Below are 100,020 nucleotides of genomic sequence, written 5' to 3'. Positions count from 1 at the left end.
GCTGCGGGAACTGCTGCCCCACCGGCGGCACCTGCCCCGGGTAATACGGCGGCACCCCACCACGAACAGGCGGCCGTCGAGAACCCGACGACATCTTCACGATCGCGAGAATGATCCCCCCGAAAACCAGAACGAACGCAAACAAACTACCCAACGCTTCGAACATATCCGCATCCTCTCACACCCGAGCAGGACACTCTCACTGCCTGAAAGTCGTTCACCCAGAACATCTTCGACTGTCAATCAAGTCACGATGAAACCATCAGAACGCAGTCTGCGAAGCGACAACCTCACCACTACAACTCGCTCTTTCCAGCCACCACCCGAAATCACGGCACAAGTCCGCCGAGCCGTCCATGAGGCCTCCATGAAGAGAAATCGCCTGTATGTCAGGCGAGCCGAAACGTGTACTGACTGGCGACCCGGCGTCGACACCTCGCGCTCCGCGAGAAACGTACCCGGTTGCGGAGGGCCGGAGGTCGACTTGTCGTGCAGCGATTACACAGCCTATTCGCTTCATATTTTGCAGCGAATAGGCGTAGAATCGCTGCATGGCAGGCAGTACGTACATCTGGGAGGCGGCGGATTGGCCCCGCCTCACGTACGACGCTGCACTGCTGGCCAAGCCGACAGCGGCCGTCGCGCTCGCTCAAGGTCGCCTGCACGGTCGCCTCGCGGAGACCGACGCCCTGACACAGGAACGTGCTGGGCTCGAGGCCCTCACCGCCGACGTGGTGAAGTCGAGCGCCATCGAGGGCGAGTTACTCGATGCGGTGTCGGTTCGGTCGTCCATCGCACGCAGACTCGGTGTGGACATCGGTGCCGCCGCTCAGTCGGACCGCAAGGTCGACGGTGTCGTCGACATGATCCTCGGTGCCACTCGCTACTACGAACAACCCGTGACCGCCGAGCGACTGTTCGGCTGGCACGCGGGGCTCTTCCCCACCGGATATTCGGGCATTTCACGGATCCGCGTCGGCGACTGGCGCACCGACGAAACCGGCCCGATGGAGGTGATCTCCGGACCGTACGGCAAACAGCGCGTCCACTTCGAAGCGCCACCGGCCACCCGCATCGATACCGATATGCGCCGATTCCTGGAATGGCTCGATGCGGACACGGCCGAACCCGCGATCCTGAAAGCCGGACTCGCGCACCTGTGGTTCGTCACCATCCACCCGTTCGATGATGGAAACGGCCGAATCGCCCGTGCCATAGGCGACCTCGCCCTCGCCAGGTCCGAATCCAGCCCCCGCCGCTTCTACAGCCTCTCGGCCCAGATCCAGCGCGACCGCAAGAACTACTACTCCGTCCTCGAAAAGACCCAGCGCGGAAGCCTCGACGTGACCGGCTGGCTCTCGTGGTTTCTCGATGCCCTCCACCAGTCGATCATCCAGGCGGACAAAACAATCGACGCCGCGCTCGCGAAGGCCACCTTCTGGCGCACATGGCACAGCACCCCCCTGAACGTCCGCCAGATCGCCATGCTCAACCGCATACTCGACGGTTTCGACGGGAAACTCACCTCTCGTAAATGGGCGATCATCACCAAAACTTCCCAAGCCTCCGCCCTCCGCGACATCAACGAACTGATCGACTACGGAATCCTGCATCGCTCCCCGTCGAGCGGCCGAAGCACCTCATACGAACTCTCATAGCCGGACCGGCTGCAGATTGCCAGGGCACTCCACACGCCTGCACAAAAGATGCTCCACGCGAAAGTGTTCGCGCGGAGCATCTTTGGTTCGGGGTCAGGCGGGGACGGGTTGGCGGGCTTCGGTGGGGTGGGGCTGGCGGGTGCGGAGTGCGCCCAGACCGAGGAGGGCGATTCCGGCGATGGCCCAGGTGAGGAGGATGACGAGGGGGAAGGTGGCTCCCGCGCCGTCGAAGTAGGCGATCGAGCGCATCAGGGTGGCGGCGGCGCCGGGTGGGAGGAGCTGGCCGAGGGTGCCCCAGGGCTGTGGGAGGAGTTCGGGGGCGGAGGTGGCGGCGGAGAAGGGGTTGCCGATGAGGAGCATGAGGAGGGCGCCGAGGCCGATGCCCGCGCGGCCGATGGTGGCGGCGAGGCCGACGATGGTCGCGGCTACGGCGAAGGAGGCCAGGGCGGCGATGGCGGCGAGGGTCGGGTAGGAGCCGGGGACGATCGAGAGCCAGGTGTGGAAGATCAGGGCGCTGAGGAGGCCGCCGACGATGCCGAAGGTGGCAAGACCCGCCAGGCGGGCACCGAGGGTGGGGACCACCAGGGTGAGCAGGACGCCCGCGGCGATGCCGGACATGACCAGCGGGAGCACCATCGCGCCGAAGCCCGCGCCGCGCGGGTCGTCGGGGTCCGAGGCGATCACGTCTTGGACCGGGACGGAAGTGGCGCCGCCGAACTGCTGGGCCAGCGCGGTGAGCTGCTGGGCGACGGCCGGTGACGCGGCGGAGGCGACGAGCACCTGGGGTGCGCCGCCACCGGTGACGATCGCGCCGTAGACCTCGCGGTCGGCGAGGGCGGTGCGGGCGGCGTCCGCGTCGGCGAGGGTGGTGACCTCGAAAGCGCCGGGGCTGCGCTGCTGCAGCTGCTGACCGACCTGCGCGGCCTGCGGGCCTGCGACGGCGATCGGGAGGTCGCGGGGGGCGAGATTGACAGCGGGCCAGGCGAATGCAATCAGCATCAAAGCCTGCAGCAGGGTGGCCGCGAGCCCGAGACCGACCGCTCGGCGGGTGATCGTCATGGCATTTCTCCCTAAAAGCGAATGTTCGTTCTTTTTGTTGGCTCAACGATGACACCGCCCTCGCTCGCTTGTCAAGAACGAGTATTCGTTTTACTTTTAGTCATGCCCCGAGTCAGCGAAGAACACCTGGAACGCCGCAGGCAGCAGATCCTCGATGCCGCGCAACTGTGCTTCGCCCGCAAGGGCTTCCACGAGACGTCCATGCAGGACGTCTTCACCGAATCGGGGATGTCGGCGGGCGCTGTCTACCGGTATTTCGCGAGCAAGGACCAGATCATCTGGGCGCTCGTCGCCCGCACGCTCGGACCCCTGCGCGAGCTGCTCGCCAACAAGATCAGGGCAGAGAAACCGCCGACCCCGGCCGAGGTGGTTCGCATGCTCACCGGCGAGATCGTCGCGCGCAGCGGCCCGGACGGACCGTTGCGGCTCGCACCGCAGGTGTGGGCGCTGGCGATGGTCCAGCCCGACGCCGCCGCGATCCCGGTGCGCGAGTCGATCGCGGGGATGCGGGATTTGTGGGTCGAGTACGCGACCAGGATGCGCGAGCTCGGCTGGGTCCCGGCCGACACCGATGTCGACGCCCTCGCCAAGACACTGATCGGCCTCCTACCGGGTTTCATCCTCCAGCATCTGCTGCTCGACGACGTGACGCCGGAGGACTTCGCGCGCGGCGTCGACGTGATGCTTCCCGGGCCGCGACCGTAGCTGTTGTCAGGAACCTCACTGTTGAGACCGGCGCGTTCGGGGTAGGTTCGGGGGCGGCACCGGAGGGGGTCCCGTGCGCCGGACATCGCCGATATCGATCCGACCAGGGAGTTTCCTGTGGCACTACACCGACGAACGCTTCGCACACGCGGCCTGACCGTCCTGGCCGCCGTCACCGTGGCAGCCGCTGCCGCCGCCGGGACGGCACAGGCGAGGATGATCGGCGCATTCGAGGTGGGCGGTGCGATCGAAATCGAATACGACCAGGTGGGCGGTGCCGCGCTCGGCGACCCCACCGGCCCGGAGGCCGACGCGGCGGCGGGCGGCAAGTACCAGACCTTCGCCAACAACGCGGCGATCTACTGGCACCCCGACACCAACGCCAACACCGTCGCGGGGCAGATCCGCGACAAGTACGCGGCCCTCGGCAACGAGTCGGGAACCCTCGGCTACCCGGTCACCCGCGAACTGTCCACCCCGGCGGGCAACGGCCGGTTCAACCACTTCCAGCGCGGCTCGATCTACTGGTCCGTCGGCACCGGCGCGCACCAGATCAGCGGCCCGATCAAGGACAAGTGGGCGGCCCTGGGCTGGGAGTCCAGCCCGCTCGGCTTCCCGCTCACCGATGTGGCCAAGGCGGGCAAGGCCGACGGCCAGTTCACCATGTTCCCCACCGGCGCCATCTACTGGTCCTCGACCACCGGCGCGCACGCGGTATGGGGCAGCATCCAGGCCGACTGGATCCGCGCGGGCGGCGAGAACGGCCGCTACGGCTACCCGACCAGCGACGAATACGACTACCAGGGCGGCAAGGCCCAGGACTTCCAGGGTGGCAAGATCACCTGGAAGCCGAGCAGCTAGCGGCTACGGTGCGAGCAGACCCTGCCTGGCCTTGCTCGCGCCGGACAGCGTGAGCAGCAGCATGGTGGTGAGGGCCTGATCGTCGAGGCCCTCGGCCGGGAACGTGTAGCGCAGGATGATGTCGGCCAGCTTGCCGCGCGAGATCAGGGTGACCGAACCGAACTGGATCTCGGCATTACGTTCGGCGACCCGCTTGTGCAGTTGCGGCTTGAGCGGTCGGTCCCAGGCCAGCACACACGTCATCGACAGGACCGTGAGGCCGGGCGCCAGGGTGACGGCGCGGATCGACGACAGCGCGCCGTCGTACTCGAAACCGAGCGAACCGTCGGCGTCCACGCGCACGTCGACGTCCTGCATCTGCAGGCAGGCGCCGGTGCGCGCCTGCAGGTCCAGTTCGGGGGTGACCGTGGCGTCCATGTCGGCTCCGTCGCTCATTTGGTTCCACCGAAACGGCGGTCGCGCTTGGCGTATTCCAGGCACGCGGCCCACAGGTTACGCCGGTCGAAGTCGGGGAAAAGCGTGTCCTGGTAAACGAATTCGGCGTAGGCGGCCTGCCAGATGAGGAAGTTGGAGCTGCGGAACTCACCCGAGGGGCGAAGGAACAGGTCCACATCGGGCATGTCCGGCTCGTCGAGGTAGCGGGCGACGGTCGACTCGTCGACCTTCTCGGGGTCGATCTCCCCCGCCGCCACCCGGCGCGCGATTTCGCGTGCGGCGTCGGCGATTTCGGCGCGACCGCCGTAGTTGACGCACATGGTCAGCGTCATCACGTCGTTGTCCTTGGTGAGTTCCTCGGCCACCTCGAGTTCCTTGATGACGCTGCGCCACAGGCGCGGTCGGCGCCCGGCCCAGCGGACCCGCACACCCATCTCGTGCATCTCGTCGCGGCGGCGGCGGATCACGTCGCGGTTGAAGCCCATGAGGAAGCGGACCTCGTCGGGGCTGCGGCGCCAGTTCTCGGTGGAGAAGGCGTAGGCCGACAGCCACTTCACGCCGATCTCGATGGAGCCCTCGACCGCGTCCATGAGCACGGCCTCGCCGCGTTCGTGGCCGGCGGTGCGCGGCAGACCACGCTCTTGAGCCCAGCGTCCGTTGCCGTCCATCACCAGCGCGACGTGGTTGGGCACCAGCTCCGGCGGAATGGCCGGCGGGCGGGCACCGGAGGGGTGCTGCGACGGCGGACGGACGGTGCGGGTCGAGCTGCTCCCAGCGGCGGGGTCACGACGGAGGATCACGGCCTCCATCCTGCCTGATCCCCCGCTGCCCTCCGCACGGGCTCCGACATCGCGGCCGGACCACACGACAACACGGGCTCCCCCGTCGATGCCCGATCCCTCACCGAGCCCCGCACGCGCTCCGACTCTCAGCCCGCGCGACCGGCCGTCGCGGCGCCGGGTTCGACACGACTGCGCTCGATCAGCGGCAGGGTGCGCAGCTGGCGTTCGAGATGCCACTGCAGATGGGCGGCGACCAGACCGCTGGCCTGGCGGCGCACATTGTCGGGAACCTCCGCGATATAGGCCCACTCCCCCTTGAGTAGCGCGACGAGCAGGTCGAGCACGCCCGCGGCGGGCGTGCTCGCGCCGGGTGGGCGGCAGTGCACGCACACCGCGCCACCGGCGGCGACGTGGAAGGCGCGGTGCGGGCCGGGGGTCGCGCAGCGGGCGCATTCGTCGAGCGCGGGTGCCCACCCGGCGAAACCCATGGCGCGCAACAGGTATGCGTCGAGGATCAGCTCGTGGGGGCGCTGCTTCGCGGCGATGGCACGCAAAGCGCTCGCGGTGAGCGCGTGCAGTTTCGGGGCGGGGGCGCGTTCCTCACCGGCGAGACGCTCGGCGGTCTCGAGGATCGCGCAGGCGGTGGTGTAGCGGCCGTAGTCGTCGATGATGTCGGCGGCGAACGCTTCGACGGTGGTGACCTGGGTGACGATGTCGAGGGTGCGGCCCGGGTGCAACTGCACGTCGATGTAAGCGAACGGCTCGAGCCGGGCACCGAACTTCGACTTGGTCCGCCGCACACCCTTGGCGACGGCGCGCACCAGCCCGTGTTGCCTGGTCAGCAGCGTGACGATGCGATCGGCCTCGCCCAGCTTGTGCTGACGGACCACCACCGCCTCGTCCCGATACAACCGCACGCGCCCAGTCTTCCACGTCGCCCCGACACCGCGTCCACGGACACGGCGGACTCCCCTCCCAGCGGTCAGCTCGGCCTGAGCAGACCGGTGATGAGCAACAGCAGCGACTGCTGGGTCTCGGCGCGGGCGCGGTCGGGGTCCTCGGCGTGCGCGACGATGAGCGAGGCTTCGGTGATCGCGCTGAGCAGCAGCTGCGCGAGCACCGGGACCGGGACAGCGGGGACGATGCCGGAATCGACGGCGCGCTGGAGTTCGGCGGTGATCAGACCGAGCCCGTGCCGGGACTCGAACTCACGAAAGGCGGGCCAGCCCAGGACCGTCGGGGCGTCCATCAGGACGATGCGCACCATCTCCGGGCGGCCGCAGATATCGAGGAAACAGGCCAGACCGACCGTCATGCCCGCGACGACGTCACCGGGGTCGACCGCGTCGATCGCGCTCGCGATCTCTGCCGTGGCCTCGGTCTCGATCTGTTCGAGCACCGCGAGGAACAGCCCGCGCTTGTCGCCGTAGTGGTGGTGCAGGGCACCGCGGGTGACGCCGGCGACCGCCACCAGTTGCTCGGCGGAGGTACCGGCGAAGCCGCGCTGGGCGAACAGGTCACGGCCTGCCCGCTCGAGTGCGGCGCGGGTGGTGCGGGAGCGGTCCTCCTGACTACGGCGCTGCATGCAGCCGAGTGAACTCCACGATCAGTTCGGCGAGCAACTCCGGCTGGTCCTCGGGCAGGAAGGTGTAGGAATCGCCGACGGTACGCAGGCTCGCCTGCGGCAGGTCGGCGACCAGCCGATGGGCCAGCGACATCGGGAACAGCTTGTCCTCGGTGGACCAGACGACGAGGACCGGCAGATCGACCTCGGCGAACCGTTCGGCGGCCGCCATGGTGTGCCGGGCGTCCACGCCCACGGCGAAGCGACGCAGGTCCGCTCTGATCGCGACGTCGCGCCGGGCTGGACCGAGGTAGGACTCCGCGATCGGTTGAGGCAATGCGTGTTTGGTCACCCAGCCGAAGGCGAGCGGCAGTCGCTGTGCGGGCCGCCAGCGCAACGGGGCGAGCAACGCGGCAACGGCGCCGGGGATCTTCGCCAGGCGGATCAGGGTCGTGAAGGGCTGCGGCGGGAAGACCTCGTAGCAGTCGACGGCGGCGAGGACGACGCGGCCGATCCGCTCCGGGTGGCGGGTCATCAGGAGCTGGGTGAGCGCGCCGCCGGTGTCGTTGGCGACGATCGTGACGTCGGTGAGGTCGAGCGCGTCGAGGAACTCCGCGATCAGGTCGGCCAGGCCGACGGGTGTGAGGTCGGCGTCGGGCATCGGAATCGAATGCGAGCCGAGCGGCCAGTCGGGTGTGAGGCAGCGATGTCCGGCCGCGACGAGGCCGGGAACGACACCGCGCCACAGATCGGCGTTGACGAGCAGGCCGTGGACGAAGACGACCGGCGATCCTGTTCCGGTGTCGTGATAGCGGATGCGGCCCGACGACAGCGTGAGGTCGTGCGCCGGGCCGAGTGCTGAGCTGATTCCCATGGGGTCCTCCCCTGATCGAAAGCTTGGCCTCACCACTGTCACATACATACCGTATGTATGTCTAGGCTGGAATATCCACCTAGGGTATGTGGACGAGTGACCAGTTGAGGGATAGCGTCGAGGCGACTACCTGCAGAGACGGAGTTCACATGTCCGCGCCCGACCGCATCGCGCCGCCACCGGCCGACCTCGGCCTCGCCGAACTCGCCTCGGCCCTGACCGGCGGCACGACCAGTTCGGTCGCCGCCGTCACCGACGCACTCGACCGCATCGAGGCGTCGCAGCCGACGCTCAATGCCTTCCGGGTGGTGCGTCGGGCGGCCGCCCTGCGCGATGCCGCCGAGGCCGACGCGCGGCTGGCCGCCGGTGTCCGGTTACCGCTGCTGGGGGTACCGGTCGCGGTCAAGGACGACACCGATGTGGCCGGTGAGCCCACCGCCTTCGGATGCGGCGGCGAGTTCCCTACCGCCACCGATGACGCCGAATCGGTGCGCCGGTTGCGTGCGGCGGGTGCGGTGATCGTCGGCAAGGCCAACACGTGCGAACTCGGCCAGCTGCCGTTCACCAGCGGCGCGGCCTTCGGGCACACCCGCAATCCGTGGGACCGCACCCGTACGCCGGGTGGCTCCTCGGGCGGTTCGGCGGCGGCGGTCGCGGCCGGAATGGTCCCTGCCGCATTAGGATCCGACGGCGCGGGTTCGGTGCGGATCCCAGCGGCGTGGACCAATCTGGTCGGCATCAAACCGCAACGCGGCCGGATCTCCACCTGGCCGCTGCCGGAGGCGTTCCACGGGCTCACCGTCAACGGACCGCTGGCGCGCACGGTGGCCGACGCCGCCCTGTTGCTCGACGTGGCCGCCGGCCCGCACGACGGTGACCTGCACACCCCGACACCGATCGACGCGCGCGCTGCAGTCGGGCGCGACCCGGGCAAGCTGAGAATCGCGGTGTCCCTGAACATTCCGTTCACCGCGACCAGGACAGCACTCGATCCCGAGATCGCGGCAGCCGTGCACGCGATGGCGGGCACCCTGCGCGAACTGGGACACACGGTGACCGTGGCCGATCTGCACTACGGTCTGCTGGTCGGCGCGTCGTTCCTGCCGCGCTCGATGGCCGGGATCAGCCGAGTGCATCGTGCGATGCCCGGCGCCGTCGTCGATCCACGAACCACCGCCAACGCGCGCATCGGACGACTGCTCGACGGTCCGGCACTGTTCGCCGCCCGCCGCCTGGAACCATTGCTGCACAAGCGGATCGGCGGCTTCTTCCACGACTACGACCTGGTGCTCGCGCCCACCACCGCTACTCCCGCACCTCGCGCCGAGGACATCGACGGTATCGGCGTGAGCTCGACCAATGCGCTCATCACCGGCGCCTGCCCGTATACGTGGCCGTGGAACGTCCTCGGCTGGCCGAGTGTGAACGTGCCGGCGGGCTTCACCGAGACCGGGCTGCCGATCGGCGCGCAACTGATGGGCACCGCGAACACCGAGCCCCTGCTCATCTCTGTTGCGGCGCAGCTCGAATCGGTCCTGCACTGGGAGCGCCACCGGCCGGCACCGTGGTGGTGAGTCAGAGCGGGGCGTTCACCCACCAGCGGTTGTAGAGGTCGGTGCCGTCCGTCCCGCCGAGGACGACGATCAGGCAGAAGTTGCGGGCGGTGTCGTCGAATTGGATGCTCAGCGCGCCGGCGACGGTACCGGGAACGCGGCCGGGGATGTCCTGGATGACGATCCGCCCCCGGCCCGACGGCCGCTCCCACAACTCTTCCCTGGTCGCGAAGGCGTCGTCGAACTTACCGGCGGTGCCCGGTGCGCGATTGCCTTTGCAGGCCACCGTCATCCGCTCGACCGGAGCGCGATCGCCGTTGCAGCTGAGGGTGCCCATGTCACCGAGTTGGTCCAGCGGTACGGGGTCGTAGTTCTTGTCGATCGCGGCGCACCGGGTGCCCTGATACCCACTGGTGAACGGAGTCTTCGGGAGCAGCTCGGGAAACGCGCGCACGATGTACTCGTGGGCCTTCCATGGCGATTCGGCGGCCGTCGTCGGGGCCGCCGATGTCGCAGCGATCTCGGGGGTCCTCGCGTCGTCCCGGTTCAGCGCGACGATCCCCACGGCGAGTGCGGCGACGGTGACCACGACGGCCGCTCCGGCCACCAGCGACCGCCGCCTGCGCGGTCGGTCGACGGTCGAGCCGCCGCCGGAAACCCACCCCTGCCGTGCACCGTGCGAAATAGCCTGTGTGTGTACTCCTCCCGGAGTCTCCGGCGCACGCCCCTGCACGCTGCGTGCGCCGTGCAAAGCGCCCTGTGTACCCGGCGATCCGCCTGTCATTGCCGGCACGCCGCGCGAAACTCCTGGCGCACCACTGGACACGCCGACGCCCGGTGACGCGCCGAGTTGTCCGATCGGTGGATTCCGCGGCAGCAACGCCTCGGGCTGCCCGGCGCGCGCCGCCGGAGGCACCGGCGTGCCGAATGCCGCGGACGCGGCCGCGGCGAGGGCGCCGCAGCTGGCGTAACGGTCATCGGGGTTCTTGGCCAGCGCGCGGGCGATCACCGCGTCGACGGCGGGTGGAAGGCGCGGATTCAGCTCGGTGGGCCGGGGCGGCGGCGCGGTCAGGTGGGCGTTGATGACGGCGGCGGGTGTGTCACGGGGGAACGGCTTGCGGCCGGTGAGCAGCTCATACAGCGTGCAGCCCAGCGAGTACTGGTCGGCGCGGTGATCGACGGCGTCGAGCCGGATCAGTTCCGGCGCGGCGTAGGCGAGGGTGGCCAGGAAAGCGCCGGACTCGGTCAGTGCGGTGCCGTCGGCGCCGGATTTGGCGATGCCGAAATCGGCGACCAGCACCCGGTCCGGCTCGCCCGCACGCGATTCCAGCATCAAGTTGGCGGGCTTGACGTCGCGGTGCAGCAGTCCGGCGCGGTGGGCCGCGTCCAGACCGGCGGCGGCGTAGGTGACGATGTGCAATGCCAGCCGCGGATCGGGCAGGCCATTGCGCAGTACGGAAGCGGCATCAGTGCCTGCCACGTACTGCATCGCGATCCACAGCACGCCCTGGTCCACCCCGCGGTCGTGGACCGCAACCACATTCGGATGGTCGATCCGGGCAGCCAGTTCGGCCTCCCGGACGAACCGGGCCCGGAATTCCGCGGAGGTGCTGTGCGCGTCACCGAGCACTTTGAGCGCATCCCAGCGCGGGAGTCGCGGATGACGCGCGGCGTAGACGGTGCCCATGCCACCACTGCCGAGCACTCGCTCGATCACATACCCGGCGAAGACCGCACCCGGGCGCAACTGCGCGGTCATTCGGCCAGCTCCAGCAGGCTGTACTGGGCAGCCGACTTCTGCCGGATCTGCTGCTCGGTCGGCGCGAAGACAGTGGCGATATAGCGGCCGTGCAGCAGTGCGCACACATAGCGAACCTCCGGCTCGCTATCGGACGCGCCGGAGTCGCCGCACCGGATGTCCTCGATACCCGCGGGACCGGGCAGCGGTCGCAGGTCCGCCGCCCAATCCGTGGCGCCGCGCTCGTAGGCCTGGCGCGCCTCGGTGGCGTCGAAGTAGCGTTTGAGTCCATCGAAGCCCATCAACGCCAGGGCATTCGCGGCGCTCCGATGCTGGCGTGAACTCATCAGAAAGGTCGCGTTGGGGCCGTACACCACGCCCCTGGCGTGCAGCATGCCCTTCCCGCCGGCGATGTTGTCCGCGTCGACCAGCAACACCGCGGGCGACGACCAGCGACCCACCTTCTCCGGCACCATCCGGGCCAGCATGCCCTCACCATCGATCGGCAGGTCGGCGAACCGCTCGGGCTGCGTCGGCACGAAGCGGTCGAGTTCGGGCAATTGCGCGTCGAACGCCGCGCCGATCAGAGTGGTCAGCGCCGCGGCATCGGGGGTGGTGTGCACGGCGTACACGCTGACCACGAACGCGCCGTGTGCGATGGTGGCCGCCATGCTCGCCACGGTCGGTCGCCAATGCGCCTTGGCCGCAGGGTATTTCGGGATCGGCACCGCGACGTTGTCGGCGCTGACCGCTGCGTCGCCTGCATCGAGGCCGGCCGCCGCCGCGGTCGCCGCAGCCGCGGTCGGCATGCGAAGGGCCAGCACGGTCAGCTGCCGGGTGCGGGCCGTGTCGGTCCCGCCGGTGACGAAACCGGCGAGCATGCCGTGCTCGGCGAGCACGGCACGTGCCTGATCGGACAGCACACCCGACACCTTCGCCGGAGTCGGCAGCGGAACAGCATCCCATCTGGAGGGCGGGACCGACAGCGCGGAATCGGCTTCGGCCGGATTGACCATGACCTCGCCGATCCGCAGCGACTCGATCACCCGGCCCGAGTATTCGGTTCCCGGCGGCGCCTGCAGCGGAACATGTTGGTAGTGCCCATAATCCAAGGTGGCGAGGTCGACCCGGACCTGCTCTGCCGTCCCGGAGACCCGGCAGCCGGTCACCGCGGCGGTCAACAGGACGGCACCGAGCAGACCGCGGGCGGCGCGGGAATCACAGCGGCGCATCGGCCCACCACCTTTCGCGCAGTTCGGCGCCGTTGGCGCCGCCGACGACCCTGATCCGGCAGAACGACCGGGCGGGATCATCGAAGTAGATCGACAGGTTGCCGAGGAGATTCCCGTCCACATCGGTGTTCCTGCCCCAGTGCAGATTTCCGGTCCCGGACGCACGCCGCCACTGTTCGCTGCCCTCCACCGTGTCCGTGCTCGGCGGCGGTGACATCAGCGAGCGGTCGGTCTTGCATTCGATGGTGACCGACACCGCCGGGTCGCGGTTGCCTTCACAGCGCATACGCGCGAAAGGCGCGAGTGTGTCGGTCGGAACATGGTCGCCGTTGTCGTTGATCATGTAGCAGGCCGTCAACTCCTGGTATCCGACGCCGAGCTGAAAGGCGGGCAGCAGGTCGGGAAACAGGTCGGCGATGAAGCTGTAGGCGCCCCACGCGGTCGCCGGGGGTAGGGGCGGCGGCGAGGTGGTGGCCTGCGCGCTCGGCGACTCGGTGCCGCCACCGGTCCCGAGCATCGCGGCGGTGACGACGCCGACCATGAGCACCGCCGCTGCCGCGATGAGGAAACCACGGCGGCGGACGAGCCGGGCGAACGGGGTGCGCCGTGGTAGCAGCACCGCTGTGAACGGGTCTTCGTGGACGAAGCGCGCTCGTGGATCCGGCACTGCCGCAGCGACTCCCGCCATGTACTGCGGAGACGGGGTGGACGGATGCACCGAGTTCGGGACAGCGGCGGAGGCGGGTGCCGCAGGGCTGAGCACCTGTGGTGCCGACTGTGCGGGTACGGACCCGTTCATCGCCTCGCGGGCCGCGGCGGCCAGCGCACCACATGAATCGAACCGCTGCGCCGGGTCTTTGGCCAGCGCCCGCGCGATCACCGCGTCGAAGCCCGCCGGAAGCTCGCGGCGCAACGCGGACGGCCGCGGCGGCAGTTCGTGCAGGTGGGCATACATCACCGCGGCGGGCGTCTGCCGGGGGAACGGAACTGTGCCGGTGAGCAATTGGAACAGCGAGCAGCCGAGGGCGTAGACGTCGGCACGGCGATCGACGTGGTCACCGCCCAATTGTTCGGGCGCGACATAGGACAGCGTCGCGGTGAAGCCGCCACCGGCCGACAGCGTCGCGGTGTCCTCGGCGTGCCGGGCGATACCGAAGTCGGTGATCAGCACCCGGTCGGGCAGGCCCGCCTCTTCGGCGACGAGGATATTGGCCGGTTTCACGTCGCGGTGCAGCAGTCCCGCACGATGCACCTCGTCGAGGCCGCGGGCCGTTTCACCGATGATGTGCACCGCGCGCGCCGGGTCGAGCCCGCCGGGGGCGCGCCGGATCAGGTCGGCGGCGTCGGAACCCGCGACGTACTGGGTGGCGATCCAGAGCTTGCCGTCGGTTTCGCCGCGATCGCGCACCGCGACCAGATTCGGATGCTGCAGTCCGGCGGCGAATTCGGCTTCGCGCAGGAACCGCGCCCGGTACTCCGCGTCCTCGGCGTGGTCGTCGGCGAGGATCTTGATCGCGTCGTGGCGGGGCAGACGCGGGTGCCGCGCCAGGTACACGGTGCCCATGCCACCGGAGCCAAGCTTCCGCTCGATCAGATAGCCGGCGAACTCCGCGCCCTCGGCAATACTCACCCGCCTGGTCTCCCACGTTCACCACACTGCCGGGACCCTTCCGGCAGAGAACAGGCGCGAGGACCGCAATGGTCGGCCCGCACCGGGTCAGCCCCCGGAAATCGACGGTTCCCGACCATGCCCGAGCGACTATAACAGCACGGATCAGGCTGTGCGGTCCAGCAATTCCGGGTGCGAACGGGCTACCGGCCCGGTTCGCGCCAGCTTTCGAGATCGCTCTTGGTTCCGGACGGGCACCCGTCTTGGCCGGGTTGGCGGGGGAACATCATCAGGCAGCGCTGCGGCCCACCCCCGCCCACCGCGGTGGTGACGAGCACCGCGATCGACGACCCGTCGGCGACCCGCTTGGTGGAGAAGCCCAATGTGCCGGTGACACCGCGATAGTCGGCCTCACGCAACTGCACCGCGATCGCCGTGCGGTTCGGCGGCTGGTCGCCGAGCACGCCACGGCTGGCGCGTACCGCCTGCAGGAACAGCCCGCTCACATCGAAGGCGAGCCCGGTCCTGTCCCCCGCCCAGGTCGGCTGGTATTCGGCCATGTCCGGATAGGCGCGCAGGTCCTCGATGAGACCGGCGAGCTCGGCGCACAACTGTTCGTGTTCGAACGGCACCGGCCGGTCACCGAGTTTGCCGACGCCCTTCACGCAGTCGGCACCGCCGAGCATCACCGGCGCCGCCTTGGCCACGTAGCGCACCGTCAGGTTGGCCGGCAGGGCGATGGTCGCACGCGGATCGGTGATCAGCCTCGTCACCGCGTCGTTGCCGAGCAGCGCCGGTCCGTCACCGCTGATACAACCGCGACTGAGGGCCTTGGCGAAGGTCGGGAAGTCGTCGTTGCGGCCCGCGAAGAAGAGCAGTTCGCGCCGATCGAAGGACTCCGCCTCGCACGGTGCGGGCAGACCGTAGAGCTCCTGCTGCGCGCGCCAGCTCGTACTCCGGTGCGTCACACCGCGTTCGGTGAGCTCCTTCTGCAGATCCTCGACCAGGGTCGTCACGTACAGGTCGTCGGGTGCCTCGGGGTGGTAGATGGTGACTTTGTCGTAGCGCGGGGTGCCGTCGGCGGCGCGCGCGCCCTGCATGTAGTCGGCGACCAACCGGGCCTGGACCGAATTACTCGGCGCCGCTTGGAAATACAGCGGCGATGCCTGCTCCAGCCCGTCGGCCGACAGGGTGGTCGCCACCGCGGGCACACCCAGCTCACCCAATCGCGTGATGGCCTTGCGGGTTTCGTCGGTGCTGCGGTCGATGCCGACCACGCCGAGCACGCTCGGGTCGTCGGTGACGAGTGGGCGCAGTCGGTTCTCGACCACCCACCGGGCATGGCGCATATCCGAACCGCCGTTGGCGATGATGATCCGCAGCAACGGCTCCGACTCGTCGGAGGCGAGCAGGGCACGGCGCTGCTGCACCGCGAGCCCCGCCAGTTCCTCCACCTGCGCGTGCGGGTAACGCACATTCGTGTCGACATAACTCAGCCCGGCGAAGTACACCAGCGAGATCAGCGGCCGATTCGGGTTGCTCTCGCGCGCACTGACGGCCGCCTCGTTCAGGCGGAACACCTCGCGCTGCATGGCCGACAGTTCCGGATCGTCGGCGAAGGTCTGGGCGACGTTGTCGCTGTAGCCGACGCATTCGCCGTCGACCATGCTGACACTCACCCCGCCCGTCCACGGCCAGTGCGAGCACGAGGCGCCGCGCAGCGGCGGGAAGTACACCAGCGCGGCGGCCACCGCGAGCACGATCGGGATCAGCACACACAAACCGACGAACCAGCTGCGCGAGGCCATCGGCGGGGCGGGCGGTAACGACTGCCCACGGAAACGCGGATCACCTACGCGCGGTGTGGAATCCGGCGGTATCAGCGCGCGCAGCGGCAGGAACCAGGCGTCGGCCTGGCGGTGTGTGCGCCTGCTGTCGATCTCCCTGATCCAGGTCTGCAGCGGGTCGGGTGGCTGTGCGGTCGGCTGATCGGCGAGACTTTCCAGCGTGCGCAGGGTGCGCAGATCGCTGATGTTGGACAGCTCCCCCACCTCACGCGTCGGCCCTTCGTCACGGAAGGCGACGACCACCAGCGGATCGAAAAGGCCGGTCTCGTTGCGGATCTCGTTGATCCAGGTGAGGATGCGCGCACCGTCACCGCCCTCGCTGAGACCACCGAGCAGGGCAACCGGGTAGGCGGTGCGCCGCCAGCTCGACGGCCGCCAGATGCGGCGGCGATACGCGTCGCGCAGATCTTCCAGGAAGGCATGGATCAGGAGTTTGGCGACCTGTTCCTCGTTCTCGTCCACCCGGTGCGAGGCGGTGAGCCGGGCGGCGAAACCCAGGAAACTGCCCGACAATTCGGGTGCGAGATAGCGCTGGTGCAGGAACCAGCGGGTCACCTTCGACATGCCAGGAATGCGTCCCGACACCCACAACCACAGGCGCAGCACCGGCCACAGGGCCAGCACAGCGAAGACCACGCTCGAAATCATGCCGCCCGCTGCGCCTTCGGTGGCGTCGGCACGGTTGGCGGACGAACCACTACGGAGCAGTCTCGGCAGACGCCTGCGCAGTTCGTCGGGCGCCTCGGATTCGTCGGCGGTGACGCGCTGCCTTGTCAGCCAGTCGGCGGTGCGGTAGCGCGGGAACTTGATGGCACCCATCGCGGTGTCGTCGGTGGCGAAACCGGCGATCAGGTGCTGGATGATCGGCAGACAGTGGTCCGGGATCTCCTGGTCGTCGGCGTGCGGACCGGCGTTGAACGCGTTGACATCCGGGCTCAGCCGGGTGGGCGGCAGATCGGCGGCGTGCAGGTCGATCTTGGCGCGCGGAGCGGCCCGCCGACCGCCCGACTCCCCAAGCCAGCCGTAGAGATCGGCGACCAGCGCGGAGTGGCCCTGCAACCCGACCATCTCCACGATCGGGCGCGGCAGGGTGCGCCTGCCGTGCACCAACGTGCGCCACACGCGGGGGCGCGTGTCGGGGATCTCCAGTGCCCGCAGCAGCTCCAGCAGCTTGCCGACATCGTTGGCATCGGGCACGTCCAAGCCTCCCCGGGGTGATCAGCGAACAACGCCGATCACAATCGACGTGTTCGCCGAACGATACCCCGAACTGCCGACACGCAAACGGTCAAAAACCCAGCTTCCCCAGCTGTTTGGGGTCGCGCTGCCAGTCCTTGGCCACCTTCACGTGCAGATTCAGGTAGATGCGTGTACCGAGGATGTGCTCGATCTGCTTGCGGGCATTGGTACCCACTTCCTTGAGGCGAGAACCGTTCTTGCCGATGACGATCGCCTTCTGGCTCGGCCGTTCCACATACAGCAGGGCATGCACCTCGAGCATGTCCTCGTTGGCCTCGTAGGGCTCGATCTCCTCGATCACCACGGCCAGCGAATGCGGCAGCTCGTCGCGCACACCCTCGAGCGCGGCCTCGCGGATCAGCTCGGCCATGAGGGTTTCCTCGGGCTCGTCGGTGATCTCGCCGTCGGGGTAGAACGCCGGTCCCTCGGGCATCTTCGAGGCGATCACGTCGATGAGCACCTCGACCTGTTCGCCCTTCACCGCCGAGACCGGAACGACCTCGCTCTCGGGGCCGAGCAGCTTCGACAGCGCCATCAGCTGGTGGGCGATCTCGTCGCGACCCACCTTGTCGATCTTGGTGACCACCCCGATCACGGTGGTCTTGGGCGCCATCTGCTTGATCTGCTCGACGATCCAGCGGTCGCCGGGACCGATCTTCTCGTCGGCCGGGATGCACAGCGCGATCACGTCGACCTCGGAGTAGGTGTCGCGCACCAGATCGTTGAGACGCTGACCGAGCAGGGTGCGCGGGCGGTGCAGACCGGGGGTGTCGACCAGGATCAGCTGGGCGTGCTCGCGATGCACGATGCCGCGAATGGTGTGCCTGGTGGTCTGCGGACGCGAAGAGGTGATCGCGATCTTCGACCCGACCATGGCATTGGTCAGCGTCGACTTGCCGGTGTTGGGGCGGCCGACGAAACAGACGAAGCCGGAACGGAATTCGGTGTCAGCCACCGCGCACCTCGCTCAGCACAGCACCCGAACGGTCGGTGTGGATCACCGTCGCACCGGGCGACACCTCGTGCAGTGCCGCGATGCCCGCGTCCTCCCCGCCCGCGCCGACCACCACGGCCGCCTCGAAACCCTCGGCGCCACTGGAGATCGCGGCGGCCACCGCGGCCTGCAACGCGGTCAGGCGGAGTGCTGCGAGGTTCACCTCGCCCGCGGCGTAGGTGCGGCCGTCGGTGTCACGCACCGCCGCGCCACTAGCGCCACCGGTACGGCCGAGCGCGCCGCGCGCCAGTACCAGCAGTTTGTTGTCCTCTGCGTCGAGTTCACTCATCGGTCTCTCCATTGTCTGCGGGCACTGTCACCGGGTCGGTCTCGGCCTGCGCCTCGTCGGGCTTGCCCTTGCGGGTCTTGTCTGTCTTCTTCTCTTTGTCGGCCGCGCGGCGCACCAGCACGGTGTTCACCCGCATCCGCCCGCGCGCGTCGGCGCCGCCCTCGCCGCGCAGCACCAGGCCGTGCACGGTCACCTTGGAACCCGGCAGCGGGACGCGGCCCAGTTCGTGGGCGAGCATGCCACCGACGGTGTCCACGTCCTCGTCCTCGATGTCGAGGCCGTACAGCTCGCCGAGATCCTCCACCGACAAGCGGGCCGACACGCGGTAGCGGCCCTCACCGAGGTCCTCCACCGGTGGGGTCTCGTCGGTGTCGTACTCGTCGGCGATCTCACCGACGATCTCCTCGAGCACGTCCTCGATGGTGACCAGCCCGGCGATGCCGCCGTATTCGTCGACCAGCAGGGCCATGTGGTTGCGGCGGCGCTGCATCTCGTCGAGCAGCGCGTCGAGCGGTTTGGAATCAGGGATGAACACCGCCGGGCGCATCACCTCGCGCACCGCCACCTTGCGGGCGCGATCGGCATAGGGCACAAGGTCTTTCAGGTAGACCACACCGAGCACGTCGTCGACGTTCTCGCCGATCACCGGGATTCGCGAATGCCCGGATCGCACCGCGAGCGACATCGCCTGGGCGGCGGTCTTGTCGTTTTCGATCCACACCATCTCGGTGCGCGGCACCATCACCGCGCGGGCGGCGGTGTCGCCGAGTTCGAAGACCGACTGGATCATGCGACGTTCGTCGTCGGCGACCACGCCGCGCTCGCGGGCCATGTCGACCACCTCGCGCAGCTCGATCTCCGATGCGAACGGACCGTTGCGGAACCCCTTACCAGGAGTGATGGCGTTACCGAGCAGGATGAGCAGCCGGCTCACCGGGCTCAGCACCGCACCGATGATCTGCATCGGGACTGCCGCGGCCAGCGCGATCGAGTAGGCGTGCTGGCGTCCGAGGGTGCGGGGGCCGACCCCGATGACGACATACGAGACGACGACCATCGAGGCGGCGGCGACCAGCAGCGCCGTCGTCGGGCTCCACAGTTCCAGCATCGCGGCGGCCAAGAGCACGGTGGCACTGATCTCGCACAGAATGCGCAGCAGCACCATCAGATTCACGTAGCGGGGACGATCGTCGACGATCGTGCGCAAGCGCGCGGCGCCGGGCCGTTCCTCGCGGACCATGTCGTCGAGCCGGGCGCGCGAGACGGTATTGAGGGCCGAGTCGACTCCTGCGAACACACCACCCAGGCCGATCAGCCCGATGGCGAGCAGGATCTGCACCATCGAGGTCACGCGGGGCCCAGTGCGTCACCCGGTGCGGTGAACCCTGCCTTACCGAGCAGGCGGGCGTCACGTTCGGCCAGTTCGGCGCGCAGCTGTTCTTCGCGCAGGCTCTGGTACCACTCCTCGAGCAGCTGGGCCTGCAGCGCGAACATCTCCTTCTCCTCCTCCGGCTCGGCATGGTCGTAGCCGAGCAGGTGGAGCACGCCGTGCACGGTGAGCAGGGCCAGCTCGTGGTCGAGCGAATGACCGGCCTTCTGCGCCTGGCCCATGGCGAATTCCGGGCACAGCACGATGTCGCCGAGCATGGACGGGCCGGGCTCGGGGCTGTCGGGGCGACCGCCCGGCTCGAGTTCGTCCATCGGGAACGACATCACATCGGTGGGGCCGGGCAGGTCCATCCAGCGCACGTGCAGGTCGGCCATGGTGTCGAGATCCACGAGCACCATCGACAGTTCGGCGGCCGGATGCACGTCCATCCGTCCGATCACGAAACGGGCGACGCTGACCAGGTCTTCTTCGGGGATGTCCATACCCGATTCGTTGGCGATCTCGATGCTCACGTGTTCAGGGTACGGGCCGAACTACATCGCGCTGCATCCAGTACAACGCACTTCAGAAAATCGCATTGCATTGTAGTGAATCGGCATCGACCCAGCGTATGGCCGGTGACGCCGCCCGAGGCGTCACCGGACCACGATCAACGGCGGTCGGCCCGACCGGCGGCCCGGCGCTGCGCCCGGTTGCCCGGGTAGTGCGGGGCGGGAACCGCGCGGGTCTCGGATTCGAAGCGGTCGTAGGCGTCGACGATGTCGGAGACCAGCCGGTGACGCACCACATCGGAGCTGGTGAGTTCCGAGAAGTGGATGTCGTCGATATCGGTGAGGATCTCCGAGGCCGCCCGCAGACCCGAACGCTGCCCGTTGGGCAGGTCGACCTGCGAGATGTCGCCGGTGACCACCATCTTCGAGCCGAAGCCGAGACGGGTGAGGAACATCTTCATCTGCTCGGCCGTGGTGTTCTGCGCCTCGTCGAGAATGATGAACGAATCGTTGAGGCTGCGACCACGCATGTACGCCAGCGGCGCGACCTCGATGACACCGGAGGCCAGCAGCTTGGGGATGGCTTCCGGATCCATCATGTCGTGCAAGGCGTCGTAGAGCGGACGCAGATACGGGTCGATCTTGTCGTTGAGCGTGCCGGGCAGGAAGCCGAGACGCTCACCGGCCTCGACCGCGGGCCTGGTCAGGATGATGCGGGTGACCTGCTTGGTCTGCAGGGCCTGCACCGCCTTGGCCATCGCCAGATACGTCTTGCCGGTACCGGCCGGGCCGATGCCGAACACGATGGTGTTCACGTCGATCGCGTCGACGTAGCGCTTCTGGTTCAGCGTCTTGGGCCGGATGGTCTTGCCGCGCCGCGACAGGATGTCCAGGCTCAGCACCTCGGCGGGCGATTCGGACACGCCCGCGTCGGTGAGCATGGACACGGTGTGCCGGACCGCTTCGGGTGTGATCACCCGGTTGCGGCCGGTCAGCGCGACCAGCTGCTCGACGACGCGCTCGGCCAGGGCCACATCGGCGGCCTTGCCGGTGATGGTGACGGTGCTACCGCGCACGTGGATGTCAGCCGGAAGCAACTGCTCGAGCTGACGGAGGTTCTGGTCGGCCGAGCCGAGGAAGGGGAAAACGGATTCGGGGGCGAGTTCGATGCTGGAACGCACGGTTCGCGCCGCCGGGGATGCTCCGTTGCCGTCGGTGCCGACGCCTGGGACGGGGAGGGTGGGATCGCCGATCTCGCCTGTGTTCTTCAAAAGTGGCTATAGCCTGCTTCCGGTCTCGACCTGGTGTTCGATGAGACCCAGTTTACCGCCGCCCACCGACACCGCACAGCGGTTAAAAATCAGGACGTGGTAGAGGACCCGTCCCTACCCGGTCGGGGTACCCCCACGGCGCGATTTCGCGTGCCTCACCAGCGCTCGGTCAACGCTCCGAGGGCGCCGAGCGCGACCGCGGCGGCGGTGGATGTGCGCAGGACGGTCGGACCGAGCAGCACGATCTCGGCGCCCGCGTCGGCTAGAGCGGCCAGTTCGGCGTCGTCCAAGCCGCCTTCCGGGCCGACGATGAGAACCACTTCTCTGCTCTGCGCGAGCGGAAGCTCGGTGAACTTGCCGGTGCCCGACTCGTGCAGAGCGGCGACCACCGCGCCGTCGGCCTTCGCCGCGCGAACCAGTTCGAGCAGGTCACGGGTGCGGTGCAGGCCGGCGACCTCGGGAATGTAGGCGCGGCGCGACTGCCGTGCCGCGGATTTCGCCGCTGCCCGCCACTTCTCGATGCCCTTGGCGGCCTTGGCCTCCCAGTTGGCGACGCAGCGCGCGGCCTGCCAGGGCACGATCAGGTCGGCGCCCGCCTCGGTCATCAGCTCGACGGCCAGCTCGGAACGATCCGATTTCGGCAATGCCTGCACCACGGTGACCTGTGGGATGACCGGTTCGGCCAGCCTGCGGTTGCGCACCGTGAGCTCGAGGCGGTCCTTGGCCGCCGCGATCACCTCGGAATCGGCGAGCACACCGTGTCCGTCGGACAGGGTGATGAGCTCGCCCACCCGGGTCCGGCGCACCGTCGCGGCGTGCCTGCCCTCCGGGCCGTCGAGCACCGCGACAGCGCCCGGCTCGGGAATGTCGTCGAGGTAGAAGACCGTGGCGGCCATCGGGCCTCAGCGACCGCTGAACGAGGCGCGCAGCCGGGCGAACAGGCCGCTGTTGTGCTCGGACTGCGACGACATCACCTCGGCGCGATCCTTGTCACGCATGCCCTTGAACTTGCGCAGCAGTTCGGTCTGCTTGCCGTCGAGCTTGGTCGGCACCACGATGTCGAGGTGGGCCAGCAGGTCGCCGCGCGCGCCCGAACGCAACCGGGGCATGCCGTGTCCGCGCAGGTGGATGACCTCACCCGGCTGGGTGCCCGGGCCGATAGTGAGTTCGGTCGGCCCGTCGAGGATGGTGTCGACGACCACGGTGGTGCCGAGGATCGCGTCGACCATCGGGACCCGAACGGTGCAGTGCAGGTCGTCGCCGTCGCGGACGAACGTGTCGTGCGGCTGCTCGACGACCTCGACGTACAGGTCGCCCGCATGGCCACCGCCGGGGCCGACCTCACCCTGGGCGGCCAAGCGCACCCGCATGCCGTTGGCGACACCGGCCGGGATCGGCGCGGCGATCTCGCGGCGCGCACGCACGCGGCCGTCGCCACCACACTTGGTGCAGGGGTCGGGGATGACCTCGCCCGCGCCGCGACAGGTCGGGCAGGGACGCGAGGTGAGCACCTGGCCGAGGAACGAGCGCTGTACCGACTGCACTTCGCCCGCGCCGCCACAGGTTTCGCAGCGCACCGGCTTGGAGTTGCCGTTGGTGCCCGCGCCGTGGCAGAGGTCGCAGAGGATGGCGGTATCGACGGTGAGGTGCTTGGTGACGCCCACCGCGCACTCGGCCAGGCTCAACCTGGTGCGGATCAGCGAGTCGGCGCCGGGCTGCACGCGGCCGCGCGGCTTGCGCGCACCGCCGCCCTGGCCGCTCATCCCGCCGAAGAACGCCTCGAACACATCACCGAGACCGCCGAACCCGGCACCGCTGAATCCCGCACCGCCGCCGCCGTTTTCGAGCGGGTCACCGCCGAGGTCGACGATCCGGCGCTTCTCCGGGTCGGTCAGCACCTCGTAGGCGGTGGACACTTCCTTGAACTTGGCCTGCGCGGCCTCGTCCGGGTTCACGTCGGGGTGCAGTTCGCGGGCGAGTTTGCGGTACGCGCGCTTGAGCTCCTGGTCGGTGGCATTCTTGCCGACGCCGAGCAGTCCGTAGTAATCCCGTGCCACTTGAGTTCTCTAGTCCTTGGTCGCTGTGGTCCAGCCGAACGCCGGGCGCATCCTTTAGTCTGTTCGACTCAACTTTACCCCGGTCGAAGTACCGACCATAACAGTGCCCGCGCGGTCGCCGCCGACCCGGCGGTCACCTTTCGGCCAGGACCTCGCCGATATAGCGGGCAACGGTCGCTACCGACGCCATGGTGCCGGGATAGTCCATCCGGGTCGGGCCGAGCACGCCCATACCGCCCAGCACCGCGCCCGCCGCGCCGTATCCCGTGGACACCACGGAGGTGCCGCGCATCTGCTCGACCTGGGTCTCCTCGCCGATCTGCACGGTCACCTGACCCGGCTGCTGGGCGGCCGCCAGCAGCTTCAGCACGATGACCTGTTCCTCGAGCGCCTCGAGCACGGTGCGCAGCGAGCCGGGGAAACCGAAGTCGGCGACATTGCGAGTGAGGTTGGCGGTGCCGCCGAGCACCAAACGCTCCTCCGGGTGCTCGACCAGGGTTTCCACCAGCACGGTCGACACCCGGATCAGCACATCGCGGATCTTGGCCGGCGCGCGTTCGGGCAGTCCGGCCACCGACGCGCTGGCCACCGAGAGCAGTTTGCCGTCCATCGCGCCGCCGAGCAGGCCGCGCACGGCGGCGAGGTCGTCCTCGGAGATCACCGCGCCGAGGTCGACGATGCGCTGATCGACGCGACCGGTGTCGGTGATGACGACCAGTAACAGGCGGGCGGGATTGAGCGCGACGACCTCGATGTGGCGCACGGTCGACGCCGACACCGTCGGGTACTGCACGACGGCGACCTGGCGGGTGAGCTGAGCCAGCAGTCGCACTCCTCGGCGCAACACGTCGTCGAGATCGACGCCGGATTCGAGGAATTCCATGATCGCGCGGCGTTCGGCGCCCGAGAGCGGCTTCACCTCGGCGATCCGGTCGACGAATTCGCGGTAGCCCTTGTCGGTCGGCACGCGCCCGGAACTCGTGTGCGGCTGGGTGATGTAGCCCTCCGCCTCCAGGACCGCCATGTCGTTACGGACGGTGGCGCTGGACACTCCGAGATTGTGCCGTTCGACCAGCGACTTCGAGCCGATCGGTTCCTTGGTGGCGACGTAGTCCGCGACAATCGCTCGCAGGACCTCGAATCGCCGATCTTCGGTGCTCGAAGCCATCGACCCCACCTCCTCGCTCGTGCCGGGTACGTCGTCGGCCCGCGTTGTTTGTAGTGCTGGGGCACAGACTCGCACGCGGGCGCTCGGGGCGTCTTGCAGTCCAGTCTAAATTGTCTCGTTCTCCGGGGAGTTCTCCACAGGGCGGAGTTATCCACAGGGTGAGGATCGGGGCTTGTCGCGGTATTGCGCCCAGCGTACGTTCGGTCGTGAATCAGGCGCTTTACCAGCGCTTTTCCGGGGTGGGAGGGGTTTGCGATGCGATTCGGTGACGAGTGGTGCCTGGGTGACTCTGCGGTCGTGGTGTGTCCGGCGGAATTCGCCGGGATAGATCGGGCGTGTGTGACGTTTCTCGAGGTAGTCGAGAGGGTGTCGCTGCTTGCCGGGCAGATCCGTTCGCAGACGCACTGGGGTCTCGGGGAAGGTGACGGGCGGCTGATCTCCGGGCCCGCGCTGGTCGGCCGGTTCCGGGCGACGGCGGAAGCGGTGGGTGCCGCGATGGGGGCGCATCGCCGGATCGTCGGTGACCTCCGCGAGGTGCATCGGATCGCGCGGGACCGGCTGGTGGCGGTCGACGAAGAGTGGGCCATGCGTCTGACCGACGCGGAAGCCGCGCTGGGGACGCGCGATCTGTTCGCGGTCGGTGCCCGATGATGCCGGGCGGTGGTGAGAACGTCCACCACTGGCGGCATCGAGAGATCACCGAGGTGTTCTCATCCCTCGATGCCACCGATGCTGTCGCACAAGCGGACACGTTCCAGCAGGTGGCGCGGTGCTGGGAAGAGGGGCTGGATGCCTTCGATCACGCGATCAGCGTGGGGCTGCCGGCGGCCTGGTCGGGTGTCGGTGCGGAGGTCGCGATGTCTTCCATCCGGCGATATCTCGATCAGGCACGGGAACTCGTCGCCGCGGTCCATGCCATCTCCGTTCTGGTGCAGGCGGCGGCCGACGCGGTAGTCGCGACCAAGTACGCGATTCCCGAAATCGTCGAGGAGTCCGCTGCGCCGGTGTGGTCCACCGATTCGGGTGGCATGCGGGAGGCCGGCATCCGGGAAGAAGAGGCGAGAGCTGCCATGCGTGATCGCTACATCCGGCCTTTCGGCGAGATCTTCAGCCGAATTCCTTTGATACCGCGGCCAATTCCTCTCGACGCGACTACTGGGAACGGCGGCCCTCTCGGCAACGACCTGCCCACGCCCTTGCCGGCCCACGTAGTCCCGGGCCCCGAGCATTACCGACCCATCGGGACCGACCCTGCCATTGACGCGAATGTGCAGAGAGCATGCGACGAATCATCCGGGCCCGCAGCGTCTTCGGGCCACGATGTGGATCGGTCTGCCGATATCGGCGCGGTGCCCAGTTCCCTCGCCGACCTGCCGGGTACTGACACAAGGCGATTAGACGCGAACCTCGACGGCGCGAGCGGAGCTGCGACGGGTATCCGCATCGGAGCCGGTGGCGAAGGAACAGCAGGCGCACTGGACGTCGGCGCGGCGAAGGTCGATGTGATGCGTGTCGGTGAATCCCCAGGGCCGAATGCCTGCGGTGGCCCGAACTCGAGCAGCGGGCAACGCGGGGCAGGTCAGGCGAACACAGAGGCTGATAGCCCCGGTGCGGCGGCACGCAATACATTCGCAGACCGCATCGCGCTCGCAAATATGGCGTTGACCGCAAACGACGCTCTGGCTGGCAACGCAGTCGCCGCAAACAACGCCCCAACAGGCAACGTACTAGCGGCGGATAGAGCCCCGGCAGGAAACGCGCCGACGGCGGGCGATGCGGGAGTCGAGACGAAGGCGTCCGGCGCGGGGCAGGTGGCCGCGCGGTGGTTCCACTACGTTGCGCCGGCGCCGGGTGTGCCTGACACAGAGCAGGAGGAGCACGCCCGTGGGGTGCCGGAGTACTTGATCACCTCGGCCAATACCGAGGTGTTGCTCGGTCGACCGGCGCCGACCATTACCGATGGGGTGATCGGTGGGGTGCGGGGTGACGGGCACGGGTCCACGGTGCGGAGGTATTGATGTCCGCGGGTGGAGGAGTCGGGTCACGGTCGCCCGGGGTGGGCGACCGTGAGCCGATCAGATGCGGCGGGCGGCGCCGACGCGGGCGGGTGAGTGGGCGGCGCCCACTTCTTTGCCCGCGAGGGCATCCAGGCCGAGCATGGCCAACAGTGACACGCAATCTTCGGCATCGTTGGAATGCGAAGCGACCGTCCGTGCGGCGACCGCGCACTGACGAGCGTTCTCCGCCTTCTCAGCAGAGCGCGCTTCAGCGAACTCGCTCTGCTCGTGGACGAGGGTGATGTGCCGTTCGGTGGACATATAGCTCCCTAGGTTTCGACCCGAAGCCTACGCCCCCAATCGTTATCTTCGGCCCCGAACCCACCGAAGAATCGGTTCGGATACCCCGGTGGCCGACCCCCGCCGAAGGGTGTGCATCAGGCCACATCATCCCGATGACCGGGCGATAACCGAAGGCGGGGTGAGCGCGACCATGCCACGAAAAAGACGTCACGAAACGGCATCGCGTACCGCGCGTTGCAACCGCAGCTGTCCGATCTCGGCCACGTTTTTCATCAGTTCGGCATCGACCCAGCCGACCAGATGCGCGACGGTCAGGCCGGCGTCGGCAGGCCATGGATAACGGGAGGGGAGGTCGAAGTCGGCGTCGTCGAGTTCGCTCAGCGTGTCGAGCCACTCCTGCCGTAGGCGGCGGAGCCACTCGATGGTGCTGTCGCCGGGTCCCGGCCAGGCAATATCCGTTCGCTCACGTGGTGCTCGCTGCCGCAGATGATCGATGGCCACGCTCCACCACCACCCGATGTGCCAGGTGAGCCAGCCGATCGTCGGTACCGGAATCGGATCGGGTTCGGTATCCGCCCAGTCCGCGACCCACCCGCCTGCGGGATCTTCGCGCATCGTCCAGCACAGGGCGCTCGGCTCCCACAGGAAGTCCTCCTCGTGCAACCGCTCGAGGTGGTACTCGAACAACGACCAGACGAGATCGAACTGCCAGCGCAGCAGCTCACTTCGTGATGTGGACACGAGCCGGATCGTGCCACGACCCCCGCGAACGAGCGAACGAATTCCAGGGCCGGCACGGGGCAGTCCGACGAGACCACGCAGCGCAAGGTGCTACGACGAGTAGCTGTTGGTGAAAGAGTGTCGGTGGCGCTCAGCCGAGGAGATCGCGGACGATGCCGTCGGCCAGCAGCCGCCCACGATCGGTGAGGACGAGGTGGTCGTCGACGACGTGGGCCAAGCCGTCGGCGAGAACACGGTCGAGGGCGGGCCGGGCGGAGGGGGCCAGGTCGGCGAGGGGAAGGCCGGTGCGCAGGCGAACGGTGAGCATGAGGTGTTCGGTGTAGCGCTCGTCGTCGGTGAGGGCTTCCCAGCCCGCGGCGGGCAGACCGCCGAGGGCGACGCGGTCGGCGTAGCGGGCGGGGTGCTTCACGTTCCACCAGCGCACACCACCAACGTGACTGTGTGCGCCGGGGCCGGCACCGAGCCAGTCACCGCCGGCCCAATAGCCGAGGTTGTGTCGGCAGCGCGCGGAATCGTTTGCGGCCCAATTGGATACCTCGTACCAGCCGAGCCCGGCCTCGGCCAGGCGGGCGTCGATGCGCTCGTAGCGGGCGGCGAGCACATCGTCGTCGGGTGCGGGCAGTTCACCACGGCGGACCTTGCGCGCCAGCGCGGTTCCGTCTTCCACGATCAGGGAGTAGGCGGACACATGATCCACACCGGCGGCCAGCACCGCGTCCAGGCTCGCGTCCAGATCGGCGTCGGTCTCACCGGGCGTGCCGTAGATGAGGTCGAGGTTCACATGCTCGAATCCGGCGGCGCGCGCTTCCTTCGCCGCGGCCACCGCCCGGCCCGGCGTGTGGGTGCGGTCGAGCACCTTCAGAACGTGCGCTGCGGCCGACTGCATGCCGAGCGAAATCCGGGTGTACCCCGCCGCGCGGAGGCGGTCGAAGAACTCCGGCGAGGTCGATTCCGGGTTGGATTCGGTCGTCACTTCGGCATCGGTGGCGAGGGTGAAGTTCGCGCGCACCGCGTCGAGCACCGAGGCGAGCCCGTCACCGCCGAGCAGCGACGGTGTTCCGCCGCCGACGAAGATCGTCGAAACCTGTGGGGTGGCGCTCGGCAGCGCGTCGAACTCGGTCGCCGCCGTGGCGAGCTCGCCACGCAACGCCTCGAGCCACGATTGCGGCGACGCCGAGGTGCCGAGCTCCCCCGCCGTGTAGGTGTTGAAGTCGCAGTACCCGCAGCGTGTGGCACAAAAGGGGACGTGGACATACACCCCGAACGCACCGCCCCCGAAATCGCGCAGCACCGGGCGCTCGGCGTCGGCCGGTGTCGCCCCGGGAACCACGGGAGTTGCGCTGGTAGTCACCCCTACAGTCTGCCGGGCCTCGGCGAACTGCCGCGTCCGGCCCCGGAACCGGTCGTTGCGCCCGCGCTTCGCCACGCGGGACCCAGCCGGACTCGGCACCGCGCGGGTCGCTCGACCGACCGGGCGAGCGACCCGTGGCCCAGCTATGCGCCTGTCACCGGAAAGTCCGAACCTTGCCCGGACGCCGGCGACGGGCAGTGCACGATGGTGGGGCGGTCAGTCCACCACGGGGGTGTTCTGATTGGCCGTGAGCACCCAGGCGCCGTCCTCCTTGGTCATCACGTACATGGGCGTGCCCTGCCCCGACAGCTCGCCGTCCAGCGTGAAGTAGCTCTGCCGGATCTTCACCGCGGCTACGTCGGGCCGCAGGAACAGCACGTGCTCGATCTCGTAGGTCGCCTTGCCATGGGTGGTCGCGCCGGGCAGCACCTCGGCGGTGAACTCGGCGATGGCGGGGCGGCCGAACAGCCGCTTGCCGTGGCCCGTGGTCCAGATCGCGTCCTCGCGGAAGACCGAGGTGAACTCGTCGATCAGTTCGTTGTCCTGCGCGTGCGCGATGGTCTCGACGACGGCGCGGATGGCCGCGAGTTCGGTGTCGAGATCGGCCGGGGTCCGGCCCGCTACGGTGACGTCGTTGCTCATGCGATCACTGTGGGCCCTCAACGGCGGTTGAGGTCAACCGATGTGACACCTGACACACGCGTGCCGCCGACGAATCGCCGATAACTTCGCGGGCCGGAAATATGACCCCTGTCACAGAACGGTACGGTCGTCCAGGGGATTTCCCTCAAAAGTGCGGGAAATATCTCCTTGCGGTCGGAACGACCCCCCTGACATGGCACAATAGGCGCATGCACGCAACTGGAGTACGACTGGTGGCCCGTCGCCACGTCGACTTCCAGCGTGTCTGCAGCGCCTGTTGTCGGCCCGGTTTCCACCGGTAGCGCAGCGGCGTCCGCCCGGGAATCTCCCGGTGCCTTCGACTTTCATCGGCCCGCTGACCACCTGACGCGAGCCAGCCCCTCGCGCCTTCAGCACGGATGTTCACCCACCCCCGCAGGAGCGACCCCACATGACGTCGAGCACCGACGCCGGTTCGACCGAACAGTCGACGGCGCAGGCCCGTCCCGAGCGCCCGGTCACCGAGCGCCGCGTCCGGCCCGACCGCCCGCGCCCCGAAGGCGCGGTCGCGCCGCGCGAGCGCACCGGCAAGCCGGTCCGCCGCCGCTCCGAAGGCCAGTGGGCCCTCGGTTACCGCGAACCGCTCAACCCGAACGAACAGTCCAAGAAGGACGACAACCCGCTCAATGTGCGGGCCAGGATCGAGAACATCTACGCCAAGGGCGGCTTCGATTCGATCGACAAAGCCGACCTGCGTGGCCGTTTCCGCTGGTGGGGTCTGTACACCCAGCGTGAAGAGGGCTACGACGGCACCTGGACCGACGACGACAACATCGATCTGCTCGAAGCCAAGTACTTCATGATGCGCGTGCGCTGCGACGGCGGCGCGCTCAATGCCGCCCAGCTGCGCACCATCGGCCAGATCTCCACCGAGTTCGGTCGCGACACCGCCGACCTGTCCGACCGCGAGAACGTCCAGTACCACTGGATCGAGGTCGAGAACGTCCCGGAGATCTGGCGGCGGCTGGAGTCGGTCGGTCTGCACACCACCGAGGCGTGCGGCGACTGCCCGCGCGTGATCCTCGGTTCGCCGCTGGCCGGTGAGTCGCTCGACGAGATCATCGACCCGACGCCCGCGATCGACGAGATCGTCAAGCGCTACATCGGGAAGAAGGAGTACTCCAACCTTCCCCGCAAGTTCAAGACCGCGATCTCGGGCCAGCAGGACGTGGTGCACGAGATCAACGACGTCGCGTTCGTCGGCGTGAACCATCCCGAGCACGGGCCCGGCCTCGATCTGTGGGTCGGCGGCGGTCTGTCGACCAACCCGATGCTGGCCAAGCGCGTCGGCGCGTGGGTGCCGCTCGACGAGGTTCCCGACGTCTGGGAAGCCGTGGTGTCGCTGTTCCGCGACTACGGCTACCGCCGCCTGCGCACCAAGGCGCGCCTGAAGTTCCTCATCAAGGACTGGGGCATCGAAAAGTTCCGCCAGGTGCTCGAGGACGAGTACCTGAAGCGCAAGCTGATCGACGGTCCCGCCCCGGAGCAGCCCGCCAAGCCGATCGACCACGTGGGCGTGCAGAAGCTGCGCAACGGCCTCAATGCCGTCGGCTTCTCCCCCATCGCCGGTCGCGTCTCGGGCACCATCCTGAGCCAGGTCGCCGACGCCGCCGAGAAGTACGGCTCGGACCGCATCCGGTTCACCCCGTACCAGAAGCTGATCGTCCTCGACATCGCCGACGACCAGGTCGACGCGCTGATCGACGAGCTGGAACCGCTGGGCCTGCAGGCACGTCCGTCGATCTGGCGGCGAAACCTGCTCGCGTGCAGCGGCATCGAGTTCTGCAAGCTGTCGTTCGTCGAGACCCGCAAGCGCTCGCAGGTGCTCGCCCCCGAGCTCGAGCAGCGCCTGGCCGACATCAACGCGCAGCTCGACGTGCCGATCACCATCAACATCAACGGCTGCCCGAACTCCTGCGGCCGGTCCCAGATCGCCGATATCGGCTTCAAGGGCCAGCTCGTCGACGACGGCAACGGGAATCAGGTCGAGGGCTTCCAGGTTCACCTGGGTGGCAGCCTCGGCCTGGACAGCGGGTTCGGCCGCAAGCTGCGCCAGCACAAGGTGACCAGTGTCGAGCTCGGCGACTACATCGAGCGAGTCGTGCGCAACTTCGTCAAGAACCGCGAAGACGGTGAACGTTTCGCGGTGTGGGCGGTTCGCGCCGACGAGGCCGACCTCCGTTAGTGGATGAGGAGATCTCAACTGTGACAACGAATCTCGCCGCCAAGCTGTCCGAAGACGAACTGCGCGCGCTCGCCGAACAGGGCGCGGCCGAACTGGGCCCCGACGCCTCGGCCGCCGACCTGATCGCCTGGACCGACCGCACTTTCGGCAACAACTACATCGTCGCCTCCAACATGCAGGACGGCGTGCTGGTGCACCTGGCCGCGCAGACCCGCCCCGGCGTCGACGTGCTGTTCCTCGACACCGGTTACCACTTCGCCGAGACCATCGGCACCCGTGACGCGGTCGAGGCCGTGTACGGGGTGAACGTGATCAACGTGCGCCCCGAGCACAGCGTCGCCGAACAGGACGAGCTGCTCGGCAAGGACCTGTTCGCCCGCGACGCCGCGGAATGCTGCCGGTTGCGCAAGGTCGTGCCGCTGAAGAAGTCCCTCGCGGGCTACAACGCGTGGGTCACCGGCATCCGCCGCGTGGAGGCACCCACCCGCGCCAACGCACCGCTGATCTCCTTCGACGAAGCCTTCGGCCTGGTGAAGATCAACCCGATCGCACCGTGGTCCGACGACGAGATGCAGGCCTACATCGAGGCCAACGGCATCCTCGTCAATCCCCTGGTGGAGGAGGGTTACCCGTCCATCGGCTGCGCACCGTGCACGCGCAAGCCCGAGCCGGGGTCCGATCCGCGCAGCGGCCGCTGGGCAGGCCTGGCCAAGACCGAATGCGGATTGCACCAATCATGACCATCACCACCACCGGGAGTGAGCCTGTGAGCACCAACACCACCGAACGCGACCTCGGCCTGACCGAGTTCGACACCCTCGCGGCGCTGGAATCCGAGGCGATCCACATTTTCCGTGAGGTCGCGGGCGAGTTCGAGCGGCCGGTGATCCTGTTCTCCGGCGGCAAGGACTCCACGGTGCTGCTGCACCTGGCGCTCAAGGCCTTCTGGCCCGCGCCGCTGCCGTTCGCGCTGCTGCACGTCGACACCGGGCACAACCTCGACGAGGTGCTCGAGTTCCGCGACAAGGTGGTGGACAAGTACGGGCTGCGCCTGCACGTGGCCTCGGTCGAGGAGTACCTGGCCGACGGTCGCCTCACCGAGCGCCCCGACGGCATCCGCAACCCGCTGCAGACCGTTCCGCTGCTCGACGCCATCACCGAACACCGCTTCGACGCGGTGTTCGGCGGTGGCCGTCGCGACGAGGAGCGTTCGCGTGCCAAGGAGCGGATCTTCTCGCTGCGCAACGCCTTCGGCCAGTGGGACCCGAAGCGTCAGCGTCCCGAGCTGTGGAACCTCTACAACGGCAAGCACGCGCCGGGTGAGCACGTGCGCGTGTTCCCGCTGAGCAACTGGACCGAGCTCGACATCTGGCGCTACATCGCCCGTGAGGACATCGACCTGGCCTCGATCTACTACGCCCACGAGCGCCCGGTGTACCAGCGCGACGGCATGTGGATGACCCCCGGCGTGTGGGGCGGCCCGAACGAGAACGAGGTCCTCGAGACCCGCTCCGTGCGCTACCGCACCGTCGGTGACGGTTCGACCACCGGCGCCATCATCTCCGACGCCGCCGACAACGAGGCCATCCTGGCCGAGGTCGCCGCGTCCCGGCTGACCGAGCGTGGTGCCACCCGCGGCGACGACCGCGTCTCCGAAGCCGCCATGGAAGACCGCAAGCGAGAGGGTTATTTCTGATATGTCCGACCTATTGAGGCTGGCCACCGCCGGTTCTGTCGACGACGGTAAGTCCACTCTGGTCGGACGGCTGCTCTATGACACGAAGTCCGTGCTGGCCGATCAGATCGATGCCGTGACTCGCGCCTCGGTGGACAAGGGTCTGTCGACCCCCGACCTGTCGCTGCTGGTCGACGGTCTGCGCGCCGAGCGTGAGCAGGGCATCACCATCGACGTGGCCTACCGCTACTTCGCCACGCCCAAGCGCTCGTTCGTGCTCGCCGATACTCCCGGCCACGTGCAGTACACCCGCAACACCGTGTCGGGCGCGTCCACCGCGCAGCTGGTGATCCTGCTGACCGACGCGCGCAAGGGCGTCATCGAGCAGACCCGTCGCCACGCCGCGGTGCTGGCGCTGCTCGGCGTGCCGAAGCTGGTGCTCGCGGTGAACAAGATCGACCTGGTCGACAATCCGGCCGAGGTGTTCGCCGAGATCTCCGCGGAGTTCAACTCGCTGACCTCGAAGCTGGGCTGGGCCGACGAGGACGTCCTCGAGATCCCGGTGTCGGCGCTGCACGGCGACAATATCGCCAGCCGCTCCGAGAACACCCCGTACTACGACGGTCCTTCGCTGATCGAGCACCTGGAATCGGTTCCGGTGGATGCGGATTCGACGGGGACGCACGCGCTGGGGCTGCGGTTCCCGGTGCAGTACGTGATCCGTCCGCGCACCGCCGAGTACCCCGATTACCGTGGGTACGCCGGTCAGATCGCCGCCGGTTCGGTGTCGCCCGGCGACGAGATCGTGGTGTTGCCCTCGGGTATTCGCACCACCGTCGAGCGCATCGATACCCCCGACGGTGAGCTGGCCGTCGCCCAGGTGGGACGCAGCGTGACCCTGATCCTCGCCGACGACGTCGACATCTCGCGCGGCGACATCATCGCCTCGGTGGGCGACGCGCCGGAACCGATCGACACCTTCGACGCCACCGTCTGCTGGCTGGGCGACAAGCCGCTGCGTCCCGGCGCGCGGCTGCTGCTCAAGCACGGCGCCAAGACCACGCAGGCGATCGTCGGCGCGCTGGTGGAGCGGTTCGACGAGCAGACGCTCACCGCGCAGCCGAGCCCGGAGACGTTGGAGCTCAACGACATCGGACGGGTGTCGCTGCGGCTGGCCGAGCCGATCCCGGCCGACGACTACCGCACCAACCGGCACACCGGTTCGTTCCTGCTGATCGATCCCGCCGGTGGCAACACCCTCGCGGCCGGCCTGGTCGGCGATGTGCTGACCTCGGTCGAGGTCGGTACCACGGTCTGATGACACGCTCGCTCGTCCCGCCGCGCGGTACCGTTCCGGTGCCGCGCGGCGGAGGCGGGCCCGCGTTGATCGCGGTGGCCCACGGCAGCCGTGATCCGCGTTCGGCGACGACGATGGCGGCGGTGGTCGCCTCCGTCGCCGCTTCCCGGCCGGATCTGACGGTCCGGTTGGCTTTTCTCGACCTCAGCGCGCCCTCGCTCGACCAGGTGGTCGACGAGCTCGCCGCCCTCGGGCATCGCGATGTGATCGTTGTTCCGTTGTTGCTGGGCAATGCTTTTCACGCGCGAGTCGATCTGCCCGCCCTCTTGGCGGCATCCGCGAGCAGGCATCCGCTGGTGCGGCTGACCCAGACCGAGGTGCTCGGCGCGGATTCGCGGTTGATCGCGGCGTTGGCGGACCGGGTCGCCGTTGCGGCGGGTTTCCCAGTGCCCGAGCCTGTTTCGCTTTCCCGGCAGTTTATGCCCGCGGCCTCAGCGTCCGAAAGCGGTCCTGCCGCCGTCGGGGTGGCGGTTGCCGCTGTCGGATCTCGGGACGAGTCGGCGAATCGCCGGACCGCCGCCGTGGCTCGACGGCTCGCATCGACGACCGGACTTCGCACCGAAATGTGCTTCGCGACAGTCGAACCCAGCATCAAGGTGGCGGTCGAGCGGTTGCGCGCGCGCGGTGTCGAACAGGTCGTCGTCGCTCCGTGGTTCCTCGCGCCGGGGCTGCTCACCGATCGCCTGCTCCACCACGCGCCGCTTCTCGTGCACGCCGATGTCATCGGCCCGCACCCCGCGCTCACCGAGGTGATCTGGTCCCGCTACGACGCGGCGATCGCGACAGACCTCGAACTCTCCGCCTGACGAATCCCGCCGGCGCACCGCCGAGGATCTGGTCGCGCCCGCTTCCCGCGCCGATCTTCGGCGCACAGAATCCGCAGACGCCTCCGGGCGCCTTTCCTGCGCATAGCTCGCGCCCTCGACGTCTCGCCTGCATCTCCCGAAATGCTCCCGAAGTCAGCTGCGCTAGTGCGCCAGATCACACTCTGATCCCTTTACCGCATACCCCTAGGGGGTATAGATTCGTGTCAACGCACCAGGGATCAGAGAGGCAAGACAATGACCATCAACTCCCACACCGCACACAACACGAACGCTCTCGACACCACTCCCGAAAGTGCTGCGGCACAACGCACCTCACACCTTGGCGCGCACGGCGAACACGCCGCCCACACCGCCCACGGCCATGCCGAACACGGCACTCAGGCGCAGCAGGAATCGCACGCGGGACACGGGCACAGCGCACATGCGGCGCAGGCAGCCCATGCGGATCACGTCGACCATGCAGCACACGGCGGCCGCGACAGCCAGGCCGCGCACGAGGATCACGGAGCGCATTCCGGCCATGTGGGTCATGGCACCGGCGACGCAGTCGCAGTACAGCAGGGGAATCATGCCGGTCACGGTGACCACGGCGCGCACGCTGCCGGACTCCCCGGCGGGTTGCAGATCACCCAGGACGGCTACACCCTCGACCTGGAGACCACCGTGGCCCAACCGGGCGTGATCGACTTCCGGTTCCGGATTCTCGGCCCCGACGGGACCGCGGTGACCGAGTTCGATCCCATCCACGATCGCGAACTGCACCTGATCGTGGCGCGGCGCGAGCTCACCGGGTTCTGGCATGTGCATCCGCGCCGGGAGGCCGACGGCACCTGGACGATCCAGCTGGAACTGCCGGAGGCGGGCGCCTACCGGGTGTTCACCGATATCGCGCCGCGCGCTCTCGGCCGCACCATCACCCTCGGAGCGGACCTCGCCCTCGCCGGTCACTATGCGCCGCAACAGGTTCCGGCGGCTAATCGCAGCACGGAGGTCGACGGGTACACCGTGACCGTCGACGGTGAATTGCGCGCCGAGGGCGATCTGCTCACCCTCACGGTACGCAAGGATGGTGCGCCGGTCACCGATCTGCAGCCCTACCTGGCGGCTTTCGGTCACCTGGTGATCCTGCGGGCGGGCGACCTCGCCTACGTCCACGTGCACCCCAACGGCGAACCCGGCGACGGCATCACACCTTCCGGACCCGAAATCTCCTTCCACACAGCCGTTCCCGGACCGGGCACCTACCGCCTGTTCCTCGACTTCAAGCACGACGACACGGTGCGGACCGCAGCTTTCACCCTCACCACCGCCACCGCACAGCACCACTGAGATACTTCAACGCCCGGCGCGCGACATTCCGCGCCGGGCGAACCGTCGTCTCACCTCGTGCACCGGTCCCGCATGGGACGACGGCCTTGACATCAACCGCGCTCGAGGTTTCACGATGACCTCATGAGCATCCTGTTTCACAACACCATGCGGATCACCGAAGGGCACACCGAGGAATTCAGCGAGGCGGTTCGGCGGGCGGTGTCCTTCGTCCGAGAGCACGGACCGCAGCTGATGGTGCAGGTCTTTCTCGATGCCGAGGCAGGGCTGGCGCACAGCTTCCAGCTCTATCCGGACTCCGAAGCGGTTCTCGCGCACTGGCAGATGTCGGACCCGTACATCCAGGACGTGATGGCGCACTGCACCATCGAGTCGTTCGAGACCTTCGGGGAGATGTCGGACGCGGTGCTCGAGGGATTGCGGTCGGGCCCGGTCGGAGCGGTGACCGTGCGACCGCTATTGACCGGGTTCACCAGGTTGTGAACTGTTGGCGCGCACCAGTTCCGCACCGATAGCCGCCAATTCGGCTTTCACCTCGGCGGGGCCGAGCACCTCCACATCGCCCGCCCAGCCCGCGAGCTGGCGGGCGACCATCTTGGGGGTGTCGGCGGTGATCTCGGCCAGCACCCGGCCGTCGTCGGTGCTGCCGACCAGGGCGCAGTTGCGGCCCTGCTGATCGGCGAGGATGGGAGCCAGGCGCTCCGACACCGCAACGCGGGCGGCGACGGCCGAGCGGCGTTGCTCCATTCGGTTGACCACCCGGGACCACTCTGCGTGCAGGTCGAAGTCGGCTGGTCGCTCGGCGGGTTCGTCGAGAACGGTCACCGCGCCGATGCGGTCGAGACGGAAGGTGCGCTGCCCTCGCTCGGTGCCCGCGAGGAGGTACCAGATCGTCTCCTTCTCGACCAGGCCCCACGGGTCGACGGTGCGCATCGTGCGCTGCCCCGCCCGCGTGTATTCGATGCGGACACGTCGTCGATCGACCACGGCACGCTGCAACGTGTCGAGCACGGCGGGTGGTTGCGGGTCGGGCCTTCCCCAGCGCGCCGGGTCGACGACCACCGCGTCGGCGGCCGCCGCGGCGTCGGCACGGAAGGTCTGCGGCAAGGCCCGGACCAGTTTGCGCAAGGCCGACTTCACCTCGGGAGCCGCGGCGGCCGCCGGTCCCGCGAGCAGGAACAGCGCCCTGGTCTCCCCCGCCGTGAGTCCGGACAGGTCGGTGCGCGCGCCACCGATCAGCGACCACCCGCCCCCGCGTCCGGCTTGCGGATACACCGGAATGCCCGCCGCCGAGAGAGCCTCCAGGTCGCGGCGAGCCGTCGCCACCGACACCTCGAGTTCGGTGGCGACCTCGGCCGCCGTCACCCGGCCTCGCGCCTGCATGAACAACAGGGTCGCTACCAATCGGTCCGCTCGCATACTCACGATTCTGCCGAAGAAAGTGCTCATTCGGTGAGCACTTTGGCTGGCAGAGTTCAGGGAAACACCAGCACACCAACCCAGGAGCAGACATGTTGCGCGGAATGGCCACCACCACCTACTACGCCGACGACCTCACCGCCGCCAAGGACTGGTACACCGAGTTCCTCGGCCTGGCACCGTATTACGAGGTGCCGGGCGGTTACTACGAGTTCCGGCTCGGCCCGGGGCAGGACGAGCTCGGCATCATCAACCGGGCCTACGCCCCGGCCGGTGCCCGTAATGCGCCCGGTGGCGGCGGAATCGTGTACTGGCACGTCGACGATCTCGCCGCCACCCGCGCTCGGCTCCTCGAACTCGGCGCCACCGAGTACGAACCCGTCACCGAACACGGCGACGGAGCGGGTTTCACGACGGCGTCGGTCCTCGATCCCTTCGGCAATGTCCTCGGCATCATGTACAACCCGCACTTCGTGGCGATGACGGCCGCACGGGAGGCGGCGCTGAACTCCTGAGCTCAGAACCAGCGCTCGAGGACGGTGGCGACACCGTCCTCGGTGACGTGACCGGTGACCTCGTCGGCCATGGCGAGCACGTCGTCGGGTGAGCCCGTCATGGCGACCGAATGTGCCGCCCAGCGCAGCATTTCGCGATCGTTGAAGCCGTCGCCGATGGCGAGAGTCGCCGATGCGTCGACGCCGAGGGCGCACCGGAGGCGTTCCAGCGCCCAGCCTTTCGACACGCCACGACGTGAGACGGTGAGCCACGGCCCGAATTCACCGTGGACCCACGATGTTTCGGGCACCACGAGACTGTCGAGCTGACGCACCATCTCCGCGACGTCGCCACCGGGCCACCACCCGTTGAGACGGGGTGTGGGTTCGCTGCTGAGCACGTGGTGGTCGACGAGCTGGAAATCGCCGATCGAGTACTCCCCAGGGCTGTGACCCGTTGCCCAGATGCCGACGCCGACCCGCTCGGCGGCGAAGATCATCTCGGGGAACAGCGCTCGCAACGCGCCGACAGCGGGTGCCGGGTCGAACAGTTCCACCGCGACGGGTTCACCACGTGCCACGTCGATCTGCACCGCACCGTTCGAACACAGCGCGTGCCCTTCGATGAGCCCGAGTTCGCGCAACACCGGCCGGGTGGTGAGCACGGTCCGCCCGGTCGTAACCACCACATGCGATCCCGCGGCCACTGCCGCCCGCACTGCCGCGACCACCCGCCCGCTGATGGGGCACCCGGACTCCAGCAAAGTCCCGTCGATATCGAGCGCGATCAGCTTCGGCGCTCCCCCGAGTGCAGCCATCCACCCATTCTGCCCGCCGCCACCCCGATCCGCCCTGGAATTCACAGCCCTTGACGCCCCCTTGCTCCAGCCCGCGCAGCCGAATCTTCTCTACCCCATGGCCTCTCAGCGGTCCGGGGTGCGCGACCAACGGTAGATCCGGCAGCACCTAGCGGAACCCGGACGCGGATCCGTGCAGTGTCGGATCACCTGGATGCTCGGTCCAGCAGATTTCCGATAGGGCCGCAGGTGTCGGTGTGCGTGGAGGGTGCGAATGGTCTCCGAGCGCACCACTTTGCAGCCCAAGGACTTTCAATCGGTGGTCACCCAGACCGAGGACACTCCGCCGCCGGTCGATGCCTGCCGCCGCCCGACGTAATGCCTGCCGCCGCTCGAGGTCTGCCACCGCTCGACGAAATGCCTGTCACCCCTCGGCGTCCGCCGCCGCCCGACAAAATGCGCTCCGCCGCTCGGCAACTACCGCCGCCCAACGAAAAGACCACCGCCGCTCAGCATCTGCCGCCGCCCGACGAAAAACCGCGCCACCGCTCCGCGTCTGCCGCCGCCCGACAAAATGCGCTCCGCCGCTCGGCAACTACCGCCGCCCGACGAAAAGACCACCGCCGCTCAGCATCTGCCGCCGCCCGACGAAAAACCGCGCCACCGCTCCGCGTCTGCCGCCACCCGACAAAATGCGCTCCGCCGCTCGGCATCTGCCACCCCCCGACGAAAAGCTCCGCCACCGCTCGGCATCTGCCACCCCGACAAAATGCGCTCCGCCGCTCGGCATCTGCCGCCACCCAACGAAAGGACCACCGCCGCTGAGCGTCTGCCGCCGCCCGACGTACTGGCTTCGACCTCAGCGGCGCGAACCGCCGCCGTCTCCACCGCCGTCGCCGCCGGACGAGCCACCGGAGTCGCTGCCGCCGGAGGTGCCACCTGAAGTCGAGCCGCCTGAGGTACCACCCGAGGTCGACCCACCCGAGGTACCACCCGAAGTCGAACCACCCGACGTGCCACCCGAGGTCGAGCCATCGGATGTGGAGCCACCGGAAGTTCCGCCCGAGGTGGACCCGCCGGAGCTGTCGCCGGACGTACCCCCGGTGCCGGCGCCGCCGGAGTCACCACCCGAGACGCCGCCCGTGGAGCCGCCGACGTCCGAACCGCCGGAAGTCCCACCCGATGTTCCGCCGGCAGTTCCACCCGACGCGCCACCGGATGTCCCGCCGGAGACCCCGCCCGACGTGCCGCCGGTCGACGCACCCGAATCTGTGCCGCCGGTGCCACCCGGATAACCGCCGGACGTGCCGCCGGATGGGATGCCGCCGGTACCACCGGGGTTGTACGGGTTGTCGGAAGTCCCCGCACCGCTGCCGATTCCGTCGGACACGCCGATATCGATGCCACCCGTGGCGGGCGGTGAGATGTCGGGAACACCGACGCCGGGCGCCGGGAGGGAGGTGTCACCGGGAACGCTCGGGAATCCGGCGGAGGGAATTCCGGAATTCGGCGATCCCGCCGAGGGGACACCGGCGATCGGATCGGGGTCGGTGATGGGGCCCGGACCAGGGTTGGTGATGGGGCCGGGGTCCTTCGGCAGCTCGGCGGAAGGCTTGTCGAACGGCAGCGGGTTGACGAAGTGGGCGGGGTCCCCGTAGGACGTGCGGGCCGGGACCGGGGAACGGCAGTCGCCACCGCCGGGCCGGAACCGTTCGCCACCATCGGAATCCGCCTGCGATGCCCCACGCTCGGGTGCACCCGACGCCGCACCGACGATCATCTCGTACGCGGTGCGCGCGGCCGCGCTGACGACGCGCACCTTGCCGGTGACCGGGTCGATCGTGTTGACAAGTCCCGTGGTCTGGGCGGCGAGCAGGTCGGCGCTCATGTCGTAGAGCAGGGCGTCGGCGGGAGCGCCGAGGGCGGGGAACCGTTCGAGGACGGGTGTCAGCCCCGGATCGAACGGGCTGCCGAACACCGTCATCGCCGACATCGCGAGCGCGGAAACCACGGCGGCGCTGGAGAAGACGGCCACGTGCGGCGCCGAGTTGCCGCTCTGCTGAGCCGGTGCGAAGGTGCGGGCGGCCAGGGCGGCCGCACCAGCCGCGACGACCTGAGCGGGATCGGCGACGGTCACCAGTGGGACGCCGAGCTCGGCGAGGGTGCGCGCCACCTCCGGCGGCCGTGTGGCCCCGCCCACGAGCAGGATGCGGGAGATGTCGGCCAGTCGCAGACCCGCGGCGGCGACAGTCTTGCTGACCAGCGGGAAGGTGTCGCGAATGTGTTCGGCACGCAGGCTGTCGGTGTTCACCATCGAGGTGAGTGTCGCCGTGGCGCGGCCGTTGCGTGACTCGACGGCATACCGGGCGACCATCTCGCCCAGTGGCTTTCCGCCGAAGTCGGTCGACCGCGCGGGTGTGCCGACCATCGGGTGGTGCGGCCAGTCGGGACCGACGCGCAGCACGGTCAGGTCGAGGCTGTTGGCGCCCAGGTCGTAGACGAGTACGAAACCCGGTCCGAGCGGGCCGTGTTCGACCTCGAGCCATTCGGCGGCGGCCACCGGTTCGGGCGCGAGCAGCACCTGACCGGCACCCGCCAGGTGTAATGCCTGACCGAGCAGGGCGACCTGCTTCTCGGTGTAGGTGGCCGGGTAGGTGAGCACCACCCCGGCGGCCGGCTCGGCCAGTTCGATGAGCCCCGTGGCGACGGCGGCGATCAGGTTGGTGGCGGAGTAGAAACGCCCCGCGATCACCATCGGCTCCGGTTCGCGGCTCAGGTCCGCGAAATCCGTGATCGCCGAGGCGAATTCGTTGATCGCGCCGATGCGGGGGCGGCCCGCTTCGTCGAATGTGAGGGCGGTACGGCGTGTGCGTACCGTCGGCTTGGCCGGATCCTCGGCGACAACCGCCGAAATCGCATTGACCGTGCCGATGCTCAAACCCAGACCTCTGGTCATTGTTTTGCTATCCCGTCAACGCACCGTGACCACGTCCAGCACGCGAGCGCACTCATGTGGCCGCGGTCGTCTTCCAAACAGCTCGCCTAGATTAACGGCAACATGGCCGAATTGCTGTGAGATTGATACCCGACACTCCACCTTGGATGCAAGAGGGCGCATATTCGCAGGTAGGACACCATGAGGTCGACCGTCCAGTCCCCTGAACGTCCGCGCGAGCGCTTACAGACTCCGAGAAGCAGCTACCCGAGAGTAATCGCCCGGAGTCGATCGAAAATACATTCTTTCGGTTTGTTATCACGGCTACGACAGTAATTACCGACCGGTAATCAATTCATTTACTGCGAGTTCGCATACACGTGCCGGAAAAACCAAAGGCTGGATTTGTATAACCCCCGGAAAGCGTGACATGTCAACGCAACGGCCGAAACCCGCCAGCACGCACCGCTGTCCGACGGTTGACTCGAAGTCCGGGAGGCCGATCCACACGGACTCCGAAACATCAAGGGAGAGAAGGTACTACGCATGTCCACTCGTTTCGCCGACCAGGTCGTCCTCGTCACCGGCGCCAGCTCCGGCGTCGGCAAGGCGGTGGCGCTGCGGGTCGCGGCCGAGGGTGCGGCCGTCGTACTCGGCGCCCGTGGCAAGGACCAGGGCGAGCAGGTCGCCGAGCAGATCCGGGCCGAGGGCGGGCGCGCACTGTTCGTGCCGACCGACGTCACCGTCGACGCCGATGTCGAGCGGCTCACCCAGGCCGCGCTCACCGAGTACGGCAGGCTCGACGCCGCCTTCAACAACGCGGGCGCGGTGAACGCCTTCGGGCCGGTCGCCGAGATCGGCGACGACGCCTGGCGCGCCGACCTGGAGCTGAACCTCACCGGCGTGTTCTATGGGCTGCGGCACCAGGTTCCCGCGATCATCGCCTCCGGCGGAGGCGCCATCCTGAACAACGCCTCCAACCTCGGCGTGGTCGGAATGGCCTCGGTGGCGCCCTATGTGGCGGCCAAGCACGGCGTGGTCGGGCTGACCAAGTCGGTGGCGCTGGAAACCGCGGCTGCCGGTGTACGGGTGAACGCGCTGGTCTCCGGCGCCGTCGACACCCCGGCGTTCCGCGCGTCGATGGGCGCCACTCCCGAAGGGGAGGCGGCGATCGCGGCGCTGCACCCGATCGGGCGTATCGCGCAGCCCGCCGAGATCGCGGCGCTGTGCGCGTTCCTGCTCAGTGCCGAGGCATCGTTCGTCACGGGCGCCGCGGTGACCGTCGACGGTGGCTTCACCGCACAGTGAGCACCGCTCGGTGAGAACGACGAAGGCCCGCTACACCGCGCAGTCGGTGTAGCGGGCCTTCGGCTGTTCGCTCAGCCGCGAGCGAGCAGGCGCTTGATGCCGCCACTCGCCGCGCGCGGTGCCGCGGCCCCACCGGCCACCGCCTGCGGACGACGCGAACGCACCAGCTTGTCGAACTCGCCCGCATCACGTGCCGGGTCACGCAGCGCGCCCCGGTTGAAGTCGTCGGCGAGCTGCTGCACGGTTTCCTGTGCACAGGACTTGTTGGTGCCGATGAACCCGGTGGGACCACGCTTGATCCAGCCGGTCACATACGTTCCCGACACGACATCGCCGCCGGGAGCGTCGAGCACCCGGCCCGCCTCGTTCGGGATCACGCCGCGCGCGTCGTCGAACGGCAGGTCCTTGGTCGGCACGCCTCGATAACCCACCGAGGTGAGCACGACGCCCGCTTCCAGGAGTTCGGTGTCGCCGGTCGGCACCGCGCTGGTGCGACCTTCGGCATCGGTGACCAGCTCGTTGCGCTCGACCCGCACGCCGGTCACCGTCTCGGCACCGAGGATCTCCACGGGCGAGGACAGATACCGGAACACGATGCGCTTGCGGTCACCGAACGGGCGCTGCGCCACGCTGTGCAGCAGACGCAGTTTCTGCTCCACCTTGTAGGGCAGATCCGGGGTCACCGGGGGCAGCTCGCCCTCGATCGCGATGTCGATATCGGCGGCCAGCAGGCCCACGAACTCGGGCACCGTGAACGCCGACTCGGCCGGACCACGGCGGCCGAGCACGACCACCTCTTCGATCTTGCTCTCGCGCAACGCCTTCAAGGCGTAGGGCGCGATGTCGGTATCGGCGAGGGTGGCCGGGTCGACGGTCAGGATGCGGGCCACGTCGAGGGCGACGTTGCCGTTGCCCACGATCACGACGCGCTTCTGGTTCAGATCGAACTGATCCTCGGCATGGTCGGGGTGACCGTTGTACCAGGCGACGAAGTCGGTGGCCGACACGTTGCCGGGCAGCCCCTCACCGGGGATGTTCAGCTTGCGATCCGCCGACGCGCCGACCGCGTAGATCACCGCGTGGAAGTGCTCGAGCAGTTCGGCGTGGCTGATGTGCGTGCCGATCTCGACATCGAGGTAGGTGCCGAAGTCGTCCTGCTTCGACATCACGTCGAACAGGTCGGCCACCTTGCGGGTGCGCTTGTGGTCGGGCGCGACGCCGAGGCGGGCCAGGCCGTAGGCCTGCGGCAACCGGTCGAACATGGTCACCGCCACCCGGGGCTGGGTGAGCAGCTCGTCGGCGGCGTACATCGCCGACGGTCCCGACCCGACGATGGCCACCCGCAGCGGCGAGCGCTCGGTGTCGATGGCGGGCGGCATCACCGGGGCGGCCAGCGTGGGACGCGAGCGCTGTACCCGGTAGAAGTCGGCGTTGATCTCGATGAAGGGCTTCTGCTCTTCGGTGAGTTTCTTCGAGGAGGTGATCGCGTCGACCGGGCACGCGGTGGCACAGGCGCCGCAGTCCACACACGCGGCCGGGTCGACGTAGAGCATCTCCGCCGTACGGAAGTCCGGCTCATCCGGAGTCGGATGAATGCAGTTCACCGGGCATGCGTAGACGCACGAGGCGTCGCTACAGCACGACTGGGTTACAACGTAGGGCATCTATTTATCGTCTCAGGCGGCGTGCTTCGCGGAGCGCTTGGGCTCGGAACGGTAGCGGCTCGACGGACCATCGATGCCGAGCAGCTTCCAGACCTTCTTGGCGACCGGGTTCATCAGACCGATCTCCTCGGCCAGGGCGCGCACGTCGATGAAGTAGTCCGCGAAGACCTGCTTGGCCTCCTTGGAGCCGTAGAACAGTTCCTTGCGGACCGCCTTGGGCATCTCGAACTGCTTGAAGAAGGTCTTCGGCGGGGTCGCGATGGCACGGCCCAGCACGAACATGACGATCGGCATGGCGATCGACAGCACGAACTTGTTGACCGCGGGCTGCGCGGGCACGTTCTTCTTCAGGAACTCGTGGGCGAAGGAGATGTGGCGAGCTTCCTCGGCCACGTGGATCGCCATCACGCCGCGCATGATCGGGTGGATGTCGTCACCCGAGCGCAGGATGTCCTTCTGGATGTGGTCGATCGGCTCTTCGCCGGCGAGCACGGCCATGAAGAAGAAGTTGGGGAACAGCGCACCGGCCGGGGCGGCCAGGTGGCGCAGCTGACGCACGAGCGGGTTCATGCCCGGCACGTCGGCGACGCGGTTCACCATCTCCTGGAACATCAGGGTGTGGTTGTGCTCTTCGATCATCTCGTGCGAGCAGTACCGGAATTCCGGATCGTTGTTCTTCAGATTGAAGATGTGCTGCATCATGCCGATGATCAGGATGGCCTCGAACTGCAGGCCGACCTTGGCGACATTGGCCTGGCGAACCTTGCCGATGGCGATCTTCTCGTCCAGCGGCAGGGCCTGGTACCAGGGGTGGCGACCGATCGGGTCGGCGGAGGTGACAAGCACCCAGCGCTCCGGCTTGTAGTCCGGATCGAATTCGGGGTTGTCCCAGTCGATGTCCTCGAACGGGTCGAAGTGGCGATTCACCGAAGCCTCGGACAGCATCAGCAACTTCTCGGCGTACGCCTGAGCCTCCGCGACTACAGGATCGACGTCAGGGTTGGTGGGCGCAGACATCGTCGTCACTGCCTCTCCTCAAGGGACGTTTACTGTTTCCAATAGTTACACCTACGAGTGGTCACGTCAACTCCGCGAACCCCTGGAATCCGGCCGGCGCACGCGTCGACGCGGCGGCTGGACAAGCTACTCACCAGTAAAAACGCCCCTACCTGTGACACCGTGTCATGCACAGTCCGTGAGCCCGCACGGTGAGATCGGGAAAATTCTTCGCGGAGGGGCGTGTCGCGGGACCGGCGGTACCGACTACCTGCGGCGATCCACGCAAGACCAAAGGCCCCGCGACAACTGTCGCGGGGCCTTCGCCTTGGTGATTCAGGAGTGCGGCAGGTCCGGAATCCGGGTGGCGCGGGCATAGACGGTCTCGCCCTCGTTGAGCCGGAGGGCGGCCGCGTCACCGCGCGTCACCTGCGCGGCGAACTGATCGCCGGTCGCAGCGTTGCGCAGCTCGAGGCGAACCTCGAAACCCAGCCGGACGATGCGTTCCACGGTGGCCCGGGTGACCCCGGCCGACTCGGCGGTGCCCTCGTGCTCGGCCAGCGCCATGCTCGGATCGCGCCCGATGCGGATGTCGTGCGGACGGACCAGGTGACCGTTGAGCCGGGCGACCGCGCCGAGGAACGACATCACGAACTCGTTGGCGGGCCGGTCGTAGACCTCCTCGGGCGAACCGACCTGCTCGATGCGGCCCTTGTTCATCACCGCGATCCGGTCGGCGACGTCGAGGGCTTCCTCCTGGTCGTGGGTGACCAGCACGGTGGTCACGTGGACCTCGTCGTGCAGCCTGCGCAGCCACTGACGCAGATCGGTGCGCACCTTGGCATCGAGCGCGCCGAACGGCTCGTCGAGCAACAGCACCTGCGGGTCGACGGCCAGTGCGCGGGCCAGTGCCATGCGCTGACGCTGACCACCCGAGAGCTGCGCCGGATACCGGTGCTGGAAACCGTCGAGGCCGACGATGCCGAGCAGCTCGTCGACGCGCTTGTCGATCTCCTTCTTGGGCCGCTTGCGGATGGTCAGCCCGAAGGCGACGTTGTCGCGCACGGTCATGTGCTTGAACGCGGCGTAGTGCTGGAACACGAAGCCGATGTCGCGCTTCTGCGGCGGCACGTGGGTGACGTCGTTGCCCGCGATCACCACGACGCCCGAATCCAGATTCTCCAGGCCGGCGATCGAACGCAGCAGGGTGGACTTGCCCGAACCGGACGGGCCGAGCAGGGCGGTCAGCTCGCCGGAGGGGATGTCGATGCTGACGTCGTCGAGAGCGGCGAAGGAACCGTAGTTCTTGCGCGCGTTGGTCACGGTGATCATTCGGTGCCCCGCTTGCGTTCGAGAAGAGTCATCAGGAGGAGTACGACCAGCGCCATGCCCATCAGGAGGGTGGCCGCGCTGTAGGCGCCGAAGGTGTTGTGGTCGTTGATGTAGCGGCCGTGCACCAGCAGGGTCAGCGTCTGGGATTCGCCGGGCAGCGCGGTGGAGACCATGATGACCGCACCGAATTCGCCGAGCGCGCGGGCGACGGTGAGCACGACGCCGTAGGTCAGGCCCCAGCGGATGGCGGGCAGTGTGATGCGCCAGAACGTCTGCCAGCGCGACGCGCCGAGCGTGGCGGCCGCCTGTTCTTGATCGTCGCCGATCTCGTGCAGCACCGGCTCCACCTCACGCACCACGAACGGCAGCGTGACGAAGATGGTGGCGATGACCATGCCGGGCAGGCTGAAGATGACCTTGAAACCGAGCGTCTCCAGCCCGCCGAACCAGCCACCGGCGCCCCAGAGCAGGATCAGCGACACACCGACGACCACCGGCGACACCGCGAACGGCAGGTCGACGATGCCCTGCACCAGGCTGCGCCCGGGGAACTTGCTGCGCACCAGCGCCAGCGCGGTGACCACACCGAACACCACGTTCAGCGGAACGACGATGGCGACGATGATCATCGACAGCTGGAACGCCGACTGCGCGGCGGGCGTGGTGATCGACTCGAGGAACGCCCCGATCCCCCGCTCGAACGTGCGCCACAGGATGATGACCAGCGGCAGCACCAGCAGCACGGCCAGGTAGCCGAGCGCGACGGTACGCAACGACAGCCGGGTGAACGCGGAGAGTCTCATCGGGCCGCCTCTTCCTTGCGCGCGGACCGTTCGGCCAGCAGTCGCAGCACGAGCAGGCTGACGAACGAGATCACCAGCAGCGCCACCGACACCGCGGCCGCGTTGATCGGCCGGTCGACCTCGATCTGCTGCTGGATGTACTGCGAGGTCATCTGGGTCTCGCGCGGGATGTTGCCGCCGATCAGCACCACGGACCCGTACTCGCCGATCGCCCTGGCGAAGGCGAGGCCACCACCGGAGATGATCGCGGGTGCGAGGGTGGGCAGCACGATCCGCCGGAAGGTGATCCAGTTGCTCGCGCCGAGCGACAGCGCGGCCTGCTCGACCTCCTTGTCGACCTCGATGAGCACCGGCTGCACCGAACGCACCACGAACGGCAGCGTCACGAAGGCGAGCGCGACCACGAGGCCCGGCTGGGAGGCGTTGAGATGGATGTCGATCGGGCTGTTCGGGCCGTAGAGCGAGAGCAGCACGATCGAGGCGACGATCGTCGGCAGCGCGAACGGCAGATCGATCAGCGCGTTGACGATCCCCTTGCCGGGGAATTCGTCGCGTACGAGCACCCAGGCGATGAGGGTGCCCATCAGCACGTTGATGACGGCGACGATCACCGAGACGCCGATGGTCACCTTCAGCGAGTCGAGTGCGGCGGGCGCGGTGACCGCGTCCCAGAATCCGCCCCAGCCGTCCTCGAACGAGCTGACCGTGAGCGCCGCGAGCGGCAGCAGCACGATGACGCTGAGCCACAGCACAGCCACACCGATGCCGACCGGGCCGACCGATCCGGTCACGCGCAGCCACGGCAAGCGGCGGCCTGCCGGGCGTTTTTCGGGTTTCGTGGCACCGCCGGGATCGGGGGTTGCCCCGGTCCCGGCGTGCCCACTGCTGTCAGTCACAGTTGTCCAGTATCGCGTGTGCGCTGGGTCACGGCCTACTTGGTGGCCTGGTCGTAGATGACCGCGACCTTGCCGGTGCCCTGGGCGAACAGCTCCTTGTCGACCGTCTTCCAGCCGCCGAGGTCGTCGATGGTCCAGAGCTTGGCTGGCTGCGGGAAGTCGTCGGCGAACTCGGCCGCGACCTTCGGGTCGACCGGACGGAAGCCTGCCTCGGCCCAGGCCTTCTGACCGGCCGGGGTGAACAGGAAGTCACGGAAGGCCAGCGCCTTGGCCTGGTTCTTGGCGTTCTTGAGCACCGCGACCGGGTTCTCGATCTTGAAAGTGACCGGCGGGTTGACGTGCTCCACCGGGTCGCCGTTGCGCTCGGAGAAGATGGCCTCGTTCTCGTAGCTCAGCAGCACGTCACCGGTGCCCTGCAGGAAGGTCTCGGTGGCTTCGCGGCCCGACTTGGGCTGCACCTTCACGTGTTCGGGCGAGATCAGCTGCGTCAGGTAGTCCAGGCCCGCCTGCGGGTTCTTGCCGCCGTCGCTCTTGGCAGCGTAGGGCGCGAGCAGGTTCCACTTGGCCGAACCGGAGCTGAACGGGTTGGGGGTGACCACCTCGACGCCCGGCTTCACCAGGTCGTCCCAGTCCTTGATGCCCTTGGGGTTGCCCTTGCGCACCACCAGGGTCACCACCGAGCCGAACGGGATGCCCTTGCTCGCGTCGGCGTTCCAGTTCGACTCGACCAGACCCGCGTCGACCAGGCGGGTGATGTCGGGCTCGACCGAGAAGTTCACGATGTCGGCCTCGGCGCCGTCCTTGACCTTGCGCGACTGGTCACCCGAGGCACCGTAGGACGGGCGGATGGCGACGCCCTTGCCCGCCTCGGTCTTGTTGAACTCGGGCACGACCTTGTCGAAGCCCGGCTTGGGCACGGCGTAGGCGTAGAGGTTGATGGTGCCCGCGCTGCCGTCGGCGGCCGAGTCGCCGCCGGTGGAGTCGCTGGCGCCACCGCCGCAGGCCGACAGAGTGAGGGCAGCCACAGCGGTGAGGGCGACAGCGGCGACGCGACGGCGCGAGCCGAATCGGGTGATGCGAGACATCGGGGTGAACCTTTCGGAAAAAGCCGACCGGACAACGGTTTTCGTTGGCGCGGGTTGATGCTTGTCGATCGGTAGACCTACCGGGCGAACAGTGCCGGGCAGTTGGCGCGACTCGGGCTCCAGGCCCCCGGAGTGACGGACGACACCTGCGAAAGGAAAGCGCGCGCCAGTCTACTGGGAGGAAACGCGCAGGAGTGTCCGGTGGCCGATCAACGACAGAGGATATCGGCGACAGCGAGGTTGCCGACAGCGATCAACGCCAGTTCATGGCGGATCTGCGGAGCGACACTCGATGACACAGGCGAACTGTAGCAGATTTGTGCATGATGGTTCGAATCGACGAGAGTTCAACAACGAGGGGGGATTTCAGCCATGACCATGGCTCCTGACCGGGTACGGACCAGTTTTCCGGAGATCAGCACACGCACCTGGGAGCACCCGGCCGACCGCACCGCGCTGGTGACCCTGCGGTCGCTGAGCGGGTTCGACACCGTGCTGCGCGCGCTGTCGAGTCTGCTGCGGGAACGTCAGCACCGGTTGCTCTACCTGGCCACCGCGGTACGGGTCGACGATCGCCAGTTCCGCACCCTGCACCAGTTGCGCGCCGACTGTGTCGGCGTGCTCGACGCGCAGGTCACCCCGGAGATGTTCGTGCTGCAGGACCCGTCGGTGAACGCCTTCACCATCGGGATGGACAAGCCGTTCATCGTGCTCACCACCGGCCTGCTCGAGCTGATGGACACCGAGGAGCTGCGGTTCGTCATCGGGCACGAACTCGGGCACGCGCTGTCCGGGCACGCCGTGTACCGCACGATGCTGATGCATTTGATGCGGTTGTCGGCCTCGGTGGGCTGGATGCCGGTGGGTGGCTGGGCGCTGCGCGCGATCGTCGCGGCGCTGATGGAGTGGAGCCGCAAGTCCGAACTGTCCGGCGACCGCGCGGGGCTGCTGTGCTGTCAGGACGTGGACGCCTCGGTTCGTGTGCACATGAAGACGGCGGGTGGCGCCTGGCTGAAGGAGATGAACCACGGCGCCTTCCTCGACCAGGCCGACGACTACCTGCGTTCGGGTGACCTGCGCGACGGGGTGCTCAAGCTGCTCAACCTGGAGTTGCAGTCGCATCCGTTCTCGGTGCTGCGCGCGGCCGAACTGCGCCGCTGGATCCAGTCCGGCGAATACGACCGGGTGCTCTCGGGCACTTATCCCCGACGCGAGCAGGATCGCAACGCGCGCATCAGCGACGAGGTGAAGGAGGCGGCCCGCCACTATCGCGAGTCGTTCGACCAGTCCGAGGACATGCTGGTGCGCACCGTGCGGGATCTGGGGCGCGATGTGGGATCGGCGGTGAACACCGTCGGCCAGGAAGTCGGCCGTACCGTCGCCGACCTGGGCAAACGTTTCGACGACTGGCGAAAGAACTGATCCGGACGACCGGTGTGCGCTATTCGCGCGCGCCGGTCACCTGGTGAAGAACCAGGCGATGACGACCAGGACGAGCAGGGCGACGAGGGCGAGCTGAACGCGCGAACGTGGCATCAGCGGGCCCCGCTGCCGACCGTCGGGCGCGCCGGAGCGGGCGCCGGGACAGGCGCGAGCTCGGGACAGTCGTCGCGGCCGAGCGCACGGAAGATCGCACGCAGGGCGCGGTCGAGGCCGTAGGCGATGGCGAAGCTGATCGGGACCATGCCGACCAGCACGACGAGGAATTGGGGAATGAACGGCAGCCCGGCCACCCACAGTTCGAAGCCGTCCCACCATCCTGCGATCCGTTGCACGACGACCACCCTAGTCGGTCGTCGTGAACACCCCTCACGACCGGGCGGTTTATTCGGTGCGGTGGACGCGGGCCGACATCGCACAGATCATGGGGTATGCCCTCTTCTCACGAAGACAGCCTGCCGATTCTGACGCCGGTGCTCTCGAGTGGTCGACGAGGCGCCTTCCCACCGATCGACGACTACGCCTTTCTGTCCGACTGTGAGACCAACTGCCTGATCGCCAGCAGCGGCTCGGTGGAGTGGATGTGTGTGCCGCGGCCGGACTCGCCGAGCGTGTTCGGCGCGGTCCTCGATCGTGCCGCCGGCCATTTCCGGATCGGCCCGTACGGCGTGCACGTGCCCGCCGCGCGGCGTTATCTGCCGGGCGGGATGATCCTGGAGACGACCTGGCAGACCGAGACCGGCTGGATGATCGTGCGCGACGCGCTGGTCCTCGGCCCGTGGCACAACACCACCTCGCGTTCGCGCAGCTTCCGCCGCACCCCGATGGACTGGGACGCCGAACACATCCTGCTGCGGACGGTGAAGTGTGTGAGCGGCACGGTGGAACTGGAGATGAGCTGCGAGCCGTCGTTCGACTACCACCGCGACGGTGCGCGCTGGGAGTACACCGGCAAGGTGTACGAGCAGGCCACCGCGTCGTGCGCCGCCGACGACACCTGCCCGAGCCTGACACTCACCACCGATCTGCGGCTCGGGTTGGAGGGCCGCGAGGCGCGGGCGCGAACCAGGCTCAGCGAGGGCGACAACAGATTCGTCGCGCTCACCTGGTCGGAACTGCCCGCGCCCGCCACCTTCGACGAGGCGGCCGACAAGATGTGGACCACGGCCGAATGCTGGCGGCGCTGGATCACCCTCGGCGATTTCCCCGACCACCCGTGGCGCAACTATCTGCAGCGCAGCGCACTGACCCTCAAGGGCCTCACCTACGCCCCCACCGGCGCACTGCTCGCCGCGCCGACCACGTCGCTGCCGGAAACACCTGGTGGCGAACGCAATTGGGACTACCGCTACACCTGGGTGCGTGACTCGAGTTTCGCGCTGTGGGGCTTGTACACCCTCGGTCTCGACCACGAGGCCGACGACTTCTTCAACTTCCTCAACGACGTGACCACCGGCGACAACGGCGACGCCGTCCCCCTGCAGGTGCTCTACGGTATCGGCGGCGAACGCCACCTCACCGAGGAAACGTTGCCCGAGCTGTCGGGTTACGACTACTCCCAGCCGGTCCGTATCGGCAACGCCGCCTACGACCAGGACCAGCACGACATCTGGGGCACCATGCTCGACGCGGTGTACCTGCACATGAAATCGCGCCAGCAGGTGCCGGACTCGTTGTGGCCCATGCTCGAACGCACGGTCAACGCGGCGATCAACCACTGGCGTGAACCCGATCGCGGCATCTGGGAGGTACGCGGCGAACCGCAGCATTTCACCGCGTCGAAAGTGATGTGCTGGGTGGCGCTCGACCGTGGCGCCCGGCTGGCGCAGCTGCACGGCAAACACACCCATGCGACGCGCTGGTTCGAGATCGCCGAGGAGATCCGCGAGGACGTCCTTGCCCACGGCGTCGATGCCGACGGGGTGTTCACGCAGACCTACGGCGGCACCACCCTCGACGCCTCCCTGCTGCTGATCGTGCTCACCCGGTTCCTGCCCGCCGAGGACCCGCGCGTGCGGGCAACGGTGCTTGCCATCGCCGACCGGCTCACCGTGTCCGGGCTGGTCCTGCGCTACGACACCGACACCACCGACGACGGATTGTCCGGCGAGGAGGGCACTTTCACGATCTGCTCGTTCTGGCTGGTGTCGGCGCTGGTGGAGATCGGTGAGCTCGAACGCGCCACCCACCTGTGCGAACGGCTGCTCGGCTTGGCCAGTCCGCTCCGGCTCTACGCCGAGGAGATCGACCCGCGCACGGGCAGGCACCTGGGCAACTACCCGCAGGCGTTCACCCACCTGGCTCTCATCAACGCGGTGACCCACGTGATCCGGGCCGAGGACTCACGCCAGGCCGGACAGTTCCAGCCCGCGCACAGCCCGGCGCATCACCAGGCGAGTCAGTAGGCGAGTTTCTCGGCGCGTGCCCGCAGGGCGGCCACCGTGCGCAGTCCCGCGTCGATCTCGGTGAGGCGCAGCTCGCGGTGGTCGCCGTAGCGCAGCCCGGTCTCCTCGGCGGCGCGCAATGCCTCCTCGGCGGTGCGCGACACCTCGGCGGCGATCTCGGTGTAGTGGTCGCGCAGCACCCGCTGCAGCGTGCGCAACCGGTTGCGGGACTCCTTGCCCACCTGGAAGATCACGTCGTCGGCGAGCCGGGCGACGGCCACCTTGGCCTCGGCCTGCCTGCGCTGCTTGCGGTTTCGCCGGTCGTCCCACAGCGCGTTCACACCGAGCAGCACACCCGCGCCCGCCGAGTACCAGTTCACCAGCGACATACCGAGCAGGCTGGTGGCGAGACCCACCATCAGGATGCCGCCGTAGGAGCCACGCAGGGCGGACAGGAACTGCTGTCCCACACCGGCTTTGGCGCTCTCCAACGGTTCCAGCGGCTGCACCGGTTCGAGCACCTCGCCCGGATTGGTGAGCCGCAGTTCCGGCAGCGGCGGGGTGCGGTTGTCGGGCGGGAATTTCGCGGCCACCTGCTCGGACAGCTCGACGGCACGGTAGTGCGCCATCACGAAGTTCTCCTCGACCGCCTCACAGATCCGCGCGTCGAGTTCGGTGGCGAAATCGGCCCACTTGCGAGCCGGGTCGATCCGCGAGATCTCGGCCTCGGCCTCCCGGACCAGGCTGCGCAGGCGATGACGCAGGTCGTGTTCGATATCGGCGCCGAGTTCGGCGCTGCCGTCGACCAGGGTGACCTGCCAGGTGGCGGTGCGCTGCCGCAGCTGATCGGCTTCGGTGCGGGCGGCGGCCAAGCGCTGCGTGATCTCGGCGCGGCGGCGCGGGTCGCGCAGGGTGTCGGCCTCGGCGCGCAGGGTGACGGTGAGCTGATCGGTGACCAGCGCGATATCCCGCACCGCCGCCGTCACCGCGACCGAATCGGCGCGGGCGACCACGAATTCGCGCAGGTGATCGATGAGCTGGGGCACCCCGGATTCGATATCGCGCTGCTGGTCACGGGTCTCGCCCGCTTGGCGGTGCAGCACCGCCGACACGGGGGCGACGGCGAAGTTCAGGCCCGCCTCGTCGAGCAGGGCCCGGTTGCGGCGCTGGGTGAGCGACCAGTGCGGGTTGCGATCGATCTTGGTGAGCACACACACCACCGACGGGCAGACCCGTTCGACGCGGCGCAGGTAGTCCAGCTGGGCCGGGGTGAGTTCGGCGGCCGAATCGGTGGCGTAGAGGACCACGTCGGCGGCGGCGATCATCGACCAGGCCGCCTTGTCGTGGGTGGTCGAGCCCGGTGCGTCCATCACCACGAGACCGTCGGCGAGCAGGGGACTCGGTTCGGCGAATTCGGCGCGCACGACGCCGAGCGAGATCAGCGCCGGGCCGGGGTCGAGCGGGTCCACCGGCACGCGTTCCATCCGGCCGCGCGGGTCCGACTTCACCAGCGTCGCGGTCGGTGTCCGGCCGTATTCGACGATCACCGGCACACTCGGCTTGCCGTCGGTGGCGCTGACCGGGGTGCCGACCATGCTGTTGACCAGGGTGCTCATCCCGGCACCCGGTTCGCCGACGACGACCATGCGCACCCGGGGATCGGTGAGCCTTGCCCGCACCATGCCGAGGCGGGCATCGAGGTCGTCGCGCCCGCCGGAGCGGACCAGGTCCCGCAATTCGTCGACGAGCGAGACCACCGGTGCCATCGCGTCCGGGTGCTTCACCGTCGCGGTCTGCAGTCCGGTCGCGGCAGACAACCTGTTCCTCACTCTCGTTGCATGGGCCCGGTCCTCGTTCTGGGACTAGACGAAGTCGTACCCAGCGTGCGCGGTGGGAAACGCCGACGACAAGTCGGCGGCACCGACGCCCGGCTCGAACAGACCGGCCGAGGCGCCATAGTAGCCGCCGTCGTGCTGATCGAACTCGGCGGCGATGGGCTTGGTCTCGATGACCGGCGGTTTCACCGGTGCGACGGTCGGCGCCACCGTGGCAGGCGGGGTGACCACCGCGGGCGGGTCGACGTCGACGGTCGGCTGCTTGGTCGGCGCGGTCGGCTGCTGCGTGGGTACGGTCGCCGTCGGCACCGACGCGGTCGGGCCGGTGGGGTCGGTGGGGTCGGCGGGCGTATCGACGCTGGGGGTGCTCGGTGTGGTCGCGCCCGTGCCGGGGCCGGTGGTGAGGTCGTCGTCGGGGTAGGTGGGCGTCACCGGGACGGTGACACCGGTGGTCGGCACGGTGACCGTCGGCACCGTCACGTCGGGGCGCGTGGTGGGGACGGTCACGGTCGGCACCTCGGGCAGCTTCACCGTCGAGGGCGTGCTGAGGTCGACGGTGGTCGGCGACGAGGGCGGGGTGACCGTCGGCAGGGTCGTCGGTGTGCTGGTCGAAGGCTCGGGAACCACAACGGGTTTGGTGACCGGCGCCGGAGCGAGCAGACCCGGCACAGCCGCCGCGGGCGCGGTGAGCGGGGACGCGCCCGCCGGGCCGCCGAGCACATTGGCGATGGGGGTGGTCGCCGCGTCGGGCTGGATGGTGGTCTGCAGGGGCGTGCTGACGACCGGGCTCGGTGCGATCGGCGCGGCGACGACCGGAACCGGAGCCGGGACCGGGGCGACGGGTGCCGGAGCGGGCGCCGCGGCGATCGGTGCGGGCGCGATGGCGGCGGGGGCCGGAGCGATCGGCGCCGGGGCCACCGGTGCGGGGGCGACGGGCGCCACGGCGGTGGACGCGGGCGCACCGGTTACCGGTGCTACGCCGCCGGGGGCCGGCGCGGACTGACCCGGCACGACCGTGCCTTGAGTCGGTGCGGTCTGACCCGGTCCGGTGTGACCGGGCGAGGTGGCGCCGGGCACGGCCGATCCGCCGGGGCCGGGTGTGACGGAATCGGTCTGACCGGGCGCGCCGGGCGCGGGCTGACCGGGTGCGCTCTGTCCGGGTGCGAGGGGCCCACCGGTCGAGCCGGGAACAGTCGCTGCGGGCAGGTCGGCACCCGCCGCGGATCCTGGGAGACCAGGGTTCGCCGCAGGGGCCTCGGAGCCGGGCAGCGCCGGACCCGTCGATCCACCGGGTACATCCGAGCCAGTCAGTGCCGAACCGGGCAGCGCCGGGCCGGTCGAGGCACCGGGTACCCCATTCGCCGCACCGTCGAGCGGTGCGGGCTCGCCGGGGATGCGAATTCCGTCGCCGAGCCACTGGCTGTAGTCGTCGAGCGCGTCGCCGACATTGCCGACCTGCACGTCGACCTTCATCTGGGAGGTGAACCACACACCGTCGAGCCCGGCGTGCATGTCGACCTGCCAGTCGGAGGTCACCATCGCGCCGAAACCGTCGAACAGGTCACCGATTCCGTCGAAGGCGCCGCCGGGGTTCGCGACCTGGTGTGCCCCGTCGGAGCCGGGCAGCCCACCGAAACCGGGCAGGCCGTGGTCGTAGCCGGGGATCCCGCCGCCGAAGCCGGGGGCGCCACCGTCGTAGCCGGGGATGCCCGCACCGGGCAGACCGTCGTAACCGGGGATGCCGATGCCGCCGCCGGGGATGCCGTCGTAACCGGGGATACCACCGGGGAGTCCGTCGTATCCCGGGATCCCGATGCCGGGAATGCCGTCGAGTTCAGGGAAACCGGCGCCCGGCTGGCCGGCACCGGGCTGGCCGGCGCTCGGCTTGTCGGTGCCCGGGATGCCGAAACCGCTGTCGCCGTAGCCCGGTTTCGGCCCGTAGGACGGGATGCCGATGCCGTTCGACGAATCGTCGTCGTCGGTGCCGGGAATCCGCATGCCCTGGTCGCCGTCGGAACCCGGAATCTCGGGGCGCCAACCGCTTTCGCGTGGCTGCGAGGTCAGCGTGACATCGCCGTCCATGGGACGCTGCGTACCGAAGGGGCTGTAGGGCAACGGGTTCGGAGCCGGTTCCGCGGGCAGGTCGGGGAAGGTGAGGACCGGGCTCGGCGCGTCGGGTTCCGGATCGGTCGGCACCTGCGACGACCAGCCGGCGTAGCGGCTGTCGGCGTTGCTGCTGCCCTGTTCCGGGCTCGTCCCGTTGGCGGCGACCAGCGCGCCACCGGTGACGTACGCGCCGGCCCGCGCCACCCGAGCCACACCGTTGGCCACCAGATAGGCCGTGTCGGTGCCGTCGGCGCGCGCGTCATCGTCGTCGAAAGGCAGTTCCCGCGTCATTCTTGCTCCACCACTCGCATCGCTGACTCTCCCCACCCACGAACGAGGCGAAGTGAAGATCATCCAACACTAATTGCCCGGATTCGTACTGTCATTTCCACCAGGACGGCCGGTCCCACCTTATGGCGAGCAACGCCTTTCGGCGAGCCGTCGGAACCAGGGGGGCGCAGATCCCAAGAGAACTCTAACGATCGCTCAACGAAGCGTGAAGATCGCCTGCCTAGCGTCGGTTTCGCCGACCGAGACGAGTCGGCGACCGCACAGCCAGGAGACCGATCATGACCACTTCCCCCCTGCGCCGCCGCATCGGCGTCGTCACCGCGACCGTCGGCGGCGTGGCGCTGCTCACCGCGACTCTCAGCGGCGCCGCGCTCGCCCAGCCCGGCGCACCCGACCACGGCGAACACGTCCGGATCATCTGCACCGCTCCCGGTGGCGACCTGCCCGTGCCGCCCGAACCCCCGCACGAACCGCGCATCGACCTCGAGCGTTTCCCCGCACATCCCGGCCACGACCACACGATCCACATCGGCCCGGGCGCGCCCGGCGAGCTGCCCGAGGGCGTCGAGTGTGTGCGGATCGCACCGGGCGGGGAGCGGACCGTCATCGAGCTGCCCGACGGCGCGCGCCCCGCGCGTCCGGCTCTCCCGCGCTGACCTGCTGTGACGATCGATCGCACTAGGGTGAGCAGATGACCGGACAGCAGATCTTGGTCGTCGACGACGAGGTCCGCGTGCTCGCGTCGCTGCGGCGCGGGCTGGAACTGTCGGGGTTCGAGGTGCTCACCGCGAGCGACGGCGCCGCTGCCCTCACCCTGGTGCGCTCGGCCACCCCAGACGCCATGGTGCTCGATGTGAACATGCCCGAGCTCGACGGCGTGGGCGTGGTCACGGCGTTGCGGGCGTTGGGCAACGACATTCCCATCTGCGTGCTCAGCGCCCGCAGTGCGGTGACCGACCGGATCGCCGCCCTGGAAAAGGGTGCCGACGACTATCTCACCAAGCCCTTCGACCTCGGCGAACTCGTGGCCCGCTTGCGTGCGTTGCTGCGGCGCAGGCCGGTCACCGGCGCGTCCAACGGCGAGACGATCCGCGTCGGTGAGGTGGCGATCGATCTGGCCGGGCACCGGGTGCGCGCGGCCGGGCGCCCCGTCGACCTGACCAAACGCGAGTTCGAACTGCTGGCGATGCTGGCCCGTAACGAGGGCATCGTGCTGGGTCGCGAACAGATCCTGTCCACCGTGTGGGGCTACGACTTCAGCACCGACACGAATGTGGTGGATGTGTTCGTGTCGTATCTGCGCCGGAAACTGGAGGCCGACGGGGTGGGGCGAGTGGTGCACACCGTGCGCGGGGTCGGGTTCGTCATGCGGGAACAGCCGTGAGAACGCGCTCCTGGTCGTTGCGTACCCGGGTGGCGGTGGTGTCGGCGGTGGTCGCCGCGGTCGTCGCGGTGACGCTCGGGCTCACCTACGCGGCACTGCTGAAAGCGGCGGGTGATCGTCAGCTCGACGAGACCGTGTCGACGATGCGGGTGATCGTCGCCCATCCCGCCCATCGAATCCCTTCCGCACCACCGGTTCCGCCCGAGCCCGCGACTCCCTCCGAAACGTCACCTGTACCCGCACCGGACGAGGTCGCACCTGACGGCTCGGCCGGTCCGCTGCCCGACGGTCGACCGCTCACTCGTCCCGCGCCGCCGGATGTCGGGCTGGCGCTCGTGCAGGGCGCGCCGGGCATGGTCGTGCGGTTGAACCCCGATCGCGACCTGATCGATGCCGCCATCACCCGCAGCCAGCTGATCGGGCTCGGCATCGGCGTGGGCGGAGTGCTCGTCGCGGCCGGATTGGGTTGGGTGCTCGCCGGTTTCGCGGCCCGGCCGCTGCGCAGGCTCGCCTCGGCCACACACGAGATCGATACCCTCGACCGCCTGCCACCGTTGCCGGGGCGCGGGGTCAGGGAGGCCGAGGAACTGTCCGACGCCATCAACCGCATGCTCGCGCGCCTGGAAACCGCGCACGGACAGACCAATCAGGCCCTGGCGAGCGCCCGCGATTTCGCCGCCGTCTGCGCGCACGAACTGCGCACCCCGCTCACCGCCATGCGCACCGATCTGCAGGTGCTCGCCGGTACCGAACTGCCCGCCGAGCAGCGCGGCGTTGTCCTGGCCGACGTGCTGGAGGCCGAACGCCAGATCGAGCACACCCTCACCGATCTCGAGCGCCTGGCCGTCGCCGAACTCACCGACCGCGCCGCATTCGAACCGTTCGAACTGTGCGAAACCCTCGACCGCGCCGTACAGAACGCGCGCCGCACCCACCCCGGCACCGAGATCACACTCACCGCCTGCGACCCGGTCCCGATGACCGGGCTGCCCGGCGGCATCATGCTGATCGTGACGAACGCCGTCGCCAACGCGGTACACCACGGCCGGGCGAGCGTGGTGCAGGTCCGGGCGGAGCCGGGCTCGATCACCATCGACGACAACGGCACCGGCATCCCGGAGCACCTGGGCGCCAACGCTTTCGACCGCTTCGTCAAACGTCCCGGTTCACCCGGATCGGGACTCGGTCTGGCGCTGGTTCGTCAACAGGCCGAATTACACGGCGGTACAGCCCAATTGAGCCGCAGCCCGCTCGGCGGCACACGCCTCACCGTGCGTGTGCCCACCGAACCCGGCTGAGCTACTTGCCCTTCGGCTTGTCCGAGGACGCGTCCGAGGACAGCGCTGCCACGAAGGCCTCCTGCGGCACGTCGACCCGGCCGATGGTCTTCATGCGCTTCTTGCCTTCCTTCTGCTTCTCGAGCAGCTTGCGCTTACGGCTGATGTCACCGCCGTAGCACTTGGCGAGCACGTCCTTGCGGATGGCGCGGATGTTCTCGCGCGCGATGATCTTCGAGCCGATCGCCGCCTGGATGGGCACCTCGAACTGCTGACGCGGGATGAGTTCGCGCAGCTTGGTCGTCATCTTGTTGCCGTAGGGCTGGGCCGCGTCCTTGTGCACGATGGCGCTGAACGCGTCGACGGCCTCACCCTGCAACAGGATGTCGACCTTCACCAGCGCGGCTTCCTGCTCGCCCGCCTCTTCGTAATCGAGGCTGGCGTAGCCGCGCGTGCGCGACTTCAGCGAATCGAAGAAGTCGAAGATGATCTCGGCCATCGGCAGCGTGTACCGCATCTCGACGCGGGTCTCGGACAGGTAGTCCATGCCGAGCAGCTCGCCGCGCCGGGACTGGCACAGCTCCATGATGGAACCGATGAACTCGCTCGGTGCGATCACGGTGCACTTGGTGACCGGCTCGAAAGCCTGGCGCACCTTGCCCTCCGGCCAGAACGAGGGGTTGGTGACGATGTGTTCTTTACCGTCTTCCATGACCACGCGGTAGATCACGTTGGGCGCGGTGGAGATGAGGTCGAGACCGAACTCGCGCTCGAGGCGTTCGCGGGTGATCTCCATGTGCAGCAGACCGAGGAAGCCGCAGCGGAAGCCGAAACCGAGCGCCACCGAGGTTTCCGGCACGTAGGTGAGCGCGGCGTCGTTGAGCTGGAGCTTGTCCAGGGCGTCGCGCAGGTTCGGGTAGTCCGAACCGTCCACCGGGTAGAGGCCGGAGTAGACCATCGGCTGGGGTTCGCGGTACCCGGTGAGGGCCTGCGTCGCGCCGTCACGGGCGCTGGTGATGGTGTCACCGACCTTGGACTGACGAACGTCCTTCACGCCGGTGATGAGGTAGCCCACCTCGCCGACGCCCAGACCCTGGGTGGGCTTGGGTTCGGGCGAGACGATGCCGATCTCGAGCAGTTCGTGGGTCGCGCCGGTCGACATCATCTTGATCTTCTGACGCGGGGTCAGCTTGCCGTCGACCACGCGGATGTAGGTGACCACACCGCGGTAGGTGTCGTAGACGGAGTCGAAGATCATGGCGCGGGCGGGCGCGTCGGCGTCGCCGACCGGCGGCGGGACCAACCGGACCGCCTCGTCGAGCAGCGCGGGCACACCGACGCCGGTCTTGCCGGACACGCGGAGCACGTCGTCGGGTTCACAGCCGACGATGTGGGCGATCTCGGCGGCGTAGCGATCCGGGTCGGCGGCGGGCAGGTCGATCTTGTTCAGGACCGGGATGATGGTGAGGTCCTTGTCCATCGCCAGGTAGAGATTGGCGAGGGTCTGTGCCTCGATCCCCTGCGCGGCGTCGACCAGCAGGATCGCACCCTCACAGGCCTCCAGCGCGCGCGACACCTCGTAGGTGAAGTCGACGTGGCCCGGGGTGTCGATCAGGTGCAGCACGTAGTCGGTGCCGTCGACCTGCCACGGCAGCCGGACGTTCTGCGCCTTGATGGTGATCCCGCGCTCGCGCTCGATGTCCATCCGGTCCAGGTACTGGGCGCGCATCGCCCGCTCCTCGACCACACCGGTCAGCTGCAACATCCGATCGGCCAGGGTCGACTTGCCGTGGTCGATGTGGGCGATGATGCAGAAGTTCCTGATCCGCGACGGATCGGTGAACGTCGTATCGGCAAAGCTGGAAGCCACTCCACTCCTCGAGGGGTATCGGCGAACTGGGTCCATCGTCCCATGACCACACGCGCGGCTCTGTCACCGGTGCACCGGAGCCGGGTCAGTCGTTATATTTCCAAGCATGGCCAGCAGTTGGAACACTCTCGGCAAGCAGCTCGGCGTGATCGCCAAGGAGCAGGGGCCGAAGATCGTGCGCAAGCAGGGACCTCGGCTGCTCGAGAAGCTGGCGGGTGCCTTGGGCGGCGCCAAGCCCGGCCCCGTCGTGCCGGTGCGCCCGACCGCCTCGACACCGGTGCCGACCGCGCATCGGGCCCGCCAGATCGTGTACTGCCCGCAATTGGACGGGCGCGCCGACCCGGGTGAGGTCGTGTGGACCTGGGTGCCGTTCGAGGAGGACCCGACCAACGGCAAGGACCGGCCGGTGCTGGTGGTCGGCCGCGACCGTAAAACGCTGCTCGGGCTGATGCTGTCGTCGAAACCCGAACGCGCGCACGACCGCAACTGGGTGGGCATCGGCTCGGGCCCCTGGGACCACGCGGGCCGGGCGAGCTGGGTGCGGCTGGACCGGGTGCTCGATGTGCCCGAGGACGGCATCCGGCGCGAAGGCGCGATCGTCGAACGCAAGACCTTCGACCTGGTCGCGCATCGGCTGGTGGCCGAATACAGCTGGAGCTGACGCGACGACCCCCGACCCGGACGCACCGGATCGGGGGTCGTGACAGCCCGGTTCAGCTCAGTACATCCCGGGAACGGCCGAAGATCATGCCGTACACCAATGCCCCGAGCACGCCGCCGATCAGCGGGAACACGAAGAACGCCCACACCTGACCCATCGCGCCGTCCTGGTACGGGGCGACCGCGAGGCTGCGCGCCGGATTGACCGAGGTGTTGTCGACCGGGATCGAGATCAGGTGGATCACGGCGAGGGTGAATCCGATCGACATACCGGCCAGCGGCACATCCGAGAGGCGGTCGGTCGACGCGAGCACGACGAAGACCAGCACCGCGGTGAGCATCACCTCGATGATGATCATGGCCGCCATGCCGTACCCGTTCTGCACCACGACCTCGCCGAGCGGGCCGGTGGCCGCCGACGGGCTGTGCTTGCCCCAGCCGTTGGCACCGAGGCCGTCGACCGGCCGGTCGTAGCTCGGCAGGTTCTTGGCCACCGCGAACAGCACCAGCCCGGCCAGGAGGCCACCGATGAGCTGGGCGACCCAGTAGCCGACCGCCGAGACGACCGTGACCCGCCCGAGCAACAACTGGCCGAGGGTGACCGCGGGGTTCACATGGCAGCCCGAGATCGGCCCGATGGAGTACACGAGGAACAGCAGGGTGAGACCGAAGGCCAGCGCCACACCGAGCGCACCCACCCGATCACCGGCGATGACCGCGGTGCCGACACCGCCCATGACGAGAAGGAAGGTGCCGAGCGCTTCCGCAGCCCATTTCTTGGGCTCGGGGATGACTTCGGGTTCACTGAGTTCTTGTGCTGTGAGCGACATCGCGACCACCTCTCCGGGAGAATGATCCCCGCGACGAGCGGGGTCCGCACGAGCGTTTCGGACATTACGCCAGGCGAGTGACCTCTACAACGACCGCGAGGTCCGTCGAGCCGCCGCCGGAGAACACCCCTTTCAACGGCGGTACGTCCGCGTAGTCCCGCCCGACACCCACCGACACGTGCTGCTCGTTGACCGCCAGATTGTTGGTCGGGTCGTAACCCCACCACTGTCCCGTCCACGCCTCGACCCAGGCGTGCGACTCCCCCGCGACCGCCTCCCCGATCGGCGCGGCCGGGTTCGGATGCAGATATCCCGACACATAGCGACTGGGAATTCCCATGGCGCGCAACAACACCAGGGTCAGATGCGCGTAGTCCTGGCAGACACCACGCCGTTCGGCGAAGGCCTGCGTGGCCGAGGTGTGCACCGAGGTGGTGCCCGCGCTGTAGTCCATTTCCCGGTGCACCCATTCGGCCGCCCGGACCACCGCTCGGGCGGGCGAGACGCCATGCGCCAACTGCCCGGCCACGGCGTCCAGGGACTCGTCGCGGGGCACGTAAGAGGTGGGACCGAGCATTTCGTCGAACCGGTCGACGGTGCGTTCGCCACGCAACTCGTCCCAGGTCAGTTCCGTCGCCGGTTCGGTGAAGGGTTCGGTTTCCACCACCGAGGACCCGCTCACCTCCAGTTCGGTGTGCGGTGCGTGCAGATCGAACGCGGTGACGGCCGTTCCCCAGTAGTCGGTGTAGCGGTAGGACCGGGTGGCGGGCACGGTTTCGACGCGGTTGAGGATCACGTTCTGCCTGCTGTCGGCCCTCGGGGTGAGTCGTGCCTCGTTGAACGAGCGCGTCACCGGCGCGTCGTAGATGTATCCGGTGGTGTGCACCACCCGCATTCGCCAGCTCACAGCTCCCCCTCCACGGTCACGGTGGCGTCGGTGCCGCGCCGCACATCGGTCCAGGCCACCCACGGTGCGGCGTGGAAGTACTGCCGCGACACCGCTTCCCCGACATCGCGGCACGCCTTCTGCAAGGCGAGCAACCGGGTCTGCAGGTTTTCCAGCAACACGCCGGGCGGCAGGAATTCCAGTTCGCTGCGGGCCCGGCCGAGCACCCGTTGCGCTTCGTGGCGGGCACCGACGCGGCTGCCCGGCCGCTGATCCAGCTCGGTCAGGCAGGCCTCGGCGACCAGCAACGCGTGGAACACCGAACGCGGGAAAAGGCGGTCGAGCAGGATGAATTCGGCCACCCGTGCCGCGTCGAGCGCGCCACGGTGGGTGCGCAGGTAGGTGTCGTGGGCGCCCGCCGAGCGCAGCACCGTCACCCAGGCGGGTGAGGAGGTGCGGTCACCGGCGCGCGACAGCAGCAAGCGGACCATCATGTCGATGCGTTCGATGGAACGGCCGAGCAGCAGGAAGCGGTATCCGTCGTCGCGGCTCAGCGTCGAGTCGGTCAGACCCGTGAACATCGCCGCGCGATCCTTGACGTAGGCGAAGAATTCGTGCGGACCGAGCCCACGTGCGGCCTGTTCGGCGGCCGCCAGCCCGTTGTAGGTGGTGTTGAGGCACTCCCACATCTCGCTGGAGGTGACTTCCCGTGCACCACGGGCATTTTCGCGCGCCTTCGCGATGGACTCGCTGATGGACACACCGTGCTCGTGGCTGAACGCGACCAGATCGGTGACCGACCAGACGTCCAGGCGCAACCCGTCGGGCGGTTCGATGCCGAGCACCTCCAGCAGGACCCGTGAGGTGCGGTCGGCATCGACGGTGGCGTCCTCGAGCAGCTGGTGGACGGCCACATCGAGGATGCGGGCGGTGTCGTCGGCGCGCTCGACGTAGCGGCCGATCCAGTACAGGGATTCGGCATTGCGGGCGAGCATGTGGTCAATCCCCGATCAGCCGCTGGGTCTGTTGTTGCTGCTGCTGTTGCTGATGAGCCTGGGAGGTGGTGAGGTCGCGGCCCTGCTCGAACGGATCGGCGCGGAGTGGATCACTCACCAGCTGCGGGCCGGCCAGCTCGCTGTCGTCGGAGCGGCCGGCCAGCACCCAGGTGTCCTTGCTGCCACCGCCCTGGCTCGAGTTCACCACCAGCGACCCTTCGGGCAGCGCGACGCGGGTGAGGCCGCCGGGCAGCACCCAGATGCTGTCGCCGTCGTTCACCGCGAACGGGCGCAGATCCACGTGCCGCGGGACCAGGTCGTCACCGATCTTGGTCGGCACCGTCGAGAGCTGCACCACCGGTTGTGCGATCCAACCTCTCGGATCGGCGCACACCTTTCGGCGGACGGCATCGAGTTCGGCGCGGTCGGCGTCGGGGCCGATCACGATGCCGTAGCCGCCCGACCCCTCCACCGGTTTGACCACCAGTTCGTCGATCCGGTCGAGCACCTCCGCGCGTTCGTCGTCGAGCCAGCACCGGAAGGTGTCGACATTGGGCAGGATCGGCTTCTCGCCCAGGTAGTACTCGATGATCGCCGGCACATAGGTGTAGATGAGTTTGTCGTCGCCCACGCCGTTGCCGACGGCACTGGAGATCACCACATTGCCCGCGCGGGCGGCGTTGAGCACACCGGCGACGCCGAGCACCGAGTCCGGGCGGAAGTGCATCGGGTCGAGGTAGATGTCGTCGATGCGGCGGTAGATCACGTCGACCTGCCGTTCCCCCTCGGTGGTCCGCAGGTAGACGACGTTGTCGCGGCAGAACAGGTCACGGCCCTCGACCAGCTCCACCCCCATCTGCCTGGCCAGCAGCGAATGCTCGAAATACGCCGCGTTGTGCACGCCGGGCGTGAGGACGACCACCGTCGGATCGGCCTCGTTGGGTGCCGCCGAGGCACGCAATGCCCGCAACAGGTGCGCCGGATAGTCGCCGACCGCGCGGACCAGGTGCGAGGAGAACAGGTCGGGGAAGACGCGCGCCATCGTCCGCCGGTTCTCCATCACATAGGAGACCCCCGACGGCGAGCGCAGGTTGTCCTCGAGCACCCGGAAATCGCCGTGTTCGTCACGCACCAGGTCGATGCCCGACACATGGATCCGCACACCGTTGGGCGGGACGATGCCCGCGGCCTCGCGGTGGAAATGCGCGCAGGAGGTGACCAGGCGCTTCGGGATCACCCCGTCGCGCAGGATGTTCTGCTCGCCGTACACGTCGGCCAGGAACAGCTCGAGCGCGCGGACCCGCTGGGTGATGCCCCGCTCGAGATGCGCCCACTCGGCGGCCGCGATCACCCTCGGCACCAGATCGAGGGGAAACGGCCGCTCCTGGCCTGACAGGGAGAAGGTGATGCCCTGATCGATGAACGCGCGATCCAGGGCAGCGGAGCGTTTCGCCAGATCGTGGAGGTCGTTGGCGGCCATCGCCGCGTGAATGCCCCGGTAGGGCGCGCGAACCTTGCCTTTCTCGTCGAACATCTCGTCGAAGGCCTCGGCAAAACGACCGGGCCCGTAGCCGTGGAACAAACCGGTATGTGCGACCGCCGGATGACCGTTCGTGCTCACCAACGCCGGTGAGGCGGATCGTGCCGTACCCGGCGTTGTGGTGGAGGTCATGGGAGAAAACTGTCCACTACCCGGCGACAACGTCGTGTGAGCCACACGTAAATTTCTCGCATCACCTGAAACGGGTGAACTCCCCGCCCACACCGGCGCGGACGGGCAGGGCCGATTTCGCCGGGCGGTGCGGAGCTGGTAACCTCGATCTTCGGCGCGGTGTTACCCGTAGTTCAGCACCATCTGCTGCATCGTGGGCGCGCGCCCGACGAGCTTTCAAGACATACCACCCAGCGACAGGAAACCAGAGGATACAGGCGTGGCCAACATCAAGTCCCAGATGAAGCGGATCCGTACCAACGAGGAAGCGCGCAAGCGCAACCAGTCGGTCAAGTCCGCGCTGCGCACCGCGATCCGCAACTTCCGCGAAGCTGCTGCCAGCGGTGACAAGGAAAAGGCTGCCGAGCAGCTGCAGTTCGCGAGCCGCAAGCTCGACAAGGCTGCCTCCAAGGGCGTCATCCACGCCAACCAGGCCGCCAACAAGAAGTCCGCGCTCGCGCTGGCTCTGAACAAGATCTGATCTGCCCGGGTCGCTGTACCCGGTTCGCAAGACGCAGCCGCCGTGGCCTCGATGACCACGGCGGCTTTTGTCGTCGGCTACCATTCCGCGCATGTTGACGGTGTACGCGAATCAGACGGTGGTACGAGGCGACGACCTGGCCGAGGTGATCCGCGCGGCGGAGATCCTCGGGCTCGGTCTCAAGATCGAGAACGTGATGGTGCCCGACGAGGACGGCGGCTACAGCGTCGCCTGGGTCGTCACCCGTGAGGACGAGATCCCGCTCTACGAGGAGTGGGAGGGCCGGTACGAGGACCTCGAGGAAGACGAGGAGGCCCTCGCCGTCATCGGCGACTGACCCTCAGCCGGTGGCACGCAGGTCGAGGATGCGCGCGAGCGCGTGCTCCACGGCGAAGGTGGCATCGGCAGCGCCGCCCTTGACGTCGGCGTTGAGGGCGGCCACCACCTGCAGGGCGGTGCCGATCGAGGCCGGGTTCCAGCCACGCGCCTGCGCTTGGGCCTTCTTCACCTTCCACGGCGGCATACCGAGCTGCTGAGCCAGCTTGAACGGGTCGCCGCGACCGGCCGATCCCACCTTGGCGATGGTGTGGACCGAGTCGGCCAGCGCGTCGGCCAGCAGCACGTGTGGGACGCCCCGGTCGGTCGCCCAGCGCAGCGCCTCCATCGCGGCCGACCGGTCGCCTGCCACAGCGAGTTCGGCGACATCGAAACCGGTCACCTCGGCGCGACCCGAGTAGTACCGGCGCACGGCGTTCACATCGATCTTGCCGCCGGTGTCGGACACCAGCTGCGAACAGGCCGCGGCCAGTTCACGCAGCTCGAACCCGACGCATTCGATCAGCACCTGCACCGCTTCGGCACCGACCTTCACGCCCGCGGCCCGGAACTCACCGCGCACGAATTCCACCCGCTCCGCCGGTTTGGTGAGCTTGGCGCACTCGTGCACCACGGCGCCCTGCTTCTGCAGCGCCGGGACCAGCGCCTTGGCGCGGCCGCCACCGGAGTGCAGCACCATCAGGACAACGCCGGGCGGCGGGTCGGCGGCCGCGTCGGTGATCACCGCCACCGCGTCCTTGCCCGCCTCGGCCGCCGATTCGAGCACGATCACGCGGTCTTCGGCGAACAGTGAGGGGCTGAGAAGTTCGGCCAGTTCGGCGGTGCTGGCGTCACCGGCGCGCATCCGGTCCACCGGCACCGAGTCCGGGTCGGGTGCCCCCGCCCGTACCTCGCTCATCACCCGCGCGACAGCGCGCTCGACCAGCAGTTCCTCGTCACCGAGAACCAGATGCACCGCAGGGAGTTCGCTCACGAGGCGATCCTACGTAGGGGGACCGACGGGATCCGCGAGGGTCGCGATACCGCTGCTCGTCCGCCGCGCACGGGTCCTGTCGCGCGAGCGATCGCGTTGTGTCGGCTTCTCCCTGCAGCGCCTCACGGATGGGATCGCTCCGTCCTCGGCACCGAAGTGCTCGACGTGAACGAGGTGTCCGCGGCGGTAGTCGGCGGGACTTGACCATCCGTTGTTCTGTCGCTGTCCCGAGCACGATGACATCGCCGTCGAGGTCGGTTCGGGCGATTGTCGCGCCCAGCGCGGTGAGCACCCCGATGACATCGGGATGTGGATGTCCGAAGGTGTTGTCGGTGCCGGAGCTGATCAATGCCAGGCGCGGCCGGACCGCGCGCAGGAATTCCGCTGTCGTCGTCCGCGAACCGTGGTGCGGAACTTTGAGCACGTCGGCCCTGATGTCGTTGTCGCGCATCATCTTCCGCTGAGCCTCGCTCTCGATGTCCCCCGTCAGCAGAACCGTCCCGAGTGCCGTGCGCGCCCGCACAACCAGCGACCGATCATTGGCATCATCGAGTTCCAGCGAACCGGGCGCCCGCTCCCCCGGCGCGAGAACGTCGAGTTCTGTCGCCCCGAACCGCAACACATGTCCCTGATGCAGCTCGATCAGTGGGATCCCCGCGTCCTCCGCAAGCTCCACGACCCTGCGCACTCCGTCGCCTGAATGGTCATGAGCGCCAATGCTCTCCGTTGCGGTCGTCTCACCCGACGCAGACCGAGCACAGGCTGTCGGCAGTCCCGAGGTAGCTCTCCGCAGCGCCGCCGCAGGCCCCGGCTGTGATCCAAGGGTTGGCGTGGGGCAGGTGGGTGGGCGGGTTTCGCCGGGGGCGGTGGCGATGGTGTCTACTGCGCGGCCGTGGAGGGCGCCCGCGAGACCGTCGATGTGGTCGGCGTGCGGGTGGGTGAGGATGAGGAGGGGGATCCGGGTGACCCGGAGGCGGTCGAGGCAGCGGCGGATGAGGCGAGGGTCGGGGCCGACGTCGACGACTATGGCGGCATCAGGGGCGACAGCGACGGCGAGGGCGTCTCCCTGGCCGACATCACACATGGCCAGGACCCAGCCCGCGGGTGGCCACCCGGGGTGCCAGAGCCGGACAGGGACCAGGACGACGGCGATACCTAGGCAGACGACGGCAAGGAGCCGACGCGCCCGCGACCAGCGCAGGGCCGCGACCAGGACGATCATCAGAGCGGCCGCCACAAGGCCCGCAGCAGTGCCCGACTGCACCGTGACGGCGGCACCGGGGAGGGCGGCGGCGTGTTCGGCGACGCCGAGCAACCACCACAGTGGCGGGCGCGCACACCACAGCACCCACACGGCCGCGTCCACCCACAGGCAAGCGACTACGGCACCGACCGCTCCGATCACCGTGATCACTCCGACCACGGGTGCGACGAGGGCATTGGCGGCGACGGCCACCAGGCTCACCCGCCCGGACAGGGCGACCATCAGTGGCAGTGTCACGACGAAGGCCGCCGCCGACACCGCGAGAATCTCGGCGGGTACACGCCACCACCCGCGCTCGCGCAACCAGTCCGCCCAGCTCGGTGCGAGCAGGATCAACCCGGCCGTGGCGAGCACCGACAGCGCGAATCCGGCACTCACCGCCAACTCCGGTGCGACGGCGAGCAATCCGATCACCGCACCACACAGTGCGGGTAGCGCCTGTTTGCGTCGGCCTGTCAGCAGCGCAAGCACCGTCACCGAACCCATTGCGGCGGCGCGCAACACACTGGGATCCGGGCGGGCGAGGATCACGAACATCACCACTGCCCCCGCGGCGGTCGCTGCCCTGATTCGCGGTCCGGCGGTGAGGATACGGGTCAAGCCGAGCAGCGCGCTCAACAAAATTGTGAAATTGGCGCCGCTGACGACGCACAGGTGTTGCAGGCCGGCGATTTCGAAAGCGTCTCTGACCACGTTCGACAGTCCGGCGGTGTCGCCGACGACCAGTGCGGGTAGCAGACCCGCCGCGTCGGGCGGGAGGGCTCGCGCGGCCGCGTCGGCCAGGTCGGCGCGTACACCTGTCGCGAGTCGTTGCCACCAGGGCGGAACACCGATGCGCTCCGGTTCGGCGGTCGCCCGCAACGTGGCAACGGTGAGGTCGGCCCGCAACGGTTCGCTCACCGTTCCTCGGAACCGAACCACCTGTCCCGGCGCGAGTTTCGCCCACTCCTCCCCGGCAGCGAGAACCACCAGCGCGCCACCGGCGTGTGTGCGGTGCGCACCATTGCCGAACTCGCGCAGTCCTGCCCGGATGATCCATCGCCGTTCACCGCCGAACGAGCCTGCCCGAATCTGTTTGGCGTCGTCGGAGATCTCCGCTACCACGGTCACGGTTCGCCCGACCGATTCCCGCAACGGATGCGCCTGCACGTGATGTTCCCGCCACGCGGCCGCCGCCCCGAACCCGGCGCCGAGCAGTATCGTCGCTGTCCCCGCCACAGCGACGACCCGCCACCGTTCCCGCCGATGCGCTATCGCCCACAACAAGCCGACCCACGCGCCGATCGCTCCCAGCACCGCCAAGACAGCCAGCACCACCCCCGCTCGCCACCCGAGGGCCAGGGCGATGAGCGTTGCCGCCCAGCACCCGAGCGCCGCGGGTACCAGCCGCATATCGAGGACCTCGGGCTCCTCCTGATCCTCGTCGGCCGCCGTGTTCTCCGGCCTCACCGATGGACGACGGCTCGACCCCGGCGATGTGAACGACCTGCCGACCGACGCGGAACTGGTCGCCAACGGCCGATCGACAGCCCCACTCAGCGTTTTCGCTCTCGCCCTATCCGCACCGACCCTCATCCCGCCGCACCGGCGGTCTGCACAGCCTGATCACGCCGGCCGGTGCCGACCGCGCCCCGCACACGGGTCATGTCGTGACCAGATCGCGCAGGCGAGCCAGTCGGGCCGGACCGATACCGTTCACCTCACCGAGTTGCGCCACATCGGTGAACGGGCCATTGGTCGTCCGCCACGTGATGATCGCCTTCGCGGTGACCGGTCCGACGCCGGGCAGCGCATCGAGTTCGGCCTCGGTCGCCGAGTTGAGGTCGACTCGCGAATTGCCTCCGGCCGCACCGGGGCCGGGGCCCGCGATGGCCCCCGCCGAGCTCGAACCCGGTGGCCCACCGGCGGCACTGATCATCGCGCTGCCCTGCACGGGTTGGCCCGCCAGCGGCCCTGCGGCACCGACAACCACCTGATCACCATCGGTCAGCCGCTGGGCAAGGTTCAGTCCCGCGAGGTCGGCACCCTCGCGGGCACCACCTGCCATCTCGATCGCGTCGGCGACCCGTGCCCCGCCGGGCAGACGATGCAATCCGGCACGGTGCACCAACCCCACGACGCTGACGACGAGTTCCACACTCCCGCCCCCGATTCCGGCTCCCGGATCAGCGGTCGCGGCAGCGCTCGCGGCCGCGACCACAGCGGTCTGTTCAGCGCGTGGAGTGATGTGCTCGGCGCGCAGTGCCGGTACCGGTGGCACCGCCTGCGATACCGGGCGATCGCGCATCACCATCACTCCGGTGAGCACCACCGCGACCAGGCCGACGATCCCGAGCGCCAGCGCACCGCGCCGTCCCGGATCCATTCGAGCCTGACGAAAACGCTCCGGCACCAGTTTGTTCCGTCCGCGCCGACCTTCCTCGTCCAGCCAGCCGGGCGTCCCCACCTCGCCCGGCGGACCGTCCGCAGGAGTCAGTTCGTCGTCGTCCCAGTGGCTGGCCCGCGACGGATCGACGGCCCCGCCTCGCCGGTAATCGAGGGGCTCGTCGTCCGCCTCCCACCGAGCCGTCGTGTGCGGTCGTGGTTTGTCTTGCACCGCGAGCCCGCCCAACCGCTGCCGAACTCGCTCGTGCTCTTCGTGTCGTGGCATGGCGGCGACGCTAGCCATCGGCTCTCCTCGAAACCCGCTGCCCACCTGCGCTTTCGACGGGCCTGTGGATAACTCGCACCCTGTGGACAACTCTCGGTCAGCGGCGCTTTCCCGCCGACCCCCGGCGGTGCTCACCGAATACCGTGCGCTCATGGCCGATTCGCAGTACGCAGGTACACATGGACCTGGCACAACGCTTCCGCGACTTCGCGGTGCGGGAAGTCCACACCAACTCCCCGCTGTACTACCGCCGTGCCCTCGACATCGCCGAGGACCCGGCGGTCCTGGCCTTGCTCGCGCGGCTGCCCTTCGAGAAACAGCAACCCAACCTCGTGCTCGCCGCCGCGACGGTGAACGGCGTGAACGCGGTGCCCTACAGCGAATTCCGCACGCAGCTGATCGGACGGTGGGATGCGATCGCGACAACGGCGTTGTCCCACCGCACACAGACCAACGAGGTCGGCCGGTCGGCGACACTGCTTCCGGTGCTGGCCGGGCTGCCGGGCCCACTCGCACTCGTCGAGGTCGGTGCCTCCGCGGGTTTGTGTCTCTACCCGGACCGTTTCAGCTACCGATACGGCACAACAGTGCTGAACCCGCCGGACGGCGAGTCACCGGTGGTGTTGCCCTGCACCGTGACCGGCACGGTCCCCGTGCCGACCGCCCTGCCGGAGGTCGTCTACCGGGCGGGCGTCGATCTGAACCCCCTCGACGTCACCGACCGGCACAGCCGCGACTGGTTGGAGGCACTCGTCTGGCCCGGCCAGGAGGACCGGAAGACCCGATTGCGCGCGGCCTGCGAGATCGTCGCGGCCGACCCACCGATCCTTGTCACGGGCGACCTGAACGAACGCATCACCGAACTCGTGTACGCCGCGCCGCCCGACAGCACCGTGGTGGTCTTCCACAGCGCCGTCCTCACCTACCTGCCGCCGGAAGCCAGGGAACAGTTCCGCACGACAGTGCGATCACTGCCCTGCCACTGGATTTCCCAGGAAGGCACGGGCGTGCTGCCCTGGCTGTCCGACCGGCTCCCGCCACGAGCGTCCGACAAGGCACGCATGGTGGTCGCGCTGGACCAGGTCGCGTCGGCCTTCGCCGACCCGCACGGCCGGTCGCTGGACTGGTTCGGTCCGGCGTAGCGGGATCAGAGCCGGCGCATCACCGAGACGACTTTGCCGAGGATGACGGCGTCGTCGCCGTCGATCGTCGAATAGGCGGGGTTGCACGGTTCGAGGTGGATGTGGCCGTTGCGGCGGCGGTACACCTTCACGGTCGCCTCCTCACCGATCATGGCCGCCACGATGTCGCCGGAGTTCGCCTCACGCTGGCTGCGGACGACGACGAGATCGCCGTCGCAGATGGCGGCGTCGATCATCGAGTCGCCGCGCACCCGCAGGCCGAAGACCTCACCGCGTCCGACCAGCTCACGTGGCAGCGTCAAGACATCGTCGGCATGCTGCTCGGCGGTGATCGGCGTGCCCGCCGCGATATCACCGACAACCGGCACGCTGACGGCGGAATCGGAGCCCGCGCCGGGTGCGCCACGCAGGAACAGGCGCACGTCGATGGGCCGGGTCATCGCCGCACTGCGGCGCAGAAAACCGTCCTCCTCCAGGGCCTTCAGATGCTTGGAGACCGTCGAGGTGGAACGCAGCCCCACCGCCTCGGCGATCTCACGCGCACTCGGCGGATAACCGTGCGCGAGCACCGAATCCCGGATCACCGCGAGGATGTGTTGCCTGCGCGGCGGCATGTTCGAGGTATCGGGAAAGTCGAACTCGTCGAATGCGGTCACGCTGGCATCGTAGAGCCCGGCCACCGTACCCTTTCAGGCCAGGTTCTTGGCGAAGCAGTTCGACAGCGGCAGCTCGTGATACGGCGCGAACAGCGGGATCCGGTGATATCCGCTGCGTTCGTAGAACCGCACCGCATCGGGTTGCAGATGCCCGGTCTGCAGGATGAGCCGCGGTTGCCCCGCCTCCCGCGCCGCCGCTTCGGCGGCCGCGAGCAAAGCCGTCGCTGTGCCCGTGCCACGAAAGGCCGGTCGGACGAACATCCGCTTGAGCTCCAGATCCCCGGCGTTCCAGCGCACTGCGGCATGACCCGCGGGTGTCCGGCCCGCGTAGGCCACGAAGGTCTTGTGGACGGTGCTCGGGTCGACGAGTGTCGGCGGCGGCCCGACGAATTCGATATAGGCGTAGCGCGGGCCGACCTCTGCCGACATCTCCGCGCGCAGCACGTCCGCGTCCGGATGCTCCCAGTCGACGGTCAGCACTTCGACGGCAGGCGGGGTCGGTCGCGTGGTGGAGGCGGTCATGTTCTCTACCGTAAGCAGGCGACCGATCCGGGCGCGCCGGTTGTCGTCACCGAGATTCTCGACCTAGGTGCATCCGCCGGGCAGCACCGCGACACCGAGGGCGCCCACCCCAAGGTGCACACCGAGAGTGGGGCCGAATTCCGCGATGTGGAGTTCGGTGAGGGTGGGATTCTGTTCGCGCAATTGGCCGGCCAGAGACTCGGCGGCCTCGGCGGCACCCAGATGCTGGATACCGAGGGCTACGCCGTCGGTGCCCGCGGCGGACGTCGCGGCGGCGACGAGCTTGGTGACGGCGCGCGACCGTGTACGCACTTTTTCCCGCAGCTCCAGTTTGCCCTCGACCAACTGCAACAGTGGTTTGGTGACGAGCTCGCTGCCGAAGAAGGCAGCCGCGCTGCTGAGCCTGCCGCCCTTGCGCAACTGTTCGGTGCGGTTCACCAGGATGAAGGTGCGGGCACGGGTGGCGGCGGCCGCCGCACACTCGTAGACCGCGTCGAGGGTGTCACCGGCCCGGGCGCGGCGGGCGGCGCCGAGTACAGGCAACCCCGTGGCCAAGCCAGCGCCGAGCGAATCCACCAGGCGCACACGGCCGTCGGCGCCCATCTCGCGCACTGCTTGTCGCCCGGCCTCCCAGGTCGCCGACAGCATGCGCGACAGATGCACGGCGACCACTCCGTCGCCGCCGCTGTGGTCCATGGCGCGTTCGTAGGCCTCGCGCAGTTCACCCGGCGAGGCCGCCGACGTGGTGACCGAGTCGGCGCTGTAGTCGATCTCGACCGGCTCGACGCCCTCGCGCAGCTGCCGATCACCGACCAGCACGTGCAGAGGCACCACTTCGATACCGAGATCGGCGACGAGGTCGGCGGACAACCCGGCCGCCGAATCGGTGACCACCACAACGGCCACGGACTACCGAACCTCCTGCAGCGCCTTGGTCATGGCGGTGGCAACAGCCTGATGCCCGGCCCAGCCCCAGTGGATACCGTCGGGGTTGGCCGATCCCGATTCGATGTCGTCGCGCACGGCTTCGCCGAGGTCGACCAGCGGCACCGAGGTGCGCGCCGACCACGCCCGCAACGCCTTCACCGCGCGCGGCCGACCACGGTGCACGCGACCGTAGGCATCGCAGCGATGCACCGACGGCAACACCGCGACCACCGGCAGCTCCGGACGCAACTGGGTCAGCGCCTCACGCGACTGCTCCAGATAGTCCACGCTCACCCTCGGTGGAAGAGCAACGGGGCGACCGAGTTTCGACAGCTTCGGCTGCAGCCAGTTGTAGGTGGCCCGCACCCCGCGACGCAGCCGGGGCGGACGGATGTAGCGGATCGTCTCCCGCAGGGCGGTGGGCAGCGGAGACGGCAGGGTGTCCATGCCGCCGACAGCGAACACGACAGCCCCCGCGCGCGGCACGGCGGCCCACACCCGGGGATCACCGATCAGTGCCCAGTAGGCGTCACGACAGGTCCACCCGATCCGGGCGACCAGCTCGACATCCCAATCCAGTTCGGCCGCCACGAGATTCGGCCAGATCCTCGGATCATCGGCCGGCAACCCACCCTTGGGCCCGAAATAGGCGAGCGAATCGGCGATCACCAACAGCACCGGCCGAGGCGAGGCCTGCTCGACCACCTCGGTCGATACCTCCTGCCGAACCGCGGGCGCCTCCGCATCGACGGTGCTGATCGACTGATTCTGCGGGACAGAAGGTTCCGCGAGAACACTCGGCATCGCGCTCACACCGTCGGCAGGCTGGACCGGGGAAGGCGCGAGCAAGGCCTGCGACTGCACACCGGGCTCCCCTTCGGCCGTGGAGCCGGATGCTGCCGTCTCAGCTCCGAGCAGCGCTTCGGCGGCCGCATCAGCGCGCGCCGAAACCGATTCCGCGTGAGCGATACCGGAAGCGCCGTCCTGCGCGGGAGTAGCTTCGACCTGAGCAACAGTCGAAGGACCCGCCTGCGGCTGAGCCGTTTCCGTCTGCGCAGGACGGGATTCCGCTTCGGCAGCAACCGATTCACCTGCCCGAGGCAGAGTCGAGTCGGCCTGGTCCACAGTCTGCGTGTCGACCGTGGTGTTCGAGTCGTTCTGCGCGTGCGACACGGAGTCGGCGCCCGAGGCCGAAGCCACCGGAGTGCCGGTATCAACCTGGGCCGCAGAGGAATCCGAGCCCTCTGTCAGCGCGTCGGTGCCATCCGCCGAACCCGCGCCGACAGCATTACCGACATCGTCGACAACCTTCGCCGCTACGGAACCCTCGTCGTCGGACGACTCCTCACCGGAATCGTGTGCACCCGAACCGGACTCGTCCTCGGCCGACGAGTCGGTCTCGGGTTCGGCGACCGGGGAAGGCGGCGGCCCGAAAAGCGCGTCGGGCAGCGACCGGGTACTGCGAGCGGTGACCTGCTTGAAGAGTTCGTCGGGTACCGAACGGATCGGCTCCTCACGCTCGGGGCGTGCGGGCCGCGCCGGTGGCGGGCCGAACAGCGCGTCCGGCAATTGCCGTCCGGGCTTGGCCGTCACCTGCTGGAACAATTCGTCCGGTACCGATCGGACGGGCTCTTCAGAGGACATCGGGAGCTACCTTCGCCGCTGCGTTCCAAACATCGAGGCGCCAGCCGGGTCGGTCGACATCCGGGCCGTGACTGGAAAGCTGCACCCAGCTCGTATTGGCCAGCCCACCGAGGGCAGGCCAGTTCTCCGGTGGCAGATCCAGCAACGCGGCCGTCAGGGCAGCGATCAGCCCGCCGTGCGCAACCAGGATGATAGTCCGACCGGGCCAATCCTGCCGCTCGTTGTACAGTTCGCGCACCACGGGCAGCGACCGGGCGCCGACCTCGAGTTTGCTCTCGCCGCCGGGCGGACGGTAGGTGGCGTCGAGCCGCCACTGCACCCGCGCACCGGGGTAGTCGGCGTCCACCTCGAGGTGGGTCAGGCCTTCCCAGTCACCCAGGTTGGTCTCGCGCAAGCGGGTATCGGTGATCACCGGCAGATCGCTGAGGTCACCGAGAGCCTGGGCGGTTTCCTTGGCCCGACGCAGATCGGAGGCGTGGATGGCGATGGCGTTGCGTGAAACCAGTTCTCGGGCAGCCTCTTTGGCCTGCTGACGACCGAGCTCGGTGAGATCGGTGTCGATCTGGCCCTGCATCCGGTCGGCGGCGTTCCATTCGGTCTGCCCGTGCCGCAGCAGGATCAACGTGCGCACATGGGCGTACTTGCTCACTCGCTGTCTGCCTCTGCCTGCGCGTCGTCGTCGGCGGCCGGGGCCTTGGGTGCGGCGATACCGTCGACGGGAACCGTCGGGCAGTCACGCCACAGGCGTTCGAGGGCGTAGAAGTTGCGCTCGTCGTTGTGCTGGATGTGCACGACCACGTCGACGTAGTCGAGCAGCGCCCAGCGTCCCTCGCGGGTGCCTTCGCGACGAACGGGCTTGTGCCCGGCCTCGCGCAGCTTCTCCTCCACGTTGTCGACGATCGCGTTGACCTGACGCTCGTTGGGCGCCGACGCGATCACGAAGCAGTCGGTGATCACCAGCTGTTCGGAGACGTCGAGGACAACGACATCGGTGGCGAGCTTGTCGTCGGCCGCGAGTGCGGCGACTCTGGCCATCTCGACCGCTTCGGCGGTGGCGCTCATGCCTTACCTTCCGTTCCTGCGGGCACATAGAGGTGCCGCTTCGATATGTACTGCACCACGCCATCGGGGACGAGGTACCAGACCGGCCGACCCTGGGCGGCGCGGCGCCGGCATTCGCTCGACGAGATGGCCAGCGCGGGGATCTCGATCATCGTCACGGCATCGGCGGGAAGGTCCCGCAGATGTTCCTCGAGATGGTCGGTGTTCAGCTCGTACCCCGGACGGCTCACCCCGACGAACTTCGCCAGTTCGAACAGTTCGGCCCAATCCTGCCATGTCAGGATGTTGGCCAGCGCGTCCGCACCGGTGATGAAGTACAGCTCGGCGTCGGGATGGGCGCTCTGCATCTCGCGCAGGGTGTCGACGGTGTAGGTGACTTTGTTGCGTTCGATGTCGGCCCGGCTCACCGAGAACCTCGGATTGGACGCGGTGGCGATCACCGTCATCAAGTAGCGGTCCTCGGCGGGGCTGACCTGTTTGCCCGCCTTCTGCCAGGGCTGACCGGTGGGGACGAAGATCACCTCGTCCAGGTCGAACAGGTGCGCGACCTCGCTGGCGGCGACGAGGTGACCGTGGTGAACGGGATCGAACGTGCCACCCATCACGCCGAGCTTGCGGCGCGGCCGGGCTGTCTCGTGCATGAGGTCCGAGCTTAATAGGACCGCCACCATTCGTACGGATCGGAGGGCTCCGGGAATCGGGGCCGATCGGCTCGCGGTGCTCGCGGGCCCGCTTCGGCCGGTCGGTGCTCGACAGTGCCCGAGGCCTGGGCGCACATCTGGGCGAACTGACTGCGGGTGCGACGCAACTCCTCGACGTGGTGGGCGGCCGGGTCGGTGGCGACGAGGCGGTTCAGTTCGGTGAGCAGCACGTCCAGGGTCACCCACCACGGGCCGCGCAGCGTCCCGCCGGGGCCGCGCAGTTGCAGCCAAGCCGCCGCGCGCAGGCAACGCGCGCGGGGCACGATCTTGTCCTGTTCGCCCCAGAGCCCGGCCGCGCGCAGATAGCCCCCGAGCGCCTCCGATTCCTGCCCACAACATTCCCTGGCCACCGCAGCCGACCACAGCAGATCGGCGTGCCGGTGCCGCTCGGTGGGCGAGCCGGCGATCAGGCGGGCGGCCTCGGTGAACTGCCAGGCCGCCTCACGGTATCGGCCGAGGTGATTGAGCGATTCGGCGAAGATCGCACGGACCCGCGCGAGCTCGCCGGGTGGGTAGCCGACTGCTGCCCCGTCGAGCAGCGCGTGGTCGAACGCCCGCGCCGCCTCGGCATGTGCTCGTGCTCGATGCCAGGAGCGGCCCGCGACGATCCACAGATGTGCCGAGTCGGCCGCCGAGATCGGCGCCCAATCGGCGGCGGCCGCGGCAGCCGCGCGGGCGACATCGCGAGCGCGACCGGGTTGGGCGGCGATCGCGGTGACCAGCCGGGTCCGTAGCTCCGCCCGCTCCCGTGCCCCGAGCTCCGCCGCGCCGACGACGAGGGCGCGCCGTAACTGCTCCTCCGCCGCGCCCGGTGCGTCGAGCAGGCGCGCCGCCGCGATCGTCGCGAGCTTTCGCGCGGCACGGGCCAGCGAACCGGGCTCGAGCAGGCGGGCTGCCTCGGCGGCAGCCGAACCATCTATCTGGCCGGCGGGAGCACCGACCCGGAGCTGCGCATCGTGGACAGCGCCCTCTTCGATCGCCCCTGCGATTGGCGCGGCGTGGTCGGCCGACCCCACGAGTGCGGCTTGGGCAGCGGGTTCGGCTGGGGCGGCTAATTCGGCTCGAGCGTCATCGTTCTCGGCGGCGGCGAACCGATCGCTCACCGGGCGAACCACATCCGCACGACACAGAAGCGGGCGACGGTCCCGATTCTTCGATCCGTCCCCCGATGTTCAGTTCGCCCGTCGTCGCGCGACGCCCCTGCCAGCATGGCGGTGATCTTGGTGGTTCGCCCCTACGAGTGGCTTAACGTCCGCTCAACGCCTCAGCGCAGCGGCCTTTTCGACTTCGGGAGTTTGGCGACGACGGCGTCGTAGGACGCGTCGATGAGTTCGCGTATTTCGTCGTCGGGAACGGCCCCGCCGACGCGAATGCTGTTCCAGCCGTAGCGGCCGATATAGGCCGAGGCGGCGACATCGTCGGGGTAGATGGTGACCAGTTCGTCGGCTTCGGCGCGGTCGCGCCCGCATTTGAGACCGATCGATGTGCCTGCGCCGAGAAACGCGAACACCTTGTCGCCCACCTTGGCCACGGTGTCGCCCTCCCACGGTTCGTCTTCCCACGCACCGGGTTTGGCCAGGCAGTACGCCAGTACATCCATCTCGCGGCTCCTCAGACCGGCAGCAGTTTCGACACGACGTCGGTGAGCTGGCGGGCCGACCGGCATTCGTGCATCTCGATCACCGCGCCGTAGTCGGGTGCGGCCGAATCGCCTGTGCCCCAGAGGTTGTGCGGCTCGGGGTTGAGCCAGTGCGCGTGTTTGGCGGTCTCGACCAGCCCGCGCAGCGTGTCCACCTTCGGGTTGCGGTAGTTGGTTCGACCGTCGCCGAGGACGAGCAGCGAGGTGCGGCTGGTGACGGCGTCACCGAAATTGTCGGCGAAACTGGTGAAGGCCTGGCCGTAATCGGAGTGGCCGTCGGAGTCGATGACGGTGGACTCGGTGAAGATTCTGGTGAGCACGTCGTCGAGACCGGTTTGCGGGCCGAAGTAGTCGGTGACCTCGTCGGTGCGGTCGACGAACGCGAAGATCCGCACCCGGGAGAACTGTTCGCGCAGGGCGCTCACCAGCAGCAGGGTGAAGCCGCTGAAGCCGGCCACCGAGCCCGAGATATCGCACAGCAGAACCAGATCAGGGCGCCCGGGGCGCGGTTTGCGCTGCACCAGGTCGATCGGCACGCCCCCGGTGGACATCGATGCCCGCAGGGTTTTGCGCAGGTCGATCTCGCCGCGACGGGAACGCTTGCGTCGCACCGCCAACCGTGAGGCGAGGATCCGCGCCAACCGGTGCGTTCCCCGGCGCAGATCGGCCAGTTCACGTTCGGAGGCGCGCAGAAAATCGGCGTCCTCGGCCTGCCGGGCGACCCCGTAGGTGGCGACCCGTTCCCGTCCGATCTGCTCGGCGACGCGGCGGTTCGTCTCCTCTTCCACGGTGGCCCGGAACCCGGCGATGCGCATCCGCAGCAGGCGCTGCGCGATCTCGGCGTCGCGTTCGCTCGCGTCGGGTGGGAGGGCGAGACCGGCCAGCGCACGCGCCAGCAAGGTCTGCGGCGCAAGGTCTTTGAGCGCCTGATAGGCGGAGAACGACGGTCCACGCGCCGATTGGTACCGTCCGAGCTGCTCCACCACCTGGGCGGCGAGCAACTCGAGCTGGTTGCCGCCGTCGGGCGTGGCGAGCAGTTCGGCGAGCTGTTCGCGCAGGGCGGGCAAATCGACGCGTCCGTCGGGGGTGCGGGGCAGTTCGGGCGCCTCGGCACTGCGCTGCCCGACGGTGACCGGGAACCACAGGTCGAAGAGGCTGTCGAAGGTGGGGCGGTGGGTGGGGCGGCGCAGCAGCGCACAGGCCAGGCCCTCCCGCACCGCTTCCCGGTCGAGCAGGTCGAGCACCGTGAGCACCTGGCCCGCGTCGACGGTTTCCGACGGACCGACCGGCACCCCGCGCGAGCGCAGCGCCGCGACGAAACCCGCGACATGGCCACTGATGCCGTGGGGCGCGGGCGCGGTCATGCCTCAGGCCAGTTTCAGCTCGGACAGGGCACGCTGGTGGTCGCTGCGGTGCTTGAGCACCACGCCGAGCGTGGCCCGCACCGTGGCGTCGTCGAGGTCCTGGGAACCCAGTGCGAGCAGGGTGTTGCCCCAATCGATCGTCTCGGCCACCGACGGCAGCTTCTTGAGTTGCATTCCGCGCAGCACATGCACGATGCGCACCAGCTGCTCGGACACCACCGCCGACAGCTCGGGTACCCGGCTGGCCAGGATGCGGCGCTCGAGGTCTTCGTCGGGGAAGTCCAGGTGCAGGTACAGGCAGCGACGCTTGAGCGCCTCGGACAGTTCGCGGGTTGCGTTGGAGGTGAGCACCACGAACGGCTTACGGGTGGCGGTGATCGTGCCGAGCTCCGGAACGGTGACCGCGAAATCGCTGAGCACCTCGAGCAGCAGGCCCTCGATCTCGACGTCGGCCTTGTCGGTCTCGTCGATCAGCAGCACCGTGGGGTCGGTGCGCCGGATCGCGGTGAGCAGCGGACGCGAGAGCAGGAACTCCTCGGTGAAGACGTCGGCTTTGGTTTCGGCCCAATCGTTTTCGCTCGACGCCTGGATCCGCAGGATCTGCTTGGCGTGATTCCACTCGTAGAGGGCGCGGGCTTCGTCGACACCCTCGTAGCACTGCAAACGCACCAGTTCGGCGTCGGCCACCTGGGCGACCGCGCGCGAGAGTTCGGTCTTGCCGACACCCGCCGGGCCCTCGATGAGCAGCGGTTTGCCCAGCCGGTCGGCGAGGAACACCGAGGTGGCCGTGGCCTTGTCGGCCAGGTAGCCGGTGGTGGCCAGCCGGGCGATGACGTCGTCGACCGAAGTGAAGATCGGTTCCTGTACCAGAGTCACGGTCACACCGGCCGAGTCTGGCCGTCGCCCCACACGATCCACTTGGTGGAGGTGAGTTCGGGCAGGGCCATCGGGCCGCGGGCGTGCAGCTTCTGGGTGGAGATGCCGATCTCGGCGCCGAAGCCGAACTGCTCGCCGTCGGTGAACGCGGTGGAGGCGTTGACCATCACGGCGGCGGCGTCGACGCGGGCGGTGAACTCGCGTGCGGCGGCCAAGTCGGCGGTGACGATGGCCTCGGTGTGGCCGGTGCCCCAGGTGTTGATGTGCTCGACCGCGGCGTCGAGGTCGTCGACGACCTTCACGGCGATATCCATGGTCAGGTACTCCTCGCCCCAGTCGGCATCGGTGGCGGGCACCTGACCGGGCAGGTCACCGTGAATGGTGACGCCCGCGCCCTCGAGTGCCTTGCTCAGCCGCGGCAGCGCGGTCTCGGCGATGGCGGCATCGATGAGGACCGTCTCGGCGGCGTTGCACACGCTGGGACGGCGGGTCTTGGCATTGAGCACGATCGCCTCGGCCATGTCGAGATCGGCGGCGCTGTGCACGTAGACGTGGCAGTTGCCGGTGCCGGTCTCGATGGTCGGCACCTGTGCGTCGCGGACGACGGCGTTGATGAGGCCCGCGCCGCCGCGCGGGATGACCACATCGACCAGGCCGCGCGCCTGGATCAGGTGGGTGACGCTGGACCGGTCGTTGCTCGGCAGCAACTGCACCGAGTCGGCCGGAATGCCCTGGGCGGTGAGAGCTTCGCGCAGGATCTCCACGAGCGCGGCATTGGAGTTCGCCGCCGAGGACGAGCCGCGCAGCAGCGCCGCGTTGCCCGACTTCAGTGCCAGGCCGAAGGCGTCGACGGTGACATTGGGCCGGGCCTCGTACACCATGCCGACCACGCCGAGGGGCACCCTGGTCTGCCGGATCTCGAGCCCGTTGGGCAGGGTGCTGCCGCGCACGACGACACCGACCGGATCGGGCAGGCCGGCGACCTGACGCAGGCCCGAGGCGATGCCGTCGATGCGGGCCTTGGTGAGCCGCAGCCGGTCGAGCAGGTTCTCCTGGGTGCCTGCCGCACGGGCGGTCTCGATATCGGCGTCGTTGGCCGCGAGCACGCGGTCGGCCGAGGCGAGCAGCGCATCGGCCGCGGCGTGCAGTGCGTCGTTCTTCTGCGCCGTGGTGAGCTGAGCGAGCGCACGGGACGCGACGCGAGCCCTGCGGGCGGCGTCGTGCACCGCTGCGCGGATGTCGAGCTCGGGGGTCACTTCTACCGTCATGGGTATCAGCGTACGCATTGTGCCCGTCCCGCTCGACGCCACCCGGGACCCGGAATGTGGCTCCGACCGGCAGCGGGACCGAGTTATCCACAGGGTCTCGCGGGCAGGCGCCCCGCGACTCGACCACTGACATCGAGTCGCAAGCGGGCACCGCGCAACGCCGTCGCCGCTAAATTCGACGTTTATGAACCACTCCGCCGCACCGACCGTTGTGGTGTTGGGCAGCGTCAATATGGACCTGGTCACCACCACCGCGCATCGGCCGGCCCCCGGAGAAACAGTGCTCGGCTCCGGCTTCGCCACGGTTCCGGGCGGGAAAGGCGCCAACCAGGCGATCGCGGCGGCTCGCTCCGGTGCCGACGTGCGGTTCCTAGGCGCGATCGGCGACGACGCCTTCGGCGCCACCCTGCGCGCGACCCTCGACGACGCGGGCATCGACACCACCCTGCTGCGCACGGTCCCCGGCCCGAGCGGGGTAGCGACGATCGTGGTCGACGGTGCGGGCGAGAACAGCATCATCGTCGTGGCCGGGGCGAACGGCAGGATGACCCACCTGACCGAAGCGGAGCTCGCGGCGATCGAGGCCGCCGACATCCTGCTGTGCCAGCTCGAGATCCCCCTCGAAACAGTCACAGCGGCCGCACACCACGCCGGCTCCGCAGGCACACTCGTAGCCCTGAACCCCTCCCCCGTCCAGCCGCTGCCCGCACGGCTGTGGGCCGATGTGGACCTGGCGATCGTGAATTCGCTGGAGTACGAACACTTCTCGTCGACGTTGGGGCCGGTTGCGCACGTGGTGCGAACCCTGGGCGCCGACGGTGCGGTCTACCGTGGCAGCGGCACGGAACTGGTGGCAGGTGGGCGCAGTGTCGACGTGGTCGACACGACCGGCGCGGGCGATGCCTTCACCGGCGCCCTCGTCGCGACGTGGTCGCAGGGCGCAGCCGCCGCTCTGAACTGGGCAAACACAGCCGGCGCCCTGGCGACTACCCAGCTCGGCGCCAGCGCGTCCATCCCCGGACGGGAACAGATCGCGGCCGCGCTCGCCGAGAATCGCTGATCCGCGGTGGCGAGTTCGGCACCGACCGCGCCAGAGCGCTAGGAGCGAATGGGACACAGGCAACGTTCCACCCACCCGCGACCGCGTGGTAAATGGGGTGCGCCGCCCACGACAAGGCCCCTACCGTTGGTGATACACCAAGGAAAGGACCGACCATGTTTCCCGTCGAGCTGCGCGGTACCCGAGCGCAGACGCTCATGTGGGCAGACGAGCACCAGATCGAGCAGGCCGCACTGAAGCAGCTCCGCAATATCGCCGAACTGCCCTGGGTGCACGGGCTGCGCGTGATGCCGGATGTGCACCTGGGTAAAGGCGCGACGGTCGGTTCGGTCATCGCCATGCGGGATGCGGTGGCGCCCGCGGCGGTGGGAGTCGACATCGGGTGCGGGATGGAAAGCGTGAAGACCGGGCTCACGGCCTCCGATCTGCCAGACGACTTGCGTTCGTTGCGTGCGCGGATCGAGCAGGCGGTGCCGGTCGGGTTCCAGGCGCACAAGGAAGCCGTGAACGTCACGAAACTCGATGCCGGATTCGCGAACTCGCACGGCCAGGCGGCATTGCGTGCCAACAGCTGGGACCGGTTCTGGCGCGCGTTCGGGCAGCTGCACCCGGGTGTGTCGTCGTTGGAGTCCAAGGCGCACAAGCAGATCGGATCGCTCGGCGGCGGCAATCACTTCATCGAGATCTGCCTCGACCAGGACGACGCCGTGTGGATCCTGCTGCACTCCGGCTCGCGCAATATCGGCAAGGAGCTGGCGGAGCGGCACATGGCGATCGCACGGACGCTGTCGCACAACCAGTCGCTGCCCGATCGCGACCTGGCCGTTTTCCTTTCCGGGACACCGGAGATGGACGCCTACCGCCGGGACCTCACCTGGGCCCAGGAGTACGCGGCGCGCAATCGCGCGGTGATGTTGTCGCTGGTGTGCCGGGCGGTGCGGGACGAATTCGGCGAGCGGCCGGTACGTTTCGAGGAGCCGATCAGCTGCCATCACAACTATGTGGCCGAGGAGATCATCGACGACGTGCCGATGCTGGTGACCCGTAAGGGTGCGGTGCGGGCGGGTGCCGGTGAGCTGGCGCTGATCCCGGGCTCGATGGGCACGCGCTCTTATGTGGTGCGCGGCAAGGGCAATCCGCTGTCGTTCCAGTCGGCCTCGCACGGCGCCGGACGACGGATGAGTCGCAGCGCGGCCAAGCGGCAGTTCACCGTCGCGGATCTGATCGCCCAGACCGAGGGCGTGGAGTCGCGTAAGGACGCGGGCGTGGTCGACGAGATCCCGGCCGCGTACAAGGACATCGATGAGGTGATCGCGGCCCAGGCCGATCTGGTCGACGTGGTCGCGACCTTGCGTCAGGTCCTGTGCGTGAAGGGGTGACCCGGCGGAAGGTCTGTATCGCCGATCAAACCTGTCGGTGGGGTGGGGCAGCATAGGGCCCATGACCACAGCGGCAGGTAACGACGTGCTCGACCTGATGGCTCCCGACCTGCGCGAACGCGCCGAGGAGCTGCTCCGCGACCTCGCCGGGCCACAGGCCCGGCTACGCGAGGACCAGTGGACGGCGATCGAGGCGCTCGTCGTGCGGCGCAGCCGGGCACTGGTCGTCCAGCGCACCGGCTGGGGTAAGTCCGCGGTGTATTTCATCGCGGCCAAACTGCTGCGCTGGGCGGGTCGGGGGCCGACGGTGATCGTGTCGCCGCTGCTCGCCCTCATGCGCAACCAGGTGGCCGCCGCCGAACGGGCGGGGGTGGTGGCGGCCACCATTAACTCGGGCAATGTCACCGAGTGGGACGAGATCCATCAGCGGGTCGCCGACGGTGCGGTCGATGTGCTGCTGGTGAGTCCGGAACGCCTGAACAATCCCGACTTCCGCGACCAGGTACTGCCGAAACTCGCGGCCGATGCGGGGCTGGTCGTGATCGATGAGGCGCACTGTGTGTCGGACTGGGGTCACGATTTCCGTCCCGACTACCGCCGCATCCGCACCCTCATCGCCGACCTCGGCACCGACGTGCCGGTGCTGGCCACGACCGCGACCGCCAACGACCGGGTCGTCACCGATGTGGCCGGACAGATCGGCACCGACACACTGGTGTTGCGCGGCACCCTGGATCGTGAGTCGCTGCACTTGTCGGTGGTCCGGTTCGACGACGCGGTGCAGCGCACGGCGTGGCTCGGCGCCCACCTCGATCGGATGCCCGGTTCCGGCATCATCTACTGCCTCACCGTCGCCGCGGCGAACGACCTGGCCGACGTGCTCGCCACCCACGGCCACACCGTCGCTGCCTACACCGGCCAAACGGACCCGGCCGAACGCGAAGCGCTCGAGGCGGCCCTGCTGAACAACGAGGTCAAGGCCTTGATCGCGACCTCGGCACTCGGGATGGGCTTCGACAAGCCCGACCTCGGGTTCGTGGTGCACGTCGGCGCGCCGTCCTCACCGATCGCCTACTACCAGCAGGTCGGCCGCGCCGGGCGCGGCACCGACCGCGCCGAGGTGGTGCTGCTGCCCGGCCCGGAGGACGCGCGCATCTGGAGCTATTTCGCCTCCGTGGCGTTTCCTCGCGAACACATCGTGCGCTCGGTGCTCGCCGCCCTGGACACGGACCGGGCGATGTCGACGGCGGCGCTCGAACCGCTCGTGGAGCTGAACCGTTCGCGGCTCGAGATGGTGCTGAAAGTGCTCGACGTCGACGGCGCGGTTCGCCGCGTGCGCGGCGGCTGGCTGTCCACCGGACAGAACTGGACCTACGACACCGAGCGCTACGAACGTCTCGCCGCCGCCCGCGACGCCGAGCAGCAGGCGATGATCGACTACCAGTCGACCACGACCTGCCGGATGACGTTCCTGCGTCGCCAGCTCGACGACCCAGGCCTCGACGGCCTGGCCACCGCCGAGCTCGACTGCGGCCGCTGCGACAACTGCACCGGCACCCGCCCCGACACCAGCATCGACGACGACGCGATCGCCGCCACCCGGGCCCGGCTCGACCGCCCGGGCCTCGACCTCGCCCCGCGCAAACAGTGGCCGACCGGTATGGCGAAACTCGGAATTCCGTTGTCGGGCAAGATCACCGGCGGCGCCGAGACCGGCCGTGTGCTCGGCCGGCTCACCGATCTGGGCTGGGGCCAGCGCCTGCGCGCCCTGCTCGACGGGCCCGACGCCCCGGTACCCGACGCGGTGTTCGACGCCTGCATCGCCGTACTGCGCGACTGGGACTGGGCGGCCCGCCCCACCTCGGTCCTCGCCTTGGAATCGCCGCGCTATCCCCAGCTCACCACCAGCCTCGCGCAGCGACTCGCCCAGATCGGCCGCCTCACCGATCTGGGCACGCTGCACGCGCGCCCCGACCGCCCCCCGGTCTCGGCGGCGAACTCGGCCCACCGCGTCGCGGGATTGTTCGACTACTGGGAGGTACCCGACCTGTCGCAGGTGGACGGACCGATCCTGCTGGTCGACACCCTCACCGACACCGGCTGGACCATGACCGTCGCCGCCCATGCCCTCCGGGCGAGCGGCGCGGACGCGGTGCTGCCGTTCGCGCTGGCCACGCCGACCTGATCCACTCCGGCCCGGCGCGTCGCGAATCCCGTACCCTCAGCACGTACGCGCAGGTCGAACGGCCGACGATGGAGTCGCGATGACGACGAAGAAGCTGCCCCCGATTCCCGTGGTCCACGCGTTCGACCGGGTGCGCGACGCGCTGGCCAGGCTCCATCGGCGGCTCGTCCCCGGCCATATCGCGCTGCTGGAACTGCAGTTCGCGGGGTTCCTCTCCCAGGCCATCAGCACCGCCGCCGAGCTCGGCATCGCCGACCAGCTCGCCGACGGCCCGCGCACCTCGGCGCAACTGGCCGGCGCGCTCGAGGTGGACGAGGACGGACTGAGCAGGCTCCTGCGGCTGCTCGTGAGCTACGAGGTGTTCGCCCAGCGCCGCGACGGCAGGTACGCCCTGACCCGCATCGGCGAGGCGTTGCGGGGCGACGCGGCGGTGACCATGCGCGAGGTGGCCAGGTTCTTCGGCTCGCCCTACCACCGCAACCACTGGACCCATCTGGGCGATGCCGTCCGCACCGGCGAGGCGGTGGGCCAGGCGCTGGAGGGCGCGAGCTTCTTCGAATACGCCGCGCGCGATCGTGCGGTGGGCGACCTGTTCGACCGCGCGATGACCAGCATCGGCACGCTGTCGATCGAACCGCTGCTCGCCGCCTACGACTTCGGCCGCTTCCACACCGTCGTCGACGTCGGCGGCGGACGTGGCAGCCTGCTCGTCGAGATTCTCCGCCGGCACCCCGCGACCAGCGGGGTGGTGTTCGATCTGCCCGGCGTGGTCGAGGATCTGAGCACCGATCTCGCGGCTGCCGGACTCGGGCGACGCTGCACGGTGCAAGCGGGCTCGTTCTTCGAGGCCGTGCCCACGGGCGGCGACGCCTATCTGCTCAAGAACATCGTCCACGACTGGTCCGACGAGCACGCCGAACGCATCCTGCGCACCGTCCGCGCCGCCATGAGCCCGACCGCGACGCTGCTGGTGATCGAGCTGGTGCTGCCCGAGCATCATCGGCCGCACCCGGGCAAATTCGTCGATCTGGAGATGCTCGTCAATACCGAGGGCGGCCACGAACGCACCGAAGCCCAGTTCCGTGCCCTGCTCGACCGCGGCGGTTTCACCCTGACGCGCACGGTGGAGACCGTGGCGCCGGTCTGCGTACTCGAGGCCGTCGCGCGCTGATCGGGGCCGACACGCCGTCGCCGATTGTGTGTACCGCCGGTGAGCAGTGTTTCAATGCGGCTATGACCAGGACCACATTTGCTCGAACCCTGATGGCCGTCGCCACGGGCTGTGCGGCCGGCTTCACCCTTTTCACCGCCCCTGCCCAGGCGACGAACGAGAACCCGCTCGACTGCTCCGGCGTGCCGGGCGCCCAGGCCGCCGCCGACCGCGAAAGCGCACGGCGCGGCATCGCCATCACCCCGCTGTGCTTCAGCGGGGGTCTCTACAGCGGCATCCACGCGGGCATCCCGCTGGCGGTACTCAACCCGTTGACGATGCCCGGCACCAACACCGTGTGCGTCGCCGAACGCGAAACCGTCGAGGCGGCGGCCAAATTCGAATGGACCGAGCAGGTACATGTGATGCCGATGTGCATCCAGCACCGTGCCTTCGGGGTGTACGAGCTGTAGTCGCGGCGCCACGCGGGTCCGCTACCCGGCCACGGGGCGGGCCCGCTCGTCTATCGTTGCGCGTGTGGCCAAGTCTGCGGCTCCGGCGGTCGAACTGCCGGTGGGTGAGCACACGGTACGGGTCAGCAATCCCGACCGGGTGTACTTTCCCGAGCTCGGCGTGACCAAGCTCGACCTGGTGAACTACTACCTCGGCGTCGGGGACGGCATCGTCAACGCGCTGCGCGACCGGCCGTGCATGCTGCACCGCTTCCCCAAGGGGCTGGCCGGTGACAAAGTCCATCAGAAGCGGTTGCCCGCCGGTGCGCCCGACTGGATTCCGACCGTGCGGGTGTACTTCCCGCGGTACGGCAGGCATGCCGACGAACTCTGTGTGGAGAAGCTCGCCGACGTCGCGTGGGCGGTGCAGATGTCCACCGTGGAGTTCCATCCCTGGAATTCCCGCTCGACCGACACCGAATCGCCCGACGAGTGGCGCATCGATCTGGACCCCATGCCGGATTGCCCGTGGTCGCGGGTGCAGCGCGTCGCCGGGGTGGTGCACGAGGTCCTCGACGAGTTCGGTGCCGTCGGCTGGCCGAAGACCTCCGGAGGCCACGGTCTGCACGTCTACGTGCGGATCGCCCCGGAGCACGGCTTCCAGCAGGTGCGCCGAGCGGCGCTGGCCTTCGCCCAGGAAGTCGAGCGACGCGCGCCCGACGACGTGACGACCGCCTGGTGGCGCCGCGATCGCGACCCCGGTGCCCTGTTCGTCGACTACAACCAGAACGCGCGCGACCACACCATCGCCGCCGCCTACTCGGTGCGTGGTGTCCCCGAGGCCACCGTGTCGACACCGGTGCGCTGGGACGAGATCGACTCCATTCATCCCCGTGATTTCACGATCCGGACCGTCCCCGCCCGCTACGCCGAACTCGGTGACATCCAGGCCGACATGGACGACGCCGTCTTCGACATCACCCTGCTGCTGGAACTCGCCGACCGCCACGGCGTGGACGAACCCGTCGATCTCGACGAATCGTGAGGTCCTGGCTCGACGCGGTCCCGGCGGTCCGGGAGAATCGGAACTCTGCCCGCCCCGGCACCAATCAGGAGGACTTTGTGCAGGAATCCGCGATCACCGTCGCGATCGGTCCGGACCCGAACGCTCCGCGACTGCTCGAGAAGGCGGTTGTCGGCGCGGGCGCCCGGGTCGGTCCGCTCGCCGACGCCGACGCCCTGATCTGGACGGGGATGCCCGCTGATTTCCCGGCCGAACTGCCTGCGTCGGTGCGCTGGGTGCAGTTGCCCGCCGCGGGGATCGAGGACTTCTTCGACGCAGGCGTATTCGCCGCCCACCCGGGCCCGACGTTCACCTCCGCGGCGGGCGCCTTCGCGCACAGCGTCGCCGAGCACGCGCTGATGCTGTTGCTGGCCGGCGTGCGGTATCTGCCCGAGCAGTTGCGCGCGACCTCGTGGCGGCAGCGCGAATTCTTCCCCCACGTGGGGTCGTTGCGCGGCAAGACCGTGACGATCGTCGGCGCGGGCGGTATCGGCCGCGCGCTGATTCCGATGCTCGCCCCGCTCGGTGCGCACGTGATCGCGGTGAACCGGTCGGGCAACCGCGTCACCGGACACGGAATCGGTGCCGACGTGGAGACGGTGCCCGCCGATCAGCTCGGACGGGTCTGGTCGCACACCGACCATGTGGTCGTCGCGGCCCCGGCGACCGCGCAGACCCGTCATCTGATCGGTGCCGACGAGCTGGCCAGGCTCAAGCCGTCGTCGTGGGTGGTGAATGTGGCGCGTGGCAGCCTGATCGACACCGACGCGCTGGTCGACGCACTGAGGCGCGGGATCATCGGCGGTGCCGGACTCGATGTCACCGACCCGGAACCGCTGCCCGACGGGCATCCGCTGTGGGACCTGCCGAACGCGATCATCACCCCGCACGACTCCAATCCGCCGCAACTGCGCCTGGCCGCCTTCGCCGATCATGTGGGCGCCAACGTCGCCCGGTTCGTGGCGGGCGAACCCTTGCGGGCGATCGTGGATCCGCAGCGCGGTTACTGACCGATCCGGCCGCTGCCCACCCAGGACGCGATCCGGCTGCGGCTGGTGAAGCCGAGTTTGGTGAGAATGTGCTGCACATGGTTCTGCGCGGTGCGTTCGGACAGGACGAGCGCGGCAGCGATCTCCCGGTTCGTGAGGCCACGTGCCACGAGGCGGGCGACCTCGCGTTCCCGCGGAGTCAGTGTCGTGTCGCCGTTTCGGTGCACCGCGACCATCCGTAACCGCTCGATCCACGGCGTCATCCCGACCGATTCGGCCACCGGCAACGCACCCCCGGCTACAGCGACGGCATCGGCGGTGGCGCCCCGGGCGAGCAGGAGTTCGGCCAGTTCGCAGTCGGCCTCGACGGCGAACCCGGGGGCGCCGATCGTGCGGGCGGTCCGCGCCGCCGCGCGCAGATCCTTTTCGGCGGTATCCGGATCGTCCAGTGCGGCGGCGAATTTCCCGAGCCACAACCTGACCGGTCCCAGATAGTGCGCGGTGCCACCACCACCGGTGACGTGGCCGTGGCGGTAGCGGGTCAGCCGCTCACGGAAGTAGGCCACGTCCTCGATGATGCCGAGTCCGGCCGCGACCGCACCACCGACGGTGAGCACATTGAGCGCGAAATACGGTGGGAACACCCAGGTTCCGGGGCGGCCGAGGCCACGGTAGAGGGACTCGGCCGCTGCGGTCATGCCGCTGTCCACCATCGGGAACGCGGTGCCGAGCGCGGCGAACAGCAGATTGCGCACCTCGCCGCGCAACGGTGCCTGCGGCAATGTCAGTGTCTCCGGCGGATGGCCGCGATGGTGCCCGACCACGACCAGCAGTGACCGGTAGGCGCCGAACGCGGCGGGATGGCCGAGCGCGGTAGCCAGCTCGTGCGCCCGCCGGGCCCGGTCGAGAGCGTCGTCGAACTCGGCGCGCGCCTGCGCCAGCGCGGCTTCCGCGACCAGCCGGTGCCACCGCGCCATCGGGCCGCCGGTGTGTTCGGTACACCAGGACAGGCACGACAACTCGCCGGTGATCGCGCCCAGATCACCCTGCTCCCACAGCGCATCGATGCGCCACAACCTGCCCCACATCTCCATGGCCGGGTCGCGCGCGTGCTCGCCCGCGGCGATCATTCTCGTGGCGAGTTCGCGATGTTCCTCGCGATGGTCGGGCCCGCTGCAGGCGAGCTGACGGGCCCGTAACGCGGCGGCGAGGACGGCCGGGTCGGCACTGCGCTCGGCCACCGCGAGCGCGACCCGGCTCGACGCGTCGACACCCTGTGAGCGGCCCAGGTAGATCGCGGTTTCGGTGGACCGGGCCAGCAACCGGGCTCGCAGCGAAATAGGCAGGTTGTCGGCGGCGAGCGCTTCGGCGCACGCGTCGGCGATATCGCGATCCCAGCCGCGCTCCCCGATCGGTTCGAGTACCAAGGCCGCCTCGGCCTGCAGGACCGGTTCCCCTGCCTTGCGGGCCAGTGCCTCGGCAGCGGCGCAATCGGCGCGGGCGGCGGCGAGGTGACCCGCGCGAACCTGTGCGGCGGCCCGATCCAGCAGCAACCTGCCCCGCTCGAGCGGTTCCAGCTCGGCGGCATGGGTCACCGCCAGCCCGTAGAACCGCACGGCGTCCTCGAAAGCCAGCTCCCGCAACGCCACCTGCGCGGCGCGGCGCGCCCAGCGCACGGCGGGTTCGTGCGCTCCGGTCACCGCGGCATTCGCCCAGTGCCAGGCCAAGGCGGCCGAATTCGCCTCCACCGCATCGGGATACAACGCTTCGATGGCCAGGGCCGCCCGCTGATGCAGCACCACGCGCCGGTGCAGCGACAGATCGTCGAGCAGGGCGGCCCGCACCAGCGCGTGCGCGAACCGCACGGTGCCCGGATCGTCGTCGGTCGCCAGCAGACCCGCGTCGACCGCTTCGTCCACCGCGGCCAGACAGTCCGCCGCCGAGCGCTCGACCAGCCGCGCGGCGACCGCGATCGAGAACCGCTCACCCAGAATCGAGGCCGCCCGCAACAGCTCCACGGCCCGGGCCGACCGCGGCACCATCCGCGCGCGCACCACCTCGCGCAGACTGGTCGGCAGGTGCAGCGCGTCGTCGGTGGTACCGCGCATCGACCGGCCGAGTTCACGCAGGTAGAAGGGGTTTCCACCAGTCATGTCGAACGCACGGTCCGCCAGTTCGGCGGGTAGCGCGCGGCCCGCTTCGAGCTGCAGGCAGCGCGCCGAGTCCGCAGGCGAGAGCCCACGCACGGGCAGCGAGGCGGTCACCGGTTCACGAAGGAGTTCGGGCTTGATCGCGGTCCAGCCACCGTCCTCGGCACCGGTGCGCTCGGTGGCGCACACCATGACCCGGCGATCCCGCAGCCCGCGCACGACATAGAGCAGGGCCTGCAGCGAGGGCTCGTCGGCCCAGTGGATATCGTCGATCACCAGCAGCGTGCCGGTCGCCGCGCCGTCGTCCAAGCTGGCCGCGAACGTTTCGAACAGCGCGACCCGGTCGCCGTCGGGCGCGGCGATCCCCGGGCCAAGCGCCTGGCGCCACAACCAGAACGGCGGCGGATCGGGCAGCTCGAGCGCCCGCGCCCACAGCGTGCGCACCCCTCGCTCACGTGCGCGCGCCGCCAGCTCGGCGACCAGCCTGGTCTTGCCGACCCCGGCCTCGCCGGTACAGATCACCTGCTGTGGAACCGCGTGGACCGCATCGTCGAGCCGGGCCAGCAGGTCCGCCAGCTCCCACTCGCGCCCGATCAGCTCGGTGATCACACCTCACCTCCGAGTAGACGAGCCTACTCGCAGGTGAGGGGCTTGCAGAAGGGTCAGGAAGCGGTGCGATCGGTGAGCCCACCGACCTTCACCACATACTCGTCGGACGCATCGTCGAAGCTGATCGAATAGGTGGTCGGGTACCGCGCGGTGTGCTGGTAGGCCTGGGGCTGCGGGATGTCGCCGGTGAACGACGGCTTGGTGAGCAGCCATTCCAGGGTGAACATCGGCTCGGTGAAGATGTACTGGCCGTCCCACGAGCCGTTGATCAGGGTTTGCGTGAATTGGCCCGGTGCGACCGGATTGCTCATGTCGAGCCAGTGCACGCCCATCGCGGGGACCGCCTGCATCTCGATCGGCTCGGGCGCCGTCACGTAGCCGGCCGGCATGTATTTCGCGTCCGGGTTCACGGCCGCTTTCGCCAGGAACTGCGGATCCTGCGGGCTGATCGCCGTCACCGCCGCGGCGTCGATGAAATAGAAGTGGGCGTCGAAGTGCGGCTTGTCGAACATGCCTGCCGGTGGATGGCCGTGCGGCACCCAATCGAAGGTGAGGTGGTCGACCACCGCGCCCGCCGCTTCCTTCGGCAGCGCCAACGGTCTACCGGCGGGCGGTGGGCCCTCCGGCTCACCGGCCGGCATGGGCAGCCCCTCCAGTGCCGCCTCCTGGATTCGCAGGCCGACCTCGGTCGGCTTGCCCGAGTCGTCGGTGGTCACGTAGGTGCGGATCTGTCCGTTGCCGAGGGCGAGTTCGTCGCCGTAGTAGGTCGTCGCGTCACTGTCGTCACCGCAGCCCGCGCCGAAGGCGAGCACGAGAACGGCGGCCAGTGCCGTGGTGATGCCGCGAGTACGTATGGTCCTCACCCTGGTTCCGCGAGTCGGACGGCCGCCTCGAACGTAGGTCATAGCTCCTCCAGTCAACGGATCTGTCCTGACGGTAGGAGTCACAGCGGCAACAGACGTCCGCCGAAATACTCATCCGGGTACTCATTGCGCCGGAGTTTCCATTCGGGCGGATGAACGGTGCGCCGGATTCGGACACTGCGGTTAGGCTGAGCTCGTCCTGGTTCGGTAAGGATGGGATCGGCAATGGGATGGACCTTCACCGCGGACGAGTTCGCGCACGTCTGGCGGGAGACCGGTCGCGACCGGGTGCCGTTTCCGCTGCGGTTGCTCGAAACGCCGCGCACCGAGGACGAAGCGCGCCGATTACGTTCGACGCTCGATCAGCGACTGACGCCCGGCACCGATCCCGACCTCACCGCGTGCCTGCGGATCGTCGCCGAACCGCACGCCAGGATCGTGCTCGTCGGCGGCGGGCACACGCCGGGCAGCGAGATCCGGTTACTGGCCTGCGCTGTCTACGATCACGCGGTTCTCCTGGTGCAGGAACCCGGCACCCGTCCCGATTACGGTGGGCAGGTGCGGGTTTCGATCGGGCACAGCGCCGGGATCGGCGCGCGCGTCACCGCCTGCCTGCCCGACACACCACCCGGGCGTGAACCCGCTCGTGAGGCGGCGGCCGACGCGGTGCGCGACGAGGAGACCGTGATCGCGGCCCATCCCGCGGTTCCCCGGATCCAGCGTTTGCTGCGCCGCCCGCACACCGCCGAGGGGCATATCCGCATCGAAACCGGACTCGACCGCGAAACCCCTTCCCCACCGCTGCATTACAGCTGGATCGACGTCGCGAACGACGGGCGCTACCTGCTGCGCGTGGGGGAAACGGTGCACGTGGTTCCCGCTTCGACCGGTCAGCTCGCCGCGCAACTGCAGCGCCGGGTGGCACCGGCGCACAGTTCGCACAATCGTAGGTCCGGCTAGCCTGGACACCGACGCTTGATCTGGAGGGGAGACGCGATGACGATCGAGAGCAGCCGAGCCGAGATCTCCCGGTTCCGCAGCGCCGCCGCGGCGGGGACGGTGAAATTCGATCCCGAGGCCGCGCGCCGGTGTGCCGATCTCTACGCACAGCAGGCCGACCGGCTCGCCGAGTTACGCCACGATCTCGAAAACGCCGCCGAGGCAGGCGGATTCGGTGGTTTCGTCTCCGCACAGCAATTACAGGCCGGCTTCGCCCACAAGGCGCGCGATGCCGCCGATCTGCTCGATCGCTACATCGAAGCGGCCTACCGGATGCGTGAGGCGTTCCTGCTCAGCGCGGGCCTCTACGAGGAAGCCGACGCCGCCGCCTCCGCCGCGCTGCGCGCCATCGATACGCGGGTGCACTGATGAGTACTGATCCCACCTACATCAGTGCGATGGAACATTTCGAATCCATGCCGCACGAACAGATCTATGCCCGCACCCAGCAGATCGACGCCGGGGAGATCCTCGGCGCCTCGATGGCCTGGCTGGAAACCGCCGCTGCCCTCGTCACCCTCCCTGTCGCCAAGTCCAACGCCGATCAGGTGATGGAGGAGGCGGGATGGGAAGGCGAGGCCGCCGAAGCCGCCGCCGCGAGCACCCGCAGCTTCGCCGCCGCCATCGACGAATTGGCCGCGGTGATGGCGGAAGTCGGCACCCGCCTCGGTGGGGTGGCGGCCGCCGCCGAAGCGGTGAAACTGGCGGTGGTCGCCCCCGGCGACTCCGGCCCGATCGGCACCATCGCCCGTCTGCTGGCAGCCGCGGATGTCATCGACGCGCAGATGGCGGCCGAAGCGTTGCGCCAGGAAGCACTCCTGGCCATGAACATGATCTACAAGCCCGCCTACACCCTGGCCGGAACCGGCGTCCCCGCCCTTCCCGTGCCGGCTGCGGATTCCCCTGTCCCACTGGACAACCCGCCCCGAACCAACGGCGCTCCCCCTGCCGAGGTC

91 protein-coding genes and 1 pseudogene are annotated in these 100,020 nt (G+C 68.7%); 34 read left to right on the top strand and 58 right to left on the bottom strand.

Annotated elements, in window-relative coordinates; translation table 11 throughout:
• Positions 1 to 551: 551 nt before the first annotated feature.
• The gene (locus tag HYG95_RS14040; RefSeq protein ID WP_181698395.1) at positions 552 to 1,658 is read left to right on the top strand and encodes a Fic family protein; all 1,107 of its coding nucleotides are present in this window, start codon (positions 552 to 554) and stop codon (positions 1,656 to 1,658) included.
• A 93-nt stretch (positions 1,659 to 1,751) separates the two neighbouring features.
• Here HYG95_RS14040 and HYG95_RS14035 read toward each other — a convergent pair whose 3' ends face one another.
• Positions 1,752 to 2,717, bottom strand: a complete 966-nt coding sequence (locus tag HYG95_RS14035; protein ID WP_181698394.1) for a hypothetical protein — start codon at positions 2,715 to 2,717, stop codon at positions 1,752 to 1,754.
• Positions 2,718 to 2,819: 102 nt separating this feature from the next.
• Here HYG95_RS14035 and HYG95_RS14030 point away from each other — a divergent pair, with 102 nt between their 5' ends.
• Both HYG95_RS14030 and HYG95_RS14025 read left to right on the top strand, forming a co-directional pair.
• Positions 2,820 to 3,422, top strand: coding sequence for a TetR/AcrR family transcriptional regulator (locus tag HYG95_RS14030; protein WP_181698393.1), 603 nt, complete (start codon positions 2,820 to 2,822; stop codon positions 3,420 to 3,422).
• 117 nt (positions 3,423 to 3,539) lie between these two features.
• Positions 3,540 to 4,283 (top strand): LGFP repeat-containing protein, encoded by a 744-nt coding sequence (locus HYG95_RS14025; RefSeq protein WP_370465792.1) that lies wholly within the window; start codon positions 3,540 to 3,542, stop codon positions 4,281 to 4,283.
• A gap of 3 nt (positions 4,284 to 4,286) precedes the next feature.
• Here the strand turns inward: HYG95_RS14025 and HYG95_RS14020 are convergent, their stop codons facing one another.
• The 5 genes from HYG95_RS14020 to HYG95_RS14000 all read right to left on the bottom strand — a co-directional run bounded on the left by HYG95_RS14020 (position 4,287) and on the right by HYG95_RS14000 (position 7,938).
• Complete coding sequence (locus HYG95_RS14020; RefSeq protein WP_181698392.1) at positions 4,287 to 4,718, bottom strand: hypothetical protein; 432 nt, start codon at positions 4,716 to 4,718, stop codon at positions 4,287 to 4,289.
• Entirely contained in the window at positions 4,715 to 5,527 is an 813-nt protein-coding gene (locus tag HYG95_RS14015) for an isoprenyl transferase (RefSeq protein WP_067486738.1), read from the bottom strand. The genes HYG95_RS14020 and HYG95_RS14015 overlap by 4 nt, the downstream gene beginning before the upstream one ends.
• Before the next feature lie 119 nt (positions 5,528 to 5,646).
• The gene (gene recO, locus HYG95_RS14010; protein ID WP_067486735.1) at positions 5,647 to 6,417 is read right to left on the bottom strand and encodes a DNA repair protein RecO; all 771 of its coding nucleotides are present in this window, start codon (positions 6,415 to 6,417) and stop codon (positions 5,647 to 5,649) included.
• A 65-nt stretch (positions 6,418 to 6,482) separates the two neighbouring features.
• Positions 6,483 to 7,085 carry a TetR/AcrR family transcriptional regulator gene (locus HYG95_RS14005; protein WP_181698391.1) on the bottom strand — a complete coding sequence of 201 codons (603 nt, stop codon included), beginning with the start codon at positions 7,083 to 7,085 and terminating at the stop codon, positions 6,483 to 6,485.
• Entirely contained in the window at positions 7,072 to 7,938 is an 867-nt protein-coding gene (locus HYG95_RS14000) for an alpha/beta fold hydrolase (protein ID WP_181698390.1), read from the bottom strand. The genes HYG95_RS14005 and HYG95_RS14000 overlap by 14 nt, the downstream gene beginning before the upstream one ends.
• A 149-nt stretch (positions 7,939 to 8,087) precedes the next feature.
• On the opposite strand from HYG95_RS14000, the gene HYG95_RS13995 reads away from it, so the two are divergent.
• Entirely contained in the window at positions 8,088 to 9,512 is a 1,425-nt protein-coding gene (locus HYG95_RS13995; protein WP_181698389.1) for an amidase, read from the top strand.
• Position 9,513: 1 nt separating this feature from the next.
• On the opposite strand, the gene HYG95_RS13990 is transcribed toward HYG95_RS13995, so the two are convergent.
• The 12 genes from HYG95_RS13990 to hrcA all read right to left on the bottom strand — a co-directional run bounded on the left by HYG95_RS13990 (position 9,514) and on the right by hrcA (position 24,816).
• Complete coding sequence (locus HYG95_RS13990) at positions 9,514 to 11,250, bottom strand: serine/threonine-protein kinase (protein ID WP_181698388.1); 1,737 nt, start codon at positions 11,248 to 11,250, stop codon at positions 9,514 to 9,516.
• Entirely contained in the window at positions 11,247 to 12,461 is a 1,215-nt protein-coding gene (locus HYG95_RS13985) for a hypothetical protein (RefSeq protein ID WP_181698387.1), read from the bottom strand. The genes HYG95_RS13990 and HYG95_RS13985 overlap by 4 nt, the downstream gene beginning before the upstream one ends.
• A complete protein-coding gene (locus HYG95_RS13980; protein ID WP_181698386.1) occupies positions 12,448 to 14,091 on the bottom strand; it encodes a serine/threonine-protein kinase in 1,644 nt (547 codons plus the stop codon). The genes HYG95_RS13985 and HYG95_RS13980 overlap by 14 nt, the downstream gene beginning before the upstream one ends.
• A gap of 182 nt (positions 14,092 to 14,273) precedes the next feature.
• Complete coding sequence (locus HYG95_RS13975) at positions 14,274 to 17,114, bottom strand: ABC transporter substrate-binding protein (protein WP_181698385.1); 2,841 nt, start codon at positions 17,112 to 17,114, stop codon at positions 14,274 to 14,276.
• 91 nt (positions 17,115 to 17,205) lie between these two features.
• Entirely contained in the window at positions 17,206 to 18,111 is a 906-nt protein-coding gene (era, locus tag HYG95_RS13970) for a GTPase Era (protein WP_181698384.1), read from the bottom strand.
• Positions 18,104 to 18,439 carry a cytidine deaminase gene (locus HYG95_RS13965; protein WP_181698383.1) on the bottom strand — a complete coding sequence of 112 codons (336 nt, stop codon included), beginning with the start codon at positions 18,437 to 18,439 and terminating at the stop codon, positions 18,104 to 18,106. The genes era and HYG95_RS13965 overlap by 8 nt, the downstream gene beginning before the upstream one ends.
• Positions 18,432 to 19,781: a hemolysin family protein gene (locus HYG95_RS13960; protein ID WP_220139429.1), complete on the bottom strand. Its 1,350-nt coding sequence runs from the start codon at positions 19,779 to 19,781 to the stop codon at positions 18,432 to 18,434. The genes HYG95_RS13965 and HYG95_RS13960 overlap by 8 nt, the downstream gene beginning before the upstream one ends.
• A gap of 5 nt (positions 19,782 to 19,786) precedes the next feature.
• Positions 19,787 to 20,341 (bottom strand): rRNA maturation RNase YbeY, encoded by a 555-nt coding sequence (ybeY, locus tag HYG95_RS13955; RefSeq protein WP_067486705.1) that lies wholly within the window; start codon positions 20,339 to 20,341, stop codon positions 19,787 to 19,789.
• 137 nt (positions 20,342 to 20,478) lie between these two features.
• The gene (locus tag HYG95_RS13950; protein WP_067487115.1) at positions 20,479 to 21,573 is read right to left on the bottom strand and encodes a PhoH family protein; all 1,095 of its coding nucleotides are present in this window, start codon (positions 21,571 to 21,573) and stop codon (positions 20,479 to 20,481) included.
• A gap of 173 nt (positions 21,574 to 21,746) precedes the next feature.
• Positions 21,747 to 22,487 (bottom strand): 16S rRNA (uracil(1498)-N(3))-methyltransferase, encoded by a 741-nt coding sequence (locus tag HYG95_RS13945; RefSeq protein ID WP_181698381.1) that lies wholly within the window; start codon positions 22,485 to 22,487, stop codon positions 21,747 to 21,749.
• Positions 22,488 to 22,493: 6 nt separating this feature from the next.
• Positions 22,494 to 23,648, bottom strand: a complete 1,155-nt coding sequence (dnaJ, locus tag HYG95_RS13940; RefSeq protein WP_067642316.1) for a molecular chaperone DnaJ — start codon at positions 23,646 to 23,648, stop codon at positions 22,494 to 22,496.
• 133 nt (positions 23,649 to 23,781) lie between these two features.
• Positions 23,782 to 24,816, bottom strand: a complete 1,035-nt coding sequence (hrcA, locus tag HYG95_RS13935) for a heat-inducible transcriptional repressor HrcA (RefSeq protein ID WP_181698380.1) — start codon at positions 24,814 to 24,816, stop codon at positions 23,782 to 23,784.
• 339 nt (positions 24,817 to 25,155) lie between these two features.
• On the opposite strand from hrcA, the gene HYG95_RS13930 reads away from it, so the two are divergent.
• Positions 25,156 to 25,467, top strand: a complete 312-nt coding sequence (locus tag HYG95_RS13930; protein ID WP_220139418.1) for a hypothetical protein — start codon at positions 25,156 to 25,158, stop codon at positions 25,465 to 25,467.
• Entirely contained in the window at positions 25,464 to 26,834 is a 1,371-nt protein-coding gene (locus HYG95_RS13925; RefSeq protein ID WP_181698378.1) for a hypothetical protein, read from the top strand. Before HYG95_RS13930 ends, HYG95_RS13925 begins: the two co-directional genes overlap by 4 nt.
• A 57-nt stretch (positions 26,835 to 26,891) precedes the next feature.
• On the opposite strand, the gene HYG95_RS13920 is transcribed toward HYG95_RS13925, so the two are convergent.
• The 4 genes from HYG95_RS13920 to HYG95_RS13905 all read right to left on the bottom strand — a co-directional run bounded on the left by HYG95_RS13920 (position 26,892) and on the right by HYG95_RS13905 (position 29,850).
• Positions 26,892 to 27,134, bottom strand: a complete 243-nt coding sequence (locus tag HYG95_RS13920) for a hypothetical protein (RefSeq protein ID WP_067486687.1) — start codon at positions 27,132 to 27,134, stop codon at positions 26,892 to 26,894.
• A gap of 189 nt (positions 27,135 to 27,323) precedes the next feature.
• Positions 27,324 to 27,857 (bottom strand): DinB family protein, encoded by a 534-nt coding sequence (locus tag HYG95_RS13915; RefSeq protein ID WP_181698377.1) that lies wholly within the window; start codon positions 27,855 to 27,857, stop codon positions 27,324 to 27,326.
• Positions 27,858 to 27,987: 130 nt separating this feature from the next.
• Entirely contained in the window at positions 27,988 to 29,208 is a 1,221-nt protein-coding gene (gene hemW, locus HYG95_RS13910) for a radical SAM family heme chaperone HemW (protein WP_370465791.1), read from the bottom strand.
• 216 nt (positions 29,209 to 29,424) lie between these two features.
• Positions 29,425 to 29,850 (bottom strand): SgcJ/EcaC family oxidoreductase, encoded by a 426-nt coding sequence (locus HYG95_RS13905; protein ID WP_181698376.1) that lies wholly within the window; start codon positions 29,848 to 29,850, stop codon positions 29,425 to 29,427.
• 430 nt (positions 29,851 to 30,280) lie between these two features.
• Between HYG95_RS13905 and HYG95_RS13900 the strand changes: the two genes are divergently transcribed.
• The 5 genes from HYG95_RS13900 to HYG95_RS13880 are packed head-to-tail and all read left to right on the top strand — an operon-like array spanning position 30,281 to position 35,912.
• On the top strand, positions 30,281 to 32,074 hold the full coding sequence (locus HYG95_RS13900) for a nitrite/sulfite reductase (protein WP_181698375.1): 1,794 nt from the start codon (positions 30,281 to 30,283) through the stop codon (positions 32,072 to 32,074).
• Positions 32,075 to 32,094: 20 nt separating this feature from the next.
• Entirely contained in the window at positions 32,095 to 32,814 is a 720-nt protein-coding gene (locus tag HYG95_RS13895) for a phosphoadenylyl-sulfate reductase (protein ID WP_067642387.1), read from the top strand.
• Positions 32,811 to 33,770, top strand: a complete 960-nt coding sequence (cysD, locus tag HYG95_RS13890; RefSeq protein WP_255495317.1) for a sulfate adenylyltransferase subunit CysD — start codon at positions 32,811 to 32,813, stop codon at positions 33,768 to 33,770. The genes HYG95_RS13895 and cysD overlap by 4 nt, the downstream gene beginning before the upstream one ends.
• A 1-nt stretch (position 33,771) precedes the next feature.
• Positions 33,772 to 35,067 (top strand): sulfate adenylyltransferase subunit 1, encoded by a 1,296-nt coding sequence (locus tag HYG95_RS13885; RefSeq protein WP_181698373.1) that lies wholly within the window; start codon positions 33,772 to 33,774, stop codon positions 35,065 to 35,067.
• The gene (locus HYG95_RS13880; protein ID WP_181698372.1) at positions 35,067 to 35,912 is read left to right on the top strand and encodes a sirohydrochlorin chelatase; all 846 of its coding nucleotides are present in this window, start codon (positions 35,067 to 35,069) and stop codon (positions 35,910 to 35,912) included. The genes HYG95_RS13885 and HYG95_RS13880 overlap by 1 nt, the downstream gene beginning before the upstream one ends.
• A 333-nt stretch (positions 35,913 to 36,245) precedes the next feature.
• Here HYG95_RS13880 and HYG95_RS24515 read toward each other — a convergent pair whose 3' ends face one another.
• Positions 36,246 to 36,521, bottom strand: a complete 276-nt coding sequence (locus HYG95_RS24515) for a hypothetical protein (protein WP_220139417.1) — start codon at positions 36,519 to 36,521, stop codon at positions 36,246 to 36,248.
• 30 nt (positions 36,522 to 36,551) lie between these two features.
• Between HYG95_RS24515 and HYG95_RS13875 the strand changes: the two genes are divergently transcribed.
• Together HYG95_RS13875 and HYG95_RS13870 are read left to right on the top strand one after the other, a co-directional pair.
• The gene (locus HYG95_RS13875; protein ID WP_220139416.1) at positions 36,552 to 37,262 is read left to right on the top strand and encodes a DUF748 domain-containing protein; all 711 of its coding nucleotides are present in this window, start codon (positions 36,552 to 36,554) and stop codon (positions 37,260 to 37,262) included.
• 123 nt (positions 37,263 to 37,385) lie between these two features.
• Entirely contained in the window at positions 37,386 to 37,745 is a 360-nt protein-coding gene (locus tag HYG95_RS13870; protein ID WP_181698371.1) for a hypothetical protein, read from the top strand.
• On the opposite strand, the gene HYG95_RS13865 is transcribed toward HYG95_RS13870, so the two are convergent.
• A complete protein-coding gene (locus HYG95_RS13865) occupies positions 37,719 to 38,681 on the bottom strand; it encodes a YafY family protein (RefSeq protein ID WP_181698370.1) in 963 nt (320 codons plus the stop codon). The genes HYG95_RS13870 and HYG95_RS13865 overlap by 27 nt on opposite strands.
• A 92-nt stretch (positions 38,682 to 38,773) precedes the next feature.
• On the opposite strand from HYG95_RS13865, the gene HYG95_RS13860 reads away from it, so the two are divergent.
• Positions 38,774 to 39,196: a VOC family protein gene (locus tag HYG95_RS13860; RefSeq protein ID WP_181698369.1), complete on the top strand. Its 423-nt coding sequence runs from the start codon at positions 38,774 to 38,776 to the stop codon at positions 39,194 to 39,196.
• 2 nt (positions 39,197 to 39,198) lie between these two features.
• On the opposite strand, the gene HYG95_RS13855 is transcribed toward HYG95_RS13860, so the two are convergent.
• Together HYG95_RS13855 and HYG95_RS13850 are read right to left on the bottom strand one after the other, a co-directional pair.
• Positions 39,199 to 39,993, bottom strand: coding sequence for an HAD family hydrolase (locus HYG95_RS13855; protein ID WP_181698368.1), 795 nt, complete (start codon positions 39,991 to 39,993; stop codon positions 39,199 to 39,201).
• An 838-nt stretch (positions 39,994 to 40,831) separates the two neighbouring features.
• On the bottom strand, positions 40,832 to 42,928 hold the full coding sequence (locus HYG95_RS13850; protein WP_181698367.1) for an Hsp70 family protein: 2,097 nt from the start codon (positions 42,926 to 42,928) through the stop codon (positions 40,832 to 40,834).
• 525 nt (positions 42,929 to 43,453) lie between these two features.
• Here HYG95_RS13850 and HYG95_RS13845 point away from each other — a divergent pair.
• Positions 43,454 to 44,215: an SDR family NAD(P)-dependent oxidoreductase gene (locus HYG95_RS13845; protein ID WP_181698366.1), complete on the top strand. Its 762-nt coding sequence runs from the start codon at positions 43,454 to 43,456 to the stop codon at positions 44,213 to 44,215.
• A gap of 71 nt (positions 44,216 to 44,286) precedes the next feature.
• Here the strand turns inward: HYG95_RS13845 and HYG95_RS13840 are convergent, their stop codons facing one another.
• The 7 genes from HYG95_RS13840 to HYG95_RS25155 all read right to left on the bottom strand — a co-directional run bounded on the left by HYG95_RS13840 (position 44,287) and on the right by HYG95_RS25155 (position 51,290).
• Positions 44,287 to 45,879, bottom strand: coding sequence for an FAD-dependent oxidoreductase (locus HYG95_RS13840; protein WP_181698365.1), 1,593 nt, complete (start codon positions 45,877 to 45,879; stop codon positions 44,287 to 44,289).
• A gap of 12 nt (positions 45,880 to 45,891) precedes the next feature.
• The gene (locus HYG95_RS13835) at positions 45,892 to 46,905 is read right to left on the bottom strand and encodes a diiron oxygenase (RefSeq protein WP_370465790.1); all 1,014 of its coding nucleotides are present in this window, start codon (positions 46,903 to 46,905) and stop codon (positions 45,892 to 45,894) included.
• Positions 46,906 to 47,211: 306 nt separating this feature from the next.
• Positions 47,212 to 48,207 carry a sulfate/molybdate ABC transporter ATP-binding protein gene (locus HYG95_RS13830; RefSeq protein ID WP_181698364.1) on the bottom strand — a complete coding sequence of 332 codons (996 nt, stop codon included), beginning with the start codon at positions 48,205 to 48,207 and terminating at the stop codon, positions 47,212 to 47,214.
• Positions 48,204 to 49,010 (bottom strand): sulfate ABC transporter permease subunit CysW, encoded by an 807-nt coding sequence (gene cysW, locus HYG95_RS13825; protein ID WP_067642329.1) that lies wholly within the window; start codon positions 49,008 to 49,010, stop codon positions 48,204 to 48,206. The genes HYG95_RS13830 and cysW overlap by 4 nt, the downstream gene beginning before the upstream one ends.
• The gene (cysT, locus tag HYG95_RS13820; protein WP_370465789.1) at positions 49,007 to 49,906 is read right to left on the bottom strand and encodes a sulfate ABC transporter permease subunit CysT; all 900 of its coding nucleotides are present in this window, start codon (positions 49,904 to 49,906) and stop codon (positions 49,007 to 49,009) included. Before cysT ends, cysW begins: the two co-directional genes overlap by 4 nt.
• 35 nt (positions 49,907 to 49,941) lie before the next feature.
• Positions 49,942 to 50,991, bottom strand: coding sequence for a sulfate ABC transporter substrate-binding protein (locus HYG95_RS13815; RefSeq protein WP_181698363.1), 1,050 nt, complete (start codon positions 50,989 to 50,991; stop codon positions 49,942 to 49,944).
• Between the two features lie 209 nt (positions 50,992 to 51,200).
• Positions 51,201 to 51,290: an Ms4533A family Cys-rich leader peptide gene (locus HYG95_RS25155; protein WP_019045829.1), complete on the bottom strand. Its 90-nt coding sequence runs from the start codon at positions 51,288 to 51,290 to the stop codon at positions 51,201 to 51,203.
• Between the two features lie 73 nt (positions 51,291 to 51,363).
• Here HYG95_RS25155 and HYG95_RS13810 point away from each other — a divergent pair, with 73 nt between their 5' ends.
• Positions 51,364 to 52,413 carry a M48 family metallopeptidase gene (locus HYG95_RS13810; protein WP_181698362.1) on the top strand — a complete coding sequence of 350 codons (1,050 nt, stop codon included), beginning with the start codon at positions 51,364 to 51,366 and terminating at the stop codon, positions 52,411 to 52,413.
• A 113-nt stretch (positions 52,414 to 52,526) separates the two neighbouring features.
• On the opposite strand, the gene HYG95_RS13805 is transcribed toward HYG95_RS13810, so the two are convergent.
• Positions 52,527 to 52,766: a hypothetical protein gene (locus HYG95_RS13805; RefSeq protein WP_181698361.1), complete on the bottom strand. Its 240-nt coding sequence runs from the start codon at positions 52,764 to 52,766 to the stop codon at positions 52,527 to 52,529.
• 96 nt (positions 52,767 to 52,862) lie between these two features.
• On the opposite strand from HYG95_RS13805, the gene HYG95_RS13800 reads away from it, so the two are divergent.
• Positions 52,863 to 54,836, top strand: a complete 1,974-nt coding sequence (locus HYG95_RS13800) for a glycoside hydrolase family 15 protein (protein ID WP_181698360.1) — start codon at positions 52,863 to 52,865, stop codon at positions 54,834 to 54,836.
• On the opposite strand, the gene HYG95_RS13795 is transcribed toward HYG95_RS13800, so the two are convergent.
• Both HYG95_RS13795 and HYG95_RS13790 read right to left on the bottom strand, forming a co-directional pair.
• Positions 54,830 to 56,632, bottom strand: a complete 1,803-nt coding sequence (locus HYG95_RS13795) for a GTPase (RefSeq protein WP_181698359.1) — start codon at positions 56,630 to 56,632, stop codon at positions 54,830 to 54,832. The two genes, HYG95_RS13800 and HYG95_RS13795, sit on opposite strands and share 7 nt — an antisense overlap.
• A 45-nt stretch (positions 56,633 to 56,677) precedes the next feature.
• Positions 56,678 to 59,047: a hypothetical protein gene (locus tag HYG95_RS13790; protein ID WP_181698358.1), complete on the bottom strand. Its 2,370-nt coding sequence runs from the start codon at positions 59,045 to 59,047 to the stop codon at positions 56,678 to 56,680.
• Between the two features lie 278 nt (positions 59,048 to 59,325).
• Here HYG95_RS13790 and HYG95_RS13785 point away from each other — a divergent pair, with 278 nt between their 5' ends.
• From HYG95_RS13785 to HYG95_RS13775, 3 genes are read left to right on the top strand one after another with little or no spacing between them, the layout of a single operon-like run.
• On the top strand, positions 59,326 to 59,703 hold the full coding sequence (locus HYG95_RS13785; protein WP_181698357.1) for a hypothetical protein: 378 nt from the start codon (positions 59,326 to 59,328) through the stop codon (positions 59,701 to 59,703).
• A gap of 35 nt (positions 59,704 to 59,738) precedes the next feature.
• On the top strand, positions 59,739 to 60,431 hold the full coding sequence (locus tag HYG95_RS13780) for a response regulator transcription factor (protein WP_181698356.1): 693 nt from the start codon (positions 59,739 to 59,741) through the stop codon (positions 60,429 to 60,431).
• On the top strand, positions 60,428 to 61,729 hold the full coding sequence (locus tag HYG95_RS13775) for a HAMP domain-containing sensor histidine kinase (protein WP_181698355.1): 1,302 nt from the start codon (positions 60,428 to 60,430) through the stop codon (positions 61,727 to 61,729). The genes HYG95_RS13780 and HYG95_RS13775 overlap by 4 nt, the downstream gene beginning before the upstream one ends.
• 1 nt (position 61,730) lies before the next feature.
• Here HYG95_RS13775 and lepA read toward each other — a convergent pair whose 3' ends face one another.
• The gene (gene lepA / locus HYG95_RS13770) at positions 61,731 to 63,614 is read right to left on the bottom strand and encodes a translation elongation factor 4 (RefSeq protein WP_220139415.1); all 1,884 of its coding nucleotides are present in this window, start codon (positions 63,612 to 63,614) and stop codon (positions 61,731 to 61,733) included.
• 70 nt (positions 63,615 to 63,684) lie between these two features.
• Between lepA and HYG95_RS13765 the strand changes: the two genes are divergently transcribed.
• The gene (locus tag HYG95_RS13765) at positions 63,685 to 64,239 is read left to right on the top strand and encodes a type II toxin-antitoxin system PemK/MazF family toxin (RefSeq protein WP_067642340.1); all 555 of its coding nucleotides are present in this window, start codon (positions 63,685 to 63,687) and stop codon (positions 64,237 to 64,239) included.
• Between the two features lie 52 nt (positions 64,240 to 64,291).
• Here HYG95_RS13765 and HYG95_RS13760 read toward each other — a convergent pair whose 3' ends face one another.
• From HYG95_RS13760 to HYG95_RS13745, 4 genes are all read right to left on the bottom strand, one after another.
• On the bottom strand, positions 64,292 to 65,068 hold the full coding sequence (locus HYG95_RS13760) for an aquaporin (RefSeq protein ID WP_181698353.1): 777 nt from the start codon (positions 65,066 to 65,068) through the stop codon (positions 64,292 to 64,294).
• Positions 65,069 to 65,132: 64 nt separating this feature from the next.
• Entirely contained in the window at positions 65,133 to 65,963 is an 831-nt protein-coding gene (locus tag HYG95_RS13755) for a transglutaminase family protein (RefSeq protein WP_181698398.1), read from the bottom strand.
• Between the two features lie 8 nt (positions 65,964 to 65,971).
• Positions 65,972 to 66,949 (bottom strand): alpha-E domain-containing protein, encoded by a 978-nt coding sequence (locus HYG95_RS13750; protein WP_181698352.1) that lies wholly within the window; start codon positions 66,947 to 66,949, stop codon positions 65,972 to 65,974.
• A 4-nt stretch (positions 66,950 to 66,953) separates the two neighbouring features.
• Complete coding sequence (locus HYG95_RS13745) at positions 66,954 to 68,483, bottom strand: circularly permuted type 2 ATP-grasp protein (RefSeq protein ID WP_255495326.1); 1,530 nt, start codon at positions 68,481 to 68,483, stop codon at positions 66,954 to 66,956.
• A 397-nt stretch (positions 68,484 to 68,880) separates the two neighbouring features.
• On the opposite strand from HYG95_RS13745, the gene rpsT reads away from it, so the two are divergent.
• Both rpsT and HYG95_RS13735 read left to right on the top strand, forming a co-directional pair.
• On the top strand, positions 68,881 to 69,141 hold the full coding sequence (rpsT, locus tag HYG95_RS13740) for a 30S ribosomal protein S20 (RefSeq protein ID WP_067486282.1): 261 nt from the start codon (positions 68,881 to 68,883) through the stop codon (positions 69,139 to 69,141).
• A gap of 91 nt (positions 69,142 to 69,232) precedes the next feature.
• A complete protein-coding gene (locus HYG95_RS13735) occupies positions 69,233 to 69,478 on the top strand; it encodes a hypothetical protein (RefSeq protein WP_067486280.1) in 246 nt (81 codons plus the stop codon).
• Between the two features lie 3 nt (positions 69,479 to 69,481).
• Here the strand turns inward: HYG95_RS13735 and holA are convergent, their stop codons facing one another.
• The 3 genes from holA to HYG95_RS13720 form a co-directional block, all read right to left on the bottom strand.
• Entirely contained in the window at positions 69,482 to 70,450 is a 969-nt protein-coding gene (gene holA, locus HYG95_RS13730; RefSeq protein WP_181698350.1) for a DNA polymerase III subunit delta, read from the bottom strand.
• The gene (locus tag HYG95_RS13725; protein ID WP_181698349.1) at positions 70,413 to 73,163 is read right to left on the bottom strand and encodes a ComEC/Rec2 family competence protein; all 2,751 of its coding nucleotides are present in this window, start codon (positions 73,161 to 73,163) and stop codon (positions 70,413 to 70,415) included. The genes holA and HYG95_RS13725 overlap by 38 nt, the downstream gene beginning before the upstream one ends.
• 193 nt (positions 73,164 to 73,356) lie before the next feature.
• The gene (locus tag HYG95_RS13720) at positions 73,357 to 74,382 is read right to left on the bottom strand and encodes a ComEA family DNA-binding protein (RefSeq protein WP_255495314.1); all 1,026 of its coding nucleotides are present in this window, start codon (positions 74,380 to 74,382) and stop codon (positions 73,357 to 73,359) included.
• Between the two features lie 161 nt (positions 74,383 to 74,543).
• Between HYG95_RS13720 and HYG95_RS13715 the strand changes: the two genes are divergently transcribed.
• Positions 74,544 to 75,506, top strand: a complete 963-nt coding sequence (locus HYG95_RS13715; protein ID WP_181698348.1) for a DUF2332 domain-containing protein — start codon at positions 74,544 to 74,546, stop codon at positions 75,504 to 75,506.
• Positions 75,507 to 75,511: 5 nt separating this feature from the next.
• Here HYG95_RS13715 and lexA read toward each other — a convergent pair whose 3' ends face one another.
• From lexA to HYG95_RS13655, 12 genes are all read right to left on the bottom strand, one after another.
• On the bottom strand, positions 75,512 to 76,162 hold the full coding sequence (gene lexA, locus HYG95_RS13710) for a transcriptional repressor LexA (RefSeq protein ID WP_370465788.1): 651 nt from the start codon (positions 76,160 to 76,162) through the stop codon (positions 75,512 to 75,514).
• Positions 76,163 to 76,195: 33 nt separating this feature from the next.
• On the bottom strand, positions 76,196 to 76,684 hold the full coding sequence (locus tag HYG95_RS13705) for a GNAT family N-acetyltransferase (RefSeq protein WP_181698347.1): 489 nt from the start codon (positions 76,682 to 76,684) through the stop codon (positions 76,196 to 76,198).
• A 63-nt stretch (positions 76,685 to 76,747) separates the two neighbouring features.
• Positions 76,748 to 77,590, bottom strand: a complete 843-nt coding sequence (locus tag HYG95_RS13700) for a DegV family protein (protein WP_181698346.1) — start codon at positions 77,588 to 77,590, stop codon at positions 76,748 to 76,750.
• 3 nt (positions 77,591 to 77,593) lie between these two features.
• Entirely contained in the window at positions 77,594 to 79,255 is a 1,662-nt protein-coding gene (gene octT, locus HYG95_RS24850) for a diglucosylglycerate octanoyltransferase (RefSeq protein ID WP_255495313.1), read from the bottom strand.
• Complete coding sequence (locus HYG95_RS13690) at positions 79,245 to 79,904, bottom strand: histidine phosphatase family protein (protein ID WP_067486266.1); 660 nt, start codon at positions 79,902 to 79,904, stop codon at positions 79,245 to 79,247. Before HYG95_RS13690 ends, octT begins: the two co-directional genes overlap by 11 nt.
• Entirely contained in the window at positions 79,901 to 80,317 is a 417-nt protein-coding gene (gene rsfS / locus HYG95_RS13685; RefSeq protein ID WP_067486264.1) for a ribosome silencing factor, read from the bottom strand. The genes HYG95_RS13690 and rsfS overlap by 4 nt, the downstream gene beginning before the upstream one ends.
• Complete coding sequence (gene nadD, locus HYG95_RS13680) at positions 80,314 to 80,958, bottom strand: nicotinate-nucleotide adenylyltransferase (RefSeq protein ID WP_067486262.1); 645 nt, start codon at positions 80,956 to 80,958, stop codon at positions 80,314 to 80,316. Before nadD ends, rsfS begins: the two co-directional genes overlap by 4 nt.
• Positions 80,959 to 80,969: 11 nt before the next feature.
• Entirely contained in the window at positions 80,970 to 82,121 is a 1,152-nt protein-coding gene (locus HYG95_RS13675) for a hypothetical protein (protein ID WP_181698345.1), read from the bottom strand.
• Positions 82,122 to 82,282: 161 nt separating this feature from the next.
• A complete protein-coding gene (locus HYG95_RS13670) occupies positions 82,283 to 82,618 on the bottom strand; it encodes an MmcQ/YjbR family DNA-binding protein (RefSeq protein WP_181698344.1) in 336 nt (111 codons plus the stop codon).
• An 11-nt stretch (positions 82,619 to 82,629) separates the two neighbouring features.
• A complete protein-coding gene (locus tag HYG95_RS13665) occupies positions 82,630 to 84,021 on the bottom strand; it encodes a VWA domain-containing protein (RefSeq protein ID WP_181698343.1) in 1,392 nt (463 codons plus the stop codon).
• Positions 84,022 to 84,024: 3 nt separating this feature from the next.
• A complete protein-coding gene (locus HYG95_RS13660; protein ID WP_157105062.1) occupies positions 84,025 to 84,903 on the bottom strand; it encodes a MoxR family ATPase in 879 nt (292 codons plus the stop codon).
• Positions 84,900 to 86,165 (bottom strand): glutamate-5-semialdehyde dehydrogenase, encoded by a 1,266-nt coding sequence (locus HYG95_RS13655; RefSeq protein WP_181698342.1) that lies wholly within the window; start codon positions 86,163 to 86,165, stop codon positions 84,900 to 84,902. The genes HYG95_RS13660 and HYG95_RS13655 overlap by 4 nt, the downstream gene beginning before the upstream one ends.
• A gap of 184 nt (positions 86,166 to 86,349) precedes the next feature.
• Between HYG95_RS13655 and HYG95_RS13650 the strand changes: the two genes are divergently transcribed.
• The 7 genes from HYG95_RS13650 (at position 86,350) to HYG95_RS13620 (ending at position 94,464) form a co-directional block, all read left to right on the top strand.
• Positions 86,350 to 87,225 (top strand): ribokinase, encoded by an 876-nt coding sequence (locus HYG95_RS13650; RefSeq protein WP_181698341.1) that lies wholly within the window; start codon positions 86,350 to 86,352, stop codon positions 87,223 to 87,225.
• A 155-nt stretch (positions 87,226 to 87,380) separates the two neighbouring features.
• On the top strand, positions 87,381 to 88,604 hold the full coding sequence (locus HYG95_RS13645; RefSeq protein ID WP_181698340.1) for an RtcB family protein: 1,224 nt from the start codon (positions 87,381 to 87,383) through the stop codon (positions 88,602 to 88,604).
• 61 nt (positions 88,605 to 88,665) lie between these two features.
• A complete protein-coding gene (locus HYG95_RS13640) occupies positions 88,666 to 90,789 on the top strand; it encodes an ATP-dependent DNA helicase RecQ (RefSeq protein ID WP_181698339.1) in 2,124 nt (707 codons plus the stop codon).
• 79 nt (positions 90,790 to 90,868) lie between these two features.
• Entirely contained in the window at positions 90,869 to 91,960 is a 1,092-nt protein-coding gene (locus HYG95_RS13635; protein WP_181698338.1) for a methyltransferase, read from the top strand.
• A gap of 62 nt (positions 91,961 to 92,022) precedes the next feature.
• The gene (locus HYG95_RS13630; protein WP_225281022.1) at positions 92,023 to 92,412 is read left to right on the top strand and encodes a hypothetical protein; all 390 of its coding nucleotides are present in this window, start codon (positions 92,023 to 92,025) and stop codon (positions 92,410 to 92,412) included.
• Positions 92,413 to 92,476: 64 nt separating this feature from the next.
• On the top strand, positions 92,477 to 93,436 hold the full coding sequence (gene ligD, locus HYG95_RS13625) for a non-homologous end-joining DNA ligase (RefSeq protein WP_181698337.1): 960 nt from the start codon (positions 92,477 to 92,479) through the stop codon (positions 93,434 to 93,436).
• A gap of 77 nt (positions 93,437 to 93,513) precedes the next feature.
• Positions 93,514 to 94,464 (top strand): D-isomer specific 2-hydroxyacid dehydrogenase family protein, encoded by a 951-nt coding sequence (locus HYG95_RS13620; protein WP_181698336.1) that lies wholly within the window; start codon positions 93,514 to 93,516, stop codon positions 94,462 to 94,464.
• On the opposite strand, the gene HYG95_RS13615 is transcribed toward HYG95_RS13620, so the two are convergent.
• Together HYG95_RS13615 and HYG95_RS13610 are read right to left on the bottom strand one after the other, a co-directional pair.
• Positions 94,458 to 97,202, bottom strand: a complete 2,745-nt coding sequence (locus HYG95_RS13615) for a LuxR family transcriptional regulator (protein WP_181698335.1) — start codon at positions 97,200 to 97,202, stop codon at positions 94,458 to 94,460. The genes HYG95_RS13620 and HYG95_RS13615 overlap by 7 nt on opposite strands.
• Before the next feature lie 53 nt (positions 97,203 to 97,255).
• Positions 97,256 to 98,065, bottom strand: coding sequence for a DUF5602 domain-containing protein (locus HYG95_RS13610; RefSeq protein ID WP_370465787.1), 810 nt, complete (start codon positions 98,063 to 98,065; stop codon positions 97,256 to 97,258).
• Between the two features lie 225 nt (positions 98,066 to 98,290).
• On the opposite strand from HYG95_RS13610, the gene HYG95_RS13605 reads away from it, so the two are divergent.
• The 3 genes and pseudogenes from HYG95_RS13605 to HYG95_RS13595 all read left to right on the top strand — a co-directional run.
• Positions 98,291 to 99,025: an ESX secretion-associated protein EspG gene (locus tag HYG95_RS13605; protein ID WP_181698333.1), complete on the top strand. Its 735-nt coding sequence runs from the start codon at positions 98,291 to 98,293 to the stop codon at positions 99,023 to 99,025.
• A 36-nt stretch (positions 99,026 to 99,061) separates the two neighbouring features.
• Positions 99,062 to 99,433 carry a hypothetical protein gene (locus tag HYG95_RS13600; protein ID WP_181698332.1) on the top strand — a complete coding sequence of 124 codons (372 nt, stop codon included), beginning with the start codon at positions 99,062 to 99,064 and terminating at the stop codon, positions 99,431 to 99,433.
• Positions 99,433 to 100,020, top strand: a pseudogene (locus HYG95_RS13595) (hypothetical protein); the annotation flags it as partial. The gene HYG95_RS13600 and the pseudogene HYG95_RS13595, both read left to right, overlap by 1 nt.

Origin of the sequence: Nocardia sp. GTS18, from assembly GCF_013839555.1 — a bacterium.
GTDB classification, from domain to species: Bacteria; Actinomycetota; Actinomycetes; order Mycobacteriales; family Mycobacteriaceae; genus Nocardia; species Nocardia rosealba.
The sequence above is the reverse complement of the archived record's forward strand: the minus strand, read 5'-3'. Positions and strand labels throughout refer to the sequence as shown.

Coding starts and splice junctions, on each gene's coding strand:
- HYG95_RS14040 (WP_181698395.1), top strand. CDS start 552: ATGGCAGGCAGTACGTACATCTGGGAGGCGGCGGATTGGCCCCGCCTC.
- HYG95_RS14035 (WP_181698394.1), bottom strand. CDS start 2,717: ATGACGATCACCCGCCGAGCGGTCGGTCTCGGGCTCGCGGCCACCCTG.
- HYG95_RS14030 (WP_181698393.1), top strand. CDS start 2,820: ATGCCCCGAGTCAGCGAAGAACACCTGGAACGCCGCAGGCAGCAGATC.
- HYG95_RS14020 (WP_181698392.1), bottom strand. CDS start 4,718: ATGAGCGACGGAGCCGACATGGACGCCACGGTCACCCCCGAACTGGAC.
- HYG95_RS14015 (WP_067486738.1), bottom strand. CDS start 5,527: ATGGAGGCCGTGATCCTCCGTCGTGACCCCGCCGCTGGGAGCAGCTCG.
- HYG95_RS14005 (WP_181698391.1), bottom strand. CDS start 7,085: ATGCAGCGCCGTAGTCAGGAGGACCGCTCCCGCACCACCCGCGCCGCA.
- HYG95_RS14000 (WP_181698390.1), bottom strand. CDS start 7,938: ATGGGAATCAGCTCAGCACTCGGCCCGGCGCACGACCTCACGCTGTCG.
- HYG95_RS13995 (WP_181698389.1), top strand. CDS start 8,088: ATGTCCGCGCCCGACCGCATCGCGCCGCCACCGGCCGACCTCGGCCTC.
- HYG95_RS13990 (WP_181698388.1), bottom strand. CDS start 11,250: ATGACCGCGCAGTTGCGCCCGGGTGCGGTCTTCGCCGGGTATGTGATC.
- HYG95_RS13985 (WP_181698387.1), bottom strand. CDS start 12,461: ATGCGCCGCTGTGATTCCCGCGCCGCCCGCGGTCTGCTCGGTGCCGTC.
- HYG95_RS13965 (WP_181698383.1), bottom strand. CDS start 18,439: ATGAGTGAACTCGACGCAGAGGACAACAAACTGCTGGTACTGGCGCGC.
- HYG95_RS13960 (WP_220139429.1), bottom strand. CDS start 19,781: ATGGTGCAGATCCTGCTCGCCATCGGGCTGATCGGCCTGGGTGGTGTG.
- HYG95_RS13945 (WP_181698381.1), bottom strand. CDS start 22,487: ATGGCCGCCACGGTCTTCTACCTCGACGACATTCCCGAGCCGGGCGCT.
- hrcA (WP_181698380.1), bottom strand. CDS start 24,816: ATGGCTTCGAGCACCGAAGATCGGCGATTCGAGGTCCTGCGAGCGATT.
- HYG95_RS13925 (WP_181698378.1), top strand. CDS start 25,464: ATGATGCCGGGCGGTGGTGAGAACGTCCACCACTGGCGGCATCGAGAG.
- HYG95_RS13920 (WP_067486687.1), bottom strand. CDS start 27,134: ATGTCCACCGAACGGCACATCACCCTCGTCCACGAGCAGAGCGAGTTC.
- HYG95_RS13905 (WP_181698376.1), bottom strand. CDS start 29,850: ATGAGCAACGACGTCACCGTAGCGGGCCGGACCCCGGCCGATCTCGAC.
- HYG95_RS13900 (WP_181698375.1), top strand. CDS start 30,281: ATGACGTCGAGCACCGACGCCGGTTCGACCGAACAGTCGACGGCGCAG.
- cysD (WP_255495317.1), top strand. CDS start 32,811: ATGACCATCACCACCACCGGGAGTGAGCCTGTGAGCACCAACACCACC.
- HYG95_RS13885 (WP_181698373.1), top strand. CDS start 33,772: ATGTCCGACCTATTGAGGCTGGCCACCGCCGGTTCTGTCGACGACGGT.
- HYG95_RS13880 (WP_181698372.1), top strand. CDS start 35,067: ATGACACGCTCGCTCGTCCCGCCGCGCGGTACCGTTCCGGTGCCGCGC.
- HYG95_RS13870 (WP_181698371.1), top strand. CDS start 37,386: ATGAGCATCCTGTTTCACAACACCATGCGGATCACCGAAGGGCACACC.
- HYG95_RS13865 (WP_181698370.1), bottom strand. CDS start 38,681: ATGCGAGCGGACCGATTGGTAGCGACCCTGTTGTTCATGCAGGCGCGA.
- HYG95_RS13860 (WP_181698369.1), top strand. CDS start 38,774: ATGTTGCGCGGAATGGCCACCACCACCTACTACGCCGACGACCTCACC.
- HYG95_RS13855 (WP_181698368.1), bottom strand. CDS start 39,993: ATGGCTGCACTCGGGGGAGCGCCGAAGCTGATCGCGCTCGATATCGAC.
- HYG95_RS13850 (WP_181698367.1), bottom strand. CDS start 42,928: ATGACCAGAGGTCTGGGTTTGAGCATCGGCACGGTCAATGCGATTTCG.
- HYG95_RS13845 (WP_181698366.1), top strand. CDS start 43,454: ATGTCCACTCGTTTCGCCGACCAGGTCGTCCTCGTCACCGGCGCCAGC.
- HYG95_RS13840 (WP_181698365.1), bottom strand. CDS start 45,879: ATGCCCTACGTTGTAACCCAGTCGTGCTGTAGCGACGCCTCGTGCGTC.
- HYG95_RS13830 (WP_181698364.1), bottom strand. CDS start 48,207: ATGATCACCGTGACCAACGCGCGCAAGAACTACGGTTCCTTCGCCGCT.
- cysW (WP_067642329.1), bottom strand. CDS start 49,010: ATGAGACTCTCCGCGTTCACCCGGCTGTCGTTGCGTACCGTCGCGCTC.
- HYG95_RS13815 (WP_181698363.1), bottom strand. CDS start 50,991: ATGTCTCGCATCACCCGATTCGGCTCGCGCCGTCGCGTCGCCGCTGTC.
- HYG95_RS13810 (WP_181698362.1), top strand. CDS start 51,364: ATGACCATGGCTCCTGACCGGGTACGGACCAGTTTTCCGGAGATCAGC.
- HYG95_RS13800 (WP_181698360.1), top strand. CDS start 52,863: ATGCCCTCTTCTCACGAAGACAGCCTGCCGATTCTGACGCCGGTGCTC.
- HYG95_RS13790 (WP_181698358.1), bottom strand. CDS start 59,047: ATGACGCGGGAACTGCCTTTCGACGACGATGACGCGCGCGCCGACGGC.
- HYG95_RS13785 (WP_181698357.1), top strand. CDS start 59,326: ATGACCACTTCCCCCCTGCGCCGCCGCATCGGCGTCGTCACCGCGACC.
- HYG95_RS13780 (WP_181698356.1), top strand. CDS start 59,739: ATGACCGGACAGCAGATCTTGGTCGTCGACGACGAGGTCCGCGTGCTC.
- lepA (WP_220139415.1), bottom strand. CDS start 63,614: ATGGACCCAGTTCGCCGATACCCCTCGAGGAGTGGAGTGGCTTCCAGC.
- HYG95_RS13765 (WP_067642340.1), top strand. CDS start 63,685: ATGGCCAGCAGTTGGAACACTCTCGGCAAGCAGCTCGGCGTGATCGCC.
- HYG95_RS13760 (WP_181698353.1), bottom strand. CDS start 65,068: ATGTCGCTCACAGCACAAGAACTCAGTGAACCCGAAGTCATCCCCGAG.
- HYG95_RS13755 (WP_181698398.1), bottom strand. CDS start 65,963: ATGCGGGTGGTGCACACCACCGGATACATCTACGACGCGCCGGTGACG.
- HYG95_RS13750 (WP_181698352.1), bottom strand. CDS start 66,949: ATGCTCGCCCGCAATGCCGAATCCCTGTACTGGATCGGCCGCTACGTC.
- HYG95_RS13745 (WP_255495326.1), bottom strand. CDS start 68,483: ATGTTCGACGAGAAAGGCAAGGTTCGCGCGCCCTACCGGGGCATTCAC.
- HYG95_RS13735 (WP_067486280.1), top strand. CDS start 69,233: ATGTTGACGGTGTACGCGAATCAGACGGTGGTACGAGGCGACGACCTG.
- HYG95_RS13720 (WP_255495314.1), bottom strand. CDS start 74,382: ATGGCTAGCGTCGCCGCCATGCCACGACACGAAGAGCACGAGCGAGTT.
- HYG95_RS13715 (WP_181698348.1), top strand. CDS start 74,544: ATGGACCTGGCACAACGCTTCCGCGACTTCGCGGTGCGGGAAGTCCAC.
- HYG95_RS13705 (WP_181698347.1), bottom strand. CDS start 76,684: ATGACCGCCTCCACCACGCGACCGACCCCGCCTGCCGTCGAAGTGCTG.
- octT (WP_255495313.1), bottom strand. CDS start 79,255: ATGTCCTCTGAAGAGCCCGTCCGATCGGTACCGGACGAATTGTTCCAG.
- rsfS (WP_067486264.1), bottom strand. CDS start 80,317: ATGAGCGCCACCGCCGAAGCGGTCGAGATGGCCAGAGTCGCCGCACTC.
- nadD (WP_067486262.1), bottom strand. CDS start 80,958: ATGCACGAGACAGCCCGGCCGCGCCGCAAGCTCGGCGTGATGGGTGGC.
- HYG95_RS13670 (WP_181698344.1), bottom strand. CDS start 82,618: ATGGATGTACTGGCGTACTGCCTGGCCAAACCCGGTGCGTGGGAAGAC.
- HYG95_RS13665 (WP_181698343.1), bottom strand. CDS start 84,021: ATGACCGCGCCCGCGCCCCACGGCATCAGTGGCCATGTCGCGGGTTTC.
- HYG95_RS13655 (WP_181698342.1), bottom strand. CDS start 86,165: ATGACGGTAGAAGTGACCCCCGAGCTCGACATCCGCGCAGCGGTGCAC.
- HYG95_RS13650 (WP_181698341.1), top strand. CDS start 86,350: ATGAACCACTCCGCCGCACCGACCGTTGTGGTGTTGGGCAGCGTCAAT.
- HYG95_RS13645 (WP_181698340.1), top strand. CDS start 87,381: ATGTTTCCCGTCGAGCTGCGCGGTACCCGAGCGCAGACGCTCATGTGG.
- HYG95_RS13640 (WP_181698339.1), top strand. CDS start 88,666: ATGACCACAGCGGCAGGTAACGACGTGCTCGACCTGATGGCTCCCGAC.
- HYG95_RS13635 (WP_181698338.1), top strand. CDS start 90,869: ATGACGACGAAGAAGCTGCCCCCGATTCCCGTGGTCCACGCGTTCGAC.
- HYG95_RS13630 (WP_225281022.1), top strand. CDS start 92,023: ATGACCAGGACCACATTTGCTCGAACCCTGATGGCCGTCGCCACGGGC.
- HYG95_RS13605 (WP_181698333.1), top strand. CDS start 98,291: ATGGGATGGACCTTCACCGCGGACGAGTTCGCGCACGTCTGGCGGGAG.
- HYG95_RS13600 (WP_181698332.1), top strand. CDS start 99,062: ATGACGATCGAGAGCAGCCGAGCCGAGATCTCCCGGTTCCGCAGCGCC.